The following is a 115,343-nucleotide window of genomic DNA, read 5'->3' on the forward strand; positions in this document are numbered from 1 at the left end:
CCATCCCTCTCGGCGTGGCCAGGATTCTCGTCGCCGACTTGGCGGAGGCGGGCCTGGTCGCCATCCATCAGCCCGGCGGCGACGAGAACGCCGGAGGCCAGCCAGACGTGACACTGCTCGAAAGGGTGCTCAGTGGACTTCGCAAGCTCTAGCGGCGGTCCTTCCCGCTCCACCACCTCCGCGAAAATCGTGGTGGCGGGCGGCTTCGGCGTGGGCAAGACCACGTTCGTTGGTGCTGTCTCGGAGATCAATCCGCTGCGTACCGAGGCCGTCATGACGTCCGCTTCCGCGGGCATCGACGACCTCACCCACACGGGGGACAAGACGACGACGACCGTCGCCATGGACTTCGGTCGTATCACGCTGGACCAGGACCTCATCCTGTACCTCTTCGGTACGCCGGGCCAGGACCGCTTCTGGTTCATGTGGGACGACCTCGTCCGGGGGGCGATCGGCGCGATCGTCCTCGTGGACACCCGCCGCCTCGCCGACTGCTTCCCGGCCGTCGACTACTTCGAGAACAGCGGGCTGCCGTTCGTCATCGCCCTCAACGGCTTCGACGGCAACCAGCCGTACTCCCCCGACGAGGTCCGCGAGGCCCTCCAGATCGGCCCGGACACCCCGATCATCACGACCGACGCCCGGCACCGCGCCGACGCGAAGTCGGCACTGATCACGCTCGTCGAACACGCGCTGATGGCCCGCCTGCGGTAGGCGGTCGTCGGTTCTCAAAGGGGCTCGTTCCGTTCCGCCGGAAAGGGCCCCTTCGTCGTACCCCCCTGTCACACTCGGTCCGGGGGGGTACGGGGATGAGTGTCGAAGTGGCCGCGGTGCGGCTCGGGCAGACGGTCGCGACGAGTGCCGTACGGCTGTGGCTCGGCGGTCGCCGGTCGGAGCAGGAACGCCGGGCCGGGATGGGGGAGTTGATCCGGCTCCGGGTGCCCGGGCTGCGGGCCCGGCGGAGTGTGGAGCGGCAGTTCGAGGAGATCGCGGACGCGGTGGCGGCGCGCGTGGAGCCGCTGCTGGCCCACGAGTTCGCGGGGCTCGCGGAGAACGAACGGCTGGCCGCGGTGGCGGCGGTGACAGACACCTTCACCCGCGCCGACCTCTCCGACGCGTCGGTGTTCGAGTCGGACGCGGACCCGGTGGAGCTGGAGCGGCGGATTCGCCGGGAGACCCCGCGGCCGGCGGGGCTCGGTGAGGCCGCCGAGCGGTACTACGACACGGTGTTCGCGGAGTGCTGCGACTGCTACGTACGCATCCTGCGGCGATTGCCGGTCTTCACGGAGCGCGCGGTGGGTGAACTCCTCTCCCGCACCACGTCGTTGGGGACGGAGCTGGCCCGGGTGCTGGAGCGGCTGCCGGCCCGGTCGCTGTACGCGCCGGACGGGTCGGACGAGGACGGCGGGTTCCTGCGGGAGTACCTGGAGCTGGTGAGCCGCTCGCTGGACGAGGTCGAGTTGTTCCAGGTCACCTCGGAGCAGCCGCCGCGTACGAAGCTGTCGGTGGCGTACGTCAGTCTGCGGGCCTCCGGGGACGAGGGTGTCCGGCGCCGTCCGCTGCCTCGCTACGGGCTTCGGGACTGGCAGGAGTCCGAGGGGACCGGCATGCGGGTGGAGGCCGCGCTCGCCGGTTCCTCCCGGGTGCTGCTGCGCGGCGAGGCGGGGTCCGGGAAGACGACCCTGATGCAGTGGCTGGCGGTCATGGCGGCGCGGGGAGGTTTCGCCGGTTCCCTCGACGGCTGGAACGGCCTGATCCCCGTCCTGGTGAAGCTGCGCCGTTACGCGGGCCGGCCGCTGCCCGCCCCCGAGGCGCTCCTGGACGGCGTCGCCGGTCCGCTCACCGGGCACATGCCGCGCGGCTGGGTGGACCGTGCGCTGCGGGACGGGCGGGTGCTGTTGCTCGTCGACGGGGTGGACGAACTCCTCGCCGACGAACGCCGGGGTGTGCGGGAGTGGTTGCGGGGGCTGCTGCTCGCCTACCCCGGTGTGCGGACCATCGTCACGTCGCGGCCGTCCGCCGCCCGCACGGACTGGCTGCGGGCGGAGGGGTTCGGCTCGTTCCAGCTGGACCGGATGGCGCCGGCCGACCTCACCGCGTTCGTACGGCAGTGGCATCGGGCCGTGCGGGAGCAGGGGGACGGGTTGCCGTGTCCGGTGGAGGAACTGCCGTCGTACGAGCGGGCGTTGCTGACAAGTCTGCGGGACCGGCCGCATCTGCGGTCCCTCGCCGCGAACCCGCTGCTCGCCGCGCTGATCTGCGCGCTGCATCTGGTGAAGGGGGACCGACTCCCCCGCAACCGGATGGAGTTGTACGCCATCGCGCTGGAGACACTGGTCCAGCGGCGGGACGCGGACCGGCGGGTGCCGAGCGCGCTGGCCTCGCCGCTCGGGCTGCCGGACAAGCTGTGCGTGCTGCGGAATCTCGCCTGGCGGCTGTCCGACAACAACCGTACGGAGATCGGGGTGGAGCAGGCCGTTCGGTACGTCTCCGCCCGGCTCTCCTCGATGCGGCATCTGGACGGGGAGCCGGGCGCCGCCGTCCTGGACCATCTGGTCGCCCGGTCCGGTGTGCTGCGGTCCCCCGTCGAGGGTCGCGTCGACTTCCTCCACCGCACCTTTCAGGAGTACCTCGCGGCTCAGGACGCGGCCGACGAGGACAACATGGGCAACCTCGTCGGGCGTGCGCATCTCGATCTGTGGCGGGAGACGATCGTGATGGCGGCCGGGCACGGGAACCTGGCTCAGCGGCGGGAGTTGATCGCCGGCATCCTCGACCGCGCGGACCGGGAACCCCGGCACCGACGGCGGTTACGGCTCCTCGCCGCGTCCTGTCTGGAGACGATGAGCAGGGTGCCGGACGAGGTCTCGGGGAGGCTGGATGCGGCGGTGCAGGCCCTGTTGCCGCCTCGGCGGGAGTCGGAGGCGGTGTCGTTGGCGGGGGTGGGTCCCGCGTTGGTGGCTCATCTGCCGGAGACGCTGGAGGGGTTGACGCCGAAGGCCGCTCGGCAGACGGTTCGGGCTGCGGCGTTGGTGGGGGGTGCGGGGGCGTTGGGGCGGTTGGCGGGGTATGCGGATGGCGGGGTTCATGAGGAACTGGTCGATGCGTGGGAGTACTTCGATGCCGGGGAGTATGCGGACAGGGTGCTGGCGAGGCTCCCCTTGGACACGACCTGGCTGAGGGTTCGGCATCCGGCGCAGTGGTCGGCGCTGACACGGCTCCGGCAGGCACGTCGTGTCGACATCAGTTACCCGTTCACGAGCGGGTTGCGGGCCACTGAGGAACTCGGTGAGCTGGAGACGCTCTGGATGCCGCATCTGGTCGGGGAGAACGACTTCTCCCCGCTGCGGAATCGCACGTCTCTACAGAACCTCGTGCTGTGCTGCGACGACGCCCTCCCGCTGGTGGACACACGGCCTCTGGACGGCTTGACGGGCCTGACCAACCTCCAGTTGGAGGCGTGGGGCTCGCTTCCCGCTCTGGAGGAGATCACGCTGCCGGAAGGGCTGACGGGGCTGGGGCTGGGCATGTTCGCCCCTGGCACCGACCTCGGTCCGCTGGTCGCGCGAGGCCGCTGGCATTGGCTGGTGCTCCAGGGCACGGGTGCTCCCCGCGGACTGGACGACCTGGAGTCCCTGTCCGAACTGAACGGCCTCGAACTGCATCACTTCGACCTCGGCCAGTGGCTGCCCGCTCTCGCCTCTGTCCCCTGGCTCCACAACCTCGGCCTCTACAACTGCCGTCTGCCCGCCGATCTGTCTCCCCTGGGGTCGCTGCGCGACCTGCGGAAACTGGACCTGACTCACAGCCGAACGCTCGACGGCTCAGTCCCCGCCCTGGCTCCCCTGGCCCGAACTCCTGGTCAGCCTCGGCTGGTTGTCGAGGTCGACCGAGGCGCACCCCGCCCCACCGACATCCCCGGCGTCCAGGTCAGATACCGCTGACGGCCCCGCCCTCCCGAACAGGAGGACAGGGCCGTCGAAGCTCAGCTCAGCGCCAACTGTGCGGCGCCCGGAAGCCGTTCTCGCGTTCCAGGCGGCGCCAGCCGGCCTTGACGCGGCCTCGGTGGGCCGGGGACTCGGCGGGGCGGGCGGCGGCGCGGGCGAGGAGGATCGCCGTGATGGCGGCGACTTCCTCGGGCTCGGCGTTGCCCTTTTCGACGCGGATGTCTGCGGTGGTCATAAGTCTCAGTCTCCGTGAGAGAGGTTTCCGCAGGGTTACTGCGGGGGGTTGCCGTGCTTGCGGGACGGCAGGTCGGCGTGCTTGGACTGGAGCATCTGGAGGGACTTGATCAGCACCTCGCGGGTCTCCGCGGGGTCGATCACGTCGTCGACGAGGCCGCGCTCCGCCGCGTAGTACGGGTGCATCAGCTCGGCCTTGTACTCCTTGACCATGCGCGCGCGCATCGCCTCGGGGTCCTCGGCGCCGGCGATCTGGCGCCGGAAGATGACGTTCGCGGCGCCTTCCGCGCCCATGACGGCGATCTCGTTGGTGGGCCAGGCGTAGGTGAGGTCCGCGCCGATGGACTGGCTGTCCATGACGATGTAGGCACCGCCGTACGCCTTGCGCAGGATCAGCGAGATACGGGGGACCGTGGCGTTGCAGTACGCGTACAGGAGCTTCGCGCCGTGGCGGATGATGCCGCCGTGCTCCTGGTCGACACCGGGGAGGAAGCCCGGTACGTCCAGGAAAGTAACGATCGGGATGTTGAAAGCGTCGCACATCTGGACGAAGCGCGCAGCTTTTTCGGACGCCTCGATGTCGAGGACGCCGGCGAGGGTCTGGGGCTGGTTGGCGACGATGCCGACGACCTGGCCGTCGAGGCGGGCCAGCGCGCAGATGATGTTGCGGGCCCAGCGCTCGTGGATCTCGACGTAGTCGCCGTCGTCGACGATCTCCTCGATGACCTTGGTCATGTCGTACGGCCGGTTCCCGTCGGCCGGGACGAGGTCGAGGAGGACGTCGCTGCGGCGGTCGACCGGGTCCGTGGACTCGGTGTGCGGCGGGTTCTCGCGGTTGTTCTGCGGGAGGAGCGAGAGGAGGTAGCGGACCTCCGCGATGCAGGTCTCCTCGTCGTCGTACGCGAAGTGACAGACACCGCTCGTCTCCGCGTGGACGTCCGCGCCGCCCAGGCCGTTCTGGGTGATCTCCTCGCCGGTGACCGCCTTCACGACGTCCGGGCCGGTGATGAACATCTGCGACGTCTCACGGACCATGAACACGAAGTCGGTGAGGGCGGGGCTGTAGGCCGCGCCGCCCGCGCACGGGCCCAGCATCACCGAGATCTGCGGGATCACCCCCGACGCCTTCGTGTTGCGCTGGAAGATCCCGCCGTACCCGGCCAGCGCCGAGACGCCCTCCTGGATACGCGCGCCCGCCCCGTCGTTCAGGGAGACCAGGGGCGCGCCCGCCGCGATGGCCATGTCCATGATCTTGTGGATCTTCGTGGCGTGGGCCTCGCCCAGCGCCCCGCCGAAGATCCGGAAGTCGTGCGCGTACACGAAGACCGTACGGCCCTCGACCGTCCCCCAGCCCGTGATGACACCGTCGGTGTACGGCTTCTTCGCCTCCAGGCCGAAACCGACCGCCCGGTGCCGGCGCAGCTGCTCGACCTCCTGGAAGGAACCCGGGTCCAGCAGCAGCCCGATGCGCTCGCGGGCCGTCAGCTTGCCCTTCGCGTGCTGCGCCTCGGTCGCCTTCTCACTCGGACCCGCCACCGCACGCGCACGGATCTCGTGCAGCTCGGCCACGCGGCCCCGCGCGTCCGTGGGTTCACCCGTCGCTTCTTCCAAAACGGTCATGTAGCGACCTTACGAAGCGCGCCAAGCATTCCGAGACGTCGACTCCGTACAGTCTCCGGCCCGTTTTCCTGGTACCCCTGAACATAAGCGGGGGCGGGTGCACGGCTTCCGACTGCTCAGGGGGGCTCGGCGTTGTCGAGGCTCCACAAAGGCGCGGCGTGAGACGCGGGTCACACGGGTGCGGTCAGTGGAGTGACACGGGTGAGCTTATCCCCCTTCTTGAGGCGATCTTCAGCGACCGAGAGTAGCTTCGTCAGCACGGTAAGGAAGTTGAATGGAGGACCTGATGGGCATCTTCGGCCGCAAGAACGACGACGGTTCCGAGACCCCGGCGACGGGCGCGGACCTGGCCACCCTGACCGGCGACTACACGATCGACCAGGCGCACTCGACGTTCGGCTTCACCGCGCGGCACGCGATGGTGACGAACGTGAAGGGCAAGTTCGACGAGTTCAGCGGGGAGCTGCATCTCGACGGCTCGGACCCCTCGGCGTCCACCGCCTCCATCGACATCGTGATGGACAGCATCGACACCGGCTCCGCCGACCGGGACGGGCACCTGAAGAGCGCGGACTTCTTCAAGACGGAGGAGTTCCCGGCGATGACGTTCCGCTCGACGAAGGCGGAGTCGCTCGGCGGGGACGACTACCGCGTCACCGGCGATCTGACGATCCTCGGCACGACCCGGCCGATCAGCATCGACCTGGAGTTCAACGGCGCCGCGAAGGACCCGTTCGGCAACGAGCGCGTCGGGTTCGAGGGCAAGGCGGAGATCCTCCGCTCGGACTGGGGGATCACCTGGAACGCCGCGCTGGAGACGGGCGGAGTCCTGGTGTCCGACAAGATCAAGCTGAACTTCGACATCTCCGCGATCAAGAAGAGCTGAGAGTCGATCACTCCGGCGGTCCCCCGGGGCAGTTTCTGTCTATTCCTGGCAATCGGAACCAACTAGGACTTCCCGTCCGTATTCCGGGCATCACCCAGGCTCGGAAACACGGCTCCGGGAGGCGCGTTGAGCAAGATGACAGGACCGCAGATCTACCCCGGCGCGGACCGCGGCCACTGGTACCAGACGAAGTACGGCGGCAGTCGGATGGAGGTCAACGTCGTCGTCCTGCACACGACGGAGGGCCGCAACCTCCCCGACTACCAGGGCGGCGCCTCCGCCCCCAACCTCACGGCGCTGCCCGACCTGGCGGCGAAGAAGCTCCGCTGGTACCAGCACTTCCAGATCGACGTCTCCTCGCGGGCCCTGGTGAACGCCCCGGGCGGCGTGCAGACGAACACGCTGAACGTGTGCCAGGTCGAGCTGGTCGGCACCTGCGATCCCGACATCCACAGCAAGTGGAAGGGCAACAGCACCCCGCACCTCTACTGGCCGCAGGCCCCCGAGTGGGCGCTGCGCGAGGTCGCCCGCTTCCTGTCCTGGATGCACACCGAGCACGGCGTCCCCCTGCGCGGCCCGTCGGTGTGGCCCGCGTACCCCGCCTCGGCCGGCAACAGGAGCGGCCAGCGCATGAGTTTCGACCGCTGGAACGGCTTCCGGGGTGTCTGCGGCCACATGCACGTCCCCGAGAACTGCGTCCACCCCGACACCCCGGTCCTGCGCGCCGACCTCACCTGGCAGCGCGCCGGCGACCTCCGCGTGGGCGACGAGATCGTGTCGTTCGACGAATCGGGAGCCCGCGCCTTCCGCCCCGGCACCGTCACCCACAACGAACCCGGCGTGAAGGACTCCTGCCGGATCACCACCGCCGACACCGAGATCACCGCCTCGTACGACCATCCCTGGCTGGTCCGCGAGGACGGCCGGGTCCGCTGGGTCCCCAGCAAGGAGCTCTCCCCCTTCCGCCACCGCATCCTGCGCACACGGCCCGCGAGCGGCTGGGAGGGCGCCCCGGTCACCGGCTCGGCCGACACCGCCGTCCTCGGTGTCGAGCACATCGGTGAGCAGCCGGTCGCGTCGCTGTCGACGAGCACGCGGACGTACGTCGCGGACGGGCTGCTCTGTCACAACACCCATGGCGATCCCGGGGCGATCGACTTCGAGACGCTGATCGGGTTCGCCAAGGGGGCGTGAGCGAGGGGCGTGGGAGAAGAGGGGACTTCGGGGTTCTAGAACCAGTGGAGGCAGTGCGGAGAGCGGTCGGTGCGGAACAGGGCGTCGGCGAGGGCAGCCGCGTCCGGGTGGTGTGCCTGGACGCGGCCCGCGCGGACGAGCGTGCCGGGGGTGGTGCCGCCGAGGAGGACAGAGCCCAAGTCGCTGATGTCCAGGGAGAGATCGGGCGCCCGGTCCGTCGTCACGCACTCGGGCTTGCCGTCGGTGACGGTCAGCAGCCAGCGCTCCCGCTCCCCCAGGAACGGGTCGTCGACGTCGAGCACCAGCTCGCCGTCCGTGGACCAGCTCCGTGAGGTCAGGGCGCGCGGGACGTCGAGGACGCGGACCCAGAGCCAGTCCATGTGGTTGCCGTTCTCGGCGGCCCGGAAGTCCTCGAACCGCCAGCGCAGGGGGTGGTCCGGCGGGAGGTGCTTGAGGACGACCTTCTCGACGAGGTCGTGGTCGAGGACATGGCGGGCGAGGACGGCGAAGACCTCGTCGTCGCCGGTGATCGTCTCGTCGACCGTCAGCGTGCCGCTCTCCAGCGAGTAGCTGGCGTAGCCGTCGGGGGTGCCGTCCTCGTCGCGGTGGACGGCGATGTAGCGGGGGGCCGGGGCGATCGGGGGCTGGCCGCCGCGTGTGGTCCACCAGTGCTCGGGGCGGGAGAGGGCGCCGGGCCGGGCGCGGCGGTAGCGGTCGTACACCTCCCGCATGATCTCCACGCAGTCGTCCCGGCGCAGGACCTCGACCGTGCCCTTCGCCGTGTGCGGGCGGGCGAAGGCCGACCGGTGGCGGGGGACGGTCAGTTCGTGGGTGTAGGTCGCCGGGCCGTAGCCGAACCTGCGGTAGATCAGGGCCTCCGAGCAGAGGAGGACGGCGAGGGCGTCGCCGCGCTCGCGGATCTCCGTGAGCTGGTGGCGCATCAGCGCGGTGAGGGCGCCCCGGCGGCGGTGCGTGGGCAGGACGCCGACGGCGGTGACGCCCGAGACCGGTATCGACGTCTCGCCGGGGAGGGTGAGTTCGAAGGTGTACGCGCCGGCCGTGCCGACCGGCTTCCCGTCGTCCGTCACGGCGAACAGGTTGCGGTCCCTCTCGTTGGCCGCCCACCACACTCCCCCGCCGTCCTCCGCGGGCGTCCCCGGGAAGAGGCCGAAGGCCGTGTGCATGGTGGTGATGAAGAGGTCGTACTCCTCGGTGGCGGCGGAGCGGATACGCATGAGTGAGAACGCCTTCCCAGGGGGTGTCGGTCCGGTCAGGGTGCCGTGGCGGTACGGGTGGAGGTCAAGCCAATTACCGTGCGCGGGCGGCAGTATGGGGGGATGCGCGGGGATCACATCGATTTTCGGGGTGGGACGTTCTACGGGCCGGTGTACGGCAAGGTCGAGGGCGGTGTCCCGGCCGGACCGGTGTCGACGCTGCCGGGCGCGCCCGCCGGGTTCACCGGGCGGGCGGCCGAAGTCGCCGCCGTACTGGGGGCGTTGGAGCGGGACCGGGTCGTCTCGGTGTCCGGGCTCGCCGGGGTCGGGAAGACCGCACTCGCCGTGGCCGTGGCGCATGAGGCTCGGGGGCGGGGGATGTTTCCCGGGGGTGTGCTGTTCGTCGATCTCCGGGGGTACGACGAGGTTCCGGTGAGTCCGGAGCAGGCGGTGTCGTCGCTCCTGGGGGTGCCGGACGGGGACTTCGCCCGCTACCGGAACGAACTCGCCTCCCGGGACGCGGTGTTGGTGGTGCTGGACAACGCGGGCGGGAGCGAGCAGGTGGTGCCGTTGTTCCCCGGGGAGGGGGTGGGACATCGGGTGCTGGTGACGTCCCGGGATGTGCTGGATTCGCTGCCCGTGCGGTCGGTCGTGGTCGAGGCGTTGTCGGTGGAGGCGGCTTGCGGGTTGGTGGAGCGGGGGCTGGAGGGGGATGTTCGGGTACGTGAAGAAGGCTCTGCCGTACGGGAGTTGGTGGACGTCTGTGGTCGGTTGCCATTGGCGTTGGTGATCGTGAGTGCGGTGTTGCGGCGGCGGAGAGGGCTGGGGGTCGGGGAGTTGGTGGTGGAGTTGCGGGAGGCGGGGGATCGGGTCGGGGTGTTCGTCGCGGACGGGGTGGATCAGTACGGACGGTCGCTGGTGTTGCGGCCGGTCTTCGATGCGATGTACCGGAGGCTGGGGGAGGAATCCGCGCGGGTGTTCCGGAGGTTGGGGGTGGCGCCGGGGGCGGTGATCGACTCCGTCGCGGGCCAGATGCTGGGTGGGGTGGTGGGGAGGGAGTGGTCGGCGGCTGCCGATGATCTGGTGGCGGCTTCGTTGTTGGGGGTGCCGGCGGAGGGGCGAGGGTGGGAGATGCATGACCTGGTGCGGCTGTACGCGGGGTCGTTGATGTCGGAGGGGGAGGCGAGGGAGGCGAAGGTGAGGCTGCTGACCTCTTATGTCGGTCGGCTCTCGGCTGCCCATCTGATGCTCAAGGGTTCCGACCGGCCTGATGAGCTGGCGGCGCTCATGTGGTTCGAGGCCGACCGGGTGGGAATCCTGAACGCGGTGCGGTGGGCCGAGGACGATGACCGGCAGACGGCTCTTCTCGCGCTGAGGACGGCGCTCGTCCTCCTCCCCCAGCTCAGCTCTCGCCGCGCCTTCGGGGACATGCTCGACGTGTCGACGCTCGCGCGGGACACCGCTCGCCGTCTGGGTGCCGTCGAGTACGAGGCGAGCGCGGTCAGCGGTGTCGCCGCCGCGCTGCTCGATCAGCACCGGTTCGCGGAGGCGCTCGAAGTCTCGCGCCGGTCTCTGGAGTTGTACGAGCGCGTCGGCGACAGCGAGGGGCAGTTCGGCGCGTGGAGCAACATCGCGGTGGCCCTGCTCCGACTGGACCGGCCCGATGAGGCGTTCAGCGCCCGCACCGAGGCTTTCATCCACGCCTCACACCTGGAGGACCCCTCGTACGCGGCCATGGCTCGCGCTCGGCTGGCTGCGGCGCTCTTCGAGAGCGGACCGTCGGAAGAGGTGTGCGGCGTCCTCTGCCAAGCGGTCGCCGAACTCGACGCGCTCGGACTGCGAGAGGAGTTGGCGGAACCGCTCTTCAATCTGGGGCAGGCGCTGCGGGGTCTCGGACGGCATGACGAGGCGTTGATCCATGTCGTCCGCTCCCTGAAACTCAACGGCGAATTCAACAACTGGCGTGAGAAAGCGAGTACCTGGGGTGTCATCGGCGTGATCCACCGCGATCTCGGCCGACCCCACGAGGCGTTGCGCGCGTTCTCCCGTTCCCTGGCGTGGAGCAGGCTGTTCGTGGACAAGCGCCAGGCCGCGCTGTCCTGGTGCGGCCTCGGTGTGACCCTGACCGTCCTCAGACGGTTCCGCGAAGCGGCGGACGCGTTCCGCACGGCGGGCGAACTCAGCGCGTCCCTCGGGGATTGGGCCATCCACGGCGAGACCCACTTCAACTTGGCCGTGCCTCTCCGCAAACTGCGCCGCAAACGGGAGGCTCGCGCCGCGTTCCGTTCCGCCGCCGAAGCCTACGAACGCGCCGGCATGCCCGAAGAGGCCGCCAGGGCAAGGGAATTGGCTGGGGACGCGTAATCCGGTTCCGCCGGACGAGGTACGGCTCGATCTGAAGTGCGGACCCGGTTGGGGTCGGTTCGAGGTGTTCGTCACGGCGTGTACGCTGCGCCTCCTCGGGCTGCGTCCCGATCAGGCGCCGGTCGCCAACTCCCCTTCTCCGCCTGGTCGGTGGCATGCCGTCGGGGAGAGGTACGCGGCCAGGAGAGGGCCGTTGGCCTGAATCCCGCCTCTCCCCCGGCTCGATCCCACCCCTTGCGCGAACACTTACCGTTTTCTCATAATCCACCGAAAGATCTTTGACGTGCCCACGCCAGAGATCGGTACCCGTTGCAGGTCCGTCAAGCTCCAACCCCCCTCACGGAAGGCAACACAACGGTGAAGAAGCTCGTCACGCTGGCCAAGAGATGTATCGCCGCCGCCGCGGTCACCCTCGCGGTGGTCAGCCTCCAGCCCCTCTCCACGGCGACCGCCGCCCCCGCGCCCGTCGTCGGCGGAACCCGCGCCGCGCAGGGTGAGTTCCCGTTCATGGTCCGGCTCTCCATGGGCTGCGGCGGCTCCCTGTACACGTCCCAGATCGTGCTGACCGCCGCGCACTGCGTGAGCGGGACCGGCGCGAACACGAGCATCACGGCGACCGCGGGTGTCGTGGACCTCCAGTCCACCACCGGCCGCCAGCAGGTCCGTTCGACGTACGTCTACCGCGCGCCCGGCTACAACGGCACCGGCAAGGACTGGGCGCTGATCAAGCTCGCGTCCCCGATCACCGGCCTCGCCACGCTGCCGATCGCGACCACCACGGCCAACAACTCGGGGACGTTCACCGTCGCCGGCTGGGGTGCGGCCGTCGAGGGCGGGGCCCAGCAGCGGTACATGCTGAAGGCGACCGTGCCGTTCATCTCCGACGCGACCTGCCGCGCGTACGGCGGGCTCTACAGCGGCCTGGTCCCCAGTGAGGAGATCTGCGCCGGGTACGCCTCCGGTGGTGTCGACACCTGCCAGGGCGACTCCGGTGGCCCGATGTTCCGCCGTGACTCCGCCAACGCCTGGATTCAGGTCGGCATCGTGAGCTGGGGCGACGGCTGCGCCCAGCCGAACGCGCCCGGCGTCTACACCGAGGTCTCCACGTTCGCCTCGGCGATCGCCGCGGCGGCCCGCACCCTCTGACGCCGGCCGCGTCACCCTCGTAGCTCTCGACAACCCCCGGGACGGTTCCCGGGGGTTGTCGCGTCCCGGGCCGCGCCCGCTTCAGAAGTCCCCGCCGAAGTCCCCTCCCCCGCCCCCGAGATCACCCCCGCCGTCCCCGAACCCGCCCCCGAAGTCACCGGGGTTGAAGTCGGCGCCGGAGAAGTCGCCGCCGCCGTACCCCTGTTCACCGGAGGTGCCGAAGTCGGACGCGTACGACGGGGTCGTCAGCAGGCCGCCCAGCATCGTGCCGACGAGGAGGCCGGGGAGGAGGCCGCCGCCGAAGTAGCCGCCGGCCCAGGGGCCGTAGGCAGGGCCGGCCTCCCAGTAGGGGCGGCGGCCGTAGTCGCTGTCGACCTCCCGGATCACCGGGTCGCGGCCGTCCGCGAGGCGGGTGGCGTCGGCCGCGCAGACCGGGACCTGGCGCGGGGCGCCGCCCGGCGGGGTCCAGTTCGCGTCGGTCGTCGAGGGGCCGTGGCGGGGGTCGAAGAAGCAGGGCGGGCGGCGTTCGGGGAGGGGACGGCCCTCTCTGCGGGCCGCGAGCTGGGCCAGCGAGAAGCGGCCGTCCTCCAGCGCCCGGGTGACCGCGCTGACGTCGTCCGGCCTCGTCGCCGCCGCCATCGCCGACTTCGCCGTGTCGTACGCGTCCAGCGCGCGTTCGTAGTCGGCGCGCATCGCGTCGTCCGCGCCGTTCTCCGCCGGGTGGAAGTCCAGGCGGTCCAGCTCCTCGCCGAACGCGGTGATGTCCTCGTCGACGACGACCCGGAGGCGGTCCAGCGCGGCCTGCCGCTCCTGCTCCTTGCGGCGCCTGGTGCGGCGTACGAGGAGGTAGGCGCCGCCGCCCGCCGCGGCGAGGACTCCGCCCGCCGTGACAAGTCCCGCCGTCGAGACACCGCCGTCGTCCGGGGAGCCCCAGGTCGCCGGGGCCCTGCCGCTCATGTTCGTGAGGGCACGGGTGGTGAAGTCGGTGAGCTGGGTACCGGCCTCGGCCGTCCCGCGCACGCTCTGTACGAGATTGGCGACCGCCGTTCCCGGCAGGACCCGGGAGTCCGCCTTCGCGTCGAACCTCGTTCCCAGCCGGATCGCGTACAGACCCGTGATCCCCGTGGCCGTACGGAGGTTCTGGAACAGGGACGCGGTCGGATAATCCGCCGGGAGGACCGCGACGAACAGCGGCTTGTCCGCGTTCTCGATCCGGTCCGCGAGAGCGCGTTCGTCCTGGCCGGAGAGCTGGTCGCGGGCCGCCGGGTCCACGTAGACGGGGTTCTCCCGCAGCGCCTGCGCGATCGTCGTCAGGCTCGTGGCCGTCGCCGATCTCGCCGGTGGGGCGTTCGCCGGCAGCAGCACCAGGACCGCCGAGGCCAGCCCCAGGAGGACCGCGGCTTTGACCTTCATGGTTTCGACGCTACCCGAATATCGGACAAAGGGGGTGGGGAGCCGGGGGCAGCGCCGCCGTGGGGCCCTTGTGGGGCCGGGGCGAGGACCTTGTGGGCCGGGTTCCGTCGTGCGGAGGGTGTTACTCGGCCGGGGTCACACCCGCGCGGAGCAGGCCGTACGTGTACGCGTCCTCCAGGGCCTGCCAGGAGGCGGCGATGACGTTGGCCGCCACGCCCACCGTCTGCCATTCGCCGGTGCCGTCGGTCGTGGAGATGAGGACGCGGGTGGTGGACTGGGTGCCGTGGACGCCCTCCAGGATGCGGACCTTGTAGTCGACCAGTTCGAGCTTGGCGAGCTGGGGGTAGATCTTTTCGAGGGCTACCCGCAGGGCCCGGTCGAGGGCGTTGACGGGGCCGTTGCCCTCGGCCGTCGCGACGATGCGCTCGCCCTTCGCCCAGAGTTTGACGGTGGCCTCGTTGGCGTGGCTGCCGTCGGGGCGGTCCTCGACGATCGCCCGCCAGGACTCGACCTCGAAGTAGCGCAGGGCGCTGCCCTTGACCTCGGCGCGCAGGAGGAGTTCGAAGCTGGCGTCGGCCGCTTCGTACGTGTAGCCCTTCAGTTCGCGTTCCTTGACGCGGGCCACCACCCGGCCGACCAGTTCGCGGTCGCCGCCGAGGTCGACGCCGAGTTCCTTGCCCTTCAGCTCCACCGAGGCGCGGCCGGCCATGTCGGAGACCAGCATGCGCATGCTGTTGCCGACGAGGGCGGGGTCGGTGTGCTGGTACAGGTCGGGGTCGACCTTGATCGCGGAGGCGTGCAGGCCCGCCTTGTGCGCGAACGCGGAGACGCCGACGTAGGGCTGGTGCGTGGAGGGGGTGAGGTTGACGACCTCGGCGATCGCGTGCGAGATGCGGGTCATCTCGCGGAGCTTGCCCTCGGGGAGGACCTGCTTGCCGTACTTCAGTTCCAGGGCGGCGACGACAGGGAAGAGGTTGGCGTTGCCGACGCGCTCGCCGTAGCCGTTCGCCGTGCACTGGACGTGCGTCGCGCCCGCGTCGACCGCCGCGAGGGTGTTGGCGACCGCGCAGCCGGTGTCGTCCTGGGCGTGGATGCCGAGGCGGGCGCCGGTGTCCGCGAGGACCGTCGTGACGACGGCCTGGATCTGGGCGGGGAGCATGCCGCCGTTGGTGTCGCAGAGGATGACGACGTCGGCGCCGGCGTCGCTCGCGGCGCGGACGACCGCCTTGGCGTACTCGGGGTTCGCGCGGTAGCCGTCGAAGAAGTGCTCGCAGTCCACGAAGACGCGGCGGCCCTGCGCCTTGAGGTGGGCGACCGTGTCTCGGACCATCTCCAGGTTCTCGTCGAGCGTCGTGCGCAGGGCGAGTTCCACGTGGCGGTCGTGGGACTTCGCGACGAGGGTGATGACCGGGGCGCCGGAGTCGAGGAGGGCCTTGACCTGGGGGTCCTCCGCCGCCTTCGCGTTCGCGCGGCGGGTGGCGCCGAAGGCGACGAGCTGCGCGTGCTTGAACGTGATCTCCTGCTGGGCGCGCGCGAAGAACTCCGTGTCCCTCGGGTTGGCGCCGGGCCAGCCGCCCTCGATGAAGCCGACGCCGAAGTCGTCCAGGTGGCGGGCGATGGCCAGCTTGTCAGCGACGGTGAGGTTGATGCCCTCGCGTTGGGCGCCGTCTCGGAGGGTGGTGTCGAAGACGTGGAACGAGTCGTCGGTGTCGGTGGCGGTCATGGTCGGGGGCTCCTCGATGCGGGTCGCGTGCTTCCTGGAAAACGAAAAGACCCCTCGCGGGTGCGAGAGGTCTGCGCGGGTCGCTGTGCGGCTTGCTCAGCTATGACCGGCGCTTGATGCTAATAATCGTGACGTTTGAGGGCACGGGGCAGTCTTACACGGGATTCGGGTGGGGGTGGGGGGTGTCTCAGTATGCGGGAGGGGTGGGGGGCGTCTAATCGTCTGCCTGGTGGAGACTTGTGGGCGGGTGCGGGTGCGTTGTGGCTTGTCGCGCAGTTCCCCGCGCCCCTAAAAGACTAAAGACAGACCAGTACCCGCCCACTTCAAAAGTCACCCTTCGATCTTGTGCATCCAGCCGTGCTTGTCCTGCGTCGTCCCCCGCTGGATGTTCAGCAGCGCCTCACGCAGCTTCAAGGTGACCTCGCCCGGCTCGCCGCCGGACTGCTGCCATTCCTTGCCCTCGCGCTTGACCGTGCCGACCGGGGTGATGACCGCTGCCGTGCCGCAGGCGAAGACTTCGGTGAGGGTGCCGTTCTCCGTGTCCTGCTGCCACTGGTCGATGGAGACGCGGGCTTCTTCGGAGGTGTAGCCGAGGTCTCGGGCGACCTGGAGGAGGGAGTTGCGGGTGACGCCCTCCAGGATGGAGCCCGTGAGGGTGGGGGTGACGATCTTGTCGCCGTAGACGAAGTAGAGGTTCATGCCGCCCAGTTCCTCGACCCACTTGTGCTCGACGGCGTCGAGGTAGCAGACCTGGTCGCAGCCCTTGGCGGCGGCCTCGGCCTGGGCGAGGAGGGAGGCCGCGTAGTTGCCGCCGGTCTTCGCGTCGCCCATGCCGCCGGGGACGGCGCGGACGCGGTCCTCGGAGAGCCAGATGGAGACGGGCTTGACGCCGCCGGGGAAGTACGCGCCGGCCGGGGAGGCGATGACGAGGAAGAGGTACTCGTTGGCCGGCTTGACGCCGAGGCCGACCTCCGTGGCGATCATGAAGGGGCGCAGGTAGAGGGATTCCTCGCCGCCGTGCGCCGGGACCCATGCCTCGTCCTGGCGGACCAGCGCGTCGCACGCCTCGATGAACGTCTCGACCGGCAGCTCGGGCATGCCGAGGCGGTGCGCGGACGACTGGAACCGCTTCGCGTTCTTCTCCGGCCGGAAGACCGCGACCGAGCCGTCGGGCTGGCGGTACGCCTTGAGGCCCTCGAAGATCTCCTGCGCGTAGTGCAGGACGGTCGTCGCCGGGTCGAGGGAGAGCGGGCCGTACGGGACGAGCTGGCCGTCGTGCCAGCCGCGGCCCTCGGTCCAGCGGATCGTCACCATGTGATCGGTGAAGTGGCGGCCGAAGCCGGGGTTCTTCAGGATGGCCTCGCGGTCGGCGGCGGCCAGCGGGCTGGCGGACGGCTTGAGCTCGATCGTGGGCGTCGTCATGAGTGGTTGTCCTTCACCGGTTGTAGTGACGGCCGCGCACACCGTCGTACGGCACTCCCGGATTTCGCGGCTTCACGTTCGATTATCGCGCGGACGCCGGCGGCTCGGGAGAAACGGGGTGATTGCGGCTGGAGTAGATGCTGTCACCCGGCGGAGGAATGGCGAAAGCCGCCGGGCGCGAGGTGTGCGACCCGACGGCTTCGGCAGCGCGGGCCTATCCGGCTACGCGTACGGCGAGGGCGTCGCCGATCTCGGAGGTCGTGCGGGTGCCGGTGCGCTCCGTGAGGTCGGCGCTGACCGCGTCCTCGACGCGGGCCGCCTCCGCCTCGTAGCCGAGGTGGCGCAGGAGCAGGGCGACGGAGAGGACCGTGGCGGTGGGGTCGGCCTTGCCCTGGCCGGCGATGTCGGGGGCCGAGCCGTGGACGGGCTCGAACATCGACGGGAAGTCGCCCGAGGGGTTGATGTTCCCGGACGCCGCGACGCCGATGCCGCCGGAGACGGCCGCGGCGAGGTCGGTGATGATGTCGCCGAAGAGGTTGTCGGTGACGATGACGTCGAAGCGGGCGGGGTCGGTGACGAGGTAGATCGTCGCCGCGTCGACGTGGATGTAGTCGGTGGTGACCTCGGGGAACTCGGTGGCCACCTGGTTGAAGATGTTCGTCCAGAGGTGGCCGGCGAAGGTCAGCACGTTGTTCTTGTGGACCAGCGTGAGCTTCTTGCGCGGGCGGGCCTGGGCGCGGGCGAACGCGTCGCGGACGACCCGCTCGACGCCGAACGCGGTGTTGACGGAGACCTCGGTGGCGACCTCGTGGGGCGTGCCCTTGCGGATCGTGCCGCCGTTGCCCGTGTACGGGCCTTCCGTGCCCTCGCGGACGACGACGAAGTCGATCTCGGGCTGGCCGGCGAGGGGGGTCGCGACGCCGGGGAGGAGCTTCGACGGACGCAGGTTGACGTGGTGGTCGAAGGCGAAGCGGAGCTTCAGGAGGAAGCCGCGCTCCAGGACGCCGGAGGGGACGCTGGGGTCGCCGATCGCGCCCAGCAGGATGGCGTCGTGGTTCTTGAGGGAGTCGAGGTCGGCGTCGGTGAGGGTCTCACCGGTGGCGTGGTAGCGCTTGGCGCCGAAGTCGTACTCCGTCGTCTCCAGCTTCACGTCCTCCGGGAGGACGGCGGAGAGGATCTTGAGGCCCTCGGCCACGACTTCCTGCCCGATGCCGTCACCGGGGATCACTGCGAGATCGATGCTGCGAGACATGTCGGCAGCCTAGCCCCGGGTCCCAGGGGGTGACACGGGGCGTCCGCGATACGGACACCCCGTGTCTACCAGGATGCGGCTCCCGGTGACTCGGCGGCCGGTCTCGGCGACCCGGTCTCAGTGGCCGGTCTCGCCGCCGTTGTCCCGGCGGTCGAGGGCCCGCTGGAGGGCGGCTGCGGCGTTCTTGCGGTCGTTCTCGCTGGTACGGGACACGTGGCGGACTCGGCGGCGGACGGTCGTCTCGGCCATGGGTGATCGGCTCCTTCTTCACCAAGGGGGAGGGGTACGAGACGCCGGTCGGGCGGGGAGCTGCGGACCCGCAGGGGTGGCTGCGTCAGGGTCCGGCTCGCGTCCGCCTTCGCTTGGTCGAGCGAGACGTTCGGCTCCTACAAAGTTACGGGCGCGGAGCGCCGTTGTCTGCACAGTTACTCGGACTTCCTACTATCTGAGACGGCACCGCCCCGACCTGCGGCTACGCACTGTGCGTCGCCCCCCTGATCGTCCGCCACCGCCGCATGAAGAACCACAGGTAGCCGACCTCGGCACCCACCGCGTACACCAGCACCCCCAGCAGGTCCCCCGCGAAGGACCCGTACGGGTACCCCATGTGCGTGCCGGACGACACGAGCCGCCCCTCCCACTCCAGGTACTGGCCGCCGAGGTGCGCGTTGATCTGGTGCTCGACCTTCATGACACCAGCCAGATCAGCAGGCTCGCCTTGGCCGCGCCCGGCACGAAGACCAGGCAGGCGGGGATCAGCACCCCGTTGGGGAGGCTGGGTCTTCCCTGGAGGTTCTGTCCGTCATCCCCTGATGATGTCCAGCAGTTCCTGCGGCATCACCCCGGAAGAGGCTGAGAACGAGTACGTCAGAGTGCGGAAGCCGGCGGAGCGGGCGCGGGTGATGTTGCGGGGGCGGTCCTCGACGATGAGGGTCGTCGCGGGGTCGACGTGGCGGGCCGCGCGCTCGAAGAGGCCCTCGCCCGGGGTGCCTTTGGAGACGCCCTCGCGGCAGGAGAGGAGGACGAGGGTGGGGTCGATCCACTTGTCGAGGCGGAGGCGGCCGGACTGTTTGGCGTACCAGAACGTGGTGTTGTTGGAGACGATGCCGATACGGCGGTCCGCGGCGGCGGAGAGCATCGTCTCGGCAGCCGGGTTGGCGAGGAGGAGTTCCTCCTCCAACTCCCGTATCAGGAACGGGGAGACGGGCTGGCCCAGGCGGCGGGAGAGGGCCTTCCAGTAGTCCTGCTCGTTGGTCTCCGTGAGGCTGAAGCGGTGCCACAGCTTGCGGCCCGTCTCGGCGACCTTCTCGCGGTCGAGGCCCAACCGGTCGGCGAGGCCGGTGCGTTCGGTGAGGAGAAGCGTCTCCCACGGGTCGCGGAAGAGGACGTCACCGAGGTCGAAGAGGACGGTGGACACCGGCTCCTGGCTCATCTGGTGTGCCTTCCCTCAAGGATGGTCGGCCATGCGTGCCGGTGGTCCGGGGTGCGTGACGCTAGCACGAGCCGCGCACCCCGGGGCACTTCACCCCATGTGGGGATACGTGTAGTCCGTCGGCGCGACCAGCGTCTCCTTGATGGCTCGCGTCAGCGTCCAGCGGGTGAGGTTCTGCGGGGCGCCGGCCTTGTCGTTGGTGCCGGAGGCCCGCCCGCCGCCGAAGGGCTGCTGGCCGACGACGGCGCCGGTGGACTTGTCGTTGATGTAGAAGTTCCCGGCGGCGTACCGGAGTTCGGCCATGGTGCGGGCCGCCGCCGCGCGGTCGCCGGCGATGACGGAACCGGTGAGCGCGTAGTCGGAGACCGACTCCATCTGCTTCAGCATCGCGTCGTACGCGTCGTCCTCGTAGACGTGCACGGCGAGGAACGGGCCGAAGTACTCCGTGCGGAACACCTCGTTGGCGGGGTCGGTGCACTCGACGACCGTCGGACGGACGAACCAGCCGACGGAGTCGTCGTAGGTGCCGCCCGCGACGATCGTGCACGTCGGGTCCTGCTTCGCGCGGTCGATCGCGGCCTTGTTCTTGGCGAAGGCGCGTTCGTCGATGACGGCGCCGATGAAGTGGGAGAGGTCGGTGACGTCGCCCATCGCGATGCCGTCGACCTCGGCGGCGAACTCCTCGCGGAAACCGTCGTTCCAGATGGAGGCAGGAATGTAGGCGCGGGAGGTGGCGCTGCACTTCTGGCCCTGGTACTCGAACGCGCCCCGCGTGAGCGCCGTCTTGAGGACCGCGCGGTCGGCGCTGGGGTGGGCGACGACGAAGTCCTTGCCGCCGGTCTCGCCGACGATGCGCGGGTACGAGCGGTACTTCTCGATGTTGGCGCCGACCGTCTTCCATAGGTACTGGAAGGTCCTGGTGGAGCCGGTGAAGTGGATGCCCGCCAAGTCGCGGTGTTCCAGGGCGACTTCGGAGACGGCGAGGCCGTCGCCGGTGACGAGGTTGATGACGCCCTTGGGGAGACCGGCCTCTTCGAGGAGCCGCATGAGGAGGACGGCGGCGTGGGTCTGCGTCGGGGACGGCTTCCACACCACGACGTTGCCCATCAGCGCGGGGGCCGTCGGCAGATTGCCCGCGATCGCGGTGAAGTTGAAGGGGGTGATCGCGTAGACGAACCCTTCGAGAGGGCGGTGGTCGAGGCGGTTCCAGACGCCCGGGGAGTTCGCCGGGGGCTGTTCGGCGAGGATCTGGCGGGCGTAGTGGACGTTGAAGCGCCAGAAGTCGACGAGTTCGCAGGGGCTGTCGATCTCGGCCTGCTGGACGGTCTTCGACTGGCCCAGCATCGTCGAGGCGGCGATCGTCTCCCGCCAGGGGCCGGCGAGGAGTTCGGCGGCGCGCAGGATGATCGCGGCACGGTCGTCGAAGGACATCGCCCGCCACGCCGGCGCGGCGGCGAGGGCCGCGTCGATCGCGTCCCGGGCGTCCTGCTGGGTCGCGTTGCGGTAAGTCCCCAGCACAGCACGGTGATTGTGCGGCTGGACCACCTCGAAGGCGTCCCCGCCCCCCATCCGCCGCTCCCCGCCGATCGTGCACGGCAGATCGATCGGACCGTCCGCCAGCTCCTTCAACTTCGCTTCCAGCCGGGCCCGTTCGGGCGACCCGGGGGCGTAACCCCGCACCGGCTCGTTGACGGGGGTGGGGACCTGGGTCACAGCGTCCATGAACAACTCCCTTGTGGATATGGGTACTTGGTCAACGTCAGTGCTTGGTGAGCGTCGAGCGCGCGAAGAAGCGCAGGTTCGCCGGCTTCTCGGCAAGGCGTCTCATGAAGTAGCCGTACCAGTCGGTCCCGTACGCCGTGTAGACGCGCATCCGGTGGCCCTCGGCGGCCAGGCGGAGGTGTTCCTCGCTGCGGATGCCGTAGAGCATCTGGAACTCGTACTCGTCGGGCTTGCGGTGGGCGCGGTGGGCGAGTTCCTGGGCGATGGAGATCAGGCGGGGGTCGTGGGAGCCGACCATGGGGTAGCAGTCGCCGTTCATCAGGACGCGCAGGATGCGGACGTACGCCTTGTCGATCTCGTGTTTCTGCTGGTGGGCGACTTCGGCGGGCTCTTTGTAGGCGCCCTTGACGAGGCGGACGCGGCTGCCGCTCGCGGCGAGGCGGCGGGCGTCGGACTCGGTGCGGAACAGGTACGCCTGGAGGACGCAGCCGGTCTTGGGGAAGTCGCGGCGCAGGTCGGCGTGGATCGCGAGCATCGAGTCGAGGGTGGTGTGGTCCTCGGCGTCCAGCGTCACCGTCGTACCGATCGCGTCGGCGGCCTCGACGACCCGGCGGACGTTGCGCAGGGCCAGGTCGTGCCCGCCTTCGAGTGCCTGGCCGAACATCGACAGCTTGACGGATACCTCGACCTTCTCGCCGAGCCCCAGCTCGCCGAGCCGCTCGATCAGCAGCAGGTACGCGTCGCGCGCGGCCGTCGCCTGCTCGGGGGTGGTGATGTCCTCGCCGACGACGTCCATCGTCAGCTCCAGCCCCTTCGAGGTGAGGTCGACGACGATCGGTACGACGTCGTCGACCGTCTCCCCGGGGATGAACCGGTCGACGACCTGCCTGGTCACCGGGGCGGCCGTCACCAGCCGGCGCATCCGGTCGCTGCGCGAGGCGGCGAGAATCACGGGACCCAGCACGGGGCACCTCCACAGACATGAGCACCAAGTCACCGTGAACCTAAGGATCTCTCCGATCGTGGGCCATCGACAGGTGTCACGCATCCGTGGTGGGGATCTCAGACAGATGTATGAAACAGCGCCTCCGGTGGCGCAGAATGTCCCGGTGACACCGGATTATCAGGACCTCGTGGACGAGATCTCCGGCCTCCTCGGCGCCCCCGCGACCCTGGAGAACCGGGACTTCGAACTGATCGCGTTCGGCGTGTACGACAGCGACGCCGACCTGGACGCCTCCGCGCTGGACCCGGTCCGCGCCCGCTCGATCCTCACGCGGCGCTCGACGGCCGCCGTACGCGAGTGGTTCGAGGGGTTCGGGATCACCCGCGCGAGCGGGCCCGTCCGGATTCCGCCGACCCCGGAGGCCGGGGTGCACCGGGGCCGGATCTGCCTCCCCGTCCGCCATCGGAACGTCGTCCTCGGCTACGTCTGGCTGCTGGACTCCGACGCGCTAGACGACGCCCGGCTGGCGGCGGCCATGGAGGTGACGGCCCGGATCGGGGTGCTCCTCGGGGACGAGGCGCAGCACGGGGCGGATCTGAGCCGGGAGCTGCGGGCGGTGCTGGGCGCGGGGGCCGGCTGGCAGCGGGACATGGCGGTCGCCGAGCTGCGGACGGCGGTCGGCGACCGGGCGGACGGTCCGTGCGTGGTGGTGTGCGTGACGCCGTGGCCGGGCGAGGTGCCGTCGGTGCGGATGGTGCCGGGGGCGGTGGCGCTGTGCGGGGTGGAGGGGGGCGGGGCGGCTGCGAGGGGGGCGGCCCCGGACTCGTACGGAACGCGGGACGCGGCCTCCCACGGGGCCCCGTCCGGTGTCCCCGTACCGCGCCGGGCCCTGGCCGTCCTGCTGCGCCCGCTCCCCCGCGTCGACGTCGGCGCGCGGCTGCTGGAGCGGGCCGGGGCGGGGGCCGTCGCCGGGGTGTCCGTCGCCCGGGAGGGGCTGGAGGAGGTGGCGGTCTCGTGGGCGGAGGCGTCGGCCGCGGCGCGCGCCGCGCTCGCCGCGCCCCGGCTGGGGCCGGTCGCGGAGTGGGAGCGGATCGGGGCGTACCGGCTGCTGACGTCACTGGGGCCGGTCGAGGACCCGGCGGTCGCCCCGCTGCTCTCCCCCGCCCACCGGGAGCTGGCCCGGACCGCCGAGGTGTACCTGGACCACGCGGGCCAGGCGGGACGGACGGCGGCGGCGCTCGGCATCCACCGGCAGACGCTGTACTACCGCCTGTCGCGGGTGGAGCAGTTGACGGGGCTGGATCTGGACGACGGGGAGGACCGGTTGTTGCTGCACATGGTGTTGAAGGGGGCGCGGTTGTAAGGGCGCGGTCGGCGAGAAGGTGACTGTTGAAAACGATTGTCATCGTGCTACGGTCTGGTCGACTCTGCCTTGACCACCCCTTTACCCGGAGGGCTCCGTGCGCCTGCCCGCTCGCCGTCTGATACCCGCCACCGCCCTCACGGCGGCCTCGACGCTGCTCGTCTCGGGGTGCTTCACGGGGTCGTCCGACGCGAGCGGGGACGGCGGGAAGCGCGTCCGTGTCGCGATGATGCAGCCGCCGAGGTCGGGGCTCTCGCCGCTGTCGGACGACGCGTTCAAGCTGTCCCGCTGGTCCACGGCGGAGACGCTCGTGAAACTGGACGCGGACGGCGACGCGCAGCCCTCGCTGGCCACCAAGTGGACGCGGTCCGGGAAGAGTTGGACGTTCGCCCTGCGCACCGGGGTCACCTTCCACGACGGTACGGCGCTGGACGCCCCGGCGGTCGTCCGCGCGCTGACCAGGGCCGCCACCGCCTCCCCCAAGCCCCGCATCCTGGACGGCGTGGACCTCACCGTGACGGCCTCCGGCTCCGGCTCCGGTGACAACGTCGTCATCACGACCACCGACGAGGACCCCCTCCTCCCCCAGCGTCTCAGCTCCCCCCAGCTGTCGATCCTCGCGGCGAAGGCGTACACCGGAAAGACGGTGAACCCCGTCGGCGCCGGCACCGGCCCCTTCGAGCTGGTCTCGGTGAACGGCACTTCGTCCGCCGCCCTCGACCGGTACGACGGCTACTGGGGCACCAAGGCCAAGTCCCCCGGTATCGACGTGAAGTTCGTCCCGGACGGCACGGCACGCGCCGCCGCCCTGCGCAGCGGCGAGGCGGACATCGTGGAGGCGGTCCCGGTCTCCCAGGCGGCCCTGCTCGACGAGAAGCTGATCACCGAAGTCCCGATGCCCCGCACCAACACCCTTTATCTGAACACCTCTTCGGGGCCCTTCAAGGACCCCGCCCTGCGGGCCGCCGCCCGGCAGTCGATCGACGCGCAGTCGATCGTGAAGGGCGTGTACGAGGGCCGCGCGGACGTCGCCCAGGGGCTGCTCGGCCCCGCGCTCCCGTGGGCCGCCCGGCTCCGCAAGCCGGTGACGCGGGTGGCGGCCGGTCAGCCGAAGGGCACGAGCATCACCATCGGGACGTTCACCGACCGCGCCGAGCTGCCCGAGGTCGCCGCGACGCTCCAACAGCAGCTCCAGAAGGCCGGGTTCAAGGTCAGGCTGGAGGTGCGGGAGTACTCGGCGATCGAAGCGGACGCGCTGGCCGGGAAGTTCGACGCGTTCATCCTCTCCCGGGCGACCGTCCTCGACTCCGGCGACCCGGCCGCGTACCTGTACAGCGACTTCGCGTCCGACGGCTCCTTCAACATCGCCCAGCTCAAGAGCCCTTCCGTGGACGCCGCGTTGAAGAAGGCCGGGGCCCAGCCGACCGGCGACGCCCGGCGGGCCGCGATCATCGCCGGGGAGGCTGCCGTCCTGGCGACGGACGCGGCCGTACCGATGCTGCACGAGCGGGTCATCCAGGGGGACGCGGCCGGGGTGGTCGACGCGGCGCACGACCCGCGCGAGCGGGAGCTGGTCACGGCGGGCACGTACGTCAAGTGAAGCGGTTCGCACCGGACTCGCGGTTCGGCTCGCGTCTGCGGCTCTCCCCCGCCGCGATCACCCGGCTCCTCGGGCTTCTCGCCGTCGTCGCCGCCGTCGGGCTGTTGCCCTGGCTGTCGGGGAACGATCCGGCGCTGACCGTGCTGCGGGCGCGGTCGGCGGAGCAGGAGCCGACGCGGGAGGCGCTGGAGGCGATCCGGCGGGATCTCGGGCTGGACGCCGGTCCCCTTTCCCTGCTGGGGAGTTGGGGCGGGGATCTGGTGCGCGGGGACTTCGGGACGTCGTGGGTGTCGGGGACCGATGTGCTGCCGTCCGTGGTCGCCGGGCTCCAGGTGTCGCTGGCGCTGATGGGCGGGGCGTTCGCGGTCGCGGTGCTGCTGGCGGCGCTGCTCGTGGCGCCGGTGCTGGTGCGGGGGCGGGGGTCGGCCGGGGCGGGGGCCGCGATGCTGGCCGCCGTACCGGAGTTCCTCCTCGCGACCGTCGGGCTGCTGGTGTTCGGGGTGTGGCTCGGGTGGCTGCCGACGTCCGGATGGGAGGGCCCGGCGCATCTGGTGCTGCCCGCCGTCGCGCTCGGCGTCCCCGCCGGCGGGCTCCTCGGCCGGCTCGTCGCGGACGCGCTGCCCGCCGTCCTCGACGAGCGGTGGGTCGAGCTGTGGCGAGGGGCCGGGGTGAGCCGTACGCGGGTGGCGGGGGCGGCGCTGCGGCGTGTACTGCCGCCGCTGGTACCGCAGTTCGGGATGGCGGCGGTCGGTCTGACCGGCGGGGCCGTCGCCGTGGAGACCGTCTTCGCGGTCCCCGGCATCGGGCGTACGGCGCTCGGCGCGGCCAAGTCGCAGGATCTGCCGCTGCTCCAGGGCTCGGTGCTGGCGCTGCTGCTGCTCGGGCTGGCCATCGGGGCGCTGTCCGCGCTGCTGCGGCGCCGACTGCTGGGGCCCGCGCTGCGGGACGCGTCGCTCGCGCTGCCGCCGCCGCGTCCGGTGCGGGTGCCGGTCGCCGTGCCGCTGTCCCTGTTCACGCTGCTCGCGGTGACCGTCGGGTGGGGGCTGCTGCGGGACCCGTACGCCGTGCGCACGAACGAGCGTCTGGTCGCACCGAGTTGGGGGCATCCGCTGGGGACGGACGGGCTCGGCCGGGATGTCCTGGCGCGGCTCGGGCACGGGGCCGCGACGACCGTCGGGACGGCCGCCGCCGTGTGTCTGCTGGGGCTGGTCGTCGGGCTCGCCCTCGGTTTCCTGCCGGGTGTCGCGGCCGGGGCGTCGGACATCGCCAACGCCCTGCCGCCGGTCGTCGTCGGCATCCTGGTCGCCGCCGCGACCGGCCCCGGAACGGGCGGCGCGGCACTGGCGGTCGCCCTGCTCTCCTGGCCGGCGCTGGCCGCGCACACGGCGGCGCTGGTGCAGGAGGTACGGGCGTCGGCGTTCCTGACGGCCCAACGGGCCATCGGGGCCACGCCGTTGTGGATTCTCACCCGGCACGTCCTGCCCACCGTCGCGGGCCCGGTCGCCCGGCACGCGCTGCTGCGGCTCCCGGGGATCGCGCTGGCCCTGGCCTCGCTCGGCTTCCTGGGCCTCGGCGCCCAACCCCCGGCCCCGGAATGGGGGTTGCTGCTCGACGAGTCACGCGCGTACGTGGAACGGGCCCCCTGGGCCGCGCTGGCCCCGGCGGTGGCACTGGCCGTGCTGGCGGGGCTCGCGGTGTCGGGGGCGGCGTTCGTGGAGGGGCGGGAGCGGAAGGGTGAGCGGGAGGTGTCCCTTGCGGCGTGAGGAAGTGGTGCGGGGTGGAGGGGAGTTGGGGTTCGGTGGGGCGGGCCGGCGCCGGAATGCGGGGCCGGGCGGGGAAGGCGTGCCGGGCGGGACGGGGACCGAGGAAGAGGCGACCGGTGTGACGGCGGTCGAGGAAGTGACCTCCGGGGAAGCCCCGTTGCTCTCCGTCCGTGATCTGCGGGTCTCCTTCGGTGGGGTCGAGGCCGTTCGGGGGGTCTCGTTCGACGTGCGGGCCGGTGAAGTGCTGGCGATCGTCGGGGAGTCGGGGGCCGGGAAGTCGCTCACGGCTCGGGCGCTGCTCGGGATGCTGCCGAGGGAGGCGGTGCGGGGCGGGGCCGTGGAGCCGGATCTGTCGGGGCAGCGGGGGCGGCGGATCGCGCTGGTTCCGCAGGACGCGCTGTCGGCGCTCTCGCCGGTGCACCCGGTCGGGGACCAACTCGCCGCCGCCGTACGGTCGGTGCGGCGGGTGTCGCGCAGCGAGGCGCGGGCGCTGGCGGTCGCCGCGCTGGAGCGGGTCGGGATTCCGGACGCGGCGCGGCGGGCGCGGGCGTTTCCGCACGAGTACTCCGGGGGGATGCGGCAGCGGGCGGTCGTCGCGATGGCGACGGTCAACGAGCCGGAGATCCTGGTGGCGGACGAGCCGACGACCGCGCTGGACGAGGAGCGGCGCGAGCGGGTGCTCGGGCTGCTGCGGGCCCGGCCGGGGGCGCTGGTGCTGGTCACGCACGACGTGGAGGCGGTACGGCGGCATGCCGACCGGGTGTTGGTGATGTACGCCGGGCAGGTCGTCGAACTCGGTTCCGTGGAGCGGGTGTTGGAGACGCCCCGGGCGCCTTACACGGCCGGGCTGCTGGCCTCGCTGCCCCGGCCGGGCGGGCCGAAGCGGCTGCCGGTGCTCGCCGGTGACGCGCCGCTGCCGGGGGCGTTCGGGGCGGGGTGCGCGTTCGCGCCGCGCTGTGTCTTCGCGACGGAGGTGTGCCGGGTGGAGGAGCCTCGGCTTCGGGAGGTCGAGGGGCGGGGGGTGGCGTGCCATCACGGGGAGAGTGTGAGGCAGCCGGAGAGCGTGGATCGACCGGAGAACCTGCGCCGGCGGGAGAGCCCGCGCCCTCAGGAGAACTCGCATCGCCGGGAGGGCATGTGAATCAGCCTCTGTTGGGCGTCCGTGACCTCGTCGTCCGCTACGGCTCCGTCACCGCCGTGGACCGGGTGTCGTTCTCGGTGGACGCCGGGGAGACCCTGGCGCTGGACGGGCCCAGTGGGTGCGGGAAGTCGTCGACCGCGCTCGCCGTGTTGCAGTTGCGCCGGCCCGCCTCGGGGGAAGTGTGGTTCGAGGGGCGGGAGTTGACGGGGCTCGCGGAGCGGGAGCTACGGCCGCTGCGGCGGCGTATGCAGCCCGTGTTCCAGGACCCGTACGGCTCGCTGAGTCCCCGGCACCGGGTGCGGGACGCGGTCGCGGAGCCGTTGAAGGTGCAGGGGAGGTGGGATGCGGAGAGCGGGCCGCGGCAGGTGGCCGAGCTGCTCGACCGGGTCGGGCTGAGCCCGGCCCACGCGGGGCGGCGTCCGCATGAGCTGTCCGGCGGGCAGTGCCAACGCGTCGGGATCGCGCGGGCGTTGGCGTCCGAGCCGCGGCTGCTGGTGCTCGACGAGCCGGTGTCGGCGCTCGATCCGTCCGTGCGGGCGGGGGTGTTGAACCTGCTCGCCGATCTGCGGGACGAGCTGGGGCTCGGCTATCTGTTCATCTGTCACGACCGGTCCGTCGTACGGCACTTCGCGGACCGGGTCGTCGAGTTGCGGGACGGGAGGGTCAGTTCGGGGTCGCCGCGGTCATGAGGCGGCGCAGGCCCTCCGTCAACGCGCCCGCGTCCGGGGCCGACTGGGGGTCGAAGGTCCACTGGGCGATCAGGCCCAGCATCAGCGTCGTGTAGAAGCGGCCCAGGGTGTCGGTCGTGTCGTCCGTCACCTCGACCTCCGGGACGCCGGTGAACAGTTCGACGAAGCCGCGTGAGCCCTCGCGCTGCGCCTTGGCCAACTCGTCCCTCACCTGCGGGAGTTGGTCGCCCATGACGACGATCTCCATGCTGAGGCGCCAGAACGAGGCGGGGCCCTGCATCGTCGCGACGACGTTCGTCCACACCTCCTGGAAACGCTCCAGCGAGCCTGGCGCGCCCTTGAGTTCGGGGCCCTCGAAGCCGTCCGACATGCCTTCGACCAGGTCGATGTACGCCTGGGCGAGCAGGGCGTCCTTCGAGCCGTAGTGGTAGCCGATCGAGGCGAGGTTCGTGCCGGACTCCTTGACGATGTCGCGGGCGGTGGTGCGGACGAAGCCTTTGGCGAGGAGGCAGCGCTTGGCGCCCTCCAGGAGATCTTCACGGTGGCCCATGGGGGCAGTCTAGCCGTGGTTCATACAACCGTCCCAGACGAGCGTCTTACACAACCGTCCTATACAAACGTTTAAGACGGTTGTATATTTCCCGGCATGACGCACTCGACGACGCACGTGAACCGTGCCGGACGGCGTGAGTGGACCGCTCTCGCCGTGCTGATGCTTCCGTTGCTGCTGGTCTCCATGGACGTGTCCGTCCTCTACTTCGCCGTGCCCGCGATCAGCGCCGATCTGGAGCCCAGCGGGACGCAGCAGTTGTGGATCTTCGACATCTACGCGTTCGTGCTGGCCGGGCTGCTCATGACCATGGGGTCGGTCGGGGACCGGATCGGGCGGCGCCGGCTGCTGATGTTCGGGGCCGTGGCGTTCGGGGTGGCCTCGTTGCTGGCCGCGTACGCGCACTCCGCCGAGACGTTGATCGCGGCGCGGGCGCTGCTGGGGGTGGGCGGGGCGACGTTGATGCCGTCCACGATGGCGCTCGTGCGGACCATGTTCACGGACCCCGGGCAGCGGGCCACCGCGATCGGGCTGTGGTCGACCGTCATGACCGCCGGGGTGGCGCTCGGGTCGGTGATGAGCGGGGTGCTCGTCGAGTACTTCTGGTGGGGGTCGGTGTTTCTCGTCAACCTGCCCGCGATGGGGCTGTTGCTGGTGCTCGGGCCGGTGCTGTTGCCGGAGTCCCGTGATCCTTCGCCGGGGGCGTTCGACTGGGTGAGTGTGCCGTTGTCGATGGCCGCGGTGCTGCCTGTCGTCTACGGGCTGAAGGAGATTCCGTCCGAGGGGGTTCGGGGGGAGTATCTGCTGGCCGTCGGGGTCGGGGTGGTCTTCGCGGTGCTGTTCGTTCGACGCCAGCGGAGGGCTCGGCACCCCATGATCTCCCCGGCGCTGTTCCGGGGACGGGGGTTCGGGGTCGCCCTCGGGCTCAATCTCGTCGCCGCGTTCGGGATGATGGGGTCCGCGTTCTTCACCACGCAGTACCTTCAATCGGTCCTCGGCAAGAGCGCGTTGGAGGCTTCCCTGTGGGCCCTGCTGCCCGCCGTCCCCATCGGCGTCGCGGCACCCCTCGCGACCGGTGCGGTCCAGAAGGGCGTCGACCGTGCGTACGTCGTCACCGCCGGGTTCCTGGTCGCCGCCTGCGGGTACGCCATGCTGGCCCTCGCCGGTACCGACTCCCTGTGGCTCGTCCTCACCGCCTGCGCGGTGCTGTCCTGCGGGATCGTCGCCGTCATGTCCTCCATGACGGACCTCGCGCTCGGTCTGGCCCCGGTGGAGCGGGCCGGCTCCGCCGCGGCCCTCCTTGAGACCGGAACCGAGTTCGGCGGCGCGATGGGGATGGCCGTCCTGGGCTCCATCGGAACGGCCCTCTACCGACACGAGATACCCGCCTCCGCCCCGGCCACCGCCCACGAGACCCTGGGCAGCGCCCTCGCCGTCGCCGACCGGTTCCCGGGCTTGGCCACGGCAGCCCGCGAGGCGTTCACCTCAGGGATGCAGGGGGCCGCGATCGCTGGGGGTGTGGTGTTGGCGGGGGCTTCGGTGAGTGGGCTGCTGCTGCGCCGCGGTGGCTGGTCGCGCAGTTCCCCGCGCCCCTAAAAACACCGACCGCCCTACGTTGGCCGATGAACGCCGGTCCGCCGATCGTCACGGGGGCATCGGCGAGTGGGCCGCTGCCGCGCCGTCGTGGTTGATCGCGCAGTTCCCCGCGCCCCTGAAAAACACCGACCGCCCCGCGTCAGGTGGGCTACTGCCGCACCGTCGTGGCTGATCGCGCCCACGCGCGGCAGAGCCGCACATCGATACAGCCCCGCGCCCCTAAAAACACCGACCGCCCCGCGTCAGGTGGGCTACTGCCGCACCGTCGTAGCTGATCGCGCCCACGCCGCAGAGCCGCACATCGACACAGCCCCGCGCCCCTAAAAAACACCGACCGCACATCGACACATCGCACGGCCTTCGGCAGACCACCGCCAGCACCCCCACCCACCCAGGGGCGCGGGGAACTGCGCGACCAGCCACGCACGGCCCGCAGCCCGCACACGGCAGTGCCCGGCTGGGCCCCGCCGGAGGCAACCACGAAGGGGCGGGCCGGAGTTACTCGGTCCGCCCCCAGGGGGTTTCGGCGTTCACCACCCAACCGACAGTAAACGGGTGGGTGGGCCGAGGTCTGTCAGACCAAGTTCACCGCACGGGCCGACGTCGCGCCGATCTCCGCGGCGACCTCCGCCAGGACGCCGGCCGCGACGGCCTCGTCCACCGTGAGGACGGCCAGCGCCTCGCCGCCGGCGGCAGCGCGGGCGACCTGCATGCCGGCGATGTTGATACCGGCCTCGCCGAAGATACGGCCGACGGTGCCGACGACGCCGGGACGGTCCTCGTAGCGGAGGACCACCAGGTGATCGGCGACAGCGAGGTCGACGTCGTACTCGCCGACCGCCACGATCTTCTGGACGTTCTTGGTGCCGGCCAGCGTCCCGGAGACGGAGACCTCCTCGCCGTCCGACAGGGTGCCGCGGACGGTCACGACGTTGCGGTGGTCCGTCGCCTCGGAGCTGGTCGTGAGGCGGACCTCGACCCCGCGCTCCTGCGCGAAGAGGGGAGCGTTGACATAGGAGACCGTCTCGTCGACGACGTCCTCGAAGACACCCTTCAGAGCCGAGAGCTCCAGCACCTTCACATCGTGCTGCGTGATCTCGCCGTACACCTCGACGTCGAGCCGGACCGCGACCTCACCGGCGAGCGCGGTGAAGATCCGGCCGAGCCGCTCGGCGAGGGGCAGCCCCGGCTTGACGTCCTCGGCGATGACCCCGCCCTGGACGTTGACCGCGTCGGGCACCAGCTCACCGGCGAGCGCAAGACGCACCGACTTCGCGACCGCGATACCCGCCTTCTCCTGGGCCTCGTCGGTGGAGGCACCCAGGTGCGGGGTGGAGATGACCTGGTCGAACTCGAAGAGCGGGGAGTCCGTGCAGGGTTCCTTCGCGTAGACGTCGAGACCGGCCCCGGCGACGCGCCCCTCCTTCAGCGCCGAGTACAGCGCCTCCTCGTCGACGATCCCGCCGCGCGCGGCGTTGACGATCCGCACGGTCGGCTTGACCTTGCGCAGCGCCTCGTCACCGATCAGACCGACGGTCTCGGGGGTCTTGGGCAGGTGGACGGTGATGAAGTCCGACACCTCGAGCAGCTCGTCCAGCGTCAGGACCTTCACGCCCATCTGCGCCGCGCGCGCCGGCTGGATGTACGGGTCGTACGCGACGACCTTCATCCCGAACGCGGACATCCGCTGCGCCACCAGAGCACCGATGCGGCCGAGACCCACGACGCCCAGCGTCTTCTCGGCCAGCTCCACACCGGTGTACTTGCTGCGCTTCCACTCGCCGTTCTTCAGCGCGGCGTTGGCCTGCGGGATGTGCCGCGCGGTGGCGAGCAGCAGACCGCAGGCGAGTTCGGCGGCGGTGACGATGTTGGAGGTGGGGGCGTTGACGACCATCACGCCGGCCTTGGTGGCGGCGGAGACGTCGACGTTGTCGAGGCCGACGCCGGCTCGTGCGACGACCTTCAGTCTGTTCGCGGCGGCGATGGCCTCGGCGTCCACCTTGGTGGCGGAGCGGATCAGGATCGCGTCGACATCGGCGATGGCGGGGAGCAGTTCGGCTCGGTCCGCTCCGTTGCAGTGCCGGATCTCGAAGTCGGGGCCAAGCGCGTCCACGGTCGCGGGCGACAGCTCTTCAGCGATGAGTACGACAGGTTTCGAGCTCACGTGAGTCCTCACAGGTCCAATGCGCGGACGGCCGTCCCGACGGCCGCGGCGGAGGAGGGGGCTACCGCGGAAGACGCACGACACTGTGGGCCTGACGCGTGATGTGCAGCAGTGTAATAGCGCCGGGAGGTGTCTTAGACGTCTCGGGAAAATTACGAGACAGGACTCCGGCACAAGGCGGGCGAGGGGGCCGGAACGCGTCGTACCGGCCCCCTCGCCTCAGGCTCACGCCTCTTCGTTCACCCAGCTCATCAGCTTGCGGAGCTGCTTGCCGGTGGTCTCCAGGAGGTGCTCGGAGTCGGCGTCCTTGTACTCGTTGTACTTCTTCAGGCCGCCGTGGTACTCGTCCATCCAGTTCTGGGCGAAGGTGCCGTCCTGGATCTCGGCGAGGACCTGCTTCATCTCGGCCTTGGTGGCGTCCGTGATGATGCGGGGACCGGTGATGTAGTCGCCCCACTCGGCGGTCTCGGAGACGGACCAGCGCATCTTCTCCAGGCCGCCCTCGTACATGAGGTCGACGATGAGCTTCAGCTCGTGCAGGCACTCGAAGTAGGCGATCTCGGGCTGGTAGCCGGCCTCGACCAGCGTCTCGAAACCGGCCTTGACCAGGGCGGACGTACCACCGCAGAGGACGGCCTGCTCACCGAACAGGTCGGTCTCGGTCTCCTCGGTGAAGGTCGTCTTGATGACACCGGCGCGGGTGCCGCCGATGGCCTTCGCGTAGGAGAGGGCGAGCGCGAAGGCGTTGCCGGTGGCGTCCTTCTCGACGGCGGCGATCGCGGGGACGCCGCGGCCCTCCTCGTACTGGCGGCGGACGAGGTGGCCCGGGCCCTTGGGGGCGACCAGGGCGACGTCGACGCCCTCGGGGGCCTTGATGAAGCCGAAGCGGATGTTGAAGCCGTGCGCGAAGAACAGCGCGTCGCCGTCCTTCAGGTTCGGGGCGATGGACTCCTCGTAGACCTTGGCCTGGATCGGGTCCGGGATCAGGATCATGATGAGGTCGGCCTCGGCGGCGGCCTCGGCGGGGGTGACCACGCGCAGGCCCTGCTCCTCGGCCTTGGCCTTGGACTTGGAGCCCTCGTGCAGGCCGACGCGGACGTCCACGCCCGAGTCGCGCAGGGACAGCGCGTGGGCGTGGCCCTGGCTGCCGTAGCCGATGACCGCGACCTTGCGGCCCTGGATGATGGACAGGTCGGCGTCGGCGTCGTAGAACAGCTCGGCCACTGTGGGTTCTCTCCTTGAGTGCAGGTGTTGCGTCCCACCCCACCGTATGACGGCGGGGTGAGGGGAAGATTTCGGGTCTCGGTATACGGATTACGCGCTGCGGTCGAGGGCGCGCAGCGAGCGGTCCGTGATGGAGCGGGAGCCGCGGCCGATGGCGATCGTGCCGGACTGGACGAGTTCCTTGATGCCGAAGGGTTCCAGCATCTTCAGCATGGCGCCGAGCTTGTCGGCGCCGCCGGTGGCCTCGATGGTGACGGCCTCCGGGGAGACGTCGACGGTCTTGGCGCGGAACAGCTGGACGATCTCGACGATCTGGGAGCGGGTCTCGTTGTCCGCGCGGACCTTCACCAGAACGAGTTCACGGTGGACGGCCTGTGCGGGTTCCAGTTCGACGATCTTCAGGACCTCGACGAGCTTGTTGAGCTGCTTGGTGACCTGTTCCAGGGGGAGTGCGTCGACGCTCACGACGATGGTGATGCGGGAGATGTCGGCGTGCTCGGTGACTCCGACGGCGAGGGAGTCGATGTTGAAGCCGCGGCGGGAGAACAGGGCGGCGATCCGGGCGAGGATGCCGGGCTTGTTCTCGACGAGGACGGAGAGCGTGTGCTTGGACATGGTCTGCTGAAGCCTTCTCTCAGTCTTCTTCGTTGTCGCCGAAGTCGGGGCGGACGTTCAGGGCGGCCATGATCTCGTCGTTGGAGGTGCCGGCGGCGACCATCGGCCAGACCATGGCGTCCTCGTGGACGATGAAGTCGATGACGACCGGGCGGTCGTTGATCGCGTTGGCCTCTTCGATGACCTTGTCGAGGTCGGCGGGGGACTCGCAGCGGATCGCGTGGCAGCCCATCGCCTCGGAGAGCTTCACGAAGTCGGGGATGCGGGTGCCGCGCGCCTCGGGGTTGACGTCCTCGGGGCCGGAGTGCAGGACCGTGTTGGAGTAGCGCTGGTTGTAGAACAGGGTCTGCCACTGGCGGACCATCCCGAGGGCGCCGTTGTTGATGACGGCGACCTTGATCGGGATGTTGTTCAGGGCGCAGGTGGTGAGTTCCTGGTTGGTCATCTGGAAGCAGCCGTCGCCGTCGATGGCCCAGACGGTGCGCTCGGGCCGGCCGGCCTTGGCGCCCATGGCGGCGGGGACGGCGTACCCCATGGTCCCGGCGCCGCCGGAGTTGAGCCAGGTGGCCGGCTTCTCGTACTGGATGTAGTGGGCGGCCCACATCTGGTGCTGGCCGACGCCGGCGGTGAAGATCGTGCCCTCGGGGGCGAGCTGGCCGATGCGCTCGATGACCTGCTGGGGGGAGAGAGTGCCGTCGGCGGGCAGGTCGTAGCCCAGCGGGTAGGTGTCGCGCCAGCGGTTGAGGTCCTTCCACCAGGCGCTGTAGTCGCCCTGGTGGCCCTCGCTGTGCTCCTTCTGGACGGCCTGGATCAGGTCTGCGATGACCTCGCGGGCGTCGCCGACGATCGGGACGTCGGCCGCGCGGTTCTTGCCGATCTCCGCCGGGTCGATGTCGGCGTGGACGATCTTCGCGTCGGGGGCGAAGCTGTCGAGCTTGCCGGTGACGCGGTCGTCGAAGCGGGCGCCGAGGGTGACGAGCAGGTCGGACTTCTGGAGCGCGGTGACGGCGGCGACCGTGCCGTGCATGCCGGGCATGCCGAGGTGTTGGGGGTGGCTGTCGGGGAAGGAGCCGAGCGCCATCAGGGTGGTGACGACGGGGGCGCCGGTCAGTTCGGCGAGGACCTTCAGCTCGGCCGTGGCCTGCGCCTTGATGACGCCGCCGCCGACGTACAGGACGGGCCGCTTGGCCTGGGTGATCAGCTTGGCGGCCTCGCGGATCTGCTTGGCGTGCGGCTTGGTCACCGGGCGGTAGCCGGGGAGGTCCATGGCGGGGGGCCAGGAGAACGTGGTCTTCGCCTGGAGGATGTCCTTGGGGATGTCGACCAGGACCGGGCCGGGGCGGCCGGTGGAGGCGATGTGGAACGCCTGCGCGATGGTCCGGGGGATGTCCTCGGCCTTGGTGACGAGGAAGCTGTGCTTGGTGATCGGCATGGTGATGCCGACGATGTCCGCCTCCTGGAAGGCGTCGGTGCCGATGGCGGCGGAGACGACCTGCCCGGTGATCGCCACGAGCGGCACCGAGTCCATGTTCGCGTCCGCGATCGGGGTGACCAGGTTGGTGGCGCCGGGGCCGCTGGTCGCCATGCAGACGCCGACCTTGCCGGTGGCCTGCGCGTAGCCGGTGGCGGCGTGGCCCGCGCCCTGTTCGTGGCGGACCAGGACGTGGCGCACCCGCTTGGAGTCCATCATCGGGTCGTACGCCGGCAGGATGGTGCCGCCCGGAATGCCGAAGACGGTGTCGGCCCCGACCTCCTCCAGCGAGCGGACGAGGGACTGCGCACCCGTCACGTGCTCGACGGGAGTGGAGTGTCCTCCGGATCGGGGCCGCGGCTGCGGATGCGGGGCCCCGGTGGCCTGCTCGGTCATCGGCATTCTCTTCTCGATGCTGAGGGTTTTTTGCGGGTTTCGTGCGAAGTGCGACTGTTGCCCGGAAGGCGTCCGTGCAACAAAAAACCCCTCGTGCCGTAAGGCAAGCGAGGGGAGCGCGTCGGGTGCGTGCGCTGGGAGGTCCGGGTCTTCCGGGCGTCCACAGCTTCAGCCGACGCGCTGTCCAAGTACGAGAATTCGGGTGCGCATGGCATTGACCCTCCCCCCGACGCGCACCGACTGTCAAGCGGGTGGGACGGGGGTCTCAGTATGTGAGCCATGGGCATGGTGGTCAGCCGTGGGCCGGCCCCCCGCCCGCCAGCGCCGGTTCCGCCGGTCCGTGCGGGACCGGGTAGCGGCCGGAGGCGAGCGCGCGGCGCAGCCGGTACTCGTCGAGCGGGGCGGAGAAGGCCGTGCCCTGGCCGTGGGTGCAGCCCATCTCCCGCAGGGCGACGACCTGTTCGGGCAGGTCGACCCCCTCGGCGACGGAGTCGAGCCCGAGGTCGGACGCGATCCTGAGCACCCCGGCGGTGATCTTGTTCAGCCGGGCGGACTCGACGACGCCCTCGACGAGCCCCCGGTCCAGCTTGAGGACGTCCACGGGGAGCCTGCGCAGCGCCGTGAGGCCCGTGGAGCCGGTGCCGAGACCGTCGAGCACGATCCGGACGCCGAGCCGCCGCAGGGCGCCCAGACGGCGCTCCAGGTCCTCCAGGGGCACCTTCGGGTCGACGTCGGCCAGCTCGACCGTGAGCGCCCCGGAGGGCAGGCCGTGCCGGGTGAGGAGCGCCTCGATGGAGGCGAGCGGCGAGGACCGGTCGACGAGCCTGCGCGCGCTCGTGCGGACCGTGACCGGTACGGAGACGCCGGCCGCCGCCCGCTCGGCGGCCCGCTCGACCGACTCCGCGAGCACCCACTGCCCGAGTTCGGCCGTCTTGTCGCTGTCCTCGGCGACGCGCAGGAATTCGGCCGGCGTGAACAGCACCCCCTGCGAGGAGCGCCAGCGCGCGACGGCCGCGACGGACGAGATCCGGCCGTCGGCGAGCCGTACGACGGGCTGGTGCAGGAGCGTGAACTCGCCGTCGTTGAGCGCCGCGCGCAGCCGGGTCGCCAGCTCGGCCTTGCGGACGACGTCCTGCTGCATCTGCGGCTGGTACAGCTCGACCCGGCCCTTGCCGCCGGATTTCGCGCGGTACATCGCGAGGTCGGCGTTGCGCAGCAGCTCGCCCGCGCCGAGGCCGGGTTCGGCGAAGGCGACGCCGATGGAGGCGGCGACCCGGACGTCGTTGCCGTCGATGGCGTAGGGCTGGGAGAGGGCGATCCTGAGGCGGTCGGCGAGCTCCAGGATGTGCCGCTCGCGGGCGCCGCGGTCACGTGAGCCGTCGCCCATGATCAGCGCCGCGAACTCGTCCCCGCCGAGGCGGGAGGCGGTGTCGCCCTGGCGGACGGCCTCCTGGAGGCGGCGGGCGGCCTGGATCAGGAGGACGTCCCCGGCGGCGTGGCCGATGGTGTCGTTGACGGCCTTGAAGCCGTCGAGGTCGATGAAGAGGACGGCCGTGCCCCGCAGGGCGTGGCCCCGGTCGGAGCTGCGGCGGCCGGAGAGGGCCTGCTGGACGCGCCGGGTGAACAGGGCGCGGTTGGGCAGGTCGGTGAGCGGGTCGTGCTCGGCGCTGTGCTGGAGCTGGGCCTGGAGGCGGACGCGTTCGGTGACGTCGCGGCTGTTGAAGATCAGGCCGCCGTGGTGGCGGTTGACGGTGGACTCCACGTTCAGCCAGCCGCCGTCGCCGGAGCGGAAGCGGCACTCGATGCGGGTGGTGGGTTCGTCGTAGGGGCTGGTGGCGAGGAAGCGGCGTACCTCGTGGACCACGCAGCCCAGGTCCTCGGGGTGGATGAAGTGGGCCAGCTCGCGGCCGAGCATCTCCTCGGCGGGACGGCCGTAGACCCCGGCGGCGGCCGGGGAGACGTACTTCAGGCTGCCGTTGGGGGCGGCGATCATGATGACGTCGCTCGAACCCTGCACCAGGGACCGGAAGTGGTTCTCCTTCTGGGCCAGTTCCTGGGTGAGCTTGACGTTGTCGAGGAGCATGATGCCCTGGCGGACGACGAGGGCGAGGACGACGGCGCCTCCGGTGAGCAGGACGACGCGGTCGACGCTGCGGCCGTTGAGGACGTTGTAGAGGATGCCCAGCGTGCAGACCGCCGCCGCGAGGTACGGGGTGAGGGCGGCCAGCGAGCCCGTGATGGGGCGGGTGGCCAGCGGGCGGAGGTGGTCGGGAGGGGGGGTGCTGGGCTGCGGCCTCGGGTGGTCGAGGGCGTGGGGGGCGGTGCGGCCCGGGACGTGTTCGTGGACGACGCGGGGGTGGCCGCCGTACTGGCCGCCCCACAGGCCGCCGGCGGACTCGCTCTGGGAGCGGGCCGCGGCCCAGGGGGCGTAGGCCAGCAGCAGGGAGCCGGCGAACCAGCCCGCGTCGAGGAGCTGGCCCGAGCGGTAGTCGTTGTGCAGCAGGGGGGAGGTGAACAGGGCGTCGCACATGACCGTGAGCGCGAGGGCGCCGACGGCGGTGTTGACGGCGGCGCGGTTCACCGAGGACCTGCGGAAGTGCAGGACGAGGACCATGCTGACCAGCGCGATGTCCAGCAGCGGATAGGCCAGGGAGAGCGCGGTGTGGGCGACGCTCGGGCCGTCGAACTTGGCGGCCTGGGCGAGCGCGAGGCTCCAGGAGAGCGTCAGCAGCGAGCCCGCGATCAGCCAGGCGTCCAGCGCGAGGCAGACCCAGCCGGCCTTGGAGACCGGGCGGGTGGCGAGCACCAGGAGGCCGACGATGGCGGGCGGCGCGAAGCACAGGAAGAACAGGTCGGCGTAGCTCGGGCTCGGCACCGGGACGCCGAGCACGACCTCGTACCAGCCCCAGACGAGGTTGCCGAGGGAGGCCATCGCGGAGGAGAGGGCGAACAGCAGCCAGGCCGGTCGAAAGCGGACGTGGCGGCTGCGCGCGTAGAGGAAGCAGGAGACGGCCGCGGTGCCGGCGGCGACGCCGAGGCCGAAGTCGCCCATGATCAGGGCGAGTTGCGGGGAGCCCCAGCCGAGTGCGGAGCCGACGGCGTAGCCCGCGCAGACCAGGGCGATGAGGAGTTGGTGGATCAGGGTCCGGGTCGAGCCGGAGGCCGGGGGCCGGGGCCGCGACGTCCCTGGTGCGGGGTGGGGGCGCAGCATATCGTCGAGCGTCGTCGTCATGGCGGAGGGCGGCGAGTTCACCAGGGCCTCCCGGTCTGCTTCGGCCCCGGGCGGTGGTGGTCGCCGGTGTGGGGCGGGTGGTCGGTGCCGGTGCGGGACGCGCTGCTTCGGTCGCGGTGGGTGGTGGTGTGACCGTCGTACTGACCGTGTCTGTCTGTCGCGGTGCTCCAGGGTCGCCGTCGGCGGCCTCGCCGCGTCGGATCGGTCGCCCGTAGGCCGTGCATCGCCCGTCGCCCCCCTCACAAATCCGTGAACGTCCGTCTCCCCGGCGCCGAATGTGCGCGGCGCAGCCCCTGTCCGGGACGATACACCAGTCTCGTCACTCAGGGACATAGTTCCTCTACGCTCCGTGACGACCAGCGGCGATGCCGGTACACCCCGCGTCCGGAGGACTGCGGAGGGTACCTGAACCGGATTACTCGCCTGCCGCGCCCGTCGTGAGGATCACGTTCCGCAGGGGCTCCCGGTTCACATATCGCACCAACTGGTCCACCAGCAGACGCTTGGCCCGTGGCAGAAAAGCGCTGCTCGGGCCGCCGACGTGCGGACTGATCAGGACTCCCGGCGCGCTCCACAGCGGGTGGCCCGGCGGCAGCGGCTCGGGGTCGGTGACGTCCAGCGCGGCCGTCAGCCGCCCCGACTCCAGCTCCGCGAGGAGCGCCTTGGTGTCCACGACCGCCCCACGCGCCACATTGACCAACAACGCGCCGTCCTTCATGCGGCCGAGAAACGACGCATTGACGAGCCCGTGAGTGCTCTGCGTGAGCGGCGTCACCACGATGACGACGTCCGCGAGCGGAAGCAGTTCCGGCAACTCCTCGATGGAATGCACCGGTCCGCGCTCCGTCGTGCGCCCGGAGCGCGCGACCCGCACCACCCGCGCGACCTCGAACGGCGCGAGCCGGTCCTCGATGGCCGCGCCGATCGCGCCGTAGCCGAGGACGAGGACCGTGCGGTCGGCGAGGGCCGGGTGGAAGCCGCTCGCCCACTCCTGGCGGTCCTGGGCCCGCACGAAACCGGGGATGCCGCGCAGGGAGGCGAGGGTGAGGGTGAGGGCGAGTTCGGCGGTGCTCGTCTCGTGGACGCCGCGGGCGTTGCACAACTGCACGCCGGGCGGGAGGAGTTCGAGGCGTGCGGTGATGTCGTCCACGCCGGCCGTGAGGGTCTGGACGACCTTGAGGTTCGGCATCTCGGGGAGCGGGCGGGTCTTCACGGGGTGGCGCTTCATGTACGGGACTACGTAGAAGGCGCACCTCGCCGGATCACCGGGATAGGGCTGCGTGCCCTCCGGACCCCCGTCCCAGAAAAGGTAGTTCGGCCCTTCCGGCAGCCCCTCGATCTCCTCGGGCGGGATGGAGAGCCAGACGTCTTGAACGCTGTGACGTGCGGTGTCGTCAGTCATGGGCAGGAGGCTATGTCAGGGACACGTGCGTCCAGCGGTTAGGTTTGAGGGTCAGGACAGGGAGGGTCAGGGGCAGGTGGAGCGCAGGACGATCGGCGCCGGCGCACTCTCGGCGGGGGCCGTCGGACTCGGGTGCATGCCGATGAGCTGGGGGTACAGCGGATCGCGGCGACGGGGCGACGAGTCGGCGAGAGCGGTGCACCGGGCGTTGGACCTCGGCTCGTCCTTATTGGACACCGCCGACATGTACGGCCCGTTCACCAACGAACTGCTGGTGGGACGGGTGGTGCGGGAGCGGCGCGACGAGGCGTTCGTCGCCACGAAGGTCGGGCTGCTGGCCGGGGACCAGCACCTCGTCGCCAACGGGCGGCCCGGGTACGTCCGCCGGGCGTGCGACGCGTCGCTGCGGCGGCTCCAGACCGACGTCATCGACCTCTACCAGCTGCACCGGGCCGACCCCGAGGTCCCGGTCGAGGAGACCTGGGGGGCGATGGCCGAACTCGTCCAGGCGGGGAAGGTGCGGGCGCTCGGCCTGTGCGCCCTGGGGGCGCGCGGTGGCCGCCGGTCCAGCGCGCACCTCCACGAGCCGACACTCCGTCAGTTGACGCGCGTCCAGCAGGTGTTCCCCGTCGGCGCGGTCCAGGCGGAACTGTCCGTCTGGTCCCCCGAGGCGCTCGCCTCCCTCCTCCCCTGGTGCGCCTCCCGGAACATCACCTTCCTCGCCGCCATGCCGCTGGGCAACGGCTACCTCACCGGCACCCTCACCCCCGGCCAGGGCTTCGAACCCGACGACATGCGCGCCCACCACCCCCGCTTCACCGCCGAGATGATGGCCGCCAACCAGCCGATCGTCGCCGGCCTGCGCCGGATCGCCGCCCGCCACGGAGCGACCGTCGCCCAGATCGCCCTCGCCTGGGTCCTCGCCCAGGGCAAGCAGGTCATCGCCGTACCGGGCGCGAAACAGGAACGCTGGGTCACCGAGAACGCCGGAGCCACCGGGATACACCTGACCCCGGAGGACCTCGCGGAGGTGGCCTCGCTGCCGGGGGCGCTGGGGTCCTGGGACTGAATCCGGCGGCCGGATCGGGAACTTGTGGGACGCCGGATGTGTATGACAGGTAAGAGTCGCCGCACAGATAGGGGCCGCCGCGTGGAAGGGACCGGGATCGTGGGACGTCGAGGTGTGGTGGCCGGGGTGGCGGTGGGGGCGCTGTTGTTCGGGGCGGGGTGTTCGTCCGGGGGGCCGTCGGGGGGTGGGGCGCCGTCCGCGTCCGCCGCGAGTCCGTCCGCGTCGTCGCAGGGTGGCGGCTCGCAGGTGCCGCCCGCCAAGGGGAGTGTGCGGGTGGTGCGGACCGTCGCCGAGGGGCTGGAGTCGCCGTGGGGGGTGGCGGCGATTCCCGGTGGGGGGCTGCTGGTGGGGTCGCGGGACGAGGGGACGGTCACGCTGGTCGGGGTGGGGGACGGGCGGAAGACCGAGGTGGGTGAGGTGCCGGGGGTGTCGGCGGCCGGGGAAGGGGGGCTGCTCGGGCTGGCGCTGTCGCCGCGGTTCGCCTCGGACCGGATGGTGTACGCGTACTTCACGTCCGAGTCGGACAACCGCATCGTCCGGATGCGGTACGACGAACAGCGCCCGGCGGGGCAGCAGTTGGGGGCTCCCGACACGGTGTTCAAGGGCATCCCCAAGGGGCGCATCCACAACGGCGGGCGGATCGCGTTCGGGCCCGACGGGATGCTGTACGTGGGGACCGGGGAGTCCGGGGACACCGGGCTCTCCCAGGACCTGAAGTCGCTCGGCGGCAAGATCCTGCGGCTCACCCCCGAGGGCGAGCCCGCCCCCGGCAACCCCTTCCCCGGCTCGGCCGTCTACTCGTACGGCCACCGCAACGTCCAGGGGCTCGCCTGGGACGCGAAACAGCGGCTGTTCGCCGCCGAATTCGGCCAGAACACCTGGGACGAGCTGAACGCGATCGCCCCCGGCGGCAACTACGGCTGGCCCGAGGCGGAGGGCACCTCCGACGACCCGAAGTACCGCGACCCCCTCGCGAAGTGGCCCACCTCCGACGCCTCCCCGAGCGGCATCGCCTACGCCGAGGGCTCGATCTGGATGGCCGGGCTCCGGGGACAGCGGCTGTGGCGCATCCCGCTGAACGGCACGGAGGCTTCCGCCGACCCCCAGGCGTTCCTGGGCCAGGAGTACGGCCGGCTGCGCACGGTCGTCGCGGCCGGCGACGGCAGGCTGTGGGTGACCACCAGCAACACGGACGGCCGGGGCAACGTCCGCGACGGCGACGACCGCGTCCTGGAACTACAGGTGACCTGACCCCTGCTCCCCGGCGTCCGGCTCCTGCGCCTTGGGCGCCCGCACCGTCACCTTCCCGGACGACAGGTCTATCGGCCCCCGCCCCGGATCGCCGTCCCCCACGTCCTCCCGCGTCAGCTCCAGCCGGTTCTGCTCGTCCTGGGTGTGCTTGCGACCCGGCGAGAAGAGTTCCTCGAAGGCGTTGAACATCTCGTGTCCCTCCGGGTCGGTGCGGTCGGGTTCGGGGCCTTCGTCCAGTGTCCACGAACAGGCGACCGAACGGCGGGCGCGGGCCCGGATGCCCGCGCACCCCGGCCCACCCCGCCTCTCAGCCCGCCCCCACCGGGAACAGCCCCAGCCGGTGTGCGACCGCCGCCGCCTCCCCCCGGCTCGACACCGAGAGCTTCGCCAGGATGTTGGAGACGTGGACGCTGGCGGTCTTCGGCGAGATGAAGAGCTCCTCGGCGATCTGGCGGTTGGTGCGGCCGGCCGCGACGAGGCGGAGGACGTCGTGTTCGCGGGTGGTGAGGCCGAGGGAGTCGGTGGGGGTGGGCGGCGGGGTGAGGGAGAGACGGGCGCGCTGGGAGAGGAGGTCGGTGGACTCCGAGAGGGGGCGGGCCTTCAGGTGGTCGGCGACCGCGCGGACCAGCCGCAGGAGATCGGCGGCCCGGGAGCGGTCGTCGGGCGCCGGGGAGCCGAGGAGCGCCTCCGCGAGACGGTAGCGGGCGCGCGCCAGATCGTAGGGGCGTTCCAGGCACTCGAAGGCGGTGACGACGTCCGACCATCCGTCGGCCGAGTCACGCCCCTCCGCACGCCCCAGCTCCGCCCGCACCCAGCGGTCGTACGCGTGCCAGACGGGCGCCGGCGTGGGCAGTCTGCGCGCCGTCTCCCGGATACGGCGGACCTGTTCCGGTGACGCCTCGCGGGCGTCCGCCTCGGCGGTCGCGGCGGCGCGCAGCAGGGGCCAGGCGTCCCGGTGGACGTGCGGGGCGAGGCCGTCGTCCAGGACGCGCGTCAGCTCCGCGCGGGCGTCGGTGAGGCGGCCCTCGGCGGCGGCGAGGGTGAGTGTGAGGGTCGCGAAGGGGAGGACGTACTGCGGCATCCGGTCGTGCGGGCCGAAGGACGCGCGGCCGTCGGCGATGTGCCGGGCCGCGTCGGTGGTCCGGCCCCGCGCCAGGGCGAGCTGGGCGAGGAAGCCGTGGCCCGCGCCCCGCGGTTTCGCCGCCTGCGTGACCCGGCTGGCCCGCAGCGCCGCGCCCAGCGCCTCGTCCCACTGCCCGAGCGAGATCAGGGACTCCGCGAGGTTGGCCCAGATCCACGGTTCGTTGTTGCGCAGCCCCCACTCCTCGACCGACTTCTGCCCCTCCCGCAGCAGGGCGACGGCCTCGGCGGACCGGCCGACGCTCTCCAGCGCGGACGGCAGGTTGATGTGCGCGCGCCCGACCTCGGCCACGAGCCCGCGCTCCCGCCCCTGCTCCAGCACGTCCCGCATCTGCGCGAGCCCTGCCTCGATGTCCCCGGCCCCGACCATGAGGCCGCCGAGGTTGAGGCGGGCGTGGAACTCGATGTCCTCGGCGCCGAGCATGCGCGCGTACTCGACGGCCCGCTCGGCGGCGGTGACGGCGTCGGGCCCCGGTTCGTGCAGCATCGACCAGCCGGCAGAGGCGGCCAGCACCTCGGCGTGCACCTCCGACGGCGGCAGCCCCCGGACCAGTTCCTGGGCGGTCGCCAGCTCCTGCCAGCCGTCGCCCCGGGACAGCGCGGTCACCAGCTTGGAGCGCTGCACCCAGAACCAGGCGGCCCGCAGCGGGTCCGGGTCCTCCTCCAGGAGCCGCAGCGCCCGGCGCGTGATCTTCAGCGCCCGCTCCCGCTCCCCCGCCAGCCGCCCCGCCACCGCGGCCTCGGCCATCAGGTCCAGGTAGCGCAGGGGCGTCGTCTCGGGGTCGCAGCCGCACGGCGGGTAGACCTCGGCGTAGTCGACGGGGCGCAGTTTCGCCCGCACCTCCCCCGGGGCCGCGTCCCACAGCTCCATCGCCCGCTCCAGGAGCCGCAGTTGCTCGCTGTAGGCGTGCCGGGAGCGGGTCTCCACCGCCGCGTCCAGCACCGCGGGGAGCGCTTTCGCCGGGTCGTGCGCGTGGTACCAGTAGCTGGCCAGGCGCGTCGCCCGCTGGTCGGCCGGGACCAGGCCGGGGCCGGCCTCCAGGGCCTGTGCGTACCGCCGGTTCAGGCGGGAGCGCTCGCCCGGCAGGAGGTCGTCCCCGACGGCCTCGCGGACCAGGGAGTGCCGGAAGCGGTAGCCGTCGCCGCCGGGGGTGGCGAGCAGGATGTTGGCGCCGACGGCCGCGCGCAGGGCCTCGATCAGGTCGTCCTCGCAGAGTCCGGAGACGGCCGCGAGCAGGGCGTACTCGACGGTCGAGCCGCCCTCGGCGGTGATCCGTACGACGCGCTGGGCGTGGTCGGGGAGCGCCTCCACGCGGACCAGCAGGAGGTCCCGCAGGGAGTCCGTGAGCCCCGCGCAGCAGTCGCCGGAGCAGGCGACGGCCAGTTCCTCGACGAAGAAGGCGTTGCCGTCGGAGCGGTGGAAGATCTCGTCGACCTGGGCGGGGGCCGGTTCGACGGCGAGGATGCCGGCGATCTGGCGGCCCACCTCGTCGCGTGTGAAGCGGGCGAGTTCGAGGCGGCGGACCGTGCGCAGCCGGTCCAGTTCGGCGAGGAGGGGGCGCAGGGGGTGGCGGCGGTGGATGTCGTCGCTGCGGTAGGTCGCGAGGACGAGGAGGCGGCCCGTGCGCAGCGTGCGGAACAGGTAGGACAGGAGGTGGCGGGTGGAGGCGTCGGCCCAGTGGAGGTCCTCGATGACCACGACGACCGTGCGCTCGGCGGCGACGCGCTCCAGGAGGCGGGCGGTCAGCTCGAAGAGCCTCGCCAGGCCCTCTTCGTCGTGCCTCCCGGGCGCGGTCTCGCCCAGTTCGGGCAGGAGCCTCGCCAGCTCGTCCTCCTGGCCGGCGGCGGCGGTGGCCAGCTCCTCGGGCAGGGCACGGCGCAGGGCGCGCAGGGCGGTGGAGAAGGAGGCGAACGGCAGTCCGTCGGCCCCGATCTCGACGCAGCCGCCGAGCGCGACGACGGCGCCCTGGCGCTCGGCGACCGCGCCGAACTCCTCCACGAGCCGCGTCTTGCCGACGCCCGCCTCACCGCCGACGAGCAGCGCCTGCGGCTCCCCCGCCGCCGCGCGCCCCAGCGCGTCGTTCAGCGTGCCGAGCTCATCCGCTCGGCCGACGAACACCGGACTGACCGACCTCATCTCCACGCTGCCGAGCATCGCACAGGGGTCTGACAACGCCCCACCGGTTATCGGGAGCGCGACGACGGCGGAGGGGTGGCCGACCCCCGTACGGCCACCCCCTCCTGCCGTGTTCACGCCGCCCAGGTGAACCGGTGGCGCAGGGGGCGGCCGGTATCGGAGTCCTTCTCGGCCTCCCGGCGCGCGTGTACGGCCTCCTTGACGAGGCGCTCGTGGTCGGCGCGGCGGATGAGTTCGGCGGAGCGGAGCTGGTGGGCCTCGAACTGGAACATGGTCACTCCCGTTTCCCTGGGGCTCTGTGTGCCCTCTTGCTGTCGGACTCCAGCCTCCTTCGCGGAGGGGGTCCGGCACATCGGGAGAGTTCCGCATCTCCGGGCGCCCCGGGGGGCCTTAGAAACGGGAGAAGGGCCCTTAGGGACCGCCGTATGTGCCTACGGCGAGCCCTGAGGGCCCTCATGTGAACCCGCGGTCGCGGGTCAGCTCGCGGAGGGCAGGCCCAGGATCGCGTCGCTGTACTTCAGGACGGCCAGCAGGAGGCCGATCACACCGAGGGCGACGCCGCCCCAGGCGACGGACTTGATCCACGCGGGCTGCGGCCTGTCGGGGTTGCCGAAGGCGGGGCGGATCAGGACGACGACGGCGGTGACGAGGGCGAACAGGGCGAAGAGCCCGGCCCACAGCGCGCTGGTCTTCCACGCGTCGCCGTACACCTCCTTGACCTGCGTCGCGACACTCGCCGTCGACGACGTCTGGAGCTGGCCGACGAGCGTCTCGCGGGCGGCGGCGACCGTGCCGATCCAGCTGCCGCTCAGCGACACGAAGCCGAGCGCGGCGGAGACGACGGCCCCGGCGCCCTGCCCGACGAACGAGGTCTCCTTCGCCTCGGCCCCGCCGCCCTCTTCGAGCAGCTCGGCGTCGTCGTCCAGTACTTCGTCCTCCTCGGTGACGGCCTCCTCCGGGGTCTCCCCCTTCGTCAGCTCCACCTCGGAGATCGTCTCTTCTGTCTTCGTTCCCATGTCCGGCACCGTACGGAGGCTCTCTGAGAGGTTTCTTAATGATCGTTGTGAGCGGTACGCGCGCGTGCGGCGCGCCACTCCGGGGCGAGGAGCGACCAGATCTCGATGTCGTGCCGTTCGCCCTTGTGCAGATGGCTGTCGCGCAGGACGCCGTCCCGGGTCATCCCGAGGCGGCGGGCCACGTTGAGGCTGGGGGTGTTGCCGGAGGCGGCGTGCCATTCGACGCGGTGCATGCCCCGGTCGAGGACGGCCCAGTCGACGAGGACGCGCATCGCGCGGGTGACGAGCCCCTTGCCGACGCCGGCCGGCTCCAGCCAGCAGCCGACCTCGCAGACGCCGGTGGCCGCGTCGAACGTGCGGAACAGGACGCCGCCGACGAGGGTGCCGTCGTACCAGAGGCCGTGCAGGGAGCCGGAGTCCTCGACGCGTTTGTCGGCGTACCGCTTCAGCAGCGCGCGGGCGGACTCGACGTCCGTCTCGCGCGAGCCGAACCCGATGAACTGCCCGATGTGCTCGCGCCCCCGGTCGAAGTGGGCGAGCAGCTCCTCGGCGTGCCACACCTCAAGGGGCCGCAACTGCGCCCCGTCGTCTCCCAGGGACACCCCGTACATACCGCTGCCTCTCGTGTGGGTCCGTCGTCGGGACGACCCTCTCACGGCCCCCGATTCCGGCGGCGGGCCACCCCTCCCGGCATCACAGGGACGTAACAACTCCCGTCCCCACAACAACTATTCGGGCGCCCGCGACTCGTATCACCCGTAGGAATCGCACAGTCTGCGTACAGGGGGAACGTTGTCCGTCCGCCAGGTGAACAAGCCCGACCGGCCGCCGCGGCTCGCACTCGTCGACGGGCTGCGCCTCGCGGCGGCGCTCGCGGTGGCCTGTTTCCACTACTTCGGCCAGAACTTCCCGAGCATATGGGGCGAGACCCCCAGAGACTTCGCGTTCACCGTGCACCGCGCCTCGATGTACGGCTGGCTCGGGGTCGAGATGTTCTTCCTGATCAGCGGGTTCGTGATCTGTATGAGCGCGTGGGGGCGCACGCCGGGCGAGTTCGCGGTCTCCCGGCTCTCGCGGCTCTTCCCCGCGTACTGGGCGGTGATCGTGCTGCTCGTCACCCGTCTCGCGGTGTTCCCCCAGAAGTCCGACAACCTTCCGGAGGACCTGCACCCGCGGAACGTGCTCGCCAATCTGACGATGTTCCCGGGCCCGTTGCACGTCGATCTGCTCGCCGGGGTCGCCTGGACGCTCGATCTGGAGGCGCGTTTCTATCTGCTGATGGCGATCGTGCTGAAGTTCGGCGCGACCTACGAACGGCTGCTCGGCTTCTGCACGGTCTGGCTGGTCGCCGCGTACGTCACGCACTCCACCCAGAACAAACTGCTCGACCAGTTCGTCCTGAGCGGCTACGCGGGGCTGTTCGTCGCCGGGATCGCGCTCTACCTGATGTTCCGCTTCGGGCAGAACCTGATGCTCTGGACGCTGCTGGGGATGGCGTGGGCGTACCAGCTCAGCGTGCTCCAGATACGCGTCGGCTGGCACATGGCCGCGCCCGGCGGCACCCGCACCGTGTCCTGGAGCCTGTGCGCGCTGCTGCTGACGGCGTTCCTCGGCGTCCTCATGCTGGCCACGATCGGCCCGCTGCGGGACCTGAAGTGGCGCTGGCTGGTGACGGCGGGGGCGCTGACCTACCCGTTCTACCTGGTCCACATGAGCCTCGGCTACCCGCTCGCCAAGGGCCTCACCCGGCACGTGCCCGCCCTCGGCCCCTGGGGGAACCTGGCCGTCGTGACGACCGCGATGCTGCTCCTGTCGTACGGCATCCACCGGTGGGTGGAGCGCCCGATGGGGCTGTGGATGCGCAGGGGGCTCACTCGTGGGCTGGCGGCGGCGCGGGGGCCGAAGGAGCCGGTGGGCAAGGAGCCGGTCGCCGGGGAGCCGGTCGCCGAAGAAACGACGGCCGGGAAGGCGCCGGCCGAGGAGGCAGTGGCCGGGAAGGCGCCGGCCGAGGAGACGGTCCAGGTGCCCGTCAGTGTGCCTGGTCCCCGAACGCCATCACCGTGACACCGAGGACCAGCAGCCACAGCGCGCGCCGGGTGTGCCCCCGGGAGCCGAGGAAGGCCGCGAACGCGCAGATCGCGGCGCCCGTGGCGAACGCGGCGGGGACGAGGGCCGAGGACTTGCCGCCGAGGCGCATGAGGGCGGCGGCGAGACCTGCGAGGGTGAGCAGGACGCCGGTGCCGGTCGCCGTCCAGCGGGCCCGGCGGGCATCCTCCATCGGGTCCATGTCGTCGTCCTCGGCGTCCACGGTGTCCATCGGATGGGTCGTCGTCACGTCGTCGGTCTCGTCCCGGGTGTCGGTCCTCATGGCGCGGGAGGGTAGCGCGCCATCCTGAGAGCCTCTCCGGAGAGCGGTCTCGGTGAGCAGTACGGCCCCGCCGCCCCGTATGACTCAACGCCGCCCCCCGCCGGCCCAGTACGCAAGGAGCCCGCACCGCATGACCGAGACCGCGTCGATGCCCTCGACCGCCGACCTCAGCCACCCCCACCGTCCGCGCAGCAATCACTACGACGCCGACTGGATCGTCGAGAACCAGATGGGCGCCCACCCCCTGTGGCTCCTGGAGTGGCTCGCGCCCGACCTCGGACTGGACACGCTGCGCCCCGGCGCCCGGGTCCTGGACCTGGGCTGCGGGCGCGCGTTGACCTCGGTGTTCCTCGCGCGTGAGTACGACGTACAGGTGACCGCCGTGGACCCGCTGATCGCCCCCGACGACAACGCCCGGCGGATCGCCGACGCGGGGTTCGCGGACCGGGTGCAGCCGGTGCACGCCTGCGCGCGCGACCTGCCGTTCAGCGAGGGGAGTTTCGACGCGATCGTGTCCGTGGACGCGTTCCAGAACTTCGGCGCGGACGATCTGTATCTGCCCACGCTGACGCGGCTGTTGAAGCCGGGCGGGCGGATCGGGGTCGTCGTGCCGGCGCTGCGGGAGGAGCTGCCGGGGGCCGAGCCGCCGGCGCATCTCGCGGGCAACTGGCGTCCCGCGTACTGGGCTTACCACTCCCCCGCGTGGTGGCGGCGGAACTGGGAGCGTACGGGGGCGGTCGTGGTGGAGAGCGCGCGGTGGCAGGAGGAGGGGTGGCGGGACTGGCTGCGGTGGAGCGAGGTGTTCGCCGCGACGTGTGAACGGGCGCGGGAGACCGCGGAGTTGCTGCGGGCGGACGAGGGGCGGGCGCTCGGGTTCGCGGGGGTGGTGGGGCGGCGGCCGTAAGAGCGGAGGGGCTCGACGGGGCTGACGGAGAAGGGGGTTGACGCGTCCGCGCGTCAACCCCCTTCGGGACCTCAGGAGTTCGGGATCAGCCCTCCGTCACGCCCAGCTGGTCCAGGATCAGCTCCTTGACGCGGGCCGCGTCCGCCTGGCCGCGCGTCGCCTTCATGACCGCCCCGACCAGCGCGCCGGCCGCCGCGACCTTGCCGCCGCGGATCTTGTCGGCGATCCCGGGGTTGCCGGCGATGGCCTCCTCGACGGCCTTGGTGAGCGCGCCGTCGTCCGAGACGACCTTCAGGCCGCGCTTCTCGACGACCTCGTCCGGGGTGCCCTCGCCCGCGAGGACGCCCTCGATGACCTGTCGCGCCAACTTGTCGTTCAGGTCGCCCTTGGTGACGAGTTCGGTGACCCGGGCGACCTGCGCCGGGGTGATCGCGAGCTCGTCCAGGGAGACCTGGGACTCGTTGGCGCTGCGGGCCAGCTCACCCATCCACCACTTGCGGGCGGAGGCCGCGTCGGCGCCGGCGTCGATCGTCGCGACGATCGGGTCGAGGGCGCCGGCGTTGAGGATGGCCTGCATCTCGGTGCCGGTGATGCCCCAGTCGGCCAGCAGCCGGTTACGGCGGGCCAGCGGCAGCTCCGGGAGCCCGGCGCGGATTTCCTCGACCCACTCACGGGACGGGGCGACCGGCACGAGGTCGGGCTCCGGGAAGTACCGGTAGTCCTCGGCCTCCTCCTTCACGCGGCCCGAGGTCGTCGACCCGGTGTCCTCGTGGAAGTGGCGGGTCTCCTGGATGATCGTGCCGCCCGCGTTCAGGACCGCCGCGTGCCGCATGATCTCGAAGCGGGCCGCGCGCTCGACGGACCGCAGCGAGTTGACGTTCTTCGTCTCGCTGCGGGTGCCGAACTTCTCCCGGCCGTGGGGGCGCAGCGACAGGTTGACGTCGCAGCGCATCTGGCCCATCTCCATGCGGGCCTCGGAGACGCCGAGCGCCTTGATCAGCTCGCGCAGCTCACGGACGTACGCGCGGGCGACCTCGGGGGCGCGCTCGCCGGCGCCCTCGATCGGCTTGGTGACGATCTCGATGAGGGGGATGCCGGCGCGGTTGTAGTCGAGCAGGGAGTGGGACGCGCCGTGGATACGGCCGGTGGCGCCGCCGACGTGCGTCGACTTGCCGGTGTCCTCCTCCATGTGCGCGCGCTCGATCTGCACGCGGAAGGTCTCGCCGTCCTCCAGCTGGACGTCCAGATAGCCGTTGAAGGCGATCGGCTCGTCGTACTGGGAGGTCTGGAAGTTCTTCGGCATGTCCGGATAGAAGTAGTTCTTCCGGGCGAAGCGGCACCACTCGGCGATCTCGCAGTTCAGCGCGAGGCCGATCTTGATCGCGGACTCGACGCCGGTCGCGTTGACGACCGGGAGCGCGCCGGGCAGGCCGAGGCAGACCGGGCAGGTCTGGGTGTTCGCGTCCTGCCCGAGGGCGGTCGAACAGCCGCAGAACATCTTGGTCTTGGTGCCGAGTTCGACATGGACCTCAAGGCCCATGACGGGGTCGTACGACGCGAGAGCGTCCTCGTACGACACCAGGTCGGTCGTGGTGGTCACGGTGAAAACTTCCCTCTCAGCCCAGCAGGACGTCGTCGTCGCCCAGCCGCTTCAGCTCGCGGTACAGGATGGCGAGGCCGGTGACGATCGCGACCGCGGAGACGGTGGCGTCGATCAGGCGCAGGGTGTCCTGCTCGGCGCGGGCCTTCTTGATCTGCTTGGCGACACCGAACGCGCCGAACGCGGTGGTGGCGATGGACACGTACGTACCGGACTTGGACTTCTTGAAGCCCTTGGCCTTCGACAGTGCGTTGCTCACAGCGACGGAGCCTCCTCCAGGAGCGGGTGACCCCACCTTTCCACGAAGGCGGCCTCTACGGCGGCCCCGACCTTGTAAAGACGGTCGTCCTTCAGGGCGGGGGCGATGATCTGGAGGCCGACCGGGAGACCGTCCTCGGGCGCGAGGCCGCACGGCAGGGACATCGCCGCGTTGCCCGCGAGGTTGGTCGGGATCGTGCACAGGTCGGCCAGGTACATCGCCATCGGGTCGTCGGCGCGCTCGCCGATCGGGAAGGCGGTGGTCGGCGTCGTCGGCGACACGATGACGTCCACCTGCTCGAACGCCTTCTCGAAGTCGCGTGTGATGAGCGTGCGGACCTTCTGCGCCGAGCCGTAGTAGGCGTCGTAGTAGCCGCTGCTCAGCGCGTACGTGCCGAGGATGATCCGGCGCTTCACCTCGGGGCCGAAGCCGTCGGCGCGGGTGATCGAGGTGACCTCCTCCGCGGAGTGCGTGCCGTCGTCGCCGGTGCGGCGGCCGTAGCGCAGGCCGTCGAAGCGGGCGAGGTTGGAGGAGCACTCGGAGGGCGCGATCAGGTAGTACGCCGAGAGGGCCAGATCGAAGGACGGGCAGTCCAGCTCGACGATCTCGGCGCCCAGCTCCTTGAGGAGCTGCACGGACTCGTCGAAGCGCTGGACGACGCCGGCCTGGTAGCCCTCGCCGCGGAACTGCTTGACGACGCCGACGCGCATGCCTTCGACGCTGCCGTTGCGGGCCGCCTCGACGACCGGCGGGACCGGGGTGTCGATCGACGTCGAGTCCAGCGGGTCGTGTCCGGCGATGACCTCGTGCAGGAGCGCGGCGTCCAGGACCGTACGGGCGCAGGGCCCGCCCTGGTCGAGGGAGGACGAGAACGCGACCATGCCGTACCGCGAGACCGCGCCGTACGTCGGCTTCACGCCGACCGTGCCGGTGACGGCGGCGGGCTGGCGGATGGAGCCGCCGGTGTCCGTGCCGATGGCGAGGGGGGCCATGTGCGCGGCGAGCGCGGCGGACGAGCCGCCGCCGGAGCCGCCGGGAATCCGGGTGAGGTCCCAGGGGTTGCCGGTCGGGCCGTACGCGCTGTTCTCGGTGCTCGACCCCATGGCGAACTCGTCCATGTTGGTCTTGCCGAGGATGACGACGTCGGCGGCCTTCAGCCGCTTCGTGAGCGTCGCGTCGTAGGGCGGAATCCAGCCCTCCAGGATCTTCGAGCCGACCGTCGTGGGAATGCCCTCGGTCGTGAAGATGTCCTTCAGCGCGAGCGGAACGCCCGCGAGAGGCCCGAGCTTCTCGCCTCGCTCACGCTTCTCGTCGACGGCACGGGCCTGCTTGAGCGCGCCCTCGCGGTCGACGTGCAGGAAGGCGTGCACCTTCTCGTCGACGGCCTCGATGCGGGCCAGGTGGGCCTCGGCGACCTGTACGGCGGTGAGTTCGCCGGACGCGATCTTCGCGGCCGTCTCAGCGGCCGTCAGCTTGATGATGTCCGTCACTGTTAGTCCTCCCCCAGGATCTGCGGCACCTTGAATCGCTGCTGCTCCTGGGCCGGGGCGCCCGAGAGCGCCTGCTCGGGGGTGAGCGAGGGACGGACCTCGTCCGCCCGCATGACGTTCGTCAGCGGGAGCGGGTGCGAGGTCGGGGGTACGTCCTGATCGGCGACCTCACTGACACGCGCAACGGCGCCAATGATGTCGTCCAGCTGTCCCGCGAAGTGATCCAGCTCTTCGCTCTCCAGCTCCAGACGCGCCAGCCGGGCGAGGTGGGCGACCTCCTCGCGCGTAATGCCAGGCATGCAGCGTTCCTCTGGGGTGAGTGTGTGTGGTTTGGGGCCAATCCTAGGGGGCGGGGGTACCAGGACGGTAAACGGTTCCGCTTCACCCCCCTTCGGGAACCGCCTCCCACAGCTCCACCCGGTTCCCCTCCGGATCTGTCACCCACCCGAACCGCCCGATCCCCGCCATGTCCTGCGTCCCCTCCACCACGTCCGCCCCCTTCTCCCTGAGCTGCGCGAGCATGGCGTCCAGATCCCGGACCCTGAAGTTCACCATCACCCCCTGCTCCCGCGACCCGAAGTACTCGGTCTCCGCCTCGAACGCCGCGAACACAGTCACCCCCACCTCCTGCCGCCACAACTCCCCCGCGTCCAGCCCGAGGTTGTCGCGGTACCAGGCGACGAGCGCGCCGGGGTCCTGAGCACGGATGAAGTAGCCGCCGATTCCGAGGATGCGTTCCATGGGGGCATGGTGACATTCGCGCATGAGACGGGCGCGTCAGCGCCCCCCAGGGGCGCGGGGAACTGCGCGACCGGCCACGACGGCGCAGCACCGCCATCGGGCAGGAGGGGGCAGGACGCACGACATGCCCACGCTCCCGCAGCCGCCGACGGCGATCGGGCCCCACGGGAGAGGTCCACCTCTTGAGTGACTGGAAACGGGTGGGCGGGTGGGTCATTCCGCGGCGGGAAGCGCCGCGCGGGGCCGCTGCCAGCCCCGAGCCCCCCGCGCCCGCAACCACGCCGTCGTCTCCGCCGGAGGCATCGCCGCGGCGACCAGCCACCCCTGGACAGCGTCACACCCGAGATCCCGCAACCGCTCCCACGTCTCGTCGTCCTCCACCCCCTCCGCCACCACCAACAACCCGAGAGAGTGCGCGAGATCGACGGTGCACCGAACGATCTCCGCATCCTCCGCGTCGACCGCCAGCCGAGCCACGAACGACCGGTCGATCTTCAGCTCACTGACCGGCAGCCGCCGCAGATGGACCAGCGAGGAGTACCCGGTCCCGAAGTCGTCGAGGGACATCTTCACCCCGTGCCCGGTCAGCCCGTTGAGCGTATCGGCGGCCCGCTGCGGATCTTCGAGCAGCACATGCTCGGTGATCTCCAGCTGAAGCGCCCCCGCGGGAACCCCGTGCCGGGCGAGCCGAGCCGCGACGGCCCCGGCGAACCCGGGCGTGTGGACGTCCCGCGGCGACACGTTGACGGCGACCGGCACCCGCAACCCCTGCGCCCGCCACCGCGCGACCTGCTCCAGCGCCGTCTCCAGCACGTACTCCGTGAGATGCGGCATCAGCCCGGACGACTCGGCGATCGCGATGAACTCGTCCGGCGGCACCTTCCCCCGCTCGGGATGCACCCACCGCACGAGCGCCTCCAGCCCCGCCACCTGCCCGTCGAACCGCACCTTGGGCTGGTAGTGCAACTGCACCTCGTGCGCGTCGAGGGCCCGCCGCAGATCCCCCAGCAGCCCCAGCCGGTCCGGCGTGTTGGAGTCCCGCTTCGACTCGTACACCTCCACCCCGGTCCGGTCCCGCTTCGCCTGGTACATCGCGACATCCGCCCGCCGCAGCATCCCCTCCGCGTCGACGGCGTGATCGGGGAAGACCGCGACCCCTGCGCTCGCCTCCAGCACGAGCGTCAGCCCGTCGAGATCGAGCGGCGAGCTCAGCTCCGTCACCAGCGCCCGCGCCACCCGCGTCGCGGACGTCGTCGAGTCGGCGACCGGCAGCAGCACCGCGAACTCGTCCCCGCCCAGCCGCGCCACCTCCGCCCCGCGCGGCAGCGCCTCCTTGAGCCGGTCCGCTATCTGGAGGAGGAGCCGGTCCCCGGCGAGATGCCCGAGCGTGTCGTTGACGTGCCGGAACCGGTCGAGGTCGATCAGCATGAGCGCGGCCCGCGCCCCGATCCGCTCCGCGTCGTCGAGCGCCGTCCAGATCCGCTCCAGCAGCCACTGCCGGTTGGGCAGCCCGGTGAGCGGATCGCGGAGCTGCTCCTCCGCCCGCATCCGGGCGATCCACAGCGTGGAGTCGAGGGCGATCAGCGGGATCGAGAACAGCGGCAGCAGTACGGGCTCGGCGTCCGCGACGACGCAGACCAGCGGCGCGATCCCGAGGAGCGCGACGGCGACGATGCTCTGCCGCAGCAGCGCCGTACGGGCGACGGTGGGCAGCCCGCCGTGCGAGGGCGCCTGGAGGAACCAGAGGAGGACGCGCGTGACGGCGAGATAGGCGACGGCGACGAGGACGATCTGCGGGGCGGTGTAGACCGTCCAGGTCTGCGGGTCCCAGGGCTTCTCGACGGACGGCACCCGCCCGCACACCGCGAGGACCAGCGCGCCCGCCCCGATGCCGAGGATGTCGACGGCGCCGTGCAGGACGCCCTGGCGCCAGCGGTGCCGGCGGGCGATGCCGACGAGGACGACGACGGTGAGGCTGACGAGGCCGGCCGGGACCCAGCCGTACAGCAGGAGGACGGCGAGGGTGAGGGCCGCGCCGGAGCCGGTCCCGCCCCACCAGCGGGCCCGGCCCAGCATGACGAGGTGTCCGACGATGACGCCGGTCAGCAGGGCGAGGGACCAGCCGAGCGTGCCGGAGGGGAACAGGGCGTGGCCGCCGGTGAAGGCGCGGTAGAAGCCGACACCGAGCGCGAACGCCGCCGCCCCGACGACGACCGCGGGCAACGCGGGCCAGGTCTGGTGCCGTTCGTGGTCGGGTTCGGCCCCGGGGAGCGCGACGACGGCCTCGTGGGCCGTACGAGCGGCCCACAGGCTCCGCAGGCTGATCCCGGCCGTCCGGCGCGGGCGCAGCCGGGAGTCCGGGGCGGCGCTCTCGGTCGGTTCCATTCCTGTCCCTCTCACAGCCGGCGGCGCCGCGTGGGAAATCCCTGGTCCCCGGTTCTGACAAGCCGGGGGTGCCCCGACCGCGACTGGGCACGGCAGGCGCGCAGCTCAACAGTAGGCCGCGGAGGGCGAATAGGGGCAGCGGTCGTGGGCGGTTGCCCGAATGCGCACCGGCCACCCGTAACGCTCCGAAATGCGCGGTACGGGTGGCCTTTCACGGCTACTCCTCGACCGGAAGGGCGGCGTCCGCAGCGGCCTCGGGGCCCTGCTCCAGGAGGACGGCGAACCCTTCCTCGTTCAGCACGGGGACCTTGAGCTGCATCGCCTTGTCGTACTTGGACCCGGGATTGTCACCCACGACGACAAAAGACGTCTTCTTCGAGACCGAGCCGGTGACCTTCGCCCCCCTCGTCTGGAGCGCCTCCTTCGCGCCGTCCCGCGTGTGGTGCTCCAGCGTGCCGGTGACGACGACGACGAGCCCCTCCAGCGGGCGCGGGCCCTCGTCCTCCCCGGAGTGCTCGTCCTCCATGCGGACGCCCGCCGCACGCCACTTGCGCAGGATCTCCTGGTGCCAGTCCTCGGCGAACCACTCCTTGAGCGAGGCGGCGATGATCCCGCCGACGCCCTCCGTCGCGGCGAGTTCCTCCTCGGTGGCCTGCTCGATGCGCTCGATGGAGCGGAACTCGCGGGCGAGCGCCTCGGCGGCGACCGGGCCGACGTGCCGGATGGACAGGCCCGTGAGGATACGGGCGAGAGGGCGTTCCTTCGCCGCCGCGATGTTCTCCAGCATCGCGACCGCGTTCTTCTTCGCCTCGCCCTGCTGGTTGGCGAAGACGGTCGCGATCTTCTCCTCACCGGTCTTCGGGTCCCGCTTGGGCAGACCGCTGTCCTGGTCGAGGACGTACGCCTTGATGGGCAGGAGCTGCTCGATGGTGAGGTCGAAGAGGTCGCCCTCGTCGAGAAGGGGCGGCTCTTTGGGCTCCAGCGGCTTGGTGAGGGCGGCTGCGGCGACGTACCCGAAGTGCTCGATGTCGAGGGACTTGCGGCCCGCGAGGTAGAACAGGCGCTCGCGCAACTGGGCCGGGCAGCCACGGGCGTTGGGGCAGCGCAGGTCGACGTCGGCTTCCTTCATCGGCTTGAGCGGCGTCCCGCACTCGGGGCACTTCTCCGGCATGACGAAGGGCTTCTCGGTGCCGTCTCTCAGGTCCGCGACCGGCCCGAGGATCTCCGGGATGACGTCCCCCGCCTTGCGCAGCACGACCGTGTCCCCGATGAGGACGCCCTTGGCCTTGACGACGTCCTGGTTGTGCAGGGTCGCGAACTCGACCTCGGAGCCGGCCACCGTCACCGGTTCGACCTGCGCGTACGGCGTGACGCGACCCGTACGGCCCACGCCCACGCGGATGTTGACGAGCTTGGTGTTGACCTCCTCCGGCGCGTACTTGTAGGCGATGGCCCAGCGGGGCGCGCGGGACGTGGAGCCGAGGCGGCCCTGGAGGGGGATCTCGTCGAGCTTGACGACGACGCCGTCGATCTCGTGTTCCACGGAGTGGCGGTTCTCGCCGTAGTGGGTGATGAACTGCCGTACGCCGTCGAGGTCGTTCACGACCCTGTTGTGGCGGGAGGTGGGCAGGCCCCAGCCCTTGAGGAGGTCGTACGCCTCGGACAGGCGCGTGAGGCCGTCGTAGCCCTCCAGGGCGCCGATGCCGTGGACGACCATGTGCAGGGGGCGGCTCGCGGTCTTGCGGGGGTCCTTCTGGCGGAGCGAACCGGCCGCCGCGTTGCGCGGGTTGGCGAAGGGCTTGTCGCCGATCTCGACGAGGTGGGCGTTCAGTTCGGCGAACTTCTCCATCGGGAAGTAGACCTCGCCGCGGATCTCGACGAGGTCGGGGACCTCGTCGCCGGTGAGGCGATCCGGGATCTCGGCGATCGTCCGGACGTTCGGCGTGATGTCCTCGCCCGTGCGGCCGTCGCCCCGGGTGGCGGCGCGGGTGAGACGGCCGTGTTCGTACGTGAGGTTGACGGCGAGGCCGTCGACCTTCAGCTCGCACAGGAAGTGGTACACGGACGTGCCGACGTCCTTGTGGACGCGCTCGGCCCAGGCGGCGAGTTCGAGGTCGTCGAAGGCGTTGTCCAGGGAGAGCATCCGCTGACGGTGCTGGACCGACGTGAACTCCGTCGCGTACGCGCCCGCGACCTTCTGGGTCGGGGAGTCCGGCGTGCGCAGTTCGGGGAACTCCTCCTCCAGGGCCTCCAGCGCGCGCAGGAGCTTGTCGAACTCCGCGTCGCTGACGACCGGGGCGTCGTTCACGTAGTACCGGAAGCGGTGTTCCTCGATCTGCTCCGCGAGCTGCGCGTGCCGCTCCCGGGCCTCCGTCTGCTTGTCGCCGGCCACCTTTGTCCTCCGTTACTCAGGGTTGTCCGCGAGGGATCTCGCCGCCCGGACGCAGTGGGCGAGCGCGGTGCGGGCGTACGCGGGGGAAGCACCCGCGAGCCCGCACGCCGGGGTGAGGGTCACGGCCTCGGCGAGCAGCGCCGGTGACAGCCCCAGCCTGCGCCACAGCGTCCTGACACCCATGACGCTACCGGCAGGGTCTGACAATGCCCCGTCCGTGCCCGGCACGACACCGGCGAAGAGGCGTGTCCCCGCCTCGACGGCCTCACCGATCACGTCGTCGTCACGCTCGGTGAGAAGCGAGAAGTCGAAGGAGACGGCGCTCGCCCCGGCCCGGCGCAGCAGGGCGAAGGGGACGTCCGGGGCGCAGGAATGCACGACCGTCGCCGGGTTGACGCCGAGGACGTCCCGCAGGGTCGCCTCGACGATCTGCCGGTCCACGGCGCGGTGCGTCCGGTAGCCGCTGGCGGTCCTGACCTGGCCGCGCAGGACGGCGGTGAGGGAGGGTTCGTCGAGCTGGAGGACGAGCCGGGCGCCGGGTACGCGGCTCTGGACGTCCGCCAGGTGGCTGCGCAGGCCCTCCGCGAGGGAGCCGGCGAGGTCGCGGCAGGCGCCGGGGTCGGAGAGCGCGGACTCGCCGCTCCGCAGCTCCAGGGCGGCGGCGAGCGTCCAGGGGCCGACGGCCTGCACCTTGAGGAGGCCGTCGTACTCCTGGGTGAACTCCTCCAGCGCGTCCAGGTCCTCGCCCAGCCAGGAGCGCGCCCGCTTGGTGTCCCGTCCCGGGCGGTCGCCGAGCCGCCAGCCGCTGGGTTCCACGCGCGCGTACATCTCGACGAGCATCCCGGCGGTCCGGCCGATCATGTCGGCGCCCGGTCCGCGCGCGGGGAGTTCGGGGAGGTGCGGGAAGTCCTCGAACGACCCGGTGACGGTCTTGGCCGCCTCCCGGGCGTCACCGCCCGGCAGCGAGCCGACACCGGTGGCGGGGGCGAAGCGAAATTCTGGGTTCACGTGCGAAGCCTACGTAGCCCGGCGTGGCGGAACCCCACCCGATGATCTTCCCTCTTCCCGCACGGCCGTCAGCAGCCGTTCCGGGGGGAGCTCTTCTCGTGTCATGCCGTCGTCTTCGTATGCCCGTGGTCTGGGGTGTCCCGGTGCTGTGGACGCTCGCGCTGGGGTCGTGGGGGCTGTCCCGGGAGGACAGCGTGTGGCGGGACGAGGCGGTGACCTGGGACGTCGCGGAGCGGTCCACCGGTGAGATCTGGCGCATGCTGGGCAACGTCGATGTCGTGCACGGCTGTTACTACCTGCTGATGCATGTCGTGTTCGAGTGGTTCGGGGCGGGTGTGGTGTCGCTGCGGCTGCCGTCGGTGGTGGCGGGCGCGGTGGCGGCGGGGTGTGTGGCGGCCGTCGGGTGCCGGGTGGGTGACCGGTGGGTGGGGCTGGGGGCGGGGACCGCGTTCGGGCTGCTGCCCGCCGTGCAGTTCCAGCTCCAGGAGGGCCGGTCGTACATGCTGGTGGCGGCGGGGGCGGCCGTGTCGACGCTGCTGCTGGTGAACGCCCTGTCGGGGAAGGCTCACTGGGGCTACCAGGTCTCCTACGGGGTCGCCGTTCTGTTCATCGGACTGCTGAACTGGCTCTCACTGATGCTGCTGGCGGCGCATCTGGTGACGCTGTGGTGGAGCGGGGCCGGGCGGAAGGTGTTCGTGAGGTGGGTGGTGGCCGCCGGGGCGGCGACCGCCGGGGTGCTGCCGTTGGTGCTGTTCAGCCGGGAGCAGTCCGAGCAGGTGGCGTGGATACCGCCGCTGACCTGGCACATGCTGGTCGGGCCGGCCGTCCTGGTGGCGATCGGGTGTGCGGGGGCGCTGGTGGAGCGTCCGTGCGCGGGACGGCTGTCGGTGACGTCCGTGGGGCTGCCGCTGCTGGTCGTGCCGCAGCTCGGGCTCGTCGGGCTGTCGCTGGTGCACCCGCTGTACCTGGACAGATATGTCCTTTACAGCATGCTGGGGCTGACGCTTCTGATCGGATCGTCCCTAGGGGCGGCGATACGGACATTTCCGAAAGCGCGCGGGTGGGTGCTGGCCGGGGTGCTCGCGCTGGCGGCCGTCGCGCTGTTGCCGCAGTCCCTGGCGAAGCGGTCTCCGGAGAGCCGGGTGGACGACGTGCTCGCCGTCGCCTCCGAGGTGCGGCGGCTGAAAGGGGCCGGGGACGCGGTGGTGTTCCTGCCGGCGTTCCGCCGGGACACGTGGGCGGTGACACCGGAGGCGTTCGCCGGGCTGCGGGACATCGCGCTGGTGGAGAGCCCTCGGGAGTCCGGGACGCTGAGGGGCGTCGAGGCGGACGCGGAGCGGATACGGGCCGCGCTGCTCGCGGAGCGGCGGGTGCTGCTGGTGGCGGACGCGGAGGGGGCCGCGCGGCCCGCGCGGGGTGCGCGGGACCGGGTGAAGGCGGCTGTGCTGGAACGGTACTTCGCCGTCGTGGCCGACGAGCAGGTGCGGGGGCGGCGGGTGACGGTGTACGAGCGGGACCTCAGCGGCCCGGGCGGACCGTGAGGTCGTTGATCTCGGCGTCCCGGGGGAGGTCGATCGCGGTGAGGATGGCCGTCGCGACGGATTCGGGGTCGATCCAGCGGGCCGGGTCGTACTCCTTGCCCTCCTGCTGGTGCACCTTGACCTGCATGGGGCTCGCCGTGCGGCCCGGGTAGACGGAGGTGACCCGGACGCCGTTCGCGTGCTCCTCGTGGCGCAGGGAGTCGGCGAGGGCCTTCAGGCCGTGCTTGGAGGCGGCGTAGGCGGACCAGTCGGCGTGGGCGTTGAGGCCGGCGCCGGAGTTGACGAAGACGACGTGCCCCTTGGTCGTGCGGAGCTGCGGCAGGAAGTGCCGGGTCAGCTCGGCGGGGGCGACGAGGTTGACGTTGAGCTGGTGGTGCCACGCCTTGGGGGTGAGGTCGCCGACCGGGCCGAGGTCGACGACGCCGGCTACGTGCAGCAGGGTGTCGACGCGGTCGGGGAGCGTCTGGTGGGAGAACGCCCAGCTCAGCTTGGCGGGGTCGGCGAGGTCGCCGACGAGGGTGCGGGCGCCGGGGAACTCCTTGGCCAGCTCCTTCGCGCGGCCCGCGTCGCGCGCGTGGAGCACGAGGTCGTCCCCGCGCGCGTGCAGCCGGCGGGCCACCGCGGCGCCGATTCCGGAACCGGCGCCGGTGATCACATGTGTTGCCATACGGTCATGCTCGCATCAGGCGGCTTCGGTCAGGTACGCGAGTGCCTGTGCCGGTTCCTCCGCGAAGGCGATCAGCTCGGCGAGGGGCAGCGGGAGGAAGCCTTCCGCCTCCATCCGCTCCAGCTGGAGCCGCAGGCCGTCGTAGAAGCCCTCGGTGTTCAGCAGGACCACCGGCTTCCGCGTGTGCCCGTGCTTCTTCAGCTCCAGGATCTCCGTCGCCTCGTCGAGCGTGCCCATCCCGCCGACCAGGATCGCGACCGCGTCCGCCTTCTCCACCAGCAGCCTCTTGCGCTCGGCGAGGTCCTTCGCGACGACCATCTCGTCCACCCCGGGCCGGACCTTCGCGGCGAGGAACTCGACGGACACCCCGCACAGGCGTCCGCCGGCCGCCTCCGTGCCGTCCGCCACGACCTTCATCAGCCCGCTGTCGGACCCGCCCCACACCAGCGTGTGACCGCCCTTGCCCAGCAGGGTCGCGAACTCCCGCGCGGGGGCCGTGTAGCGGTCGTCGAGGTCGGCGGCGGAGAGGAAGACACAGATACGCATACGGCACACCGTACGGGGGAACGTCCTCGGCTCTCCCGGCGTTTTCCTCACATGACCAACGGACACCGCATCACCGTCGAGCCGTCCTCCGCGCGGGTGCGCGTGGTGCACGGCGATCAGGTCCTCGCCGACTCGGGCCGCGCGCTGCTCCTGGAGGAGACGGGCTGTCCCCCGCGCTACTACCTCCCCGCCGAGGACGTCCGCCTGGACCTCCTGACCCCTTCGGACACGCACACCGTCTGCCCCTTCAAGGGCACGGCGTCCTACTGGTCCCTGCCGGACGCCCCCGACCTGGTGTGGTCGTACCCGGAGCCGCTTCCCGAGGTCGCGGCGATCAAGGGGTACCTGTGCTTCTACTCCCCCGAGGTGTCGTGAACCCGGACGTGCCCTGAGCCCTGTCAGACCCCGGCCGGGGTGCGGCGGGTGGTCGTGGCGATCGTCGCCGAGCCGACGACGCGGGTGTCGTCGTACAGGACGATCGCCTGGCCGGGGGCGACGCCGCGGACCGGGTCCGTGAAGGTGACGTGGAGTTCGCCGTCGACGAGTTCGGCGGTGACCTCGGTCTCGCCGCCGTGGGCGCGGAGCTGGGCGGTGTAGACGGCGGAGCCGGTGGGGGGTGTGCCGCACCAGCGGGGCTTGATCGCGGTCAGGGCGGTGACGTCGAGGGCGGCGGCCGGGCCGACCGTCACCGTGTTGTTCACCGGGGAGATGTCGAGGACGTAGCGGGGCTTGCCGTCGGCGGCGGGGGTGCCGATGCGCAGGCCCTTGCGCTGGCCGATGGTGAAGCCGAAGGCGCCGTCGTGGGTGCCGAGCTTCTCGCCCGACTCGTCGAGGATGTCGCCCTCGGCCTTGCCCAGCCGGTTCGCGAGGAAGCCCTGGGTGTCGCCGTCGGCGATGAAGCAGATGTCGTGGGAGTCGGGCTTCTTCGCGACCGCGAGGCCCCGGCGCTCGGCCTCCGCGCGGATCTCGTCCTTCGTCGTGAGCGTGTCGCCGAGGGGGAACATCGCGTGCGCGAGCTGCTTCTCGTCGAGGACGCCGAGGACGTACGACTGGTCCTTCGCCATGTCGCTCGCGCGGTGCAGCTCGCGGGTGCCGTCCGGCTTGGTCAGGACCGTCGCGTAGTGGCCCGTGCACACCGCGTCGAAGCCGAGGGCGAGGGCCTTGTCGAGGAGGGCCGCGAACTTGATCTTCTCGTTGCAGCGCAGGCACGGGTTGGGGGTGCGGCCGGCCTCGTACTCGGCGATGAAGTCCTCGACGACGTCCTCGCGGAAACGGTCCGCCAGGTCCCAGACGTAGAAGGGGATGCCGATCACGTCCGCGGCGCGGCGGGCGTCGCGGGAGTCCTCGATCGTGCAACAGCCCCGCGCGCCGGTGCGGAACGATTGCGGGTTCGCCGAGAGGGCGAGATGGACACCGGTCACGTCGTGGCCGGCTTCCGCTGCTCGGGCAGCGGCTACTGCGGAGTCGACCCCGCCGGACATGGCGGCGAGTACTCGGAGGGGGCGGGGGCGCGCGGTCTCAGTCATAGCCCCTCCAGGGTACGGGGCCGCGGGAACCCGGTCGCCCGGATATGCGTTGGGGATCATGTGGGGGCTGTGCGAGAGAGGGTTTCATGGGGTCCAGGAAGAAGGACATCGGGCGGCGGGCGCTGATCCTCGGGGGTGCGGCGGCGGTCGTCGGCGGGGGCGCGTTCGTCGCGCGGGACGATCTGTCGAGGCTGTGGTGGCAGCTGCCGGGGAACCAGCGGCCCCGGGTGGCGGGGGCGGTGGACTTCCAGGGGGCGCGGTGGGTGGAGGCGTCGGACGCGAACTTCCGCTGGGCGGACCGGCCCGACGACTACGAGGTCGACATGATCGTCGTCCATGTCACCCAGGGGGATTTCGACAGCGCCGTGCAGGCGTTCCAGGACCCGGGGCATCAGGCGGCGGCGCACTACATCGTGGGGCAGGACGGGCGGATCGCCCAGATGATCCGGGAGCTGGACGTCGCGTACCACGCGGGGAACCGGTCGTACAACGAGCGGAGCGTGGGGATCGAGCACGAGGGGTTCGTGGACCGGCCGCAGGACTTCACGGACGCGATGTACGCCGCCTCGGCCCGGCTGGCGGCGGGGATCTGCGCGCGGTACGGCATTCCCGTGGACCGCGAGCACATCATCGGGCACGTGGAGGTGCCGGGGACGGATCACACGGACCCAGGGAAGCACTGGGACTGGGACCGGTATCTGAAGCTGGTGAGCCAGGCGCGGGAGGCGTTGGCGAAGACGGAGGCATGAGCTCCACAGACCCCACCCCGGGCATCACAACTCGGTAACGCCCGAAGCGCCCCATGCCTCCCTCGCCGTGAAGATGACCTGCGATGATGTAACCGCCGTATAAACAAAGGGAGTTGATGGCCCCAGCTCCCGCACAGCGCCCCCGCCCAACTCCTAACTTCGGCCCAGCGCCCGCACAGACCCCGGCTCCAGCATCCCGGCCATGACTTCAGAGCACACGAACAGTGGCAAGGGCGAGCACACGAAGGTGACCCCGCGCGGAAAGGGCCTGCACCGGCGGAAGTTCCTCGGCGGGATGGCCGGCATCGGCTTCGGGGCGGTCGCGGGCGCCGGCACGACCATCGGGCTGCTCGGCGGGACCGGCGGGAACAAGGCGAGCGCCGCGACGAACACGGCCACCCTGACCGTCCCGGACCTGCTGGAGGGGACGACCTCCGGTACGACGACGACGTACACGCTGGAGGCGCAGACCGGTACGCACGAAGTCCTGAGCGGGGTCTCCAGCACCAGCGCCGGCTACAACGGCAGCTTCCTCGGCCCGACGATGAAGTGGACCAGCGGTTCGACCGTCCTGCTGAACATCACCAACAGCCTCGGCGACGACACGACCGTCCACTTCCACGGCGCGCACATCCCCGCCGAGATGGACGGCGGCCCGCAGAACTCGTTCGCCGACGGCAAGACCTGGTCGCCGACGTTCGAGGTGAAGGACGAGGCGAAGACGCTCTGGTACCACCCGCACGCCCTCGGGACGACGGCCGAGCAGGTCGTCCGCGGACTCGCCGGGATGATCATCGTCGAGGACGACTCGACGACGTCCACCGCGCTGCCCAGCGACTACGGCGTGGACGACATCCCGATCATCCTCCAGTCGCTGGCCGCCGACAGCAGCGGGGACGTCAAGTACAACCTCTCCGGGTACCTCGGCAGCAGCCTCGTCTACCCGCTGCTGTGCAACGGCGTCAACGTCGACGACACGACGCTCACGTTCACCGCGACCAAGACCCGCACCCGGTTCCGCGTCCTCAACGCCTCCCCCGCCGACATCCTCACCATCCAGCGCAGCGACGGCGGCACGCTCACCCAGATCGCCACCGACCAGGGCTACCTGGCGTCCGCCGCCGAGGTGACGTCGATCCGGCTCGTGGCCGGCGCGCGGGCCGAGTTCGTCATGGACCTCAGCGACGCGGTGACCCTCCAGACCGTCGTCACGACCGGCTGGGTGCGCGGCGGCAGCGGGACGTACGACTTCCTGACCGTCACCCCGAGCGCCTCCGACACCCCGGCCGATCTGCCGTCGTCGCTCAACTCCATCACCCGGTACGACACTTCGTCGTTCACGGCGCGCACGATCACGCTCGGGCAGAGCGGGCTGAACATGACCATCAACGGGTCCGTCGGGACGACGATGTCCGGGATGGCGATGATCAGTACGACCCTGGACGCCGAGGAGATCTGGACGATCACCAACGCGACGCAGCTGGAGCACTCGTTCCATCTCCACGACGTGCCCTTCCAGTTGATCGAGATCAACGGGGAGGAGCCGACCGGGGTGGACCTCGGGTGGTTCGACACGTTCGAGGTGGTCGGCGGCGGGTCCATCAAGATCGCCATGAAGTTCACGGACTTCACCGACGACACGTACATGTACATGCTCCACTGCCATCTCCTCCAGCACGAGGACGAGGGGATGATGGCGGCGCTGATGGTGACCGAGAGCTGACGGTCGCGCGGAAGGGGCCCGGCGGAAGCGCTTCCGCCGGGCCCCTTCCGCTGTGCGCTCAGGCCGAGTCGACGCCCATCGTGAGGGTCGCCGTATAGCCGTCGCTCACGCTCGTGCCGAGGGCGGTGAGGGTGAGGAGGCCGGAGCTCGCGCCGCCGTCGTCGTAGATGGAGTCGTTCGCGAGGAGGGTCTCCGGGGTGGTGTTCTCGGCGTACGGCGAGGTCGCCTGGACCTCGGCGTTGATGTCGGGGTCGAAGAAGAGCTGGCCGGTGTGGACGATCTCGCCGCCGGTGTACGAGGTGTCGGTGAGGGTGACGTCCGTGTGGACACGGAGGTGGACGTGGACGGCCCGGGAGACGTAGTGGCCGGGCCAGACGGACGTGATCGTGCACCGGCCGTTCGCGTCGGTCAGCCGGCCGCCGCGCAGGAACGTGCCGTTGTCCTCCTCCTGGTGGCCGTTGCCGCCGACGAAGCCGGAGTACTCGCCGAGGGCGTCGCAGTGCCAGATCTCGACGAGGGCGTCCGGGAGGGGGGCGCAGTCGTTCGCCTGGTCGACGACCGTGAAGGTGTAGCGGACCTCGAAGCCCTCCTTGTCCTCGCGGATGTCCTCGCGGACGAGGGCGCCTTCGAGGGAGTAGGGGCCTTCGGTGACTTCGGCGTTGAGGGTGCAGACGGTGGTGGCGGTGGTGGTGCCGGCTGTCGCTTCCGTGGCTGTACCGGTTGTGGTGCTGCTCGTCGTGTCGGCCATGGCGAGTCCGGCGGCCGTCAGTCCGCCGGCCGCCGCGACGCCGGCTCCGCCGACGAGGACACGCCTGCGTTTGACCGCCGGGTCGAGGCGGTGTCGTCCGGGGGTGTTCTCGGGGGCGGGGGTGTTGTGGGGTGCGGGGTTCTCTGTCATGTCCGCAGACGCTAGGGACGGAGCTGAAGAGAGCCTTTGCGGCGGGCTGTGCGGGGGCTGGGGAGATTACCGTCAACTGACCTTTTTTGGGCGGGAGTTGGTGGCAAATCCGCGTGTCGCGTGCGAAGGGGTCCGTCCTGCGGGGGTTACGACAGGCCCGCCGCCCGCGCGCGTTCCACCGCCGGGCCGATCGCCTTCGCCACCGCCTTCACGTCGGCCTCCGTGGAGGTGTGGCCGAGGGAGAAGCGGAGGGTGCCGCGGGCCAGGTCGGGGTCGGTGCCGACGGCGAGGAGGACGTGGCTGGGCTGGGCGACGCCGGCCGTGCAGGCGGAGCCGGTCGAGCACTCGATGCCCTGGGCGTCGAGGAGGAGGAGCAGGGAGTCGCCCTCGCAGCCCGGGAAGGTGAAGTGCGCGTTCGCGGGGAGCCGGCCGTCCGAGGACGGGTCGCCGCCGAGGATCGCGTCCGGGACGGCCGTACGGACCGCCTCGACGAGGGTGTCCCTCAGGGCGCCGATGTCCCGGGCGAAGCGCTCGCGGTGGTCCGCGGCGTGCCGGGCGGCCACCGCGAACGACGCGATCGCCGGGGTGTCCAGGGTGCCCGAGCGGACGTGGCGCTCCTGGCCGCCGCCGTGCAGGACGGGTACGGGGGTGTGGTCGCGGCCGAGGAGGAGGGCGCCGATGCCGTACGGGCCGCCGATCTTGTGGGCCGAGACCGTCATGGCGGCGAGGTTCGACTCCGCGAAGTCCAGGGGGAGCTGGCCGAACGCCTGGACGGCGTCCGCGTGCATCGGGATGCCGTACTCCCTTGCGACATCCGCGAGTTCGCGCACCGGCATGACCGTGCCGATCTCGTTGTTCGCCCACATGACCGTCGTCAGGGCGACGTCCTCGGGGTTGCGCTCGATCGCCTCGCGCAGGGCGTCGGGGTGGACTCGGCCGTACGGGTCCACCGGGAGGTACTCGACGGTGGCGCCCTCGTGTTCGGCGAGCCAGTCGACGGCGTCGAGGACGGCGTGGTGCTCGACGGGGCTGGCGAGTACACGCGTCCGAGTCGGCTCGGCATCCCGCCGCTCCCAGTACAGCCCCTTCACGGCGAGGTTGTCCGCCTCCGTACCGCCCGAGGTGAACACCACCTCGCTCGGACGTGCCCCCAGCGCCTCCGCGAGCGCCTCCCTCGCCTCCTCCACCGTACGCCTGGCCCTCCGGCCCGCGGCGTGCAGCGCCGAGGCGTTGCCGGTCACTCCCAGATGCGCGGTCAACGCCTCTACCGCCTCCGGGAGCATCGGAGTGGTTGCGGCGTGGTCGAGGTAGGCCATGGTTCAGCGATTGTACGGGCCGGGGGTGGGGTGGGGTGCGGGTAGGGGGTGCGGCCGGTGGTGGGCTGGGGCGGGTGGCCGAACGCGCTGTCCGATTCCTGCCAGCGTTCCGGGGCCGTCGTCGCGATGCTCGTTCGTATGAAGCGACTTGAGGGAAGCGTGGCGTTGGTCACCGGGGGCAGCCGGGGGATCGGGGCGGCTGTGGTGGGGCGGTTGGCTCGGGAGGGGGCCGATGTCGTTGTCACCTATGAGAGGCGGGAGGAGTCGGCTCGGGAGGTGGTGAAGGTCGTTGAGGGGGAAGGGGGGCGGGGGCTCGCCGTGAGGGTCGACTGCGGGGAGCCGGAGGCTCTCGTGGGGGCCGTGGAGGAGGCCGCGGCTTCCTTCGGGCGGCTTGACGTGCTCGTCAACAATGCCGCCGTCTTTCCGACCGGGGCGCTGGAGGGGTGGGCGGTCGAGGATGTCGATCGGGCGCTCGCCGTCAATGTGCGGGCGCCCTTTCTCGCCGCGCAGGCCGCCGCGCGGCATATGGGGAGGGGCGGGCGGATCATCAGCGTGGGGAGCAACATCGCCGACCGGGTGCCGTTCGCGGGGCTGGCGTTGTACGCGATGAGCAAGACGGCGCTGGAGGGGATGACCCGGGGGCTGGCCAGGGAGCTCGGGCCGCGGGGGATCACCGTCAACCTGGTTCATCCGGGGCCGACCGACACGGACGCCAACCCGGCGGACGGGCCGGACGCGGCGGGGATCGCGGGGCTGACGGCGGTGGGCCGGTACGCGGAGCCGGCGGAGATCGCGGCGACGGTGGCGCATCTCGCGGGGCCGGAGGGGGCGTACATCACCGGCGCGTCGATCCGGGTGGACGGGGGGTTCACCGTCTGAGGGGCAGTCCTCGGAGACGCCGGTTCGAGGGGCGGGTCACAGGCTCCAGGAGATCGTGGAGTCGGCCTGTACGAACGCGGCCAGGACCAGGAGGTCGGCGATGCCGAGGGTGAGTCCGAGGAGGGCTCGCCCTCGGCGCGTGGTGCCGCGCAGGAGGGCGACCGAGGCGAGGACGATCGCGATCGGGCCGAGGAACAGGTTCAGGACGAGGAGGCCGAGGAGGCCGAGGACGAAGGACGCGACGGCCATGCCGTCCGGATCACGGGTGGCGGCGGGGCTGCCGGCGGGGGCGGTGAGGAGCGGCATGGCGGATCAGGCTTCCCTTCGGGTGCCGGTACGGCGACGGGCGACGCGCTCGCGGACGGCGAAGACCGCGAGCCAGACCCCGATGACGACGGCACCGGTCAGGGTGACGTCCAGCGGAGCGTGCGCGACCGTGCCCATGGCGACGCCGAGCAGGAGGAGCGCGGCTACCAGGAACAGCATGGGTGGTCCCTTCACGAGTCACGAGCGACTGATCGGTGAACAGTTGTGGTTACAGTTGTTCACTGACTTACGAGTCTAGACCCCCGGTCCGGCTTTTCAATTACGGAGAACAGTTGTTAACTGGAGAGATGAGTCACACCCTCGGCGTCCGGCAGGCCCAGAAGCAGAAGACCCGCCAGGCCTTCCTGGACGCCGCGCTGGAACTGCTGGAGGAGCAGAGCCTCAGCAGCCTCGGCCTGCGGGAGGTGACACGTGCCGTCGGCGTCGCCCCCACCGCCTTCTACCGGCACTTCCGCTCCATCCCCGACCTCGGCGTCGCCCTCGTCGACCAGGCCCTCGGCAGCCTGCACCCGATGATCCGCACGACGGTCGTCGCGACCGACGACCCCGAGCAACGCATCGCCCGCGCCCTGGAGTTGATCGACGGCCACGTCTCCGCCCACCCCGCCCCCGTCCGTTTCATCGCCCGGGAGCGGCACGGCGGCGTCCAGCCCGTCCGCGAGGCCATCCGCGCCCAACTCGCCCGGTTCGCCGAGGAGGTGCGCGACGAACTCGCCAAGGACCCGGAGTCGGCGGCCTGGAGCGACGCCGACCTCCTCATGCTGGCCCAGCTCTACGTCGACCAGATGCTGATCGTCGCCTCCCTCTTCCTGGAGACCCTCGACGCCCCGCCCGCGGAACGCGCCCTCGCGACGGACCGCGCCGCCCGCCAACTGCGCCTGATCAGCATCGGCCGCCTGCACTGGAACGACTGACCGCACCCCCGCTACACACACGCCACGTACGGCAGGGGCGGCGCCCGGTGATTCCGGTGCGCCGCCCCTGTACGCCGTGAGGCCGTGATCGCCGGCCCTGAACAGGTGCTCAGCCCTGCTGCTGAGCCTGCTGCCCCTGCTGACCCCCCTGCTGCCCGCCCCCACCGGGCCCCCCGCAGCCGCCGCCCTGACCGCCACCACCGGGGCCGCCCTGGCCGCCCTGGCCCCCGCCGGGCCCGCCCGACGGCATCGCGGTCGGCGTCCCGGTCGGCGTGCCCGTCGGCTGTCCCGTGGGCGCCCCGCTCGGCAGCGCCGTCGGCTGTCCGGTCGGCGCTCCCGTCGGCGCCCCGCTCGGCCGGGCCGTCCCGGTCGGCATGCCGGTGGGTGCCTGACACTGCTGACTGGAGTTGGTGTTGCCGCTGTTCGTGGACGACGAGGAGTCGCCGGAGCCGCAGGCGGCCAGCGCGAGGGGCGAGAGCGCCAGCAGGGCCACGGCGGGGACGAGACGCGCACGCTTCATGAGAAACAGCTCCAAGAAAGATGAGTGGGTCCTGAGGACGTGAACTCAACCAACCGCGTCTGAGGCTTCCTTGGGACTCCTCTGTTCGCCGCCTGTCAATCGGGTAAAGCGCACCTCAAGTCACCGCTCTGGCCTGCGACTTCACTCCAACTCCGGTGCGGGGCGCTGGTACAGGGCCGTGACAGAGGCGAGCGCCTCGCGCAGTTCGGCGCGCACCTCGGGGGGCGAGACGACCTCCACCTGGTCGGAGAACATGAGCAGTTGACGGGCCGCCCGGACCTGGCCGTACCGGAGCCGTACGGTCACCCACTCCCCCGTGAGGTCGAACTCGTCCTGCGGGGAGGCCAGTTGGGTGGCCGCGAGTCGGAGGAAGAAGTCGAGGCGTTCCCGTCTGACCCGCACCACGACCTCGACGCCGACCGGCCGTTCCTCGACCTGGCGTCTCAACACCTCCCAGACGTCGGCGAGTTCGACGCCGTCGCGGCGCCGGACCGGTTCGGGGAGCTGTTTCGCCGTCCTGATCCGTTCCGCGCGGAAGAGCTGTGGCCTGCCGCGCCGGTCGGCGACGAGGTACCAGACGCCGGCCTTGGCGACGAGGCCGTAGGGGTCGACGGTGTACGTGCGGTGCTCGGTCGTGCCGCTGTGGCGGTAACTCAGGCGCAGGCGGCGGTCGGTGAAGACGGCGTCCTGGAGGACGTCCAGGTCCACGGCGTTCGTCTCGCCGTCCGTCCACCAGCGGGTGGCGTCCACCAGGATGCGGCGGCTGGTCGCCTCGGCGGCGGGGCGGTGCGGGGCCGGGAGCGCCGCCATCACCTTCCGCAGGGCCGAGCCGAGCGCCGAGTCCAGGCCCAGCGCCTCGTGCGCGCCCTGTGCCGCCAGCACGAACAGCGCCCTCGACTCGTCGGCGGTCAGTCCGGTGACGTCCGTACGGAACCCGGCGAGCAGCCTGATGCCGCCGTGCCGGCCGCGTTCGGCGTACACCGGCACGCCCGCCGCCGACAGCGATTCGACGTCCCGGTAGATCGTCCGCTCGGACACCTCCAGCCGCTCGGCCAGTTCGTGTGCGGGGACGAGGGAACGGGTCTGGAGGAACAGGAGGATGGAGAGCAGGCGGTCGGATTTCACCGGAACAGCATCGCCGAAACCTGACGGCAGATGTCAGGTTTCGGCGAGGGGGTGAGCCGGGTTCAGGGCAGCATGACCCGCGCCAGTTGGCGGGACTGGGCGACGAGGCGGTCCTCGCTGTCCCAGACCTCCGCGTCCTCCTCCAGGAAGCCGCCCGCGTGGTTGCGGGTGGTGATGGCCACGCGGACCGGGCCGGGGGCGGGCAACGCCCGTACGTGGACGGTGAGTTCGACCGTGGGGACCCAGCCCTTGACGCCGAGGTCGAAGGCGGTCGGGGGGAGGGCGTCGACGGCCAGCAGCAGCGACAGCGGGTCGGCGTCCCGGCCGTCCGCGAGGCCGAACCAGGCGCGGGACTCCCCCTTGCCGGAGGGCTCGCCGAGGGCCCAGCCGACGGTCGCCGGGTCGATCTTCAGCAGCACGCGTTCCGCGATGGGCTGCTGGTCGGCGGAGCCGGGCGCGTCCTCGGGGCCGACGCAGTGCGTGAGGGGCGGGAAGGCGGGCGGCTTCGCGGAGGTGTGGACGTCGTCGGGGAGGCTCGCGAGGTCGCCGTAGGAGGCGAGGACGCGGATGCGTTCGGTCTCGGTGCCGTCGGCGTCGTACTGGAAGAGGGACGCCTGGCCGGTGGAGAGGGTGCGGCCGGTGCGGACCTGCTCCGCGCGGACGACCGCCGGGCCCGGGCGCGAGGCGCTCAGGTAGTGGGCGGAGATCGTGAAGGGGTGCGGGTGCGGCAGCGTCTCGCCGAGGGCGCGGCCGAGGACGGCCAGGAGGTAGCCGCCGTTGAGCGCGCCGAAGATCGTCCAGCCCGCCGGGAGGTCGATGTCGTACACGCCGGGCACCCCCGGCTCGCGGGGGGTGAGCGTCGTCGCGCGGTCGAACTCGCTGTGTCCGACGGTGGCGGGGGCGGCTGTGTCTGGCATGGGTGAACGATACAACAGGCTATTACTAAGCGGTAGCTTTACGGGGGGCGGGGGTGCCGCCTCGGCAATTTCTCGGTAAGTGTCCTCACACGTCCGTAAACCTCGCGGCCGTGTTTCCCCTCTGTAGGGACATGAGCCTTACCGGGACCCCGTTCCTCTACACGCTGATCGTGCTGGCCGTGCTGGCCGTCGCGCTGCCGCTGTTCCTGTGGACGCGGCTGCGCGGGCCGCGCGTCCTGCGGGGCGGGGTGCGCTTCCTCATGCTGCTGTTCGCCCAGGGCACCGCCATCGCGCTGGTCTTCACCCTGGTGAACAACTCCAACAACCTGTACGACAACTGGTCGGACCTGCTCGGTACGGGCGACCACGTCAGCCAGGCCCGCGACCTCGGCGCGAGCGGCACCGGCGGGATATCGGTGAAGAAGCTCCCGAAGGTCAAGCAGAAGTTCACCGAGGCCACCGGCCCCGGGATGAGCGCGGCCGGCGGGGTCATGCAGACCGAGCTGAAGGGCCGGGTCTCCGGCGTCACCGCCGAGGTCTACGTCTGGCTGCCGCCGCAGTACAACGACCCCTCCCTCAAGAACATCCACTTCCCGGTCGTCGAACTCCTGCCCGGCTACCCCGGCTCCGCCAAGGCGTGGTTCGGCTCCCTGCACGCCCACGAACAGCTCGCCACGCTCATGCGCCAGGGCAAGGTCGCCCCGTTCATCCTGGTCGCCCCGCGTACGACGCTCCTGGCCGGCGTGGACACGGGGTGCGCGAACGTCCCGGGCACCGTCAACGCGGACACCTGGCTCAGCGTCGACGTCCCGAAGATGGTGACGGACAACTTCCGCGCCCTGCCCGCGCCCCGGGGCTGGGCGGTCGCCGGGTACTCGGCGGGCGCGCACTGCGCGACCAAGCTGGCCATCGCCCACCCCGACCGCTACCGCGCCGCCGTCAGCCTCTCGGGGTACAACGACCCGATGGGCGAGCGCTCCTCCCTCACCGCCCAGGACCCGACCCTGCGCCACGAGACCAACCCCTACTTCATGCTCCAGAAGGCGGCCACTCCCCCGGCGGTCGCGCTCTACCAGTCCGGCCAGCCCGGCGACGGGTACGAGGCGGGCCTCGCCCTGAAGAAGGAGGCCAAGGCGCCGACGGTCGTGGACGTCGTCTACATCCCGAAGAAGGTCGGCGGGCACAACATGAAGCTGTGGAAGCCGCAGGTCGTGCCGGCGTTCCAGTGGCTGACCGTGCAGATGGGGCTGACGAACGTCTCCGCCGGGGGCGGGGCCGACGACGGCGCCGGAGGTACTACGGGTACTACGGGAAGCGGCGCCGGCACCACCGGGAGCACGGAGGCTTCCGGCAGCACGGGTACTACGGGTAGCAGGGGTACGGGGACCGCCGGTACCCGTAGCTCTACTCCTCTCGGACAGTAGAGCGGCGGTTCCACGCCCGCGGTGCGCGCCAGTGGTAGTGCATCGCGAGCAGCCGCAGGACGAACGCGGTGGTGGCCGCGAGGCCGCTGGTCAGCGGGGTGAGCACCCCGTAGTGGATGCACACCACGACCATCGTCGCGCCGACCATCGCCGGTACCGCGTACAGGTCGCGGTCCCAGCGCAGGAGTGAGGGGACCTCGTTGGCGAGGACGTCCCGCAGGACGCCGCCGCCGACGCCGGTCGCGAGGCCGAGGGTGGCCGAGGCGGTGAGGCCGAGGCCGTGGTCGTACGCCTTCGTCGTGCCCGCGACGCAGAAGAGGCCGAGGCCCGCCGCGTCGAAGACGTTCACCGCGTTCTGGATGCGCTCCACCTCCGGGTGGAGGAAGACGACCAGGAGGGCGGCGATCAGCGGGGTGAGGAAGTAGCCCAGGTCCGTGAAGGCCGCCGGGGGGACCGCGCCGATCACCAGGTCCCGGAACAGCCCTCCGCCCAGCGCGGTGACCTCGGCGAGGACGGCGATGCCGAAGACGTCGAAGTTCTTGCGGACGGCCAGCAGCGCGCCCGAGAGCGCGAAGACGAAGATGCCGGCCAGGTCGAGGGTGTGCTGGACGGAAGGGCTGAAGATTTGCTGGAGCACCCGCACATTCTTCCCTATGCGCGGGTGTCCTCCTTGCTATGCAAGGCCAGGCGCGGTCAGAGGGTCGGCTTTCCGGTGGTGAAGAGCCAGGTGGTGAAGAGGTCGTCGAGCTGCTGTCCCGAGATCTTCTCCGCGAGGCGGATGAACTCGTCCGTGTTCGCGTTGCCGTAGCGGTGGAGTTTCGTCCAGGCCGGCAGGAGCTTGAAGAAGGCGGGGTCGCCGATGCGTTCGCGCAGGACCTGGAGGGTCATCGCGCCGCGCTGGTAGACCGCCGAGGCGAACATGGTGTCGCGCTGTGGGTCGCCGACGGTGATCTGCCAGAACGCGCTGGTCGAGGGGCGGGAGTTGTAGCCGGCGAGGAACGCGTCGTGCGCGGTGCGGGTGCCCTTGTGCTCGTCCCACAGCCACTGGCTGTACGTCGCGAAGCCCTCGTTCAGCCAGATGTCCTTCCAGTGCGCGACGCTGACCGAGTCGCCGAACCACTGGTGGGCGAGTTCGTGGACGATCGTCGATTCGCTGCGGACGGCCGAGTAGACCGGTTTGCTCTGGACCTCCAGGGAGAAGCCCGCCTGGGGCATGTCGTCGACGATCGCGCCGGTCTCCTCGAAGGGGTAGGGGCCGAAGATCTGGGACCAGTAGTCGGTGGCGGCTGCGGTGACCGCGTACACGTCGACGTTGTTGCTGTTGGCGAGGACCGGGTCGATCGCGACGTAGATGGGGGTGCCGGCGGGGGTCGTTCCCGTCTTCACGTCGAACTTGCCGATCGTCGCCGTCGCGAGGTAGGTCGCCATCGGCTTCGACTCGCGCCAGTGCGTGTAGGTCGAGTCGCCCTTGTCGAACGTCGAGACGAGGCGGCCGTTCGAGACCGCCGTCAGGCCCTTGGGGGTTCGGATGCGGATGTCGTACGTCGCCTTGTCCGAGGGGTGGTCGCTGGAGGGGAACCAGGTCGAGGCGGCGTTCGGTTCGCAGGCGACGAAGACTCCGTCGGTGGTCTTCATCCAGCCGTAGTCCGAGCCGAAGACTATGGGGCCGCTGAGGGGTTCCGGTACGCCGCCGTAGACGACGGTCACCTCGAACGTCCGTCCCTTCCTCAGGAACTGACGTGGCGTCACCTTGATCTCGTCGCCCTCCCGCGTGAACTCCGCCCTCTTTCCGTTCACTTCGACCCGGGTCACCTCCAACTTCTGGAGGTCCAGGTCGAATCCGGAGAGGTTCTGCGTCGCTCTCGCCGTGAGGGTGGTCCTGCCGTCCAGGCGGTCCGTGTCGGGGTTGTACGCGACTCCCAGGTCGTAGTGCAGGGCGTCGTAGCCCCCGTTGCCCAGCTGCGGGAAGTAGGTGTCGCCTATGCCGTCCGCGCCCGGGGTGGGGGCGGGGGAGGCGGCGACGACAAAAAGAGTGGCGGCAGCCGCTACAGCGGTGCCTGCCCATGCCGAACGGGAGAGTGCCATGGTCGTCCCTTTCGCACGGTGTGCCGAGTGTGTCGGACAGGGACGACTTTGCAGGGCCGAGTCTGGGCATGTGCATGACTTTGCCAACTTGTCACGCGAAGGGGGGAGCTGCGGGGGGGTCGTTGCCGGGTGCGGGTCCGCCGTGGTTGCTCGCGCAGTTCCCCGCGCCCCTAAAAGACTCGGGCTGACGCAGAGTTCACGCCTGCGGGCCCGATGTGACTGGTCGCGCCCACGCGGCGGAGCCGCACATCCACACAGCCCCGCACCCCTAAAGGACTTGGGCTGAGACCGGAGTTCACGCGTGCGGGTTCGATGTGGCTGGGCATGCAGGGGTGATGGTTAGAGGCGGGAGCTTTGAACAAACGTCGACACCCACGCCGCAAAGGGGCGCGGGGAACTGCGCGACCAGCCACAGCGGAGCCGCAGAGGTCGTCGAACAGGTGCGGCACCATCGTGGCTTGTCGCGCCCACGCGGCGGAGCCGCACATCGGCGCAGCTCCGCGCCCCCTGAAAGACCCCACCCCCGAACCGGCGTCCTACGCCTTCGGCTCCCCGTCGGTCTCGGCTGCCGTCTCCGGTGCCTCCACCTCCGCCGCCACAGCCGCCGACGTCTCCGCCGACTCCGCCAGTACCTCGTCCGCGACCAGTTCGGCCGCCTGCTTGGCCTCCGTGAGGAGGACCGTTTCCTGGGGGGCCTGGTCCTCGAAGTTTTCGGGGTGGTGGCAGGCGACCTGCTGGCCGGGGATCAGCTCCAGGAGAGGGGGTTCGGTCGTGCGGCAGAGTTCTGTCGCCTTCCAGCAGCGGGTGTGGAAGCGGCAGCCGCTGGGGGGAGAGATCGGGGAGGGGACGTCGCCGCGGAGGAGGATGCGTTCGCTCTTGGCGCCGCGGCGTTTGGGGTCGGGGATGGGGACCGCGGAGAGGAGGGCCTTGGTGTAGGGGTGCATGGGGGATTTGTAGAGCTTGTCCCGGTCCGCCAACTCCACGATCTTGCCCAGGTACATCACCGCGATCCGGTCCGACACGTGCCGGACCACCGAGAGGTCGTGGGCGATGATGACGTACGTCAGGCCCAGCTCGGACTGGAGGTCGTCGAGGAGGTTCACCACCTGCGCCTGGATGGAGACGTCCAGCGCGGAGACCGGCTCGTCCGCCACGACCAGCTTCGGGTTCAACGCCAAGGCGCGGGCGATCCCGATACGCTGACGCTGCCCGCCGGAGAACTCGTGCGGATAGCGGTTGTAGTGCTCGGGGTTGAGCCCGACGACGGACAGCAGGCGCTGCACCTCGGCCTTGACGCCCCCCTCCGGCTCCACCCCCTGAAGCTTGAACGGCGCGCTGACGATCGTCCCGATCGTGTGCCGCGGATTCAGCGACGAGTACGGGTCCTGGAAGATCATCTGCACGTCACGCCGCAGCGGACGCATCCCGGCGACCCCGAGGTGCGTGATGTCCTTGCCCTCGAACTCCACACTCCCGCCGGTCGGTTCGAGGAGCCGCGTGATGAGCCGGCCCATCGTCGACTTCCCGCACCCGGACTCGCCCACGACCCCGAGCGTCTCGCCCTTGCGGACCTCGAAGTCGATACCGTCGACGGCGCGCACGGCACCGGACTGCCGCTGGAAGAGGCCCTTGCGGATGGGGAAGTGCTTCTGGAGCCCCGAGACCTTCAGCAGAACCTCAGGGGTCTCGTCCCGCACGGCCACACCCTCGGATTTACCGCTCACAGCATCGCTCACAGCTTCGGCGCAATCTCTTCGTTCCAGATCCGCTCCCGCTGCTCCGTGCCGAGATGGCAGGCGGCCCAGTGCCCGCCGCCGACCTCGGTCAGCTCGGGCCGGACCGTGCGGGTGACGTTGTCCTTGGGGAGGTCCGCGTACGGGCAGCGGGGGTTGAACGCGCAGCCGGACGGGACGTTGATCAGGGACGGCGGCGCGCCCTTGATCGGGATGAGGCGGTCGGTGTCCTCACGGTCGAGCCGCGGCATCGAGCCGAGCAGACCCCAGGTGTAGGGGTGGCGGGGCTCGGCGAACACGTCCTCCGCGGAGCCACGTTCGATGCACCGGCCGCCGTACATGACGAGCAGGTCGTCGGCCATCTCCGCGACGACCCCGAGGTCGTGCGTGATCATGATGACCGCGGAGCCGAACTCCTTCTGGAGGTCGCGGATCAGGTCGAGGATCTGCGCCTGGACCGTCACGTCGAGCGCGGTGGTCGGCTCGTCGGCGATCAGCAGCTCGGGGTTGTTGACGAGCGCCATGGCGATCATCGCGCGCTGGCGCATACCGCCGGAGAACTCGTGCGGATAGCCGTCGACGCGCTTGTCGGGCTCGGGGATGCCGACCCGGTCGAGCATCTCGACCGCGCGCTTACGGGCTTCCTTCTTGGTGACCGGGTGGTGGACCCGGTACGCCTCGACGATCTGCTGGCCGACCGTGTAGTACGGGTGCATCGCGGACAGCGGGTCCTGGAAGATCATCGCCATCTTCCGGCCGCGCAGCCGCCGCACCTCGTCGGGGTCGGCGCCGATCAGCTCCTGGCCGTCGAGCCAGACCTCGCCGCTCACCCGGGCGTTGCGCGCGGAGCGGTGCAGTCCCATCAGGCCGAGCGAGGTGACGGACTTGCCGGAGCCGGACTCACCGACGATGCCGAGGGTCCGCCCGCGCCGTACGTCGAAGCTGACGCCGTCGACGGACTTGACGAGACCGTCGTCCGTGTTGAAGTGGATCTTCAGGTCGCGGACCGAGAGGAACGCGTCCTCGGGAGCGTCCGGCGCTTCGTTCACCGGCTCTCCCGGTGCCGATTTGTCGAGCTTGCTCACGAGTACCTCACCCGGGGGTCGATGGCTGCGTACACCAGGTCGACGACGAGGTTGCAGAAGACGATGAAGAAGGCGGCGACCAGGGTGACGCCCATGACGATGGGCAGGTCGTTGTCCCGGATCGACTGGACCGAGTAGGCGCCGATGCCCTGGAGGGAGAAGACCGTCTCGGTGAGGACGGCGGTGCCGACGAGGGTGCCGAAGTCCATGCCGAAGATGGTGACGATCGGGGTGAGCGCGGCGCGCAGGCCGTGCCTGGTGACGACCGTCGACTCCTTGAGGCCCTTGGCGCGGGCCGTGCGGATGTAGTCCTCGCCCATGGTCTCCAGCATGCCCGCCCGGGTGAGCCGGGCGTAGAGCGCGGAGAAGAGGAAGGCGAGGCTGATCCAGGGGAGTAGGAGATGCCAGGCCCACTCGGCCGGATTCTGTGTGAACGGCACGTATTCGATGGAGTCCCAGACGGGGATCTCGTACACGAAGACGGCGCTCAGGATCTGGCCGGTGAAGAAGATCGGGAGGGAGACGCCGGCGAGCGCGATGAACATCGAGACGCGGTCGATGGGGCTGCCCTTGCGCAGCGCGGAGACGACACCGGTGGTGACACCGAAGATCAGCCAGATCACCGCCGCGCCCACGGCGAGCGAGAAGGAGACCGGGATGCGCTCGGTGAGCTGGGGCCAGACCTCGACGTGGCTCTTGAAGGAGTAGCCGAAGCAGGGGGCACCGCAGTGGGTGGCGTCCGGGCCGAACTTGTAGTCGGCGCCGACGAACAGCGCCTTGATGAAGTGCCAGTACTGGGTGTAGATGGGCTGGTCGAAGCCCAGGTTCTTCTTGATCGCGGCGACGGACTCGGGATTGGCGTCCTTGCCGACGTACTGGGTGGCGAGCTGGTCGGCCGTCTGGCCGCCGAGCCGGGGGACCAAGAAGAAGATCGCGAAGGTGACTGCGCTGACCACCAGCAGCAGTACCAGGGCGCCGAATACGCGCCGGATGATGTACGCAGCCACAGCTGTCCGGCTCCGGGCGGCGGGGTCGGATCGTGTCCGTCCCCGCCACCCGGAACCTTCACCTGCCTTTCGAGAAGATTCCGGCCTGCTCGGCTACTTGGAGGAGCTCATCAGCAGGTAGTCGTACATGCCGAGGTACGCCTGGGTGACCGTGACGTTGGTCGCGGACGCCGGCCGGTAGAGCAGGTTCTTGCGGTAGATGGTCGGGACGACCGTGGCGGTGTCCATGACCATCTTGTCGATGTCGCCCCACGCCTTGGTGCGGGCGGCGGTGTCGGTGTTGGCGATCGCGGCGGCCAGGGCGGCGTTGATCTTCGGGTCGTTCAGCTCCATCAGGTTGTTGCCGCCCGAGGGCTTGATGGCGGAGCCGTTGACGATCTGGTCGAGGAAGCCGAAGCCGGTCGGCCAGTCGGCGCCCCACGCCATGGAGAGCATGCCCAGCTTCTGCTGGTGGACGTAGGACGGGACGCCCGCGAAGTTCGAGAAGTACTTGCCGGCCGGGAACTGCCGGATCTCGACGTTGATGCCGTACTTCTTGAGCGACGCCTGGACGGCGGTGGCCTGCGCGATCTCGGTGGGACGGTCCGAGCGGGCGGTCAGGATGGTGCTGAAGCCGTTCGGCTTGCCGCACGCGGTGAGGAATTCCTTGACCTTGGCCGCGTCGCCCTTGTTGCCGGCCGACGGGTAGGTGTCGAACTTGGTGTAGCCGTTGACCGACGGCGGCAGCAGCGTGGTGGCGATGTCGCCCTTGGGCTCGCCGCCGATGGCGTCCTGGATCGACTGCTTGTCGATGCCGTACTGGACGGCCTTGCGGCAGTTGATGTTGTTGAACGGCTCGACGTTCTGGTTCAGCGCGATGTACGAGGTCGCCCCGGCGTACGAGCTGTCCGTCTGGTTCGAGTTCTTGCCCTTGAGGACCTTGGGCTGGGTGGCCGCCTGGACACCCGTGCCGCCCGCGTCAGCGGTGATCTTGTCGGAGAGCAGGTCGTTGTCGATCGTGACCGCGTTGACCTTGAACTTGACCGTGATCTTGTCCGGCAGGGCCTTGCGGTTCGGGTCCGTCTTCGCGTCCCACTGCGGGTTGCGGACGAGGGTGGCGCTGCGGCCCTCCTCGTAGGACTCGAACTGGTAGGGGCCCGAGGAGACCATGTGCTGGACGTACTTGGCGCCGTCGTCCTTCGCGGCCGGCACGGGGGCCGTCTGCGAGAAGGTCGCCAGGTAGTCGAAGTCCGCGAACGGCTGCTTCAGCTTGAACACGATGGTCTGCGCGTCCGGCGTCTCGATGGACGCGAGGCCGTTCGGGTTCTTGTCCTTGTAGGGACCCGTGTACTTGTCGCCGCCGACCAGGTACGACTTGAAGTACGTCGGACCGTTGGACAGCACCTCGGGCGCGAAGTTGGAGCGCTCGATGGCGTACTTGACGTCCTTGGACGTGACCGGGGTCCCGTCCTGGAACTTGACGCCGGTGCGCAGCTTGTACGTCCAGGTCTTGGCGTCCGCGCTCGGGGTGCCCAGCGACTCGGCCAGGTCGGGGACGACGGTCAGGCCGTCCTTGCCCGCGGCCGGCTTGAACGTCGTGAGCGTACGGCCGTACAGGCGCGAGAAGTTCTGCACCCAGCCGTAGTACGTGTTGCCCGGGTCGAGGGAGTCCGCCACGTCGGAGAGCTCGAAGCTGAGCGTGCCCCCCTTCTTGCTGGACGCGTTGACGATGGAGGTCAGCGCCTCGTCCTTCTTGCCTTTGGCCGAGCCGCCGCCGCTGTCGCTGTCTCCGCCGCAGGCGGAAGCGCCGAGCGAGATCGCCAGGACCGACGCGATCGCGGCGGTCACCCTTCTCGTCTTCACCGAGGAAAGCCCCCTCTGTCGATGTGGATCACTTGCTGCGAGGGTCGAGTGCGTCGCGCAGCCCGTCACCCAGCAGGTTGAACGCCAGGACGGTGATGAAGATCGCCAGTCCGGGCACGAACATGTACTGCGGATCTGCGGTGTAGAGATCCACGGCGTTGCTGAGCATCCCGCCCCACGAAGCCTGCGGCGGGGCGATGCCGACCCCGAGGAAGCTGAGGCTCGCCTCGAAGAGGATGTTCGTCGGGATGATCAGCGTCGAGTAGACGAGGATCGGCGCGACGAGGTTCGGGAGGAGCTCCCGGAAGAGGACGTACGGCCCGCGGGCGCCCAGGCTGTGGGCGGCCTCGACGAACTCCCGCTTGCGCAGGGTCATCGTCTGGGCGCGCACGATCCGGCCGATGTACGGCCAGCTGAAGAAGCCGATGACGAAGATCAGTACGCAGATCCGCAGCGGAAGCCCGTTCAGCCCGAAGAAACCGTCCTGCACGGAGGCGGAGATGGCGATGGCGAAGAGCAGCAGCGGGAAGGCGAGGAAGGTGTCCATGAGCCGGCTGATGATCGAGTCGACCCAGCCGCCGTAGTAGCCGGCGACGACGCCGAGGACGGTGCCGATGACCACCGAGAGGAGGGTGGCGCCGCCCGCGACGAGCAGGGAGACCCAGGACCCGTCGATGATGCGGGCGAGCATGTCGCGGCCGTACTGCGGGTCGACGCCGAGCGGGTGGTCCCAGCTCATGCCGCCCCAGCCGCCGATCGGCGCCTGCATCGCCGGGTCGATGAGGTCCTGGTTGAACTCGTTGGGGTCGAGGCCGAAGACCGCCTCGATGGGCTTGGCGAGGATCGCCATGAGGACGAGGAGGACCACGACGATGCCGCCGGCCACGGCCAGCTTGTCGCGCTTGAACCGGGTCCAGGCGATCTGGGTGAGTGAACGCCCTTCGATCTGGCTCTGACTGGCCCCGGCGAGCACGGCCTCTGGCTGTGCTCCGGCCTCCGACCCGGTGGTCTCGATCGGTGCGGTCACAGTGGACTGACCCCTCCCGCCGGTGGTGACCGGCCTTACTCGCGTCTTATGGGAGGCGAGTCTTCAACGCGCCCGCGATCACGCGCCAGATGTGGCGGCGAAAGTATGCACAAACGTGATGCCGACCGAGAGATTCCGCTATCCGAACAGCGGGTTACAACCGCCGGACGAGTGCAATTCGGCAAAAAGGGGCGAGGAAACGTTTTAGGGTTCACGCTACGCGCGGAGATCAAGGAGCGCCGATGTGACGAACGGGTTTCCTGAGATGACGGTGTGTCAGAGGTTCGGGTGGGGCGTCAGTACGCGCCCGGTGCGGCCGGGTAGCCGTAGCCGGCCGCCGGGGACTGCTGGGCCGGGGCGTGCGCCTCGCGGTCGTAGAACGGGCGGGCGTTGGCCCGCATCCACATGACGACCGGGTCGTAGGCGTCGGTCATCGCGACCGTCGACACCGGCAGGCCGTCCGGTACGGCGCCGATCGACTGCTGCATCATCGCGCGCACCGCGTCGACGGACTGCGGGGACGTGTCGTAGACGTCCAGGCCGATCGAGAGGTACGGCTGGCCGAGCGCGGGCTGGACCCAGGCGCGGCGCAGGGCCCTGATCGCGGGGGTGCGGTGGGCGTTCTGGCCGAGGAGGGCGTAGAAGTGCGGGATCTCGACCGCCGGGTCCGACAGGCGCAGCGGGCCGGGGGGCTGGCGGTCCAGGCCCGTCGCGATCCGGCGCAGGTCCGCCCAGGGGACGCCGACGCCGCCGCCCGGCGCGTGCGGGTTCAGCCACAGGCCGTGCCGGTCGGGGTAGAGCGTGCGGGCCGCGTCGAGGCCGTCCACCACTTCGTACGAGCGGTTCCAGCCGCTCGCGGAGAGCTCCTGGGCGGAGGTGACGGCGGGGGCGTACGCGTGGCCGTCGACCTCCATCGAGCCGTACTGGGCGTCCGGGGAGCCGGCCTGGCCGTGCCACAGGAGCATCCAGATCTGGCCGGTCGTCGGGGTGGAGAGCGCGCGCAGGAGTGCCTCGTAGGCGTCGTAGCGGCCAGGCGTGACCTGGCGCAGCATGTGCTCGACCTGGCCGGTCGCAGCGGTGCCGCTCACGCTCACGCTCACGTCTTTACCGCCCCTTCGTGAGTTGCCCCATGTGTGCCGTTGCCCTGCGTCGTGGTCAAGCTTAAGCGCCTGCCGGGAGTTCGCCGTTTGTGCGCGGGCGGGTTCAGGCGGCCCGCGTGTAGAAGGGCCGCACGTTTCCCTTCATCCACACCCCCACCGGGTCCTCCGCGACGTCGAGCAGGATCAGGTTGACCTGCCAGCCGATCGGGACGCGGCCGAGGGCGCGGCCCAGGGCGTCCAGCGGGCGTTCGCGGAAGTCGCCCTCCCACTGGCCGAGTTCGACGCCCACGAACAGCACGGGCGCCGCCGTCTCGATCGCCGCCAGGCAGCGGCGGGCGGTCAGGACCGTGCCGGTCGCCTCGAACTCCTTGGACGCCTCGGCGAGGAAGTCCATCGGGTCGTCCTGCCAGTCCGGCTCGAAGAGGCGCACGCGGGCGCCGGAGGCCGTCCCGTCGAGGACGGTGCGCCCGCCCCGGCAGAGCTCCGCGACGGCGGCGGGCGGGAGGGGGACGCCTACGACGCCGTCGGGGTTGAGGGCGATGCCGACCTGGGGGGGCAGGCCCTTGGCGAACTCGACGGCCGGGGCGATCGTGAACGACATGTGGGCGCCGGTGACCTGGCGGAACTGTTCCTCGGAGGTGAAGACGGGGACGTACGTCCCGCCGCCGACGTCGATCGTGGGGAGGTCGAGGGGGCCGGTGCGGGGGCCGCCGCCGTTGGGCAGGGGGACCCAGACGAAGCTGCGCGCGAGGACCTCGATTATTCGGGCCCCGGCGGACGGCACGCCCAGGGAGGCGGAGAGCACCTCCTCCAGTTCGTTGCCCGGCCAGCCGCCGTGGGGATAGGGGTGTGGGGATGCCGGGACACCCAGGAAGTCCATCGCTGTCCACCGTCTGCTGAAAACCGCTGTCGAAGAGGAAAAGCTTAAAGGCGTACCGGCCGTGGCGGGGTCAGCCGGTGAAAGCGATCCTGCGCAGGACGTCCACCGCGTCCCGGTCGAGCAGCACCGCGGCCTGGCAGCCGTCCGGGAGTTTCCCCTTCTCGACCGCCCCGACCAGGCGGGACGCGGCGCGGCGGTGGCGCAGGAAGGCGTACCGGGAGACTCCCCGGCCGCGTTCGCGCTGGCCCTCCAGCGCGGTGTCCGGGGTGACGTCCAGGAGGAGGAGGTGCAGGGTGCCGCCCCGGCGGCGGGCCTCCCGGGCGAGCCAGGCCCGTACCCAGGACTGGGTGCCGCAGTCGTGGACGACGACGCCCTCGCCGGAGCGCAGGACCCGCCACAGGCCCGCGTAGTGGGCGAGGCGGACGAGGGGGCGGTAGACGGCGTACGGCAGGAAGCGGGGCGTGCGCGCGTCCCAGCGGTCGCGGGTGTCCTGGGAGTCGATGCGGGTGCCGTGCACCGCGCGGCGCATCAGCGTGGACTTGCCGCTGCCGGGCAGGCCGGTGACGACGACGAGGTCGCGGGGGCCGAAGAGCAGGGCGTGCGGGCTGTGGCCGGCGCGGTCGCGCAGGTCGCGGACGACCGGGGCGGGGCGCTCGGCGCAGGTCCCCCGCTGGGCGGGCAGCGCGAGCGCCGAGGTCGTCGCGTACGCCGTGGTCCTGTTCACCGTGATTCGTCCTCCCCTTGGAGCGGCCCCGTCGGTTACGGGTCTCCCCATTGACAGTAAAGAGAAGGTAATGGATTCTGTCTCGCGATTTCATGCGCTTCCTGCCACAGCCCGGTTACAGATGTGGGCCTGCCGCGCGGCGGGGTCGGCGTGCGATGATGGCCGCGCCAACTGCATACCGGCCGTTCGAATCCGCGCGGGAGAGTTCCCAGCCTTGTGTCGCTGGGGCGCCGAAGGAGCAAGTCCCTCCCTTGAATCTCTCAGGCACCGTTACCGCGTGGGCGAGGCACATCTGAAAAGCGGGCCGCCTGCGGTGGCCCCACCCAAGGTGCAAGCCGTGTTCCCTCCGAGGGTCACGGCGAACCTCTCAGGTTCCGATGACAGATGGGGAGGAGCTTCCTGTTTCCGGACGGGAAGCCCTTTGCCCACCCGTCGCACCTGGGAGACGAACCTCCGATGACCAGCAGCTCCGCCGCCCCGCGCCGTACCGCGCTCGACGCCCTGCACCGTTCGCTGGGCGCGACCATGACCGATTTCGCCGGCTGGGACATGCCCCTGCGCTACGGCTCGGAGCGCGAGGAGCACACCGCCGTCCGCACGCGGGCCGGCCTCTTCGACCTCTCGCACATGGGCGAGATCACCGTCACCGGCCCGCAGGCCGCCGCCCTGCTGAACCACGCCCTGGTCGGCGATCTCGCGGCGGTCGGCGTGGGCCGGGCCCGCTACACGATGATCTGCCGGGCCGACGGCGGCATCCTGGACGACCTGATCGTCTACCGGCTCGCCGAGACCGAGTTCATGGTCGTCGCCAACGCCTCGAACGCGCAGGTCGTGCTGGACGCGCTGACCGAGCGGTCCGCCGGGTTCGACGCGGCCGTCCGCGACGACCGGGACGCGTACGCGCTGCTCGCCGTGCAGGGGCCGGAGGCGGCGGGGATCGTGGGCGCGCTCACGGACGCCGACCTGAAGGGCCTCAAGTACTACGCCGGGCTGCCGGGGACGGTCGCCGGGGTGCCGGCGCTGATCGCGCGCACCGGGTACACGGGCGAGGACGGCTTCGAGCTGTTCGTCGCGCCGTCGGACGCGGTCGCGCTGTGGGAGGCGCTGAGCGCCGAGGGCGCCGCCGCGGGCCTCGTCCCCTGCGGGCTGTCCTGCCGGGACACCCTGCGCCTGGAGGCGGGCATGCCGCTGTACGGGCACGAGCTGTCGACGTCCCTGACGCCCTTCGACGCCGGGCTCGGGCGGGTCGTGAAGTTCGCCAAGGAGGGCGACTTCGTGGGCCGCGAGGCGCTCACCGAGGCCGCCGAGCTGGCCTCGCGCCGTCCGCCCCGGGTCCTGGTCGGCCTGATCGCCGAGGGCCGCCGCGTCCCGCGCGCCGGGTACGACGTCGTCGTGGGCGGCGAGGTGGTCGGCGAGGTGACGTCCGGCGCCCCCTCCCCCACGCTGGGCCGGCCGATCGCGATGGCGTACGTCGACGCCGCGCACTCCGCGCCGGGGACGGCCGGGGTCGGCGTGGACATCCGAGGCAGCCACGAGCCGTACGAGGTCGTGGCTCTGCCGTTCTACCAGCGCCAGAAGTGATCCTTCCAGGTCACGCAAGCGTCCCGCTTACCGAGCACTCCCCCGCGTACAGGAGAATTCAGGCCATGAGCAACCCCCAGAACCTGCGCTACAGCAAGGAACACGAGTGGCTGTCGGCCGCCGAGGACGGCGTCGCGACGGTCGGTATCACCGAGCACGCGGCGAACGCGCTCGGTGACGTCGTCTTCGTCGAGCTCCCGGCGGTCGGTACGGCCGTGACCGCGGGCGAGTCCTGCGGCGAGCTGGAGTCGACCAAGTCGGTGAGCGAGCTGTACGCGCCGGTGTCCGGTGAGATCACCGAGGTCAACGCGGATGTCACGGAGGACCCGTCGCTGGTCAACTCCGAGCCGTTCGAGGGTGGTTGGCTCTTCAAGGTGCGGATCACGGACGAGCCGGGCGACCTGCTCTCCGCCGACGAGTACACCGCTTTCACCGCCGGCTGAGGAGTCGTCCCCATGTCTGTCCTGAACACGTCCCTGCACGAGCTGGACCCGGAGATCGCCGCGGCGGTCGACGCGGAGCTGAACCGGCAGCAGTCGACCCTGGAGATGATCGCCTCGGAGAACTTCGCTCCGCTCGCGGTCATGGAGGCGCAGGGGTCGGTCCTCACCAACAAGTACGCCGAGGGGTACCCGGGGCGCCGCTACTACGGCGGCTGCGAGCACGTCGACGTCGCCGAGCAGATCGCGATCGACCGGGTCAAGGAGCTGTTCGGCGCGGAGTACGCGAACGTCCAGCCGCACTCCGGGGCGTCCGCGAACCAGGCGGCGCTGTTCGCGCTGGCGCAGCCCGGGGACACGATCCTGGGGCTCGACCTCGCGCACGGCGGCCACCTCACGCACGGGATGCGGCTGAACTTCTCCGGCAAGCAGTTCAACGTGGTCGCCTACCACGTCTCCCCGGAGACGGGTCTCGTGGACCTCGCCGAGGTGGAGCGGCTCGCGCTGGAGCACCGGCCGAAGGTGATCATCGCGGGCTGGTCGGCGTACCCGCGTGAGCTGGACTTCGCGGAGTTCCGGCGGATCGCGGACGCCGTCGAGGCGTACCTGTGGGTCGACATGGCGCACTTCGCCGGGCTCGTCGCGGCGGGGCTGCACGCGAACCCGGTGCCGTACGCGGACGTCGTCACGTCCACCACGCACAAGACGCTCGGCGGGCCGCGCGGCGGGATCATCCTCGCCAAGAAGGAGTTCGCGAAGAAGCTGAACTCCTCGGTGTTCCCCGGCTTCCAGGGCGGTCCGCTGGAGCACGTCATCGCCGCGAAGGCCGTGTCGTTCAAGGTGGCGGCCTCCGAGGAGTTCAAGGAGCGCCAGCGCCGGACGGTGGAGGGCGCGCGGATTCTCGCCGAGCGGCTGACGGCGGCGGACGCGCGGGAGGCGGGCGTGAACGTCCTGTCCGGCGGGACCGACGTGCATCTGATCCTCGTCGACCTGCGGGAGTCCGCACTGGACGGGCAGCAGGCGGAGGACCGGCTCCACGAGGTCGGGATCACCGTCAACCGCAACGCCGTCCCGAACGACCCGCGTCCGCCGATGGTGACGTCGGGGCTGCGCATCGGGACGCCCGCGCTCGCGACGCGCGGCTTCACGGCCGAGGACTTCACCGAGGTCGCGGACGTCATCGCGCAGACGCTGAAGCCGGCGTACGACGCGGAGGGGCTCCGTATCCGGATCAAGGCGCTGGCGGACAAGCACCCGCTGTACCCCGGGCTGAGCAAGTAGTTCTTCTCGCGGGGGCACCCGACGGCGTGTGCCCCCGCCCTTTCTGGTTGGAGTTCCCCGTGGCCATCTCTGTGTTCGACCTCTTCTCGGTCGGCATCGGACCTTCGAGTTCCCACACGGTCGGGCCGATGCGGGCGGCCGGGATGTTCGCCCGCCGGCTGCGGGGCGAGGGGCTGCTGGAGTCGGTCGCGTCGGTCCGTACGGAGCTGTACGGGTCGCTGGGCGCGACCGGGCACGGGCACGGCACGCCGAAGGCCGTCCTCCTCGGTCTTGAGGGGAACTCGCCGCGCACGGTCGACGTCGAGCACGCGGACGAGCGGGTGGAGGAGATCAAGTCCGCCGGTTCGCTGCGGCTGCTGGGCGAGCGGGAGATCCCGTTCTCGTTCGACGACGATCTGGTCCTGCACCGGCGCAAGGCGCTTCCGTACCACGCCAACGGCATGACGATCTGGGCGTTCGACGCGCAGGGCGCCGAGCTGCTGCGCCGGACGTACTACTCGGTCGGCGGCGGGTTCGTGGTGGACGAGGAGGCGGTCGGGGCGGACCGCATCAAGCTCGACGACACGGCCCTCAAGTACCCCTTCCGTACCGGTGACGAACTCCTGCGCCTCACCAAGGAGACGGGCCTGTCGATCTCCTCGCTGATGCTGGAGAACGAGCGGGCCTGGCGGACCGAGGACGAGATCCGGGCCGGGCTGCTGGACATCTGGCACGTCATGCAGGCGTGCGTGTCGCGGGGGATGTCCCGGGAGGGAATCCTCCCCGGGGGTCTGCGAGTTCGCCGCCGCGCTTCGATGACGGCCCGTCAGCTCCGGGCGGAGGGCGATCCGTTGGCGCGCTCCATGGAGTGGATCACGCTGTACGCGATGGCCGTGAACGAGGAGAACGCGGCGGGCGGGCGGGTGGTCACCGCCCCCACCAACGGCGCCGCCGGGATCATCCCCGCCGTCCTCCACTACTACATCAACTTCGTCCCGGGCGCCGACGAGGACGGCGTGGTCCGCTTCCTGCTGGCCGCCGGCGCCATCGGCATGCTCTTCAAGGAGAACGCCTCCATCTCCGGCGCCGAGGTCGGCTGCCAGGGCGAGGTCGGCTCCGCCTGCTCCATGGCCGCGGGCGCCCTCGCGGAGGTCCTGGGCGGCTCTCCGGAACAGGTCGAGAACGCGGCCGAGATCGGCATGGAACACAACCTCGGGCTGACGTGCGATCCCGTCGGCGGGCTCGTCCAGATCCCCTGCATCGAGCGGAACGGGATGGCCGCGGTGAAGGCGGTGACGGCGGCTCGGATGGCGATGCGGGGGGACGGTTCACACAAGGTGTCTCTCGACAAGGTCATCAAGACGATGAAGGAGACGGGGGCGGATATGAGTGTGAAGTACAAGGAGACGGCTCGGGGTGGGTTGGCGGTCAACATCATCGAGTGCTGAGGGTGCGGGTCAGTCCTCGATGACCGGGTTGCACGGGGACAGGAACGGGTCGAGTCGGTCCTGTACCTCTCCTCGGGCCATGACCCGGACCCGGAAGGCGCCGGGGCCCGGGGGCTCGGTGAGGTCGGCGGAACGCTCGTAGAGGAGGCCCCAGGAGCCGGGGAAGCGCCGGGCGATGAACCGGATGAGGTCGTCGAGTTCCACCGCCTCGTCCCGGCGCCGGTTCATCAGGCCGTCCGTCCGGACGAAGTACTCGCCGTTGTGGATCTTCAGCACCGCCTCGCCGGTCGCCCAGTCGATCCGGCCGATCGCCTCGCGCAGCTCCGCCACACCCTCTTCCAGGGTTCCCGTGTCGGCTTCTTCGGGGGACTCGGCGATGCCGAACCAGCCGTGGAACTCGTACATGTGCCTCTCACAGGGGTGTCGTGTCGATCACGGGCTCGATCCCGTACCGCCTGCCATACTCCTGGAGCTTCGCGACCACTCCGGCACCGGGCTCGCCGTCGAAGTGGAAGTAGGGGGTACGGCCGGACTGGATCGCGTACTCGAACGTGGCCTTCGCCTGGTTCCTGAGGGCGCTGCCCATCTGCATGCCGCCGGGTTTCGACTGGGCCACGTACTCGTCGCTGATCGTGTCGATCTCCCGCCCCTTCGGATCGTTCTCGAACTTGACCCGGGACTCGCCGCCCAGCCGCTCGGCCAGGGCGTCTGCGGCGGGGTCGGGTTTGTTGACCTTGACGAGACTGCGGTGGTTGTAGTGGAGACCGGTCTCGGGGTCGAAGTACTGGCCGGGGAAGCGCAGGGGCCCTCTCAACTCCCCCGTGTCAGCGTGTCGATGGTGTGGTGGAGGAAGGCTGCCGCTGTGGCGCCGTCGCAGGTGCGGTGGTCGAAGGTGAGGGAGAGGGGGAGGATCGTGCGGACGGTGATCTCGCCGTTCGTGGCCCAGGGGCGGTCGGTGAGGCGGCCGGCGCCGAGCATGGCGGTCTGGGGGTGGTTGAGGAGGGGGGTGGCGCCGTCCACGCCGAGGGGGCCGTAGTTGTTGAGGGTGAAGGTGCCGCCGGTGAGGTGGTCGGGGGGCAGGGTGCCGGTGCGGGCGAGGGTGGTGAGGCGGGTGAGTTCGGTGGAGAGGGGCTGGAGGGGGAGGTGGTTCGCGTCGCGGAGGACCGGGGCTGTGAGGCCGTGGGGGGTCTGGGCCGCGAACGCGAGGTTGATGTGCGGGAGTTGGATCAGGACGTTGTCGTCGGGGTCGATCCTTGAGTTGAACTGCGGGTACGCCTCAAGGGCTTTGGCCGCCGCTTCCGCCAGGAGGGCGAGGAAGGTGACCTGTTCGCTCTTCTTGCGGGCCAGGAGGGGCGTGGCGTCGGTGTCGGCCCAGATGGTGACGGCGGGGGTGTCGCGTTGGGTGCGGAGGAATTTGGCGGTGGTGGTGGGGTTGAGGGGGGTTCGGGTGGGGGTGGGCGTGGAGTCGGGGAGGGTGGGGGGCGGGTTCTGCGGGGTGCGGGTGGGGTTCGGCGAGGTGGGGGTGGGATTCCGCTGGGTGTCCGTGGGGTTTGTCGTGGGGGTGCCGGTCGGTGGGCGGGTTGTGCCGTAGCCCGTGAGGACGGCGCCTGAACTGGCGTATTCGGGGGGCCTGTTGGGTGTCGGGCGGGGAGGGTGTGGGCCGGGCTCGCCGATCGACACCAGTGCCGCTCCCACCTCGACGGTCTCGCCGGCGGCGCGGTGCAGGGCGGTGACCACTCCGGCGTACGGACTGGGCAGGGAGACGAGGGACTTGGCGGTCTCGACCTCGGCGAGGGGCTGGTCGTGGGTGACGTGGTCGCCGACGGCGACGGTCCACTCGACGAGTTCCGCCTCGGTGAGTCCTTCGCCCAGGTCGGGGAGGTGGAAGGTGCGGACCGTGTGGGTCGCGGGTGACGGGACGAGGCGGTGGAGGGCCGTCAACACCCTTGCCGTGTCCGGGAGATACGCGTGTTCGAGGAGCGGTGGCGGATACGGCACGTCCAGCCCCGTGACACGCAGGACGGGCCCCCGGAGCGCGTCGAAGCAGCGTTCCTGGACGCGCGCGGCCAGCTCCGCACCGACGCCGGCGAACCCCTGCGCCTCGTGGACGACGACACAGCGCCCGGTGCGCCGTACGGAGGCGGCGAGCGCGGCGTCGTCGAGGGGGACGATCGTCCGCAGATCGAGGACCTCGACGTCCAGCCCCTCGGCGGCGGCCTCCTCTGCGGCGGCGAGGGCGACGTGGACGGCGGGCCCGTAGGCGACGAGGGTCGCGTCGGTGCCGGCGCGGCGGATCGCGGCGGTGCCGAACGGCTTGGTGAGGAGCGGGAGTTCGACGGCCTCCTTGGTCCAGTAGTGCCGTTTGGGTTCGAGGAAGACGACGGGGTCGGGGTCCTCGATGGCCTCGCGGAGCAACGAGTACGCGTCGCCGACGGTCGCCGGGGTGACGACCTTGAGGCCGGCGGTGTGCGCGTAGTACGCCTCGCTGGAGTCGCTGTGATGCTCGACGCCCCCGATGCCGCCGCCGTACGGGACGCGCAGGACGATCGGCAGGGAGAGCGCGCCGCGTGTGCGGTTGCGGAGTTTGGCGACGTGGGAGGCGATCTGCTCGAACGCGGGGTAGGCGAACGCGTCGAACTGCATCTCCACGACCGGACGGAACCCGGCCATGGCGAGCCCGACGGCGAGTCCGACGATCCCCGACTCGGCGACGGGGGTGTCGAAGCAGCGGTGTTCGCCGAAGGTGTCGGTGAGGCCGTCGGTGACGCGGAAGACTCCGCCCAGGCGTCCGACGTCCTCGCCGAAGACCAGGACGCGGTCGTCGGCGTGGAGGGCGTCTCGCAGGGCGGTGTTGAGGGCCTTCGCCATGGTTGTCGGGGTGGGCGCCGGGGTGGCGGAGGGTGTCGGGGTGGGTGCCGGTGCGGTCTGGGGCGTCGGCGGTGTCGGCGCCGGCTCGGTCGTCCGCGTGTGCGTCGGCTGCGCCGTCCGGGTGTCGGTCGGGTTCGTCACCGTCATCTCAACAGCCCTCCAACGCGGCTCGCTGCTCGATCAGTTGGGGTGTGGGTGCGCTGAACACGTGGTCGGTCAGGTCGCGTCGGTCGGTCTCGGCGTCGGCGGACAACCGCACCCGCACCCCGGCCGCGTACGCCTCCGCCTCGGCGGCGATCTCCTCCGCCTCGGCGGGCGTGAGGAGTTGATGCTCCGTCAGCCAGCGTTCCAGCCGTTCGACGGGATCGCGGTCCCGCCACGACTCGGCCTCCTCGGCGGGCCGGTAGCGGGTGGGGTCGTCGGCGCTGGTGTGCGGCGCCATCCGATAGGTGTGCGCCTCGATCAGCCAGGGCCCGCCCCCAGCCCGTGCGTCCTCAACCGCCTTGCGCAGTACGGCGAGCAGGGCGACCACGTCGTTCCCGTCGACCTGTTCGGAGCGGACGCCGTACCCGACTCCCTTGTAGGCGAGGGCCGGTGCGGCGCTCTGCGCGGCGAACGGGACGGAGATGGCGTACCCGTTGTTCTGCACGAGGAAGATCACCGGCGCCTTCAACACCCCTGCCAGGCCCAGCGCTTCGTGGAAGTCGCCCTCGCTGGTGGCGCCGTCGCCGAGGAGGGCGAGGGCGACGGTGTCGGTGCCCTTGAGGCGTTCGCCGTGGGCGAGGCCGGTGGCGTGGGCGGTGTGGGTGGCGAGCGGGGTGCACTGGGGGGCCGTGCGGTGCGCGACGGGGTCGTACCCGCAGTGCGCGTCGCCGCGCAGGAGCGTGAGGGTCTCGACGGGGTCGATGTCGCGGCTGATCAGGGCGACGCCGTCGCGGTAGGTCGGGAAGAGCCAGTCGGTGGGGCGCAGCGCGAGGGCGGCGCCGATCTGGCACGCCTCCTGGCCGAGGCTGGAGGGGTGGACCGCGAGCCGGCCCTGCCGGGCGAGCGCGGTGGCCTGCGCGTCGAAGCGGCGGCCGACGACCATTCTCCGGTACGCGGTACGGAGCAACTCCGGCGGGGGCACCGAGTATTCCCCGCTTCCATTCCCCGAAAACCATTCGTCCGAGGAAACTTCTCCCCTGCGCGGGAGAAAACGAACCGGAACCGGTGATGGCAGCCACGGCATCGGCGATTGCGTCGGACTGTCGCCCATTTACCCGCTGTCCTCTCGTCAAGGAACCGTGTCGGCCCAGAGCTAACACACCCTCGACTTCCCTCCTGAGAAGGGGAAATGAAGCGGAACTGAACAATCAGCCGGTCTATACCACCTCTTGACCAAGCACCTGATGTCAACCGACCGTTGGGTCAACCGCAATTCTCGTGTCTCCCGTTCTTTGCCGAGTCCCGGATGCAATTGAAGAGCGAAAGAACGACCCTGCGGAAGGCATTGGAATGTCCCGAGTACTCCCCTCAGTACACGCGGGAAATCGGCACTACTCGCTCGTCTGCTCCTCCTGCGGAGCACGGCACGCGGACGACGGCCTGATCCTCGACTGCCCCCACCCGCACGAACCGGCGTTCCTGCGCGCCGAGTACGAGACCCCGTACGGCTCACCCGCCGTCGGCGCGCCGCGCACCGGGCTGTTCCGGTTCGCCTCCCTGCTGCCTGTCGCCCGCACCTTCCCCGATGTGCCGGGGCCGGTCGTCCTGCGAGCCGAGAAGCTGGGCCGCAGACTCGGTCTCGACCGGTTGTGGACCGCTTTCAACGGCCACTGGCCGGAGCGCGGCGCCCTGTTGCCGACCTGTACGTTCAAGGACCTTGAGGCGTACACCGTGCTCGGGCGGCTGCCGGAGGACCCGCCGGTCCTGGTGATCCCGTCGGCGGGCAACACGGCCGCCGCGTTCGCCTGGGCGGCGACCCGGCATCAACTCCCTTGCCTCATCGTCGTTCCCGCCTCCGCGCTGGACGGCATGCGCTTCCCCGGGCCGCTCGATCCGTGCGTGCGGATCGTCGTCCTCGACGGGCCCGCGACCTACAGCGACGCGATCGCCTGCGCCGACCTCCTCGCCGCGCTTCCCGGGCACCGGGCGGAGGGCGGCGCGCGGAACGTGGGGCGGCGGGACGGGCTCGGGACGGTGATGCTGGCCGCGTACGAGGCGATCGGGGGGTTGCCGGAGGTGTATGTCCAGGCGGTGGGGAGCGGGACCGGGGCGCTCGGGGTGCATGAGGCGGGGCGGCGGTTGGGGATGTGGGGGCGGGAGGGGCGGTCCCGCGGGGCGGGTTGGTCGGGTGAGGAGGGACGGTCGGGTGGGGCTGGGTGGGAAGGTCGGTCGGGTGGGGCGGGTCTTCCTCGGCTGATGATGTGTCAGAACGCGCCGTTCGCGCCTCTGTTCGAGGCTTGGCGGGGGCGGGGTACGGCTCCCGCCGACCGCGAGCGTGAGCCGGTCGCACGTGAACTCACCAATCGTCGGCCGCCGTTCGGCGTGCGGGGTGGGGTGCGGGAGGCGCTCGTCGAGAGCGGCGGGGACGTGTGGTGCGTCGACAACTCGGCCGCGCTCGCGGGGATGGCGCTGTTCGAGGAGACCGAGGGGATCGACATCGAGCCGGGGGCGGGGGTCGCGGTGGCGGCGCTCGCGGAGGCGGTGCGGGCGGGGCGGGTCGGACGGGACGAGGTGGTGCTGCTCAATGTGACGGGGGGTGGGCGGGGTCGGCAGGCGCGGGATGTGCAACTGGTGGCTGCTGAGCCGTGGTTGCGGGTGCGGTGGCCTGAGCCGGGGGCGGGTTCGGGGGCGAGGTCCGGGTCGGGTTCGGCGTCCGGATCGGGGGCGAGTTCGGGGTCCGGGTCGGGTTCGGCGTCCGGATCGGGGTCCGGGTCGGGTTCGGCGTCCGGGTCGGGGTCCGGGTCGGGGTCCGGGTCGGGGTCCGGGTCGGGGTCCGGCGGCTCGTCCGTCGCGGACGGGGCCCGTCTCGTCGCCGAGCTGGTGAGCAACGCCTCGGTGGGGGCGGCTCGTTGACGTCCCTCTCTCCTCACGACCCCCTTTCCTGCGATCCCCCTCTTGCGACTCTCAAGGGAGTGCCTCGATGACCGTACGGCTCGTTCCGTCCGCCGCTCAGCGGTCCATGTGGTTCGGGGGGCGGGTCGACGGGGGTGGGGCGGCGTACAACGTCGGTGAGTACACCGAGATCCACGGCCCCGTCGATCCCGGTCTGCTGCTGGACGCCGTACGCCAAGTCGTCTCCGTCACCGAGACGTTGCGGTCGAGGTTCGTCGAAGAGGGGGACGCGGTCCGGCTGTCGGTGGAGCCGGAGGTGGCGTGGGACATGCCGGTGGTGGAGGTCGAGGGCGTCGCGGGGGCCCGGGAGTGGATGGCGCGCGACTTCGCCGTGCCGTTCGACCTGGAGCAAGGGCCCTTGTTCCGCTACGCGTTGCTGCGCCTGACGGACGCGCGCTGGATCTGGTACCAGGCGTACCACCACATCGCGGTGGACGGCTTCAGCTGCTCGCTGATCGCGGGACGGGTGGCATCGGCGTACACCGCTCTGGCTCAGGCGTCGGCGCACGTCGTCCCGGACGCGCCGCTCGCCCCGCTGCTGGCCGCCGACCATGCGTACGACGCCGTCGACGCGGACCGCGCCCACTGGAACCGCGTCCTCGGCGACCGGCCCGACCCGGTGAGCCTCTCTCCCCGGCCGCCCCACGTCTCCGGCGCCTTCCTGCGCCGCACGAGCCACGTCGCCGGTGAACTCATCCACTCCGCCGCCGACCTGACCGGCACCCGCTGGTCCCGCGTCGTCCTCGCGGCCACCGCCGCGTACCTCCACGCACTGACCGGCGCCGAGGACATCGTTCTCGGGCTCGCCGTCACCGCCCGCACCACGCCGGTCGAACTCTCCACCCCGGGCATGGCGTCCAACGTCCTCCCCCTCCGCGTCCGCGTACGCCCCGACGCCCTCGCCGCCGACCTCGTACGCGACACCGCGCGGGCCACCCGCGAGCTGCTCGCCCATCAGCGGTACCGGGGTGAGGAGTTGCGCCGGGAACTGGACTGGCCGGAGGGCGGGCGGCGGTTCTTCGGACCGGTCGTCAACATCATGGCGTTCGGGCCCGAGTTGCGGTTCGGACCCCATCCGACGACACGACACAACCTCTCCACAGGTCCGGTCGAGGATCTCGCCTTCAACATCTACGACCGCGCCGACGGCAAGGGCGTCCGGGTCGACCTCGACGCCGGGACCGAGCAGTACTCGGCGGCCGAACTCGACGCCCACCACCGGCGGTTCGTCCCCTTCCTGGAACGCTTCGCGGAAGCCGCCGCCACGCCGGACGCCCTCGTCGGACGCGTCCCGGTCGCCCTGCCGGACGAGGTGTCGACCCTCACGGGGGCCGCCCCGTCCGGGCCCGGCGCCGGCGTCCCCGAGGTCTTCGCCGCCCAGGTCGCCGCGACACCGGACGCCGAGGCCGTCGTACACGGTGAACTCTCCCTCTCCTACCGCGACTTGGACCGCCGCTCCAACCGTCTCGCCCACCGGCTGCTCCAACTCGGGGTGCGGTCGGAGGAAGTGGTCGCCGTGCGTGTGCGGCGGTCCGGGGAACTCCTCGTCGCACTGCTGGCCGTGCTCAAGGCGGGTGGCGCGTACGTCGGGCTCGATCCGCGTGCGCCCGAGGAGCGGACCCGGCGGATTCTCGGGGAGACCGGGGCGCGGGTGTTGCTGACCGACGGGGGCGGGGCGTCGTACGAGGGGCTGCGTGTCGTACGGACCGGTGATCCCTCGTTGGCCGACGAGCTCGAAACCCCGCCCGCGGTAAGGGTGTTCGGGGGGCAACTCGCCTACGTGAGCTTCACGTCGGGGTCCACCGGGGTGCCGAAGGGGGTTGCCGTCACGCATCACGACGTCGTGTCGCTGGCCCGGGATTCGGCGTTCTCCGGGGGGGGTCATGCGCGGGTGCTGGTGCATTCGCCGACCGCTTTCGACGCCTCGACGTATGAGATGTGGGTGCCGTTGCTCGGGGGCGGGACGGCTGTCGTCGCCGGGGACGGGGTGGACGTAGACGCTTCTGCGGTACGGGAATTGACGGCGCGTCACTCACTGACCGCCGTGTGGCTCACCGCCGGGTTGTTCCGGCTCGTCGCCGAGGAGGACCCCGGGTGTTTCGCGGGGTTGCGGGAGGTGTGGGCCGGGGGTGAGGCGGTGCCCTCGCATGCCGTGCGACGGGTGCTGGAGGCGTGTCCGGGGGTGGCCGTCACCAACGGGTACGGGCCGACCGAGACGACCACCTTCGCCACCAAACGGCCTTGCTCCGCTGGGAGTTCGGTGCCGGATTCGCTGCCTGTCGGGCTGCCGTTGGACGGGATGCGGGCGTACGTCCTCGATGCCGCCCTCCGTGTGGTGCCTCGTGGGACCGTCGGGGAGTTGTATCTCGCCGGGGACGGGGTCGTCCGGGGGTATCTCGGGCGGGCCGGGGCGACCGCCGAACGGTTCGTCGCCGATCCGTTCGGCGTGCGTGGGGCTCGGATGTACCGGACCGGGGACCGGGTGCGGGTGACTCCGGCCGGCGAGCTGGAGTTCCACGGGCGGGCCGACGCACAGGTCAAGGTGCGTGGTTTCCGGGTCGAGTTGGGCGAGGTGGAGGCGGCCCTTGCGGGGCATCCCGGGGTGGCGCAGGCCGTGGTGGTCGTGCGGGAGGAACGGCTCGTCGGGTACGTCGTCTCCGGGGTGGGCGGCGAGGAGTTGCGTGGGTATCTGGGCTCGCGTCTGCCCGAATACCTGGTGCCGGCCGTCGTCGTACCGCTGGAACGGTTGCCCCTCACCGCCAACGGCAAGGTCGACCAGGCCGCCCTGCCCTCGCCGGGCCTTCCCACCAGCGGCGGGGGGCGTGCCGCCCGGACTCCCCTGGAGGAGACCCTCTGCGGGATCTTCGCCGACGTCCTCGGGGTGTCCTCGGTGGCGGCCGACGACGGGTTCTTCGCCCTCGGCGGGCATTCGCTGCTCGCGTTGCGGCTGGTGGGGCGGGTGCGGAAGGTGTTGGGGGTGTCGCTGTCCCTGCGGGAGGTGTTCGCCGCGCCGACCCCCGCCGGGTTGGCGGAACGGGTGGGCGACGGGGTTGTGCAAGCGGTTGTGCCGGTGTTGCGGCGGGGTGGGCTGGGGGAGGTTCCGTTGTCCTCCGCTCAGCGGCGGTTGTGGTTCCTCGATCGGCTGGAGGGGGCGGGGGCGGCGTATCACGTGCCGTTGGCCGTGCGGTTGGTGGGGGGTGGGGTCGATGTGGAGGTGTTGGAGGCGGCGTTGAGGGATGTGGTGGGGCGGCATGAGGTGTTGCGGACGGTTTATCCGGAGGGGGGTGGGGTGCCTTGCCAGCGGGTGGTGGGGGTGGGGGATGTTCGGGTGAGGGGGGTTCGGGTGGGGGTGGTGGCTGGGCCACTTGGCCAGTGGGGTGCTTCGGGGTGGGGGGAGGGAGTGGCTGAGCCACTCGGCCAGTGGGGCGCTTCGGGGCGCGAGGTGGAAGTGGCTGAGCCACTCGGCCAGTGGGGCGCTTCGGGGCGCGAGGTGGAAGTGGCTGAGCCACTCGGCCAGTGGGCCACCTCGGGCCGCCAGGAGGGAGTGGCTGGACCACTCGGCCAATGCGCCACATCAGGCGGCGAGGAAGAAGTGGCTGAGCCACTCGACCAATCGGCCACTCTCTCCGCGCTGGCCTCTCGGGAGTTCCGGCTGGCGGAGGAGCTGCCGATTCGGGCGCATCTGATCGTGCTCGGGCCGGAGGATCACGTACTGCTGCTGGTGCTGCACCACATCGCGGCGGACGGGCAGTCGCTGGAGCCGCTGGCGCGGGATCTCGCCGTCGCTTACGGGGCTCGGTCGGAGGGGCGGGCGCCCGGGTGGAAGCCGTTGCCCGTGCAGTACGGGGATTTCGCGGTGTGGCAGGAGGAGTTGCTGCGGGACCGGGAGGTCGTGGGGAGGCAGCTCGCGTACTGGACGCGGGTGCTGGAGGGGCTGCCGGATGAACTCGCGTTGCCTGTCGACCGGTCTCGGCCGGCCCGGGCGACTCACCGGGGCGGGGATGTGCCGGTGCGGTTCGGGGCTGAACTGCACGGGCAGATCAGGGAGTTGGCCGGTGAGACCGGGACGACGCCGTTCATGGTCGTTCAGGCCGCCCTCGCCGTGTTGTTGACCCGGCTCGGCGCGGGGACGGACGTACCGATCGGAACGCCGGTCGCGGGCCGGTCGGACGAGGTTCTCGACGGCGTGATCGGGTGTTTCCTCAACACGCTGGTGCTGCGCACCGATACGTCCGGCGATCCCGGGTTCCGCGAGCTGCTGGACCGGGTCAGGGAGACCGACCTCTCCGCGCACGCCCACCAGGACCTCCCGTTCGAGCAGGTCGTCGAGGCCCTCGCGCCGCCGCGCTCACTGGCCCGGCACCCCCTGTTCCAGGTGATGCTGGCGTTCCGGCCGAGCGAGCCGGAACTCCGCCTCCCCGGCCTCACCGCGACACAGATCCCGGTGGAGACGGGCGCCACGAAGGTCGATCTCACGTTCAACCTGGGCGAGTTGCGCGCGACGGACGGCTCCCCGTCCGGCATCGAGGGGTTCCTCCAGTACAGCGCGGACCTGTTCGACCGATGTACCGCCGAGGATCTCGTCGTACGACTGGAACGGCTTCTGTGGGCGGCAGTCGACTCCCCGGACCGCCCGATCGGCGCGTTGGAGATCCTGGGCGCGGACGAACGGCGGCGTCTGATCACGGAGTTGAACGACACCGAGCGGCTCGTCCCGCCGACGACGTTCCCTCGCATGTTCGAGGAACGGGCCGCCGAGCACCCCGAAGCCGCGGCGGTCACGGACACGCACCGCCGACTGACCTACCGCCAACTCTTGGCCGCATCCGCCCGGTTGGCCCGCGCGCTGGTCGCAGCCGGTGCCGGTCCCGGACAGGTCGTCGCCTTCTCCCTCCCCCGCTCCGTCGACATCGCCGTGGCCGTGCTCGCCGTACTCAGGTCGGGTGCCGCCTACTTGCCGCTCGACCCGGACCACCCGGCCGACCGCACGGCGTATCTCCTGGCCGACGCGAACCCGGTGTGCGTCATCTCGCGGGACCCGTTGGACGTCGCCTGCCCGATCGTGAGCCCCGAAGCCGCCTGCGACGAGGGCGACTTGGTGGACCCGCACCCCGCCGACGCGGCCTACCTGATCTACACCTCTGGAACGACCGGCCGCCCCAAGGGCGTGGTGATCGAGCACCGCAACCTCACGAACTACGTGGCCCGTTGTGTCGAGGAGTACCCCAGCCTCGGCGGGACGTCGCTCCTGCACGCGACGATGTCATTCGACGCGACGGTGACGACACTGCACGGCGCGCTGGCGGCGGGCGGCCAGGTGCACATCGCGGCCGTACACGAGGCGGGGGAACGGCAGTTGACGTTCCTGAAGGCGACGCCCAGCCATCTCGCGCTGCTGCCCGCGCTGCCGTACGACATCTCGCCGGCCGAGGAGTTCATGCTGGGCGGCGAGGCGCTGGTCGGTGAGGCGCTGCGGACGTGGCGCCGGGAACACCCCGGCGTACGGCTGATCAACCACTACGGGCCGACCGAACTGACGGTGGGCTGTACGGATCACCGGATCGAGCCGAACGACGAACTCCCGTCGGGCCCGGTGCCGGTGGGGCGGCCGATGTGGAACACGCGGGCGTACGTGCTGGACCGGCGGCTGAGCCCCGTACCCGCCGGTGTGGAGGGCGAGTTGTACGTCGGCGGCGCCCAGGTGGCCCGGGGATACCACAATCGGCCGGGCCTGACGGGCGAGCGATTCGTGGCCGACCCTTACGGTCCGCCGGGCAGCCGGATGTACCGGACCGGCGATCTGGCGGTCCAACGCGCCGACGGGACACTGGAGTTGCGCGGGCGGTCGGACGGGCAGCTGAAGATCCGGGGGCTGCGGATCGAGCCCGGGGAGATCGAGGGCGCGCTCACGTCGTGTGCCGGAGTCGAGCAGGCGGCCGTCGTGGTGCGCGAAGACCGGCCGGGCGTACGGCGGTTGGTGGGGTATCTGGTGGCTGAGGCCGGGGTGGACCCGGTGGAGGTGCGTGCGTACGCGGCCCTGCGGCTGCCCGAGCACATGGTTCCCGAGGCGTTCGTGGTGTTGGACGCCCTGCCGATGACGGTCAACGGGAAGCTGGACCGGGACGCCCTTCCGGCGCCGGTGGTCGAGAGTGGTGGTGAGCGGGCTCCGCGGACTCCGTCGGAGAAGGTGCTGCGGGATCTGTTCGCCGAGGTACTGGGCCGTGAAGTCGGCCTGGACGACGGCTTCTTCGACCTCGGTGGGGACAGCATCGCGTCCATCCACCTCGTGAGCCGGGCCCTCGCGGAGGGGTTGCGGCTGAGCCCGCGTGACGTGTTCGAGCACCGTACGGTCGCGGCGCTCGCGGCGGTCGCGGACTCCCGTCCGGCCGTCTCACACGGTCCGTCGCAGGAGGCGACCGGCGAGGTTCCGTTCACCCCCGCGATGCACCGGCTGCGTGAACGAGGCGGTCCCATCAGGCAGTTCAGTCAGTCGGCGGTACTCGTCACGCCCGCCGGGGCGGACGTACGGCAACTCACGGAGGCTCTCCAGGCCGTCGTCGACCATCACGGCGCGCTGCGGATGCGGGTCGGGGCCGACTGGTCGGCCTTCGTCCCGGCGCCGGGCAGTACCTCGGTGCCGGTGAGGCGGGTGACCGACCCGAAGGAGCTCGCGGCCGACCAACTCGACCCGGCCAAGGGCGACTTGGTGAGCGCGGTCTGGTACGACGCCGGGCCCGGGCGGCAGGGACGGCTTCTCCTCACCGTGCACCACCTCGCCGTGGACGGCGTCTCCTGGGGCATCCTCCGCACCGACCTCGCCACCGCCTGGCGCGGCGACCAACTCCCCTCCCCGGGAACGCCGTTCCGCCACTGGGCCGAGCTGCTGGAGGGCGAGGCGGAGAGGAGGCGGCCCGAACTGGAGCTGTGGCGGGACCTGTTGGACTTCTCCCGCCGGGAGCTACGGCACCCCGACCCGACCCGGGACGTCGTCGGCACCCTCCGGCACCTCACCCGGACCCTCCTGCCCGAGCCGACCACCGACCTCCTCACCACGGTCCCCGCCGCCTTCCACGCCGGGCCGGACGACGTCCTCCTCGCCGCTCTCGCCCTCGCGTTCGCCCGTCATCGGCGGAGTCCGGCGCTGCTGGTGGACGTCGAGCGGCACGGGCGGGAGGACCTGTTCGAGGGCGTGGACCTGTCGAGGACGGTCGGTTGGTTCACCAGCGTCGTCCCGACCCGCCTCGACCTCTCGCAGGTCGAACTCACGGATGCCGCAGGGGCGTTGCGGGCCGTGAAGGAGCAGGTGCGGGCCGTTCCGGAGCACGGTGTCGGGTACGGCCTGCTGCGTCACCTCGATGCCGTCTCGGGCCCGGTGCTCGCCGAACTCCCGCTGCCTGACGTGGGGTTCAACTATCTGGGCCGTACGGCGCGCGAACGGCCCACGGACGACTGGGCGTCGGTCCCCGGGGAGCTCCCCGGCAGATTGGCGCTCGGTGCCGCGCACGACCCTCGACTGCCCGTCGCACACGGCCTGGAGATCACGGTCGCCGCCGACGACGACGGGTTGCGAGCCGTGTGGTCCTGGGCGCCCGGCGTCTGGTCCCAGGCCGAGATCGAGGCGCTCGCCGGCCTGTGGTGCGAGGCGCTCGACGAGTTGAGCCGCACCGGTGAGGCGGGCGGACACACGCCGTCCGACCTGCCCCTGGTGTCCCTGTCCCAAGCAGAGATCGACGAACTCGAAGCCGAGTTCGGCAGCGAGTGGAGGTAACCCACGGTGACCCGGTCCGGAATCGCGGATGTCCTGCCCCTGTCGCCGTTGCAGGAAGGGCTGCTCTTCCACGCCCTGTACGACGACGAGGGCAGCCCCGACGTCTACGCCGCCCAGCAGATCCTGGAGTTGACCGGGAAGGTCGACCCCGCCGCCGTACGCGCCGCCGGTCAGGCCCTCCTCGACCGGCATCCCAATCTGCGCGCCTGCTTCCGGCGCCGGGATGCAGGCGCGCCGGTGCAGATCGTTCCGACGGACGTCGAACTGCCGTGGGCCGAGGCCGACTTGTCCTCGTACGCCGACGGCACCGAGCGGGAGGCCGCCTGGCGTCGGCTCCTCGACGAGGAGCGGGCCCGGAGGTTCGACCTCGCCAGGCCGCCGCTGCTGCGGTACCTGCTGGTCCGGCTCGGTCCGGATCTGCACCGGCTGATCGTCACCAACCACCATATTCTGCTGGACGGTTGGTCCAAGCAGCTCCTGACGCGCGAGTTCGCCGCACTGTACGCGGGCGAGCATCCGACCTCGCTGGCGCCCGTGCCGCCGTACCGCGACTATGTGGCGTGGCTGGCGCGGCAGGATCGCGCCGCCGCCGAACAGGCTTGGCAGGATGAGCTGTTGGGTGTCGAGGAGCCGACGCTCCTGGCTCCCGGAGTGGCCACGGCCCCTGTGCTGCCTCATGAGTTGATCGTCGAGCTGCCGGAAGATCTCACCAACCAGGCTGCCCACACGGCCCGTTCACTGGGGGTCACTCTCAACACGCTTGTGCAGGGCGCCTGGGGTGTGCTGCTCGGGCGGCTCACCGGGCGGTCCGAGGCGGTGTTCGGACAGACCGTGTCCGTGCGCCCGCCCGAACTGCGGAACGTCGCCTCGATGGTCGGGTTCTGCATCAACACCGTGCCGTTGCGGGTGTGTTGGGACGATCAGGGGACCGTCGCCGACTTCCTCACCGGGCTCCAGTCCCGGCAGGCCGTGCTGCTGCCCCACCAGTATCTCGGGCTCGCCGACATCCGCCGGGCCGGTGACGTCGGGGACCTCTTCGACACGCTGCTCGCCTTCGAGAACCACCCCGGCGCCCAAGGCGACTCCCCTGTCCGCCAGTTGACCGGTCGCGACGCCACCCACTACCCCCTCACCCTCGCCGTCCTCCCCGCCCACCGCCTCGCCCTGCGGCTCTCCTACCGGCCCGACGCGTACGACGAGGCGAGCGCCCGCGAGCTGCTCGACCGGTTCGCCGTGGCCCTGTCGGGGCTGACCGGTGACGTGTCGCGCCGGGTCGGCGAGGTCGAGGTGCTGCTGCCGGGGGAACGGGAGCGGCTGTTGGCGGACGCCGGGCGGCAGCCCGAGGACCCGGACGCCGACCGTACGATCCCCGAACTCTTCGCCCGCCAGGCCGCCAGGACCCCCGACGCGACGGCCGTCGTGTACGAGGGCACCCGGCTCACCTACGCGGAACTCGACCGTCGCTCCGACCGGTTCGCCGCGCTCCTCACGGCGCACGGTGCCGGTCCCGAGCGGCTGGTCGCGCTCGCGTTGCCGCGCTCGGCGGAACTCGTGGTCGCCGTGCTGGCGGTGCTGAAGGCGGGGGCCGCCTATGTGCCGATGGACCCGGAGTATCCGGCGGAGCGGTTGGCGTTCATGCTGGCCGACTCGCGGCCGGTGCTGGTGGTGGCGGGGGACGGGGTGGAGGTGCCGGCCGCCGGGGCGGGGGTGCCGGTGATCCGGGTTGGGTCGGTGGCTGAGTGGTCTGTGGATGAGTGGCTGAGCCAGTCGTCCAGTGCAGGGGCGGGTGGAGATGGGGCGGAGGGTGGAGGTGAGGGTGGCGCTGAGGTCGGAGCGGCTCAGTGGCTCAGCCACTCATCCACCACCGCCTACGTCATCTACACCTCCGGTTCCACCGGCCGCCCCAAGGGCGTCGCCGTCCCCCACCGCAACGTCGTACGGCTGCTCTCCGCGACCCGCCGCTGGTTCGACTTCGGCCCGGACGACGTGTGGACGCTGTTCCACTCGTACGCGTTCGACTTCTCGGTGTGGGAGTTGTGGGGGGCGTTGTTGCACGGGGGGACGTTGGTGGTCGTGCCGTACGGGGTGAGCCGGGACGCGGGGGAATTCCTGCGGCTGCTGGCGCGGGAGCGGGTGACGGTGCTGAACCAGACGCCGTCGGCGTTCGGGGAGTTGTCGCGGGCGGAGGCGGCGGCGCCGGAGCTGCGGGGGCAACTCGCCCTGCGGTATGTGGTGTTCGGCGGGGAGGCGTTGGACACGGGGGCGGTGACCGAGTGGTTCGACCGGCATGCGGAGGACTCGCCGGTGCTGGTCAACATGTACGGGATCACCGAGACGACCGTCCATGTCACGGGGTTGCCGCTGACACGGGAGGCCGTGGCGGACGGAAGGGGGCGGATCGGGCAGGTGATGCCCGGTCTGCGGGCGTACGTGCTGGACGCGGGGTTGCGGCTGGTGCCGCCGGGGGTGACCGGGGAGTTGTACGTCGCCGGGGCCGGGCTCGCGCGGGGGTATGTGGGGCGGGCGGGGTTGACTGCGGGACGGTTCGTCGCGGACCCGTTCAGTGGGACGGGTGAACGGATGTACCGGACGGGGGACTTGGCGCGCCGGACGGTGAACAGCGAGTTGGAGTACGTGGGTCGGGCGGACGACCAGGTCAAGGTGCGGGGGTTCCGGATCGAACTCGGCGAGGTGGCGGCCGTGTTCGTGGAGCGGGCGGAGGTGGAGCAGGCGGTTGTGGTGGTCCGGGACGGTCGGCTCGTCGCGTATGCCGTCGGACAGGCCCTGGACGCCGAGGAGTTGCGTCGGTTCGCGGCTCGTGCGCTTCCCGAGCACATGGTCCCTGCGGCTGTCGTGCCCCTGGAGCGGCTGCCGTTGACGGCGAACGGGAAGTTGGACCGGGCGGCGCTGCCCGAGCCGGTGACGGTCGGAGGTGGGGGCCTGGTGGCGCGTACACCGCAGGAGGAGATCCTGTGCGGGGTGTTCGCGGAGCTGCTCGGGGTCGCGGTGCATCAAGTCGGCCCGGACGACGGGTTCTTCGACCTAGGGGGTGACTCCCTGCTCGCGATGCGGCTGACGGACCGGGTGCGGGGCGCGTTCGGTGTGTCGCTGCCCGTGCGGGCGGTGTTCGAGGCGCCGACCCCGGCGGGCCTGGCGGAGCGGCTGCGGGAGGAAGGGTTGCGAGAGGAAGGGCGGCCTCAACTCACCGCATATCCGAGGAGTTACGCGCCGATTCCGTTGTCGTACGCCCAGCAGCGGTTGTGGTTCCTGAACCGGCTGGACGCGGGGGGCGGCGCGTACACCGTGCCGTGGGCGTTGCGGCTGTCCGGGCCGCTGGACCGGGAGGCGCTGCGGCAGGCGCTCGGTGACGTGGTCGCGCGGCACGAGTCGTTGCGGACGCTGTATCCCGACTTCCAGGGCACCCCGTATCAGCGCGTCCTGGAACCGCAGGACCTCGGCCTCGCGATCGTGGCGACAACCGCCGAGGAACTCCCCGCCCTGCTCACCGCCGAGGCTCGCCAGCGCTTCGACCTGGCCGCCGAACTCCCGCTGAGGGCAACCCTGTTCGTGCTCGACGCCGAGACACACGTGCTGTCGCTCGTGGCACATCACATCGCCGTGGACGGATGGTCCATGGCACCGATGCTGCGGGACCTGGAGACGGCGTACACGGCTCGGGCCGCCGGTGCGGCTCCGTCGTTCACGCAACTCCCCTTCCAGTATGCGGACTTCGCGCAGTGGCAGCGCGAGACGCTGGGGGATGACTCCGACGCCGAGAGCCTACTGAGCCGGGACATGGCTTTCTGGCGGCGCGTGTTGGCCGACGCGCCCGCCGAGTTGCCGTTGCCCACAGATCTCCCCCGCCCCGCCGAACCCAGCGGCAGCGGAGACCGGGCCGCGTTCACCCTGGACGCCGAGCTGCACGCGGGCCTGGCTCAACTGGCCGGTGAGGCAAGGGCGACCCTGTTCATGGTGGTGCAGGCGGGGCTGGCGGCGCTGCTCACGCGGTTCGGTTCGGGGACGGATGTGACGCTCGGGACTCCGGTGACCGGGCGGCCCGACAGCAGGCTGGACGAGCTGGTCGGCTTCTTCGTGAACAGCCTCGTCCTGCGGACCGACACGTCGGGCAACCCCACGTTCCGTGAACTGGTCGGCCGGACAAGGGAGTTCGGTCTCGCGGCGTACGCACACCAGGACGTGCCGTTCGATGTGCTGGTGGACGCGCTCGGTACGAAGCGGACGCTCGCCCATCATCCGCTGTTCCAGGTGGTGTTGGCGTTCACGGGCCACGGCGAGCAGGTCACGCTCGACCTACCCGGCATCGAGGCGAGCCGGGAACTGGTCACGACCGGGGCCGCCCGCTTCGACCTGTCGTTCTACCTGAGCGAGCGCCGCGAGGAGGACGGCACCCCGGCCGGGATCGACGGGATCGCCGAGTACAGCACCGACCTGTTCGACGCGGAGACCGGCGACCGGCTCACACGGGCGTTCGTCCGGCTGCTCGGCGCGGTCGTGGCAAACCCCGGTGTGCGGATCGAGGACGTGGAGCTGCACGGGGACGACGTACGGCCCGTGCGCGAGGAGCCGGTGCCCGTGGCGCCGACGGTGCCGGCGTCGTCCGACAGGAGCACCCCGGCCGAGCGGGTACTCGCCGGACTCTTCGGGGAGTTGCTGAAGCTGGACGAAGTCCCCCTGGACGAGGACTTCTTCGCGCTCGGCGGGGACAGTATCGCGGCGATCCGGCTGGTCAGCAGGGCGGCTGAGGCGGGTGTGGTGATCACCGCGCGGGAGGTCTTCAAGCACCAGACGGTCCGGGAGTTGGCGGCGGTGGCCCGGGGTCCGGTCACCGTGCGGGCCGACGACGGCACGGGCACGGTGCCGCTCACCCCCATCATGCGGTGGCTGCTCGAACGCGGCGGCCCCATCGGGAGGTTCAGTCAGTCCGCGCTGCTGACGGTCCCCGCTGGAGCCCAACTCGCCCATCTGAACGGGGCACTTCAGGCTCTGCTCGACCATCACGACATGTTGCGGGCGCGGTTCGTCGCCGATGGTCTGGAGGTTCCTCCGGCAGGCGGCGTGCGTGCCGTGGAACGGCTCGACCGGCGGGACGTGTCGGACGTGGACGACCTCCACTCCGTTGTCGCCGAGGAGTCCGAGCGGGTCGTCGCCCTGCTCGATCCAGCCGCCGGGACGATGCTTCGCGCCGTGTGGCTCGACGCCGGGGTCGAGCGGGACGGGCGGCTGCTGATCGTCGTACACCATCTCGTGGTCGACGGTGTGTCGTGGCGCATCCTGCTGCCGGATCTCCAGGCGGCCTGGGAGGCGGTTCGAGTAGGGCGGGAGACTCAACTGCCGGTGGTCGGGACGTCGTTCAGGCGGTGGGCCGAGGTGCTGCGGGAGGCGGCCGTGGCTCGGGGGGACGAGGTCGAGTTGTGGCGGGGGGTCGCCGGGACGGCTGTCGGGGTGCGACCGGTCGATCCTGATCAGGATGTCGCCGCGACAACGCGGTTGGTCCGGCTGGAAGTTGAGGGTGCGGCGGCGGGCGCGTTGATCGCCGGTGGCGGTGTTCAGGACGTGCTGCTGGCCGGGCTGGCTTCGGCTGTCGGCGAGCGGTACGGGTGCCAGGAGGTGGTGGTGGACGTCGAGGGGCATGGACGGGAGGAGCTGACGCCCGGGATCGAACTGTCGCGTACGGTCGGGTGGTTCACGTCGCTCTATCCGGTGCGGATCGACGTCGAGGGCGGACGGACGCGCGAACTCCCGGACAACGGGCTCGGATACGGGCTGCTGCGCTACCTCAACCCCGACACGGCCGACGAGTTGGCGAAGGCGCCCGCGCCCGCGATCGGGTTCAACTACCTGGGCCGATTCCCCTCCCCCGGCACGGAGTTGTGGTCGTTCGCCCCCGAGTCGTCGGCCCTCGCGAAGGGCACCGACCCCGAACTCGCGGTCGCGCACGCCCTGGAGATCAACGCGGTGGTGCGGGACACGGCCACCGGTCCGGTCCTGGTGGCGGACTGGTCCTGGCCCGACGGGGTCCTGACCGAACCGGAGGTGCGGGCGCTGGCCGAGGCGTGGCGCGCGAAGGTCACCGACCTGGCCTCCCGATCGGACCGCCCCGCAGCGCCCCGGACCAGCACCTCGACACCCATAGCCCCTGACTCACTGGACGACTTGGCGCTCTCCGCCGACGAACTCGCCGAGCTGGCCGACGGATTGGACGACTGACCGGTGACACCCCACGACGTCCCCCACGACAACCCCCACGAGACAGCCAAGCCGGCACCGGCCGACGTCCTCCCCCTCACCCCCCTCCAGGAGGGCCTCCTCTTCCACGCCCTCTACGAACACGAGCGGGGCGAACAGGACGTGTACGTCGTCCAGTTGGTCTTCGAACTCGAAGGGCCGATGGACGCGGACCACCTGCACTCCTGCGCGCAGGCCCTCCTGGACCGGCACCCCAACCTCCGGGCGGCCTTCCGCCGTCGCCGGGGCGGGCAGCCCGTACAGGTGGTCCCCCACCGGGCGACCCTCCCCTGGACGCAGACCGACCTCACCAGCGCTCCGGATCAGGAGACGGCCTGGAGCGAACTCCTGGACACGGACCGCGAGATCGGCTTCGACCCGACCAGGCCACCCCTCCTCCGCTGCACACTGGCCCGCCTCTCGGACCATCGCCACCGTCTCCTCGTCACCCACCACCACATCCTCCTCGACGGCTGGTCGATCGCCGTCCTGGTCCGGGAACTCCTCGCCCTGTACAGGGGAACGGAGTTGCCCCCGGTCCCGCCGTACCGCACGTTCCTCCAGTGGCTCAGCAGCCAGAGCCGCACGGCCGCCGAGCAAGCCTGGCGCGAGGCGCTGGACGGAGTCACCGAACCGACCCGGCTCGCACCACCGACCCCGGGTGCGGGCCAACTGGCGCAGGCCAGGATCGAGTTGTCCGAGGAGACGGGCACCGCCCTCACCGCAGCCGCGCGACGCCTCGGTGTCACCCTCAACACTCTTGTCCAGTCGGCCTGGGGACTCCTCCTGGGCCGCCTGACCGGCCGCGACGACGTCGTGTTCGGTACGACGGTGTCGGGCCGACCGCCCGAACTCCCCGGCGTGGAGAGCATGGTGGGCCTGTTCATCAACACGGTCCCGACGAGGGTACGGCTGCGCCCCGCAGCTCCCCCGGCCGAGCTGCTGCGCGAGGTCCGGGACACCTACGCCACCCTCCTCGACCATCACCACCTCGGCCTCGCGGACATCCAGCGGGCGGCCGGAGTGCCCGAACTCTTCGACACGCTCCTCGTGTTCGAGAACTACCCGGCGGATCTGGCGACTTCGGGAGACGGACTGCGCCTCGCGGGTTCGAGCGGCCGGGACGCCACCCACTACCCGGTGACGCTCGTCGCCCTCCCCGGCCGCCGGCCGCGCTTCCGCCTCGCCTACCGCCCGGACCTGTTCACCGCCGAGTGGGCCGACGCCACGCTCGCCCGGCTGGTACACGTCCTGACGACGATGGCGGCGGAACCCGAACGCCCCCAAGGGCTCATCGCACTCCAAGACCGGCCGTGCCAGGCCCCGTTGCCGCCGCCCGCGTCCCGCACGCTCACCGATCTCTGGTCGGCGCAGGTGGCGGCGACCCCCGACGCCGACGCCGTCCTCGACCACGGGACCCGGCTGTCGTACCGCGAACTCGACCGCAGGGCGGCGGACTTGGCGGGACTGCTCGCGCAGAGGGGTGCGGGGCCCGAGCAGGTGGTGGGCATCGCGCTGCCGCGTACGGCGGAACTGGTCGTCGCGGTGCTGGCCGTGCTCAAGTCGGGTGCCGCGTATCTGCCGTTGGACCCGGCGTATCCGGCGGAGCGGCTGGCGTACATCGTCGGGGACGCGCGGCCGGTCGTGGTGCTGGCGACGGAGGAGTCGGGGAAGTCCCTGCCTGCGGGAACACCGACGCTGACGCCGGGCGAGGCAGCAAGCGCAGCAACCGTTTCCACAACGCCCGCCGGTCTCGCGGCCCCCGACAACCTCGCCTACATCACCTACACCTCCGGTTCCACCGGCCGCCCCAAGGGCGTCCTGGCCACCCACCGCAACGCGGTCGAGTTCGTGGAGTGGACGCACACCGAGTTCGGCCCGGAGCGGCTGGCGGACGTCCTCTTCGCCACCTCGCTGAACTTCGACGTGTCGGTGTTCGAGATCTTCTCGCCGCTGACCTGCGGCGGCCGGATCGAGATCGTCGAGAACCTGCTCGCCCTCACCGACGGCGCGCCCAGGTCGGCGGGCCTGCTCAGCGGCGTTCCCACCGTCATGGCGAGCGTCCTCGCCGAGCGGCCGGCCCTCTCCGCCCACACGATCGCCCTCGGCGGCGAGCCGATCCCGGCCCGACTGCGGAAAGACATCGAGAACGCTTTCCCCGGCGCACGGCTGGTCAACTTCTACGGCCCGACCGAAGCGACGATCTACGCGACGGCGTGGCGATCCGACACAGGCGACACGGACGGCACAGGCAACGCGGACGACGCTCAGGCCGACGGCAGCGCGAACCGCACCTCCCCCGACGCCGAGCCACCCATCGGCCGCCCGCTGGCCCGCAACCGCGTCCACCTCCTCGACCACGCACTCCAGTTGGTACCGGACGGCGCCGTGGGCGAGGTGTACGTGGCCGGTGGCGGCCCCGCACGCGGCTACCTGGGCCGCCCGGCACTGACAGCCGAACGCTTCGTCGCCGACCCCTACGGGGACCCGGGCCAACGCCTCTACCGCACAGGCGACTTGGCGGTCCGCGAACCCGACGGCCAGTTGCGGTTCCTGGGCCGCGCCGACCAGCAGGTCAAAGTACGCGGTTTCCGGATCGA

General features: G+C 71.0%; 89 protein-coding genes, 1 pseudogene and 1 riboswitch (2 of these 91 only partly in view). Of the genes and pseudogenes, 32 read left to right on the forward strand and 58 right to left on the reverse strand.

The features are described 5' to 3' along the window. From ABZX85_RS00550 to ABZX85_RS00560, 3 genes are all read left to right on the forward strand, one after another. On the forward strand, window positions 1-152 hold the 3' end of the coding sequence (locus ABZX85_RS00550; protein WP_355861137.1) for a DUF742 domain-containing protein. 427 nt of this gene lie to the left of the window's left edge; the window shows 152 of its 579 coding nt (coding positions 428-579); its start codon lies beyond the left edge, outside the window; the stop codon is at window positions 150-152. Continuing rightward, window positions 133-714: an ATP/GTP-binding protein gene (locus ABZX85_RS00555; protein ID WP_029183992.1), complete on the forward strand. Its 582-nt coding sequence runs from the start codon at window positions 133-135 to the stop codon at window positions 712-714. The genes ABZX85_RS00550 and ABZX85_RS00555 overlap by 20 nt, the downstream gene beginning before the upstream one ends. Window positions 715-809: 95 nt before the next feature. After that, a complete protein-coding gene (locus ABZX85_RS00560; RefSeq protein ID WP_355861139.1) occupies window positions 810-3,944 on the forward strand; it encodes an NACHT domain-containing protein in 3,135 nt (1,044 codons plus the stop codon). Between the two features lie 46 nt (window positions 3,945-3,990). On the opposite strand, the gene ABZX85_RS00565 is transcribed toward ABZX85_RS00560, so the two are convergent. Both ABZX85_RS00565 and ABZX85_RS00570 read right to left on the reverse strand, forming a co-directional pair. Further along, entirely contained in the window at window positions 3,991-4,182 is a 192-nt protein-coding gene (locus ABZX85_RS00565) for an acyl-CoA carboxylase subunit epsilon (protein ID WP_355861141.1), read from the reverse strand. Window positions 4,183-4,217: 35 nt separating this feature from the next. Continuing rightward, window positions 4,218-5,801, reverse strand: a complete 1,584-nt coding sequence (locus ABZX85_RS00570) for an acyl-CoA carboxylase subunit beta (protein ID WP_355861143.1) — start codon at window positions 5,799-5,801, stop codon at window positions 4,218-4,220. 286 nt (window positions 5,802-6,087) lie between these two features. Here ABZX85_RS00570 and ABZX85_RS00575 point away from each other — a divergent pair, with 286 nt between their 5' ends. Together ABZX85_RS00575 and ABZX85_RS00580 are read left to right on the forward strand one after the other, a co-directional pair. Beyond that, complete coding sequence (locus ABZX85_RS00575) at window positions 6,088-6,687, forward strand: YceI family protein (protein WP_355862276.1); 600 nt, start codon at window positions 6,088-6,090, stop codon at window positions 6,685-6,687. Between the two features lie 135 nt (window positions 6,688-6,822). Beyond that, complete coding sequence (locus ABZX85_RS00580) at window positions 6,823-7,881, forward strand: Hint domain-containing protein (protein WP_355862278.1); 1,059 nt, start codon at window positions 6,823-6,825, stop codon at window positions 7,879-7,881. 35 nt (window positions 7,882-7,916) lie between these two features. On the opposite strand, the gene ABZX85_RS00585 is transcribed toward ABZX85_RS00580, so the two are convergent. After that, window positions 7,917-9,116 carry a GNAT family N-acetyltransferase gene (locus tag ABZX85_RS00585; RefSeq protein ID WP_355861145.1) on the reverse strand — a complete coding sequence of 400 codons (1,200 nt, stop codon included), beginning with the start codon at window positions 9,114-9,116 and terminating at the stop codon, window positions 7,917-7,919. A 102-nt stretch (window positions 9,117-9,218) separates the two neighbouring features. Here ABZX85_RS00585 and ABZX85_RS00590 point away from each other — a divergent pair, with 102 nt between their 5' ends. Then, the gene (locus ABZX85_RS00590) at window positions 9,219-11,459 is read left to right on the forward strand and encodes a tetratricopeptide repeat protein (protein ID WP_355861147.1); all 2,241 of its coding nucleotides are present in this window, start codon (window positions 9,219-9,221) and stop codon (window positions 11,457-11,459) included. Between the two features lie 357 nt (window positions 11,460-11,816). After that, window positions 11,817-12,605: a serine protease gene (locus tag ABZX85_RS00595; RefSeq protein WP_355861149.1), complete on the forward strand. Its 789-nt coding sequence runs from the start codon at window positions 11,817-11,819 to the stop codon at window positions 12,603-12,605. Between the two features lie 81 nt (window positions 12,606-12,686). Here the strand turns inward: ABZX85_RS00595 and ABZX85_RS00600 are convergent, their stop codons facing one another. The 9 genes from ABZX85_RS00600 to ABZX85_RS00640 form a co-directional block, all read right to left on the reverse strand. Next, complete coding sequence (locus tag ABZX85_RS00600) at window positions 12,687-14,018, reverse strand: hypothetical protein (protein WP_355861151.1); 1,332 nt, start codon at window positions 14,016-14,018, stop codon at window positions 12,687-12,689. A 121-nt stretch (window positions 14,019-14,139) separates the two neighbouring features. Next, window positions 14,140-15,741: a citramalate synthase gene (gene cimA, locus ABZX85_RS00605; RefSeq protein WP_355861153.1), complete on the reverse strand. Its 1,602-nt coding sequence runs from the start codon at window positions 15,739-15,741 to the stop codon at window positions 14,140-14,142. A gap of 330 nt (window positions 15,742-16,071) precedes the next feature. Next, window positions 16,072-17,163 (reverse strand): branched-chain amino acid aminotransferase, encoded by a 1,092-nt coding sequence (locus tag ABZX85_RS00610; protein WP_355861155.1) that lies wholly within the window; start codon window positions 17,161-17,163, stop codon window positions 16,072-16,074. A 214-nt stretch (window positions 17,164-17,377) separates the two neighbouring features. Then, window positions 17,378-18,415 carry a 3-isopropylmalate dehydrogenase gene (locus tag ABZX85_RS00615; RefSeq protein WP_355861157.1) on the reverse strand — a complete coding sequence of 346 codons (1,038 nt, stop codon included), beginning with the start codon at window positions 18,413-18,415 and terminating at the stop codon, window positions 17,378-17,380. 117 nt (window positions 18,416-18,532) lie between these two features. Further along, complete coding sequence (locus ABZX85_RS00620) at window positions 18,533-18,664, reverse strand: hypothetical protein (RefSeq protein ID WP_010356915.1); 132 nt, start codon at window positions 18,662-18,664, stop codon at window positions 18,533-18,535. A gap of 223 nt (window positions 18,665-18,887) precedes the next feature. Continuing rightward, entirely contained in the window at window positions 18,888-19,106 is a 219-nt protein-coding gene (locus tag ABZX85_RS00625; RefSeq protein WP_355861159.1) for a hypothetical protein, read from the reverse strand. Window positions 19,107-19,217: 111 nt separating this feature from the next. Next, window positions 19,218-19,847 carry an HAD-IA family hydrolase gene (locus tag ABZX85_RS00630; protein WP_355861161.1) on the reverse strand — a complete coding sequence of 210 codons (630 nt, stop codon included), beginning with the start codon at window positions 19,845-19,847 and terminating at the stop codon, window positions 19,218-19,220. A 90-nt stretch (window positions 19,848-19,937) separates the two neighbouring features. Beyond that, window positions 19,938-21,569 carry an L-glutamate gamma-semialdehyde dehydrogenase gene (gene pruA, locus ABZX85_RS00635; RefSeq protein WP_355861163.1) on the reverse strand — a complete coding sequence of 544 codons (1,632 nt, stop codon included), beginning with the start codon at window positions 21,567-21,569 and terminating at the stop codon, window positions 19,938-19,940. A 37-nt stretch (window positions 21,570-21,606) separates the two neighbouring features. Beyond that, the gene (locus ABZX85_RS00640) at window positions 21,607-22,533 is read right to left on the reverse strand and encodes a proline dehydrogenase family protein (protein ID WP_355861164.1); all 927 of its coding nucleotides are present in this window, start codon (window positions 22,531-22,533) and stop codon (window positions 21,607-21,609) included. Window positions 22,534-22,639: 106 nt separating this feature from the next. Here ABZX85_RS00640 and ABZX85_RS00645 point away from each other — a divergent pair, with 106 nt between their 5' ends. The 5 genes from ABZX85_RS00645 to ABZX85_RS00665 all read left to right on the forward strand — a co-directional run bounded on the left by ABZX85_RS00645 (window position 22,640) and on the right by ABZX85_RS00665 (window position 29,071). Continuing rightward, window positions 22,640-23,878 carry a helix-turn-helix domain-containing protein gene (locus ABZX85_RS00645; RefSeq protein WP_355861166.1) on the forward strand — a complete coding sequence of 413 codons (1,239 nt, stop codon included), beginning with the start codon at window positions 22,640-22,642 and terminating at the stop codon, window positions 23,876-23,878. A gap of 97 nt (window positions 23,879-23,975) precedes the next feature. Continuing rightward, complete coding sequence (locus ABZX85_RS00650; protein WP_355861168.1) at window positions 23,976-25,478, forward strand: ABC transporter substrate-binding protein; 1,503 nt, start codon at window positions 23,976-23,978, stop codon at window positions 25,476-25,478. Between the two features lie 35 nt (window positions 25,479-25,513). Beyond that, window positions 25,514-27,241: an ABC transporter permease subunit gene (locus ABZX85_RS00655; protein ID WP_355862280.1), complete on the forward strand. Its 1,728-nt coding sequence runs from the start codon at window positions 25,514-25,516 to the stop codon at window positions 27,239-27,241. A 136-nt stretch (window positions 27,242-27,377) separates the two neighbouring features. Continuing rightward, entirely contained in the window at window positions 27,378-28,382 is a 1,005-nt protein-coding gene (locus ABZX85_RS00660) for an ABC transporter ATP-binding protein (RefSeq protein WP_355862282.1), read from the forward strand. Further along, on the forward strand, window positions 28,379-29,071 hold the full coding sequence (locus tag ABZX85_RS00665) for a dipeptide/oligopeptide/nickel ABC transporter ATP-binding protein (protein ID WP_355861170.1): 693 nt from the start codon (window positions 28,379-28,381) through the stop codon (window positions 29,069-29,071). Before ABZX85_RS00660 ends, ABZX85_RS00665 begins: the two co-directional genes overlap by 4 nt. Here ABZX85_RS00665 and ABZX85_RS00670 read toward each other — a convergent pair. Beyond that, window positions 29,046-29,621 carry a TetR/AcrR family transcriptional regulator gene (locus ABZX85_RS00670; protein ID WP_355861172.1) on the reverse strand — a complete coding sequence of 192 codons (576 nt, stop codon included), beginning with the start codon at window positions 29,619-29,621 and terminating at the stop codon, window positions 29,046-29,048. The two genes, ABZX85_RS00665 and ABZX85_RS00670, sit on opposite strands and share 26 nt — an antisense overlap. Window positions 29,622-29,717: 96 nt before the next feature. On the opposite strand from ABZX85_RS00670, the gene ABZX85_RS00675 reads away from it, so the two are divergent. Continuing rightward, window positions 29,718-31,217: an MFS transporter gene (locus ABZX85_RS00675; RefSeq protein WP_355861174.1), complete on the forward strand. Its 1,500-nt coding sequence runs from the start codon at window positions 29,718-29,720 to the stop codon at window positions 31,215-31,217. Window positions 31,218-31,791: 574 nt separating this feature from the next. Here ABZX85_RS00675 and serA read toward each other — a convergent pair. From serA to ABZX85_RS00705, 6 genes are all read right to left on the reverse strand, one after another. After that, window positions 31,792-33,381, reverse strand: coding sequence for a phosphoglycerate dehydrogenase (serA, locus tag ABZX85_RS00680; protein ID WP_355861176.1), 1,590 nt, complete (start codon window positions 33,379-33,381; stop codon window positions 31,792-31,794). A 225-nt stretch (window positions 33,382-33,606) separates the two neighbouring features. Next, complete coding sequence (gene ilvC / locus ABZX85_RS00685) at window positions 33,607-34,605, reverse strand: ketol-acid reductoisomerase (RefSeq protein WP_355861178.1); 999 nt, start codon at window positions 34,603-34,605, stop codon at window positions 33,607-33,609. 90 nt (window positions 34,606-34,695) lie between these two features. Continuing rightward, window positions 34,696-35,220 carry an acetolactate synthase small subunit gene (gene ilvN, locus ABZX85_RS00690; RefSeq protein ID WP_355861180.1) on the reverse strand — a complete coding sequence of 175 codons (525 nt, stop codon included), beginning with the start codon at window positions 35,218-35,220 and terminating at the stop codon, window positions 34,696-34,698. A 19-nt stretch (window positions 35,221-35,239) separates the two neighbouring features. Further along, window positions 35,240-37,087 carry an acetolactate synthase large subunit gene (locus tag ABZX85_RS00695; protein ID WP_355861182.1) on the reverse strand — a complete coding sequence of 616 codons (1,848 nt, stop codon included), beginning with the start codon at window positions 37,085-37,087 and terminating at the stop codon, window positions 35,240-35,242. 292 nt (window positions 37,088-37,379) lie between these two features. Beyond that, window positions 37,380-40,340 (reverse strand): EAL domain-containing protein, encoded by a 2,961-nt coding sequence (locus ABZX85_RS00700; RefSeq protein WP_355861184.1) that lies wholly within the window; start codon window positions 40,338-40,340, stop codon window positions 37,380-37,382. A gap of 394 nt (window positions 40,341-40,734) precedes the next feature. After that, on the reverse strand, window positions 40,735-41,721 hold the full coding sequence (locus ABZX85_RS00705; RefSeq protein WP_355861186.1) for a 2-hydroxyacid dehydrogenase: 987 nt from the start codon (window positions 41,719-41,721) through the stop codon (window positions 40,735-40,737). 76 nt (window positions 41,722-41,797) lie between these two features. On the opposite strand from ABZX85_RS00705, the gene ABZX85_RS00710 reads away from it, so the two are divergent. Together ABZX85_RS00710 and ABZX85_RS00715 are read left to right on the forward strand one after the other, a co-directional pair. Beyond that, window positions 41,798-42,790 (forward strand): aldo/keto reductase, encoded by a 993-nt coding sequence (locus ABZX85_RS00710; RefSeq protein ID WP_355861188.1) that lies wholly within the window; start codon window positions 41,798-41,800, stop codon window positions 42,788-42,790. 42 nt (window positions 42,791-42,832) lie between these two features. Beyond that, the gene (locus ABZX85_RS00715; protein ID WP_355861190.1) at window positions 42,833-44,041 is read left to right on the forward strand and encodes a PQQ-dependent sugar dehydrogenase; all 1,209 of its coding nucleotides are present in this window, start codon (window positions 42,833-42,835) and stop codon (window positions 44,039-44,041) included. Here the strand turns inward: ABZX85_RS00715 and ABZX85_RS00720 are convergent. The 5 genes from ABZX85_RS00720 to ABZX85_RS00740 all read right to left on the reverse strand — a co-directional run bounded on the left by ABZX85_RS00720 (window position 44,027) and on the right by ABZX85_RS00740 (window position 48,945). Then, a complete protein-coding gene (locus ABZX85_RS00720; protein ID WP_355861192.1) occupies window positions 44,027-44,230 on the reverse strand; it encodes a DUF6191 domain-containing protein in 204 nt (67 codons plus the stop codon). The genes ABZX85_RS00715 and ABZX85_RS00720 overlap by 15 nt on opposite strands. A gap of 118 nt (window positions 44,231-44,348) precedes the next feature. After that, window positions 44,349-47,336, reverse strand: coding sequence for an AAA family ATPase (locus ABZX85_RS00725; RefSeq protein ID WP_355862284.1), 2,988 nt, complete (start codon window positions 47,334-47,336; stop codon window positions 44,349-44,351). Between the two features lie 95 nt (window positions 47,337-47,431). Beyond that, window positions 47,432-47,590 carry a hypothetical protein gene (locus ABZX85_RS00730; protein ID WP_355861193.1) on the reverse strand — a complete coding sequence of 53 codons (159 nt, stop codon included), beginning with the start codon at window positions 47,588-47,590 and terminating at the stop codon, window positions 47,432-47,434. Window positions 47,591-47,794: 204 nt separating this feature from the next. Beyond that, window positions 47,795-48,334 carry a hypothetical protein gene (locus tag ABZX85_RS00735; protein WP_355861195.1) on the reverse strand — a complete coding sequence of 180 codons (540 nt, stop codon included), beginning with the start codon at window positions 48,332-48,334 and terminating at the stop codon, window positions 47,795-47,797. 35 nt (window positions 48,335-48,369) lie between these two features. Continuing rightward, entirely contained in the window at window positions 48,370-48,945 is a 576-nt protein-coding gene (locus ABZX85_RS00740) for a GNAT family protein (protein WP_355861197.1), read from the reverse strand. A 196-nt stretch (window positions 48,946-49,141) separates the two neighbouring features. On the opposite strand from ABZX85_RS00740, the gene ABZX85_RS00745 reads away from it, so the two are divergent. Further along, window positions 49,142-50,398 (forward strand): acyltransferase, encoded by a 1,257-nt coding sequence (locus tag ABZX85_RS00745; protein WP_355861199.1) that lies wholly within the window; start codon window positions 49,142-49,144, stop codon window positions 50,396-50,398. Here ABZX85_RS00745 and ABZX85_RS00750 read toward each other — a convergent pair. After that, complete coding sequence (locus tag ABZX85_RS00750; protein ID WP_355862286.1) at window positions 50,364-50,651, reverse strand: hypothetical protein; 288 nt, start codon at window positions 50,649-50,651, stop codon at window positions 50,364-50,366. The two genes, ABZX85_RS00745 and ABZX85_RS00750, sit on opposite strands and share 35 nt — an antisense overlap. A gap of 181 nt (window positions 50,652-50,832) precedes the next feature. Here ABZX85_RS00750 and ABZX85_RS00755 point away from each other — a divergent pair, with 181 nt between their 5' ends. Next, window positions 50,833-51,606, forward strand: a complete 774-nt coding sequence (locus ABZX85_RS00755; RefSeq protein WP_355861201.1) for a methyltransferase domain-containing protein — start codon at window positions 50,833-50,835, stop codon at window positions 51,604-51,606. An 85-nt stretch (window positions 51,607-51,691) separates the two neighbouring features. Here the strand turns inward: ABZX85_RS00755 and gatB are convergent, their stop codons facing one another. From gatB to ABZX85_RS00795, 8 genes are all read right to left on the reverse strand, one after another. Then, window positions 51,692-53,206, reverse strand: a complete 1,515-nt coding sequence (gene gatB, locus ABZX85_RS00760) for an Asp-tRNA(Asn)/Glu-tRNA(Gln) amidotransferase subunit GatB (protein ID WP_355861203.1) — start codon at window positions 53,204-53,206, stop codon at window positions 51,692-51,694. Between the two features lie 16 nt (window positions 53,207-53,222). Continuing rightward, window positions 53,223-53,465 carry a hypothetical protein gene (locus tag ABZX85_RS00765; protein WP_010356884.1) on the reverse strand — a complete coding sequence of 81 codons (243 nt, stop codon included), beginning with the start codon at window positions 53,463-53,465 and terminating at the stop codon, window positions 53,223-53,225. Then, window positions 53,462-54,955: an Asp-tRNA(Asn)/Glu-tRNA(Gln) amidotransferase subunit GatA gene (gatA, locus tag ABZX85_RS00770; RefSeq protein WP_355861205.1), complete on the reverse strand. Its 1,494-nt coding sequence runs from the start codon at window positions 54,953-54,955 to the stop codon at window positions 53,462-53,464. Before gatA ends, ABZX85_RS00765 begins: the two co-directional genes overlap by 4 nt. Window positions 54,956-54,957: 2 nt before the next feature. Beyond that, a complete protein-coding gene (gene gatC / locus ABZX85_RS00775) occupies window positions 54,958-55,254 on the reverse strand; it encodes an Asp-tRNA(Asn)/Glu-tRNA(Gln) amidotransferase subunit GatC (protein ID WP_355861207.1) in 297 nt (98 codons plus the stop codon). Window positions 55,255-55,336: 82 nt separating this feature from the next. After that, on the reverse strand, window positions 55,337-55,696 hold the full coding sequence (locus ABZX85_RS00780; RefSeq protein WP_355861209.1) for a VOC family protein: 360 nt from the start codon (window positions 55,694-55,696) through the stop codon (window positions 55,337-55,339). 213 nt (window positions 55,697-55,909) lie between these two features. Continuing rightward, entirely contained in the window at window positions 55,910-58,081 is a 2,172-nt protein-coding gene (locus ABZX85_RS00785; RefSeq protein WP_355861211.1) for a bifunctional diguanylate cyclase/phosphodiesterase, read from the reverse strand. A gap of 217 nt (window positions 58,082-58,298) precedes the next feature. Continuing rightward, window positions 58,299-60,473 (reverse strand): NAD-dependent DNA ligase LigA, encoded by a 2,175-nt coding sequence (gene ligA, locus ABZX85_RS00790; RefSeq protein ID WP_355861213.1) that lies wholly within the window; start codon window positions 60,471-60,473, stop codon window positions 58,299-58,301. Window positions 60,474-60,485: 12 nt separating this feature from the next. Beyond that, complete coding sequence (locus ABZX85_RS00795; protein ID WP_355861215.1) at window positions 60,486-61,481, reverse strand: methionine synthase; 996 nt, start codon at window positions 61,479-61,481, stop codon at window positions 60,486-60,488. A 119-nt stretch (window positions 61,482-61,600) separates the two neighbouring features. On the opposite strand from ABZX85_RS00795, the gene ABZX85_RS00800 reads away from it, so the two are divergent. Further along, complete coding sequence (locus tag ABZX85_RS00800; protein ID WP_355861217.1) at window positions 61,601-63,022, forward strand: hypothetical protein; 1,422 nt, start codon at window positions 61,601-61,603, stop codon at window positions 63,020-63,022. Here the strand turns inward: ABZX85_RS00800 and ABZX85_RS00805 are convergent. Both ABZX85_RS00805 and ABZX85_RS00810 read right to left on the reverse strand, forming a co-directional pair. Continuing rightward, entirely contained in the window at window positions 63,000-63,689 is a 690-nt protein-coding gene (locus tag ABZX85_RS00805; protein WP_355861218.1) for an SDR family oxidoreductase, read from the reverse strand. The two genes, ABZX85_RS00800 and ABZX85_RS00805, sit on opposite strands and share 23 nt — an antisense overlap. Window positions 63,690-63,704: 15 nt before the next feature. Beyond that, window positions 63,705-64,235: a TIGR00730 family Rossman fold protein gene (locus tag ABZX85_RS00810; protein WP_355861220.1), complete on the reverse strand. Its 531-nt coding sequence runs from the start codon at window positions 64,233-64,235 to the stop codon at window positions 63,705-63,707. Between the two features lie 51 nt (window positions 64,236-64,286). On the opposite strand from ABZX85_RS00810, the gene ABZX85_RS00815 reads away from it, so the two are divergent. After that, on the forward strand, window positions 64,287-64,610 hold the full coding sequence (locus tag ABZX85_RS00815; protein WP_355861222.1) for a DUF427 domain-containing protein: 324 nt from the start codon (window positions 64,287-64,289) through the stop codon (window positions 64,608-64,610). Window positions 64,611-64,633: 23 nt separating this feature from the next. Here ABZX85_RS00815 and mnmA read toward each other — a convergent pair whose 3' ends face one another. Continuing rightward, complete coding sequence (mnmA, locus tag ABZX85_RS00820; protein WP_355861224.1) at window positions 64,634-65,761, reverse strand: tRNA 2-thiouridine(34) synthase MnmA; 1,128 nt, start codon at window positions 65,759-65,761, stop codon at window positions 64,634-64,636. 86 nt (window positions 65,762-65,847) lie between these two features. Here mnmA and ABZX85_RS00825 point away from each other — a divergent pair, with 86 nt between their 5' ends. After that, a complete protein-coding gene (locus ABZX85_RS00825) occupies window positions 65,848-66,510 on the forward strand; it encodes an N-acetylmuramoyl-L-alanine amidase (protein WP_355861226.1) in 663 nt (220 codons plus the stop codon). A gap of 202 nt (window positions 66,511-66,712) precedes the next feature. After that, window positions 66,713-68,233, forward strand: a complete 1,521-nt coding sequence (locus ABZX85_RS00830) for a multicopper oxidase domain-containing protein (protein ID WP_355861228.1) — start codon at window positions 66,713-66,715, stop codon at window positions 68,231-68,233. Between the two features lie 58 nt (window positions 68,234-68,291). Here the strand turns inward: ABZX85_RS00830 and ABZX85_RS00835 are convergent, their stop codons facing one another. Beyond that, window positions 68,292-69,131, reverse strand: a complete 840-nt coding sequence (locus ABZX85_RS00835; protein ID WP_355861230.1) for an intradiol ring-cleavage dioxygenase — start codon at window positions 69,129-69,131, stop codon at window positions 68,292-68,294. A gap of 146 nt (window positions 69,132-69,277) precedes the next feature. Further along, window positions 69,278-70,447, reverse strand: a complete 1,170-nt coding sequence (locus ABZX85_RS00840) for a cysteine desulfurase family protein (RefSeq protein WP_355861232.1) — start codon at window positions 70,445-70,447, stop codon at window positions 69,278-69,280. Between the two features lie 138 nt (window positions 70,448-70,585). Between ABZX85_RS00840 and ABZX85_RS00845 the strand changes: the two genes are divergently transcribed. Continuing rightward, window positions 70,586-71,326, forward strand: coding sequence for an SDR family oxidoreductase (locus ABZX85_RS00845; RefSeq protein WP_355861234.1), 741 nt, complete (start codon window positions 70,586-70,588; stop codon window positions 71,324-71,326). 36 nt (window positions 71,327-71,362) lie between these two features. Here the strand turns inward: ABZX85_RS00845 and ABZX85_RS00850 are convergent, their stop codons facing one another. Both ABZX85_RS00850 and ABZX85_RS00855 read right to left on the reverse strand, forming a co-directional pair. Then, window positions 71,363-71,632: a DUF4190 domain-containing protein gene (locus ABZX85_RS00850; protein WP_355861236.1), complete on the reverse strand. Its 270-nt coding sequence runs from the start codon at window positions 71,630-71,632 to the stop codon at window positions 71,363-71,365. Window positions 71,633-71,638: 6 nt separating this feature from the next. Further along, window positions 71,639-71,812: a hypothetical protein gene (locus ABZX85_RS00855; protein WP_355861238.1), complete on the reverse strand. Its 174-nt coding sequence runs from the start codon at window positions 71,810-71,812 to the stop codon at window positions 71,639-71,641. A 128-nt stretch (window positions 71,813-71,940) separates the two neighbouring features. On the opposite strand from ABZX85_RS00855, the gene ABZX85_RS00860 reads away from it, so the two are divergent. Next, complete coding sequence (locus tag ABZX85_RS00860) at window positions 71,941-72,567, forward strand: TetR family transcriptional regulator (protein WP_355861240.1); 627 nt, start codon at window positions 71,941-71,943, stop codon at window positions 72,565-72,567. Window positions 72,568-72,676: 109 nt separating this feature from the next. On the opposite strand, the gene ABZX85_RS00865 is transcribed toward ABZX85_RS00860, so the two are convergent. From ABZX85_RS00865 to ABZX85_RS00875, 3 genes are all read right to left on the reverse strand, one after another. Continuing rightward, complete coding sequence (locus ABZX85_RS00865) at window positions 72,677-73,087, reverse strand: hypothetical protein (protein ID WP_355861242.1); 411 nt, start codon at window positions 73,085-73,087, stop codon at window positions 72,677-72,679. A 141-nt stretch (window positions 73,088-73,228) separates the two neighbouring features. After that, a complete protein-coding gene (locus ABZX85_RS00870) occupies window positions 73,229-74,212 on the reverse strand; it encodes a YafY family protein (RefSeq protein WP_355861244.1) in 984 nt (327 codons plus the stop codon). A gap of 62 nt (window positions 74,213-74,274) precedes the next feature. After that, window positions 74,275-75,129, reverse strand: a complete 855-nt coding sequence (locus ABZX85_RS00875; RefSeq protein WP_355861246.1) for a thioesterase family protein — start codon at window positions 75,127-75,129, stop codon at window positions 74,275-74,277. A gap of 131 nt (window positions 75,130-75,260) precedes the next feature. Here ABZX85_RS00875 and ABZX85_RS00880 point away from each other — a divergent pair, with 131 nt between their 5' ends. Then, entirely contained in the window at window positions 75,261-76,553 is a 1,293-nt protein-coding gene (locus ABZX85_RS00880) for an alpha/beta hydrolase-fold protein (RefSeq protein WP_355861248.1), read from the forward strand. On the opposite strand, the gene ABZX85_RS00885 is transcribed toward ABZX85_RS00880, so the two are convergent. The 10 genes from ABZX85_RS00885 to ABZX85_RS00930 all read right to left on the reverse strand — a co-directional run bounded on the left by ABZX85_RS00885 (window position 76,534) and on the right by ABZX85_RS00930 (window position 88,036). Then, window positions 76,534-77,190 (reverse strand): trimeric intracellular cation channel family protein, encoded by a 657-nt coding sequence (locus ABZX85_RS00885; RefSeq protein ID WP_355861250.1) that lies wholly within the window; start codon window positions 77,188-77,190, stop codon window positions 76,534-76,536. The two genes, ABZX85_RS00880 and ABZX85_RS00885, sit on opposite strands and share 20 nt — an antisense overlap. 56 nt (window positions 77,191-77,246) lie before the next feature. After that, the gene (locus tag ABZX85_RS00890; protein ID WP_355861252.1) at window positions 77,247-78,638 is read right to left on the reverse strand and encodes a M1 family metallopeptidase; all 1,392 of its coding nucleotides are present in this window, start codon (window positions 78,636-78,638) and stop codon (window positions 77,247-77,249) included. Window positions 78,639-79,174: 536 nt separating this feature from the next. After that, window positions 79,175-80,335, reverse strand: a complete 1,161-nt coding sequence (locus tag ABZX85_RS00895; protein ID WP_355861253.1) for a dipeptide ABC transporter ATP-binding protein — start codon at window positions 80,333-80,335, stop codon at window positions 79,175-79,177. 35 nt (window positions 80,336-80,370) lie between these two features. Beyond that, the gene (locus ABZX85_RS00900; protein WP_355861255.1) at window positions 80,371-81,456 is read right to left on the reverse strand and encodes an ABC transporter ATP-binding protein; all 1,086 of its coding nucleotides are present in this window, start codon (window positions 81,454-81,456) and stop codon (window positions 80,371-80,373) included. Continuing rightward, entirely contained in the window at window positions 81,453-82,463 is a 1,011-nt protein-coding gene (locus ABZX85_RS00905) for an ABC transporter permease (RefSeq protein ID WP_355861257.1), read from the reverse strand. Before ABZX85_RS00905 ends, ABZX85_RS00900 begins: the two co-directional genes overlap by 4 nt. Window positions 82,464-82,556: 93 nt before the next feature. After that, window positions 82,557-84,305: an ABC transporter substrate-binding protein gene (locus ABZX85_RS00910; protein WP_355861258.1), complete on the reverse strand. Its 1,749-nt coding sequence runs from the start codon at window positions 84,303-84,305 to the stop codon at window positions 82,557-82,559. A 28-nt stretch (window positions 84,306-84,333) separates the two neighbouring features. Then, the gene (locus tag ABZX85_RS00915) at window positions 84,334-85,332 is read right to left on the reverse strand and encodes an ABC transporter permease (RefSeq protein ID WP_355861260.1); all 999 of its coding nucleotides are present in this window, start codon (window positions 85,330-85,332) and stop codon (window positions 84,334-84,336) included. Between the two features lie 296 nt (window positions 85,333-85,628). Further along, complete coding sequence (locus tag ABZX85_RS00920) at window positions 85,629-86,426, reverse strand: enhanced serine sensitivity protein SseB C-terminal domain-containing protein (protein WP_355862288.1); 798 nt, start codon at window positions 86,424-86,426, stop codon at window positions 85,629-85,631. Window positions 86,427-86,535: 109 nt separating this feature from the next. After that, window positions 86,536-87,312, reverse strand: coding sequence for an enhanced serine sensitivity protein SseB (locus ABZX85_RS00925; RefSeq protein ID WP_355861262.1), 777 nt, complete (start codon window positions 87,310-87,312; stop codon window positions 86,536-86,538). 70 nt (window positions 87,313-87,382) lie between these two features. Next, window positions 87,383-88,036 carry an AAA family ATPase gene (locus ABZX85_RS00930; RefSeq protein WP_355861264.1) on the reverse strand — a complete coding sequence of 218 codons (654 nt, stop codon included), beginning with the start codon at window positions 88,034-88,036 and terminating at the stop codon, window positions 87,383-87,385. Window positions 88,037-88,223: 187 nt separating this feature from the next. Further along, window positions 88,224-88,322, forward strand: a riboswitch (glycine riboswitch). A 170-nt stretch (window positions 88,323-88,492) separates the two neighbouring features. Here ABZX85_RS00930 and gcvT point away from each other — a divergent pair. From gcvT to ABZX85_RS00950, 4 genes are all read left to right on the forward strand, one after another. Further along, window positions 88,493-89,617: a glycine cleavage system aminomethyltransferase GcvT gene (gene gcvT, locus ABZX85_RS00935; RefSeq protein WP_355861266.1), complete on the forward strand. Its 1,125-nt coding sequence runs from the start codon at window positions 88,493-88,495 to the stop codon at window positions 89,615-89,617. A 65-nt stretch (window positions 89,618-89,682) separates the two neighbouring features. Continuing rightward, a complete protein-coding gene (gene gcvH, locus ABZX85_RS00940) occupies window positions 89,683-90,060 on the forward strand; it encodes a glycine cleavage system protein GcvH (protein ID WP_355861268.1) in 378 nt (125 codons plus the stop codon). Between the two features lie 12 nt (window positions 90,061-90,072). Continuing rightward, window positions 90,073-91,338, forward strand: a complete 1,266-nt coding sequence (gene glyA, locus ABZX85_RS00945; RefSeq protein WP_355861270.1) for a serine hydroxymethyltransferase — start codon at window positions 90,073-90,075, stop codon at window positions 91,336-91,338. A 59-nt stretch (window positions 91,339-91,397) separates the two neighbouring features. Continuing rightward, window positions 91,398-92,765 (forward strand): L-serine ammonia-lyase, encoded by a 1,368-nt coding sequence (locus tag ABZX85_RS00950; RefSeq protein ID WP_355861272.1) that lies wholly within the window; start codon window positions 91,398-91,400, stop codon window positions 92,763-92,765. Window positions 92,766-92,774: 9 nt separating this feature from the next. Here the strand turns inward: ABZX85_RS00950 and ABZX85_RS00955 are convergent, their stop codons facing one another. The 5 genes and pseudogenes from ABZX85_RS00955 to ABZX85_RS00975 all read right to left on the reverse strand — a co-directional run bounded on the left by ABZX85_RS00955 (window position 92,775) and on the right by ABZX85_RS00975 (window position 96,759). Then, complete coding sequence (locus tag ABZX85_RS00955) at window positions 92,775-93,170, reverse strand: immunity 7 family protein (RefSeq protein WP_355861274.1); 396 nt, start codon at window positions 93,168-93,170, stop codon at window positions 92,775-92,777. Between the two features lie 7 nt (window positions 93,171-93,177). Beyond that, on the reverse strand, window positions 93,178-93,579 hold the full coding sequence (locus ABZX85_RS00960; RefSeq protein WP_355861276.1) for a restriction endonuclease fold toxin: 402 nt from the start codon (window positions 93,577-93,579) through the stop codon (window positions 93,178-93,180). Then, window positions 93,576-94,709, reverse strand: coding sequence for a dihydrolipoamide acetyltransferase family protein (locus ABZX85_RS00965; protein WP_355862290.1), 1,134 nt, complete (start codon window positions 94,707-94,709; stop codon window positions 93,576-93,578). The genes ABZX85_RS00960 and ABZX85_RS00965 overlap by 4 nt, the downstream gene beginning before the upstream one ends. After that, a pseudogene (locus tag ABZX85_RS00970) lies at window positions 94,686-95,633 on the reverse strand (alpha-ketoacid dehydrogenase subunit beta); the annotation flags it as partial. The gene ABZX85_RS00965 and the pseudogene ABZX85_RS00970, both read right to left, overlap by 24 nt. Window positions 95,634-95,781: 148 nt before the next feature. Continuing rightward, window positions 95,782-96,759: a thiamine pyrophosphate-dependent enzyme gene (locus ABZX85_RS00975; RefSeq protein WP_355861278.1), complete on the reverse strand. Its 978-nt coding sequence runs from the start codon at window positions 96,757-96,759 to the stop codon at window positions 95,782-95,784. A gap of 368 nt (window positions 96,760-97,127) precedes the next feature. On the opposite strand from ABZX85_RS00975, the gene ABZX85_RS00980 reads away from it, so the two are divergent. The 4 genes from ABZX85_RS00980 to ABZX85_RS00995 all read left to right on the forward strand — a co-directional run. Continuing rightward, on the forward strand, window positions 97,128-98,690 hold the full coding sequence (locus ABZX85_RS00980; RefSeq protein ID WP_355861280.1) for a pyridoxal-phosphate dependent enzyme: 1,563 nt from the start codon (window positions 97,128-97,130) through the stop codon (window positions 98,688-98,690). A gap of 67 nt (window positions 98,691-98,757) precedes the next feature. Beyond that, window positions 98,758-106,497, forward strand: a complete 7,740-nt coding sequence (locus ABZX85_RS00985) for an amino acid adenylation domain-containing protein (protein ID WP_355861282.1) — start codon at window positions 98,758-98,760, stop codon at window positions 106,495-106,497. Window positions 106,498-106,503: 6 nt separating this feature from the next. Beyond that, window positions 106,504-112,725 (forward strand): amino acid adenylation domain-containing protein, encoded by a 6,222-nt coding sequence (locus ABZX85_RS00990; RefSeq protein WP_355861284.1) that lies wholly within the window; start codon window positions 106,504-106,506, stop codon window positions 112,723-112,725. Between the two features lie 3 nt (window positions 112,726-112,728). Further along, on the forward strand, window positions 112,729-115,343 hold the 5' portion of the coding sequence (locus ABZX85_RS00995; RefSeq protein WP_355861286.1) for an amino acid adenylation domain-containing protein. 1,303 nt of this gene lie beyond the right edge of the window; only the first 2,615 of its 3,918 coding nucleotides appear in the window; the start codon lies at window positions 112,729-112,731; its stop codon lies beyond the right edge, outside the window.

Origin of the sequence: Streptomyces sp. NPDC004539 (assembly GCF_040610055.1) — a bacterium.
Lineage (GTDB): Bacteria > Actinomycetota > Actinomycetes > Streptomycetales > Streptomycetaceae > Streptomyces.

Coding starts and splice junctions, on each gene's coding strand:
- ABZX85_RS00560 (WP_355861139.1), top strand. CDS start 810: ATGAGTGTCGAAGTGGCCGCGGTGCGGCTCGGGCAGACGGTCGCGACG.
- ABZX85_RS00565 (WP_355861141.1), bottom strand. CDS start 4,182: ATGACCACCGCAGACATCCGCGTCGAAAAGGGCAACGCCGAGCCCGAG.
- ABZX85_RS00570 (WP_355861143.1), bottom strand. CDS start 5,801: ATGACCGTTTTGGAAGAAGCGACGGGTGAACCCACGGACGCGCGGGGC.
- ABZX85_RS00575 (WP_355862276.1), top strand. CDS start 6,088: ATGGGCATCTTCGGCCGCAAGAACGACGACGGTTCCGAGACCCCGGCG.
- ABZX85_RS00580 (WP_355862278.1), top strand. CDS start 6,823: ATGACAGGACCGCAGATCTACCCCGGCGCGGACCGCGGCCACTGGTAC.
- ABZX85_RS00585 (WP_355861145.1), bottom strand. CDS start 9,116: ATGCGTATCCGCTCCGCCGCCACCGAGGAGTACGACCTCTTCATCACC.
- ABZX85_RS00590 (WP_355861147.1), top strand. CDS start 9,219: ATGCGCGGGGATCACATCGATTTTCGGGGTGGGACGTTCTACGGGCCG.
- ABZX85_RS00600 (WP_355861151.1), bottom strand. CDS start 14,018: ATGAAGGTCAAAGCCGCGGTCCTCCTGGGGCTGGCCTCGGCGGTCCTG.
- cimA (WP_355861153.1), bottom strand. CDS start 15,741: ATGACCGCCACCGACACCGACGACTCGTTCCACGTCTTCGACACCACC.
- ABZX85_RS00610 (WP_355861155.1), bottom strand. CDS start 17,163: ATGACGACGCCCACGATCGAGCTCAAGCCGTCCGCCAGCCCGCTGGCC.
- ABZX85_RS00615 (WP_355861157.1), bottom strand. CDS start 18,415: ATGTCTCGCAGCATCGATCTCGCAGTGATCCCCGGTGACGGCATCGGG.
- ABZX85_RS00620 (WP_010356915.1), bottom strand. CDS start 18,664: ATGGCCGAGACGACCGTCCGCCGCCGAGTCCGCCACGTGTCCCGTACC.
- ABZX85_RS00625 (WP_355861159.1), bottom strand. CDS start 19,106: ATGAAGGTCGAGCACCAGATCAACGCGCACCTCGGCGGCCAGTACCTG.
- ABZX85_RS00630 (WP_355861161.1), bottom strand. CDS start 19,847: ATGAGCCAGGAGCCGGTGTCCACCGTCCTCTTCGACCTCGGTGACGTC.
- pruA (WP_355861163.1), bottom strand. CDS start 21,569: ATGGACGCTGTGACCCAGGTCCCCACCCCCGTCAACGAGCCGGTGCGG.
- ABZX85_RS00645 (WP_355861166.1), top strand. CDS start 22,640: ATGTATGAAACAGCGCCTCCGGTGGCGCAGAATGTCCCGGTGACACCG.
- ABZX85_RS00670 (WP_355861172.1), bottom strand. CDS start 29,621: ATGGGCCACCGTGAAGATCTCCTGGAGGGCGCCAAGCGCTGCCTCCTC.
- ABZX85_RS00675 (WP_355861174.1), top strand. CDS start 29,718: ATGACGCACTCGACGACGCACGTGAACCGTGCCGGACGGCGTGAGTGG.
- ilvN (WP_355861180.1), bottom strand. CDS start 35,220: ATGTCCAAGCACACGCTCTCCGTCCTCGTCGAGAACAAGCCCGGCATC.
- ABZX85_RS00695 (WP_355861182.1), bottom strand. CDS start 37,087: ATGACCGAGCAGGCCACCGGGGCCCCGCATCCGCAGCCGCGGCCCCGA.
- ABZX85_RS00705 (WP_355861186.1), bottom strand. CDS start 41,721: ATGACTGACGACACCGCACGTCACAGCGTTCAAGACGTCTGGCTCTCC.
- ABZX85_RS00715 (WP_355861190.1), top strand. CDS start 42,833: ATGACAGGTAAGAGTCGCCGCACAGATAGGGGCCGCCGCGTGGAAGGG.
- ABZX85_RS00720 (WP_355861192.1), bottom strand. CDS start 44,230: ATGTTCAACGCCTTCGAGGAACTCTTCTCGCCGGGTCGCAAGCACACC.
- ABZX85_RS00725 (WP_355862284.1), bottom strand. CDS start 47,336: ATGCTCGGCAGCGTGGAGATGAGGTCGGTCAGTCCGGTGTTCGTCGGC.
- ABZX85_RS00730 (WP_355861193.1), bottom strand. CDS start 47,590: ATGTTCCAGTTCGAGGCCCACCAGCTCCGCTCCGCCGAACTCATCCGC.
- ABZX85_RS00735 (WP_355861195.1), bottom strand. CDS start 48,334: ATGGGAACGAAGACAGAAGAGACGATCTCCGAGGTGGAGCTGACGAAG.
- ABZX85_RS00740 (WP_355861197.1), bottom strand. CDS start 48,945: ATGTACGGGGTGTCCCTGGGAGACGACGGGGCGCAGTTGCGGCCCCTT.
- ABZX85_RS00750 (WP_355862286.1), bottom strand. CDS start 50,651: ATGGACACCGTGGACGCCGAGGACGACGACATGGACCCGATGGAGGAT.
- ABZX85_RS00755 (WP_355861201.1), top strand. CDS start 50,833: ATGACCGAGACCGCGTCGATGCCCTCGACCGCCGACCTCAGCCACCCC.
- gatC (WP_355861207.1), bottom strand. CDS start 55,254: ATGCCTGGCATTACGCGCGAGGAGGTCGCCCACCTCGCCCGGCTGGCG.
- ABZX85_RS00780 (WP_355861209.1), bottom strand. CDS start 55,696: ATGGAACGCATCCTCGGAATCGGCGGCTACTTCATCCGTGCTCAGGAC.
- ABZX85_RS00785 (WP_355861211.1), bottom strand. CDS start 58,081: ATGGAACCGACCGAGAGCGCCGCCCCGGACTCCCGGCTGCGCCCGCGC.
- ABZX85_RS00800 (WP_355861217.1), top strand. CDS start 61,601: ATGCCCGTGGTCTGGGGTGTCCCGGTGCTGTGGACGCTCGCGCTGGGG.
- ABZX85_RS00805 (WP_355861218.1), bottom strand. CDS start 63,689: ATGGCAACACATGTGATCACCGGCGCCGGTTCCGGAATCGGCGCCGCG.
- ABZX85_RS00810 (WP_355861220.1), bottom strand. CDS start 64,235: ATGCGTATCTGTGTCTTCCTCTCCGCCGCCGACCTCGACGACCGCTAC.
- ABZX85_RS00815 (WP_355861222.1), top strand. CDS start 64,287: ATGACCAACGGACACCGCATCACCGTCGAGCCGTCCTCCGCGCGGGTG.
- mnmA (WP_355861224.1), bottom strand. CDS start 65,761: ATGACTGAGACCGCGCGCCCCCGCCCCCTCCGAGTACTCGCCGCCATG.
- ABZX85_RS00825 (WP_355861226.1), top strand. CDS start 65,848: ATGGGGTCCAGGAAGAAGGACATCGGGCGGCGGGCGCTGATCCTCGGG.
- ABZX85_RS00830 (WP_355861228.1), top strand. CDS start 66,713: ATGACTTCAGAGCACACGAACAGTGGCAAGGGCGAGCACACGAAGGTG.
- ABZX85_RS00835 (WP_355861230.1), bottom strand. CDS start 69,131: ATGACAGAGAACCCCGCACCCCACAACACCCCCGCCCCCGAGAACACC.
- ABZX85_RS00840 (WP_355861232.1), bottom strand. CDS start 70,447: ATGGCCTACCTCGACCACGCCGCAACCACTCCGATGCTCCCGGAGGCG.
- ABZX85_RS00845 (WP_355861234.1), top strand. CDS start 70,586: ATGAAGCGACTTGAGGGAAGCGTGGCGTTGGTCACCGGGGGCAGCCGG.
- ABZX85_RS00850 (WP_355861236.1), bottom strand. CDS start 71,632: ATGCCGCTCCTCACCGCCCCCGCCGGCAGCCCCGCCGCCACCCGTGAT.
- ABZX85_RS00855 (WP_355861238.1), bottom strand. CDS start 71,812: ATGCTGTTCCTGGTAGCCGCGCTCCTCCTGCTCGGCGTCGCCATGGGC.
- ABZX85_RS00860 (WP_355861240.1), top strand. CDS start 71,941: ATGAGTCACACCCTCGGCGTCCGGCAGGCCCAGAAGCAGAAGACCCGC.
- ABZX85_RS00865 (WP_355861242.1), bottom strand. CDS start 73,087: ATGAAGCGTGCGCGTCTCGTCCCCGCCGTGGCCCTGCTGGCGCTCTCG.
- ABZX85_RS00875 (WP_355861246.1), bottom strand. CDS start 75,129: ATGCCAGACACAGCCGCCCCCGCCACCGTCGGACACAGCGAGTTCGAC.
- ABZX85_RS00880 (WP_355861248.1), top strand. CDS start 75,261: ATGAGCCTTACCGGGACCCCGTTCCTCTACACGCTGATCGTGCTGGCC.
- ABZX85_RS00890 (WP_355861252.1), bottom strand. CDS start 78,638: ATGGCACTCTCCCGTTCGGCATGGGCAGGCACCGCTGTAGCGGCTGCC.
- ABZX85_RS00925 (WP_355861262.1), bottom strand. CDS start 87,312: ATGGACTTCCTGGGTGTCCCGGCATCCCCACACCCCTATCCCCACGGC.
- gcvT (WP_355861266.1), top strand. CDS start 88,493: ATGACCAGCAGCTCCGCCGCCCCGCGCCGTACCGCGCTCGACGCCCTG.
- gcvH (WP_355861268.1), top strand. CDS start 89,683: ATGAGCAACCCCCAGAACCTGCGCTACAGCAAGGAACACGAGTGGCTG.
- glyA (WP_355861270.1), top strand. CDS start 90,073: ATGTCTGTCCTGAACACGTCCCTGCACGAGCTGGACCCGGAGATCGCC.
- ABZX85_RS00955 (WP_355861274.1), bottom strand. CDS start 93,170: ATGTACGAGTTCCACGGCTGGTTCGGCATCGCCGAGTCCCCCGAAGAA.
- ABZX85_RS00980 (WP_355861280.1), top strand. CDS start 97,128: ATGTCCCGAGTACTCCCCTCAGTACACGCGGGAAATCGGCACTACTCG.
- ABZX85_RS00985 (WP_355861282.1), top strand. CDS start 98,758: ATGACCGTACGGCTCGTTCCGTCCGCCGCTCAGCGGTCCATGTGGTTC.